This is a genomic window from Capnocytophaga ochracea DSM 7271, assembly GCF_000023285.1.
In the GTDB taxonomy this organism is placed as follows: domain Bacteria; phylum Bacteroidota; class Bacteroidia; order Flavobacteriales; family Flavobacteriaceae; genus Capnocytophaga; species Capnocytophaga ochracea.
The window spans coordinates 115,343-230,685 of the sequence record NC_013162.1 but is presented as its reverse complement, the minus strand read 5'-3'; the positions used below and the strand labels follow the sequence as shown (position 1 = coordinate 230,685).

The window sequence follows — 115,343 nt, the reverse complement described above, 5'->3', positions numbered from 1 at the left end:
GCAACGAGTGCAAATCTCTCGTCACTTAGAGAGACCTTATACTCTTGACTATATCAACTCACTTGCAGGAAACACTTTTTTGGAACTTCACGGCGACCGTACAGTGAAAGACGATAAGGCGATGATAGGAGGTTTTGGAAAGATAGATGACCAGAGTTTTTTGTTTATTGGTCAGCAAAAAGGAGTAAATACTAAGATGCGACAATATCGCAATTTTGGTATGGCAAACCCCGAAGGGTATCGCAAAGCCTTGCGATTGATGAAACAAGCTGAAAAGTTTAACATTCCTATAGTGAGTTTTGTAGACACGCCAGGAGCTTTCCCTGGTATTGAAGCTGAAGAACGCGGACAAGGAGAAGCTATTGCTCGCAATATATTGGAGATGTCACGTTTAAAAGTGCCTGTAATAGTGTTTATCATAGGCGAAGGAGCTTCGGGAGGAGCGCTAGGTATCGGTGTAGGTGATAAAGTGTATATGCTTGAAAATACTTGGTATTCGGTAATATCGCCAGAGTCTTGTTCCTCTATATTATGGCGTAGCTGGGAGTACAAAAAAGAAGCTGCTGAAGCACTAAAACTCACCGCTCCTGATATGAAGAAGTTAAAACTGATAGATGAGATTATTAAAGAACCACTCGGGGGGGCACATCGCGATCGCGAAATGATGTTTGCTACTGTTCGCAAAGTGATATTGGACACTTATAAGGATTTGAAGAAGCTTCCCACCGATAAATTGGTTGAAAAACGAATGAACAAGTACCTCGCGATGGGGGTGTTCAGTGAGAAGTAAGAAAATGATAATATCAACAACTTATAAAGGCGCTATTTAAGCGCTTTTTTTATAAAATGAAGATAGTAAACGGTTGCTAAATAGAAGAGTAAAGAAAACTTTTCAGAAGTTATCAACAGACTATTAACAGTGTTTGTGGGTAAAATCATCTACCCAAAATTAAACTATTTCGTATCTTTGCCGTATGAACGAAACAGAAAACACATCAGTACCAGAAATTGTTCCTGCAATACAACCATTCTCGCGAACACAAGTGAGTTTAGAGCGAGGAAAGCTCCCTCCACAAGACCTCAATCTTGAAGAAGCTATCTTGGGAGCTATGCTCATTGACAAGAAAGGCGTTGATGATGTGATAGATATACTCAACCCTGAAGTTTTTTATAAAAAGCAACATCAACTTATCTATCAAGCTATCTTTGAACTTTTCAACGAATCGGAAGCTATCGACCTGCTTACGGTGGCAGAACAACTTCGCAAAAATGGCAATTTGGAGGCGGTGGGAGGAGAGTTTTACCTTATTAATCTCACCCAACGAGTATCATCATCTGCTAACGTAGAATTTCACGCGCGTATTATTTTACAGAAGTTCATCAAGCGCAAGCTCATTGAAATTTCTTCGGAAATTATAGAAGACGCTTACGACGATACTCGCGATGTGTTTGATTCGTTGGACAGTGCTGAGCAGAAGCTCTATGAAGTAACACAAGGTAACCTAAAACGTTCCAGTGAAGCAGCGGGAGATTTGGTGATAAAAGCACTCAAGAAAATACAAGACCTCTCTAATAAAACTGATGGGTTTAGTGGAGTACCTTCGGGCTTTACCAAGCTTGACCAACTCACCTCAGGTTGGCAAGCGAGCGACCTTATTATCGTAGCGGCACGCCCAGGTATGGGGAAAACAGCCCTCACGCTTTCTATGGCAAGAAATATAGCAGTAGGGCAGGGGATACCCGTAGCGTTTTTCTCGTTGGAAATGTCGTCGGTACAGCTTATTACGCGTTTGATTTCCTCAGAAACAGGTTTGTCGTCAGAGAAATTGCGTACAGGGAAGTTGGAAGAGCACGAGTGGTATGTGCTAAATACTAAGGTGAAAGACCTAGAAAAAGCTCCTCTTTTTATAGATGATACGCCTTCTATATCAATTTTTGACCTCCGAGCTAAAGCGCGCCGACTCTCTACACAGCACGGCATTCAGCTAATTATTATTGATTACTTACAGTTGATGACGGCAGGAGGTAGCAAAGGAGTGGGTAACCGCGAGCAAGAGATTTCTACAATTTCTCGTAACTTAAAAGCTCTTGCAAAAGAGTTGAACATACCCGTAATAGCGCTTTCACAGCTTTCGCGTAATGTGGAATCACGTCCTGGACAGCAAAAGCGTCCGCAGTTATCCGACTTACGTGAATCAGGAGCTATTGAGCAAGACGCCGATATTGTATCGTTTATCTACCGTCCTGAATACTATAAAATTACAGAATGGGACGACGAATCAGGAACACCTACCGCTGGACAAGCTGAATTTATTGTGGCTAAACACCGCAATGGAGGTTTGGATAGTATCCGATTGAAGTTTGAAGGACATTTGGGAAGGTTTGCTAACTTAGAGGAATACGACAGTGGAAGCTATTTACCTATGGGAACACAAGAATTTGTTTCGAAGATGAATGAAAATGTAGCTTTTGAAACAGTGCCTACTGCCAATCCGGAGCAGGCTTTTGGTGCACCTTCAACAGCTTCAACCGAAGACGATATACCTTACTAAAAATAACTCTTGGAGTTTGTGAATATCCAAGAAAACTTTTTTGCCATTCTTCTCAATAGCATAAAATGATGCGGAGAGAGGAATGGCTTTGTTATAAAATTAATACTTATCGTATTCCAAATTAAAAAAAGTAGTATCTTTGCGGAGTCAAACAGACTTCATTATGATTAAATCATATATATCCAAAATATTTGCCTCTATCGTTAAAAAAAAGATAGACCGCTGGGTTAAAGCTCCAATAGACACACAACAAAAAGTATTCCTGTCGCTTATAGAACAAGCCAAAAATACGGCTTTTGGGCGTGACCATCATTTTGAGGAAATCCAAACGTATGAAGATTTTGTTGCCCGCGTGCCTATACGCGATTATGAAGCCTTGCGTCCTTATATCGATAGGGTAGTGGAAGGCGAAAAAGATGTGCTATGGAAAGGCAAACCGCTCTATTTTGCCAAGACTTCAGGGACTACCAGCGGGGCGAAGTATATCCCTATTACCAAAGACTCGATGCCCTTCCATATTCAGGCAGCACGTGATGCGATTTTATGTTATATACACGAGACTAAAAAAGCCGATTTTGTAGAAGGAAAGATGATTTTCTTGCAAGGAAGTCCTATTTTAGGTGAAAAAAACGGCATTAAAACAGGACGACTTTCGGGCATCGTGGCACACTATGTGCCTGCTTATTTGCAGCGCAATCGTATGCCTTCGTATAAAACCAACTGTATAGAAGATTGGGAGACCAAAGTAGAAGCGATTGTTACCGAAACTTTTTCTGAAAATATGACTCTCATCAGCGGGATACCTTCGTGGGTGCTGATGTACTTCGAGCGATTGTACACGCGCTCTGGTATTAAAGTAGGAAAACTGTTTCCTAATTTCAACTTGTTTATTTATGGAGGGGTGAACTACGAGCCTTATCGCCAACAATTTGAGCACCTCATCGGGCGCAAAGTGGATAGCATAGAACTCTATCCCGCCAGCGAGGGATTCTTTGCCTATCAAGATAGTCAGACAGAGAAAGGAATGCTCTTATTGCTCAATTCGGGTATTTTTTACGAGTTTGTAGAAGCTGATACTTTCTTCAGTGATGCTCCCAAACGAGTGGCTTTGCAGGACGTACAATTGGGGGTGAACTATGTACTCATTATTTCTACCAATGCCGGCCTTTGGGGTTACAACATAGGCGACACGGTGCAATTTACTTCGCTTGCGCCTTACCGCATCGTAGTTACAGGGCGCATTAAGCATTTTATTTCGGCTTTTGGCGAACACGTGATTGGCAAAGAAGTGGAAGAGGCAATGCGCGAGGGGTTAGAGGCTACAGGAGCGCGTATCACAGAATTTACGGTCGCTCCTCAGGTAAATCCGGTAGGAGGTGAATTGCCTTATCACGAGTGGTTTGTAGAATTTGAGCAAAAACCTACTGATATGAAACGCTTTGCCCAAGTGATAGATGAGGCGTTACAAAAACAGAATATGTACTACTACGACCTCATACAAGGTAAAGTACTCCAACCACTCAAAATTACCGAAGTTCCCGAAAGCGGTTTTGCTTCTTATATGAAGTCGCAAGGAAAACTCGGCGGACAGAATAAAATACAGCGATTGGCGAATGATAGAAGCCTTGTGGAGCGATTAGTTAAAAGTTAAGATTAAGACTGATTACCTTAAGAATCGCGAATTGCCTTACATATTCAGTTATTGAAGACTTTGACTCTACAAACAAATGCAAATCATTTTTGCTTAACAATAATGTAGAATTATTAAATGATATGAGTTCGACGTAAGAAAAGTGTGGCTTACGCTACAGAAATCTTATAAATCTTCACAAATCAAACAAATAGGCAACAAGTTGCCTGAAAGTCTCGCACAGATTACACAGATTGCACGGATTTAAACACAAATAGATTTTAATATTATGGAACAAAAATCCACGGATGACTAGCTTCGCTATTAGATTTCACAGATTACAATGTAAACACAGCTGTAAATCAGTATTGTATATATCGAACTGACGTTAAATAAAAAAGCCAATAGCATTTTACTATTGGCTTTTGTTTTTTAGTTGTTTTGTAATTTGTAGTTGATAGGGTAAGCAAAGGTAACTGGTGTAGGTTTACCACGTTGTTTACCAGGGATAAGTCTAGGAAGTTTCATAATAAGCTTCTTAGCATCATCTTCCAAAATTTTATCGGGACCACGCACTCCTAAAACGGTAATAGTACCATCGGTATTGATGCGGAAGTTTACAAATACTTTTCCTTGAATACCCATTTCGGCGACAGCTTGTGGATAGCTAAAGTTCTTTACTACGTGTTTGTTCAAGTTTTCTTGAAAACATTTCATTTGTTGATCTTTAGGAACGTTTTTACAAGCTTCGAACATAGGTTTATCTTCGATAATAGTAAAAGGCACATCTACATCAGGAGCTTCTTCTACTACAGTTTGTTTAATTTCTTCTACTTTAGCTATTTGCTCATTTTTAGTAGTTTCAGTAGTACCAATTACTTGTTCTTCGATTTTAGTATCGTTTTCCACTACTTTTACTTCCTCTACCACTGTAGGGGCTGGAGGTGGTGGAGGTGGTGGAGTTTCAGGAGGGGTCTCCATTGTGTAGTTCTCTTGATTTTCGTCAAGAGCCTTATCCACATCTGACGTACGGTTGTCTTGAACGCTTTTGTCATACACTTTTGTTTCGAACCCCCATAAGGTAAGGGCTGATACAAGAGCGAATCCTATGGCAAAGAACAATCCGCTACTTTTTGCCAAATCGGCTTTCGGATTTTTTTTAGGTTGCATAATGATTTTCTTTTAAAAGGTTATTAAATATACTTTTTATCTGAAAAGCTTTTCATACTTTCTCATAAACAGTAGAGCAACAACTGTGCCAAATGTATTGAAGAGCATATCAATATAGTCGGCAGAGCGAGTAGTGGTGAGTAAGCCTTGTAATATTTCCATTGTTGCGCCTAAAAACAAGGCGGTGATTACTGCCCATAATTTACTTCTAAATGCTAATATAAACAGTACTGTGTAACCGAAATAGAAGCTGAAATGAGCGACTTTGTCTAAATAGGGAATGCGAGGTGCTTTGGGCATTTCGCTGGATGAGATAAGACTTAGAGTGATAATAGCTATCGTCCATATACCCCATAACAAAGTGTATTTGTGTTTTTTAAGCATTTATTAGGGTTTTATAAGCTTCGGCTGAGAGTAGATTATCTAACTGGGTAATATCGCTTATTTTCAGTTGTATTATCCACCCTTTGCCATATGGGTCGGTATTTACTTTCTCAGGTTTTTGGTTTAGCGGTTCATTAAACGCGATTACTTCGCCCGTGAGGGGCATAAATAAATCGGATACTGTTTTTACGGCTTCGATACTGCCAAATATTTCATCTTCATTAAGGGTATCGCCTATGGTTTCTACTTCCACATACACAATGTCGCCTAATTGGTGTTGTGCAAAATCGGTAATGCCTGCTGTGGCTATATCACCTTCGATGCGCACCCATATGTGTTCTTTAGTGTATTTTAAATCAGATGGAAAGTTCATTGCCCAATAAATGTCTTAAAAAGCGAGCCAAAGGTACTCTCTTTTTTTGTAACTACCAAATTTTTATTAGAAAAATTTTAACATTTTATTTGAGTTGTGGGATAATGGTCGGTAAATTAGTAGATTAGGTGCGGGCTATACGAGTGGTTAATGATTAATGGTTAATGGTGAAATTGGGAGAGGATTATACAAAGCTTATAGGATAATTGAACAATGAGTGGCTTTATAGAGGGTCTATAGTGGCTTTATAGAGGGTCTACAGTGGCTCTACAGTGGGTCTACAGTGGGTCTACAGTGGGTCTACAGTGGGTCTACAGTGGGTCTACAGTGGGTCTACAGTGGGTCTACAGTGGGTCTACAGTGGGTTAATAACGATAGATGACTAAAAGGAGAAGGGGGATAAAGTGAGGAAAAGAAGAGGATAAGAAGGTGGGCGCTGGGAATAAAACTGAAAGCAAAATGTTTTTATATATTAAATTATTTGTACCTTTGCCCTCTCAAAAGAAAGAATTTGCAAATGTTGAACTTAAACGATACTCTTAAACAATATATATTACAAGCTGTACAAGAACTGTATGGTGTGAGCTTAGAAAGCGTTGAATTGCAACAGACTAAAAAAGAGTTTGTGGGCGATGTTACTCTTGTGGTGTTTCCGCTATTGCGTCATATCAAAGGTAATCCTGTGCAGATAGGAGAACAAATAGGAGGTTACTTAAAAGAGAAAGCAGGTGATTTGGTAACTGACTTCAATGTGATTAAAGGTTTTTTAAATCTTGTAATTGCTGATAGTTACTACATCGACTTTTTAAAAGAAGTGAAGAATAATCCTCAGTTTGGTTTGGCAACGCCTAATAGCAAAGAGGCTATTTTGGTGGAATACTCATCACCTAATACTAATAAACCGTTGCACTTAGGGCATATCCGCAACAATCTCTTAGGGTATTCGGTAGCTGAAATCTTAAAAGCAGCTGGACATAAGGTGTATAAAACCCAAATCATCAACGATAGGGGGATACACATTTGCAAATCGATGGTGGCGTGGCAACGTTTTGGTAATGGTGAGACTCCTGAAAATACCGGGTTGAAGGGTGATAAATTAGTAGGGAATTACTATGTGGCGTTCGATAAGGTGTACAAAGCTGAAATACAGCAATTAGTAGAACAAGGGAAGACCAAAGAAGAAGCGGAAAAACAAGCTCCTATATTTGTAGCAGCCCAAGAGATGCTTCGCCAATGGGAAGCAGGCAACCCCGAAGTAATAAAACTTTGGAAACAGATGAATGGCTGGGTATACGATGGTTTTGCCGTCACTTATAAGAATTTAGGTGTTGATTTTGATTCGTATTACTACGAGAGCAATACCTATTTATTAGGGAAAGACATTGTGGAACGGGGTTTGGAGCAAGGTGTGTTCTTCAAGAAAGAAGATGGTTCCGTTTGGTGTGACCTTACCGCCGATGGCTTAGATGAGAAGTTGGTGCTTCGTGCTGATGGTACGTCGGTTTATATGACGCAAGATATGGGGACTGCTACCCAGCGTGTGAAGGACTATCCTGACGTAAAAGGAATGGTGTACACGGTAGGTAACGAGCAAGATTATCACTTCAAAGTGCTTTTTCTTATCCTGAAAAAGTTGGGTTACGATTGGGCATCACACTTATATCACCTGAGCTATGGTATGGTAGATTTGCCCAGTGGCAAGATGAAAAGTCGCGAGGGTACCGTAGTAGATGCCGATGACCTTATTGCTGAAATGGAGCAAACTGCCAAAGAGATTTCACAAGAACTCGGCAAACTCGACGGTTATACCGAAGCGCAGAAAGAAGCCTTGTATCACACCATAGGTTTGGGAGCCTTGAAATACTATATATTAAAAGTAGACCCCAAGAAGCGTATTTTGTTTGACCCTAAAGAGTCTATCGATTTTCAAGGGAATACAGGTCCGTTTATACAATACACTTACGCTCGTATCCAGTCGATTATGCGCAAGTATGCTGAAATGGGAGGTAGGAATGAAGCAGCGGTAGAGAAAGTTAGTGGTTTACACGAAAAAGAGAAGGCTTTGTTAAAGAGCATCACCCTATTTCCGTCGGTTGTACAAGATGCTGCTGATAGTTATAGTCCTGCTATTATTGCCAATTATGTGTATGATTTGGTAAAAGACTTCAATTCGTTTTACCAAAATGTATCAATTTTAGGAGAGGAAGAGGAGAGCAAGCGTGATTTTAGGGTAATGTTGAGCAAGAAAATAGGAGAAATTATAGCAGAGTCGTTTAAAATGCTGGGCATACAAGTTCCTGAGAGAATGTAGGTTATAATAGTAGTATAAAAAAGTTATAAAAAAAGTATTCAAAAAATTTGCAGGAATGAATAATTGTTGTACCTTTGCAACCGCAAATAAAGGAAAAGCCAGTTGCAAATTTATTGGAAAAGAAATAAGCGAAAATAGCTCAGTTGGTAGAGCGCAACCTTGCCAAGGTTGAGGTCGCGGGTTCGAACCCCGTTTTTCGCTCTTTTTTTATGTTTATCATAGAAGGCTCGGATGGTGGAATCGGTAGACACGCTGGACTTAAAATCCAGTGGGCAGTAATGCCTGTGCGGGTTCAAGTCCCGCTCCGAGTACAATCTTCAATCACTACTTACGAAGAAAGGTAGTGATTTTTTTGTTATTACATACTCCTTAAATATTAATTTAATGAAGTAATTATCCTTCACTTTTATTGTTTTTATCATTAAAAAGCGTACCTTTGCCTGCACAATAAAATAACAAGATGATGAATACAGGTTTTTTCAAGGGGTATCAAGAGGCAGAGTTATACTTCTACGAATGGAATTACAAGCCTCAACAAAAAACACTTATTGTAATACATCGCGGTCACGAGTACGGTGAGCGCTTACAGGAATTTGCTACGCACCCGCTGTTTGCGTCCTATAATATTTTTGCTTTTGATATGAGAGGACACGGGCATACTAAAGCTTCAGTATCGCCTGCTTTTATGGATTCAGTACGAGATTTAGATGCTTTTGCTAAGTTTTTGCAACAAGAATACGGCGTGCAAGAAGAGGATATTTTTGTAGTAGCCAACAGCATAGGAGGGGTGATTGTATCGGCTTGGGTACACGATTTTGCTCCACGTATTGCTGGAATGGCACTTTTAGCACCTGCTTTTGAAATCAATTTAATAGTTCCCTTAGCCAAGCAAGCTATAGAATTAGCACTAAAAGTGAAACCTAATCTTGTTGTAAAGAGCTATGTTAAGTCTAAAATGCTCACTCGTGACCCTGAACAGCAACGCGCCTATGATACCGATAGGTTTATCACGCGGTCTATCAACGGGAAACTGCTTATAGATTTAGCTAATGCAGGTAAGCGATTGGTGGAAGATGCTGCTGCTATTACTATTCCTACACTACTGCTTTCAGCTGAAAAAGACTTTGTGGTGATTAACAAGCAGCAGAAACAATTCTATGTAAACTTATCTTCTGAAATAAAAGAATTTGTTACCTTAGAAGGATTCCACCACGGCATTTTGTTTGAGCAAGGCAGAGAAGAGGTATATAAATTACTTGAACAGTTTATCAGTAGAGCTTTTGAAACACCTCTTGTATCACCTTCTTTGAAACCCGATACTTTTACTCAAAAAGAGTATGAAATAATGCAATACGAGCTCATACCCAATAGAGAAAAGTACTATTACCGATTTCAGAAATGGGCACTGAGTAAGTTAGGATACCTCAGTGGCGGAATGGCGATAGGACTGGAATATGGATTTGATTCAGGAGCTTCAATGGATTACGTTTACAAGAATATTCCTCAAGGGAAATGGGGTATAGGTAAACTGATGGACAAAAGTTATCTCAATGCCATTGGGTGGCGAGGCGTACGTATACGCAAAGCACACTTATTGGAGCAAGTAGATAAAGCGATACAAGCTTTGCAAGCCGAAGGGAAGAAAGTAAAGATACTTGATATTGCTGGAGGAGTAGGTAATTATTTGTTTGACATCAAAGAAAAGCACCCAGAGGTAGAAATTGTCATCAATGAGTTTTTACCAGCTAATATAGAAAAAGGGGAGCAAACCGTCAGAGAAAGAGGCTTTCAAGATATACGATTCACTAACTACAATTGTTTTAAAGCCGATAACTACACAAGTTTAGACTATAATCCTAATATCACTATCATATCTGGTATTTTTGAACTTTTTGGTGATAATAAATTAGCTAATGAGGCGGTAAAGGGAGTTGTGTCGATTTCAGAAAACGGTTTTTTGATTTATACAGGACAGCCGTGGCACCCACAACTCAAAACGATAGCCTTTGTACTAAAAAGTCATCAAGAGAGAGATTGGGTGATGCGTCGCCGTAGTCAGCGAGAGTTAGACGGGATATTTTCTCTTAATGGAGTGCAAAAGCAGGATATGCTGATAGATGATTTTGGAATTTTTACAGTTTCATTAGGGAAGATAGAAAAATAGGACTTTTCAGTATATCAAATAAATAGCCCTTGTTGTAAAATATTTTAATCTATTTATTTGGTAGTTTCTGTAAAAGGTAGTAGTTTTGCGCTCTGAAATTAAAAATCGGGATGTGGCGCAGTTGGTAGCGTACACGTATGGGGTGCGTGTGGTCGCTGGTTCGAGTCCAGTCATCCCGACTTTTTCTTTTTATACAATAGCTATTTGAAATGAATAAGGTATATCTTCCTTTGTTATTATATCTCTATTTTACCCTTCTTTAGCGTCTATTTCTTTGAATGTATATCTACGGATATTTATGGTGGAGAACAATATGGATTGTTCTAAATTCAGCATAAAGGTTAGGATACCATTTATAAACTGATGATTATTATATAGAAAATATATGAAACTTTCAAACTTTAATTTTGAACTTCCTAAAGAGCTATTAGCTGAGTATCCCAGTGAGAACCGCGACGAAGCACGCTTAATGGTAATACATCGTAAAACAGGAGAAATCGAACACCGACTATTTAAAGATGTAATCGACTATTTTGACGATGGAGATGTGTTTGTACTGAACAATACTAAAGTATTTCCTGCTCGCTTGTATGGGAATAAAGAAAAAACAAAGGCAAAGATAGAAGTATTTTTGTTGCGTGAACTCAGTGCTGAACAACGTTTGTGGGACGTACTTGTAGACCCTGCTCGAAAGATACGGATAGGCAATAAACTCTATTTTGGCAAAAATGCCGAATTGGTAGCCGAGGTAATAGACAATACGACCTCTCGTGGTCGCACTCTTCGTTTTCTATACGATGGTACTTATGAAGAGTTTCGCCAACATCTTACAGAATTAGGGCAAACACCTCTGCCTAAATACATCTCTCGTCCGGTAGAACCTGAAGATGAAGAACGCTACCAAACTATCTATGCTAAATACGAAGGCGCTGTTGCTGCACCTACTGCGGGGTTGCACTTTTCCAAACACTTGATGAAGCGTTTGGAAATAAAAGGTATTACCTTTTCCGAAGTAACTTTGCACGTGGGATTAGGAACTTTCAATCCTGTAGAGGTAGAAGACCTTTCTAAGCACAAAATGGATAGTGAAGAGATACATATTCCTGAAAGTCAAACAAAAATCATTAATGCAGCTAAGGTGAATAAAAAACGTGTATGTGCGGTAGGAACTACCGTAATGCGCGTGTTGGAAAGCTCAGTTTCATCTGATGGTTTTCTAAATCCATTTGACGGTTGGACAAATAAGTTTATTTTTCCTCCATACGATTTTAGTATAGCCAATGCAATGATTACCAACTTTCACACTCCTAAATCCACCTTGTTAATGATGGTCTCGGCTTTTGCGGGGCACGACCTCATTATGCGTGCTTATAAAGAAGCCGTAGAGCAGAAATATAAATTCTATTCTTACGGTGATGCGATGCTTATTCTATAAGAAGAGTTATATATAAAGAAAATGACGGTAGAGAGAACTCCTTGCCGTCATTTTTTATTTCTGAATAGTATAGAGAGAAATTATATTTTGTTCATAGTTAATCAGTAAGATTTTGTAACGCTTACTTATTTCCTAATTTAAAGTGCCAGTGCAGTTCGCACTATTTTCCTGCAAACGCTTTTACATCGTCTTCGGAGATTTCTTTGCCTCCTAAGATAATGAGTCGCTCTACTACATTACGCAGTTCGCGAATATTACCCGTCCAATCTTGTTTTTGAAGAAGCTCTATTGCTTTTTTGCTAAATTTCTTCGGACTAATACCTTGTTCCTCGGCTATTTTTGCTGAAAAATAATCAATAAGTAGCGGGATATCGTCTCTGCGTTCGTTAAGTGACGGTACTCTGATGAGAATTACTGCTAAACGGTGGTACAAATCCTCACGGAAACGACCTTCGGCTATTTCTTTTTTTAAATCTTTATTGGTCGCCGCTATTACACGTACATCTACATTGATGTCCTTATCACTTCCCACGCGGGTAATCTTGTTCTCCTGCAACGCACGCAACACTTTGGCTTGGGCAGAGAGACTCATATCGCCTATTTCATCCAAGAAAATAGTACCATTGTTAGCAGCCTCAAACTTACCTGCACGGTCTTTTACCGCCGAAGTAAACGCCCCTTTGATATGCCCAAAGAGTTCACTTTCTATCAGTTCGGAAGGAATAGCGGCACAGTTCACCTCTACCATCGGAGCTTCACTGCGCTCGCTTTGGTAATGAATGGCGTGAGCTACCAACTCTTTACCTGTACCATTAGAGCCCGTGATGAGCACACGCGCTTCGGTAGGCGCTACTTTTTCTATCATCTGACGGATTTGTTGCAAAGGGGCACTTTCTCCTATCATCTCATAGCTCTTGCTCACCTTCTTTTTGAGGTGTTTATTCTCTACTACTAATTTCTTCTTGTCAAGTGCATTGCGCACGGTGTTAAGCAAGCGGTTTAAATCAGGTGGTTTTGAGATATAGTCGTAAGCCCCTAAGCGCATTGCGTTTACTGCTGTCTCGAGGTCGCCGTGACCTGATATCATCACAAAGGGTATTTCGGGTTTGAGTTTCTTGACCTCAGCAAGTACTTCCATACCGTCCATCTTAGGCATTTTGATGTCGCATAGCACTAAGTCGTAGTCCTCTTTTTTGAGTTTCTCAACGCCTTCTACACCATCAGCTGCTTCTTCTACTTCGTACTCTTTGCTTTCTTCTACCAATATTTTGGTAAGTACACGGCGAATTGCCGATTCGTCTTCTATGATGAGTATTTTTGCCATAAATTCAATCTTTCCATTTGCCAATTTGGATAATCTGCTAATTACTCCGCAAAGGTAGTAAAAAAATAAAAAACTCTTGACATTCTGCCAAGAGTTTTTGACGTGTGTTTATGAAAAAGTGTATTTATTAGTTTTTAAATGTAGGTTTGAACTTCGATTGATATACTTGAAACTCTTGTTGAGTAGTGATTTTTTTGTAATCATTGTTGTTAAACATCTTCAAGTAGAGTTCTAATTGAGTAGGCGACATATACCCGGTGATACCTGTTATCAAATCGTTATTCTCGTCTAAGAACACCATTGTTGGGTAAGCCTGTACTTGCATATAGCCAGTAAGTGGGTGTGTGGCGTTACGGCGTTCAGCCAATGCGGGGTCATAGCCTTTGTTCTCAAACTTTTGTCCTTTGTAGTTTGCTACTTCGTTACCTTCACCATTGAACTTTACAGCGTAGTAATTATCATTCACATACTTTACTAAGTCTTTGTTCTTAAAAGTGTTGTTCGCTAACATCTTGCAAGGTCCACACCAATTAGTGTATACGTCAATAAATATTTTTTTAGGTTTTTTCTTTTGAGCAGCAATAGCTTGGTCAAAAGTCATCCATTTAATTTCCTGAGCTTCAAGAGTAGCAGTAGCTACCAAAACAAAAGCTACAATAGCGATGAGTTTTTTTGTCATAGTTGATAAAAGTTTGTAATTTTTTCGTGTTTATAGATTTTCAAAAACCGTGCCAAATGTATGTTCATCAGTGGGGGTGAGGAATTGCATTGCGATAGGCAGGTAGTACAAGTCTTGCAAATGAGGTTGCAGGCGCACGTAGTCTTTCTCAGTGGTTAGGATTCGCTTACCTTGCAATTGCTGTATTTCTCTCTCGGTAAAATGATGATGGTCGGCAAAAGCTAAATGCTGAAAATCTGCTCCTTGTTCTTTCAAGAATGTGAGTAGCGGATTCGGATTGGCAATGCCTGTTACCAAAGTAAAAGGTTCTTGAATGAAAGTCGTCAAAGATATGTTTTCCGTCTCTGAAAATACTTGCTTATCGTAGGCAATGGTTGTAAAGACTATAGGACAAAGGCAATGCTTCTGTAAACGCGCTATAAGCTGAGTACGTTCTTTTTCTGACAATGAGGGAGGACATTTAGTTACAACCACTATATCGGCTTGTTGCACTCGGCTTACTACATCGCGGAGTCGCCCCATTGGCAGTAGCCAGTCGTCAGTAAACAGATGTCCGTAAGCGGTGAGCACTATGTTGATTTTTGCTTTTACGGGGCGATGTTGGAAAGCGTCGTCTAATATAATGAGTTCAGGAGGCATAGGCAAGGCGAGCATTCGTTCTACACCTTCTACTCGGTTGGCACAAACAGCTAAGATAATATCCTTAAATTTCCACCAAAATTGGAAAGGTTCATCACCTAAATCCAATACCGTAGAAGTCTCGGTAGCTAATATAAAGCCCCTTGTCTTGCGTTTATAACCACGACTGAGCACGCCCACTCTACGCTGTTTATGCCATCGCCTGATGAGGTATTCCACCATTGGGCTCTTACCTGTCCCTCCTACTGCTACATTGCCCACGCAAATAGTAGGTACAGCAAAAGTATGTTCTTTAAAGATACCCACGTTGTAGCTCCAATGGCGCAGACGAACTATTGCACCATACAAACACGCCCAAGGGGAAAGAAGTATTTTAAAAAGATATTTAACCCATTTTCTCATAGTGGATATTTTGCACAAATCTCTTGGATTACTTCATCGATATCACTGTACTGAAAATCGATAAACTCTTTTATTTTATTGCCATTATAAGTTCTTATTAAGCCGAGAGCATCGGCTGTTTGGAGAGTGAGGGTTCGTTTTTTGATACCCAAGAAACTCAAAAAGCCGTCTAAACGTGCCAAACGACGCAATACTTTATGAGAAATCTTTTTAGTAGGAGCTTTCACTCCTAATCCTTTGGCTATCTTCTCAAAAAGTGATTGATAAGTAAGGTTAGCCGTATTCAGCACAAAGCGTTCTCCCGTAACTTCGGAGAATTGTAAGGCAATCATTGCACGTACGACATCGTCTACCGCGACAAAACCTGTACCCCCTGTGGGGTAATATTTCTGTCCATCAGCTACTTTTTTAAACCACAAGCCAGAGCCTTGTTCAGAGAAATCAGCACCCAACACCACTGAAGGATTTACAATAACCACTGGCAATCCTTCTTGCGAGCCACGCCATACCTCCATTTCGCCACCGTTCTTACTGATAGCGTAATCAGTGTTATTGTCCTCACTATTCCAGTCGTTTTTCTCATCAATAGGTGTGTGAGGCAAAGCCGAAAGGGTAGCTACAGAGCTCACATAACAGAGTTTTTTTACCTTAAAGTCAATACACAAGTTTACGATATTAGCCGTTCCTTCCACATTCACTTTGATGAGCTGAGCAAAATCTTTAGGTTGGTAAGAGATAAAGCCTGCACAGTGAAAAACAAAAGAAATATTCGCAAACGCTTGTTCGAGTGCGGGAATGTTACTTATATCGGCTTCTACCCATTCAATAGAGCGGAATTGTTCCGCTCCATTGGGGGATTGTTGTATAAAAAGTTGTTCGATTTTTTCTAATGAATGGGCATTACGATAGATAGCCCTTACTTTATGCTCCTTGTTTTGAGTAAGGTAAAAAAGCAAGCGGCTGCCAATCAGCCCTGTTCCGCCAGTTACTAAAATCATTATTTTTCGTCTAAAAGAATGTGTTTATCAATAAGTTTAAGAGCTATAGGCGAATCTTTTTCGTCGTAGAACTCGAAGGGGTCAAGAATAGAACATACCAATTCTTTACTCACTTGGTTGTTCAGTAGTTCAATAATTTCAGTGGGCAAATTGGTTTGCGTTCTGCCATACTTGTGTTTTATCATTCTTGAACCTTGTTTTTTTAGTTTCTTAGTCGGGGCAAAGATAATAATTATTTGCCAAATATACCATTTGATGCATAAAAATAACTGAAAAGCATTTAATTAGGAGTGGGGTAGGGGTATCCTTTATATACTATTACTTTTGCAGTATGAGTTTTGCTAAAGTTTCAAACTTTGATAAAGTTGAAAACACCCAATTGTCTCTCTTCTTACCTCCGTCTTATTTTTATTTTGTGTTCGTTTATTCTTCATCTGCTCGTCCTACTCGCACCGTCATTTCTATGAACATTGCCAAAGTTTCAAATTTTGGCAATGTTGAAATCTATTAAAAACTTTGTTTTTATGTCTATCTTAGCTTTAACTTACCTTCTACTTAGGTTCGTTCATCTTTTGTCTTTTCTTCGTTCATTGTTCATTTGCCCGTGCGGCTCGCACCGTCATTTGTTCGTCATTTGTTCGTTCATTGTTCGTCTTTTGTTCGTCTTTTGTTCGTTCATTGTTCGTCTTTTGTTCGTCTTTTGTTCGTCTTTTGTTCGTCTTTTGTTCGTCTTTTGTTCGTCTTTTGTTCGTCTTTTGTTCGTCTTTTGTTCGTCTTTTGTTCGTTCATTGTTCGTCTTTTGTTCGTCTTTTGTTCGTCTTTTGTTCGTCTTTTGTTCGTCTTTTGTTCGTCTTTTGTTCGTCTTTTGTTCGTCTTTTGTTCGTCTTTTGTTCGTCTTTTGTTCGTCTTTTGTTCGTCTTTTGTTCGTCTTTTGTTCGTCTTTTGTTCGTCTTTTGTTCGTCTTTTGTTCGTCTTTTGTTCGTCTTTTGTTCGTCTTTTGTTTATCTGCCCGTGCGGTTCGCACCGTCTTTTATTTGGTTACTCTTTGTTTAGTTACCTATCGTACTACGACCTCGCATCATCATCGATTTAGTATTATTGGCTTTATTGACATTTTTGATATTATTACTTTTTTTTCACTACTTTACTGAAAATCCCTTTCCACCGGTATTGTCTTACCCATTTACCTTCTTCAGGAGTGAGTAAGTAAGGTTGTTTTTCTTGTTTAGCTTTATAAAATCCTTTGCAATAATCTAAGAAGAGTTTACCATTGCGTTTTCTTATGGCTAATTTTATGGCAGCGAGTAAAGTGAGGAAGAAACCGTATCGCAGACGGTAGAAAACGCTTCCTTGCAGGTAACGGGCATTGCTTTTATAGCCAGCACCTGTCGGGCGTAGGTGTTTTACGTGAAGAGTATCGTCAGTTTGTACTGTCCAACTGTGGTAGCGCGCCAATAGCTCATCGGCGGTGTCCCAGCCCATTGCTATTTTAAGTCCACCTATCGCTTCAAAACACGCCTTCCGATAAGATTTTACAGCACCTCTTAGGTGGTCTTTATTAGTGAGATTCTCGAGTACCCAAGAGCCATTTCTCTCAATATAACAAAAGCCCCCAAACATTCCCAACTGTGGATTTTCACTGTATTGCTGGCACATTGTTTCGAGATAGTTGTTAGGGAAGATGAGGTCGGCATCAAATTTGCAAATCACCTCTACGTCTTCTTTTAGGTAAGGAAGCCCATAGTTAAAAGTCTGCACTATTTTAGCCCCTGGTAGATGTTCACCCTTCTCACTGCGTTGCACCAATTGTACTACGGGATATTGGGTAGCAATTTGGTTCACTACCTCAGCAGTGGTATCGGTAGAACCGTCGTCTACTACTATAATTTGATAGGGAAGATAGGTCTGATTTAGCAGAGATTGCAAGGTAACACCAATGCTTTCAGCTTCGTTATAAGCAGGGATAATAATTCCGATATTCATTTACTTAGCGCTATCAGTTTCTATAAGTCCGTCTTTTAAGCGGACAATCCGTTTGGCATACCGAGCAATGTCTTCTTCGTGGGTTACCAAGATAACGGTATTCCCTTTTTGGTAGATTTCGTCAAAAAGGTTCATTATTTCATAAGAAGTTTTAGAATCAAGGTTCCCAGTAGGCTCATCGGCTAAGATAATTGAAGGGTGGTTTACCAAAGCTCTCGCTATAGCTACTCTTTGGCGTTGCCCTCCTGATAGTTCATTGGGTTTGTGAAGCATACGGTCTTCTAATCCTACTAATTTCAGTACTTCTTTAGCGCGCTCGTGTCGTTTTTCTTTCTTAACGCCTGCGTATACCATAGGCAAAGCTACATTGTCTAAAGCCGTAGTACGTGGCATTAGGTTGAAGGTTTGAAATACGAAGCCTATCTCTTTATTGCGAATGTCGGCTAATTCCGAGTCGCTCATCTTGCTTACATCTTTACCGTTCAGAATATACTCGCCTGAGGTAGGCGTATCTAAGCACCCTAAGATGTTCATCAAAGTAGATTTACCAGAGCCCGATGGTCCCATAAGGGCAAGGTATTCTCCCTTTTCTATAGATAGGTTGATGCCTTTCAGTACGTGCAGTATTTCAGACCCTAATCTAAAATCTCGTTTGATATTTTTAATCTCTAATAAACTCATTTTCCTTACTGAATATTTTGGTTTAAGAAATGTAATAGCTTTCCAAAGGCTTTCCCACGGTGACTGATACGGTTCTTTTCTTCTTGGGTCAGCTCGGCAAAAGTTTGGTCAGAACCCTCAGGAATAAATATAGGGTCATACCCAAAACCGTTAGTGCCCATAGGGGTAGTGCCTATACGTCCCTTTGCGATACCTTCAAAAGTATATACAGCACCATCTAAACATAAAGCAATAACCGTTTTAAACTGAGCCTCTCTGTGTGAGATTCCTTCCATATTCTTTAGTAGCAAATACATATTGTCTGCATCGCTTTTGTGCTCTCCTGCATACCGTGCCGAATATACCCCAGGAGCATTGTTTAAAGCCTGTACTTCTAAGCCTGTATCATCGGCAAAAACGTTGCAATGATAATGCTCTTTGATGTATTGAGCTTTCAGCAAAGCGTTGCCCTCAATAGTAGTAGCAGTCTCGGCTATATCGTCATCACACCCTATGTCGCTCAAACTTAGCAGTTCGATATTTTTAGGTAAAAGGGCTTGTATTTCCTTTAATTTATGCTGATTATGGGTGGCAAATACTAATTTCATACAGATATAAAACTCGAAAAGAGGTTACTTAGCAAGCATAACCTCTTCTCTAAATATGAAAACAATAAAATTATTCCTTTTCTTCTATTTTTTCTTCAGAGGCTTCAGCTAATTGTGTTTTTTGCAAATGCTTTAGCTCACGAAGTTTATTTTCCCACGTTTTAAGAGCTTCTTTTTGGTTGTTGATGTTCTTAATCACATCGCGTACTAATGGGTTCTTCTCATCGATATTACCAAAGAAAGCTAAGTTGTTTTCTAACTGTAGAATCTCCGATTTGAGCTCATCGATACGACGTCTTACAAAAATCACCTCATTGTTAAGGGAGTTCTCGTTATCATCGTTGATAAGTCGTTCTAACTTGTTGTTATACTTGATAAGCTCAATTTCTTGTTTATCAAAATTAAGTTTCTTGTACAGTGCATCGATAATCTTATGGAATTTGATGTCGATGGTTCTCTTAGAATGATGAGTATTTCCTATAGCATTCCATTCATTCACAAAGTTTTGTAAGGTTGCTATCTCTTTATCTCTATCGGTACCTAATTGATATTCTTTCAGCTTATCCAAAAAGGCTTTCTTTTGTTCAAGCGCATCAGACTCTTTATTTTTAGAATGCTGAATAGTCTCAGCAAATCTACTGAAATACGTATCACAAGCTCTCTTGAATTCCTTCCAAATTTTTTCGGTATTTCTAAGAGGAACGCTTCCTATTTCTTTCCACTCTCTCTGAATGTTCTTCATCAGTTCAGTAGTGGTTTCCCAATCGGTGCTATTTTGGTTAGCTTTTGCTATTTCTAATAAGGCTAATTTCTTAGTGAGGTTCTCTTGTTGCTCTTTTTTGAGTGTTTTGTAGAATTGGTTCTTCTTCTTGTTAAAAGCACGTAAAGCTATATTGAAAGATTTCCATACCTCATCAGCTTGTTGTAAAGGTACTTTTCCTACATTTAGGAACGACTGACGTAAATCTTCTACTTGCTTAGAAAGCTGTTTCCAAGCGCTGTGAGTAGTAGGCTCTTTCTCACCGAGTTTCTTAATCCGCTCAATGATGCCTTGCTTCTTCACTGCATTTTCTTCGTATATCTTATCTAAGTTTTTGAGGTAATATTGGCGTTTGTCGTGTATTTTCTTAGTAAGTTCACTGAAACGTTGCCATATGCTTTCGCGGTGTTCTTTATCTACAGGACCTATTTCCTCTTTCCAAACACGGTGTAACACTTGTAGCTCACGAGAGGCAATGAGAGCATCTACGTCGTCTTGGGCAAGTGCTTCGGCACGCTCAATAATTTTTAGTTTTTCTTCTAAATTGCGCTTAAAGTCGATGTCACGCAAGTCTTTGCTGAGGTGGATAAAGTCATAGAAATTCTCTACGTGGTGGTGATAAGTATTCCACAAATCCTCATAATCGGCATTAGAGACGGCTCCTGCTTTGCGCCAACGCTCTTGCAATTGTTGAAACTGCTTGAAGGTAGTACCCAAATGTTCTTCCGCATTGAGAAGACTTTTGAGTTCTTCGATGATTTCTCGGCGTTTAGCAAGGTTTTCTTTATGGGTTTTCTCAATCTCTTTATAGTATTGATTGCGCTTTTCGCGATAATCGTTGAAAGCGGTGTAGAATTCTCTATAAACAGGAATTTCGTAAGAAAAATTATACAATTCTCCTCCGTCGGCTATGAACTCTTCTTTTTTCTCTTCTACAAGAGCGTCGTATTTTTTGTCGAACTCATAACGAATAGCGTCCACTTGCTTTTTGATAGCTTGGGTTTTCTCAGTTTGGAGTAGTTCTTTTAGTTCTTTGGTTAATTCACTAAGAGACATTGCCTCATAGTTTACTAATGACGCTTCTTCTAAACGGTTGTCCTCGCGGTTATCCTCTATGGCTAATGTGTTTTTTTCCTCTGACATATCTAAGATTTAAATGCAACTATTGTTTAAAAACGCTACTAAATTACAACAATATTTTGAATTACCTACTATTTTTCTGTAAATATTTTTCTGCTTAATGTGTAATAGAAATGTAAGTAGTTTATTATCAGTGTTTATTATGGGAGATTTCTTTAAGGCTTTCGATAAGAAAATCGACGTCTTTTGCTGTATTAAAGATGGAAAAAGAGCATCTTAGCGAAGGATATTGTAGTGCTTCCTCAGGTAAAAAAGCCGATAGTACGTGAGAGGTTTGCACGCTTCCACTCTGGCAAGCACTCCCTTTGGAACAAGCAATGCCTTTTAAGTCTAACTGAAAAAGCAGGGTGCTATTTTGGTTTTTCAATGAGGGAAAACCTATGTTCACAATGGTGTAACTGCTTTCGTCTAAAGTATCGGACATTCCGTTAAATACCGCCTCTGGGAAATGATGTTTGAGTTGTTTAATAAAATAACGCTTCAGGTCTTTGAGCTTTTCAGTGTTTCTATCTAAATTAGTGTATGATAGACTAAAAGCGACTTCCATTCCTACTATATTATGAACAGCTTCGGTACCTGCACGTAAGCCTTTTTCTTGTTCGCCCCCTGTGATACTGCTGTGTAGCGCAATGCCTTTTCTAATAAAAGCAAATCCTATTCCTTTAGGTCCGTGAAACTTATGAGCTGAAGCCGTGATAAAGTCGGCAGGGATTTCCTCCAAATCAATAGGGTAATGCCCCACAGACTGCACGGTATCTGAATGGAAATAAGCATTGTATTGTTTACAGAGTGAAGTTACTTCTTTTAAAGGTAGAATGTTCCCTATTTCGTTGTTTATGTGCATTAGGCTTACCAATACCTTTTTTTCAGTATATCGCTGGAGCAAGTATTCTAAATGAGAGAGGTCTACAACTCCTTTGTTCGTAAGGTTTACGTAAACTATTTTTATAGGATATTCTTTGGCTAATACCTCTAAGGTATGCAATACAGCGTGATGCTCTATTTGCGAAGAAATGACAATTTGTACACCTAAATCGTGCACACAACTGCGCAAGATAAGGTTATTAGCTTCAGTACCCCCTGAAGTGAAAATAATTTCAGAGGGAGAAGCATTCAGTTGTTTAGCTATTTGCTTGCGACTATATTCAATAAGCGACTTGGCTTTACGCCCAAAGGCGTGTGTAGAAGAGGGGTTGCCATAAGTATCCCTCAGTACTTCCGTCATCTTCTGTATTACCTCTGGATAGACGGGGGTAGTAGCCGCATTATCGAAATAGACTTTCATAGTTTTGAGAGGAAGAAATAGTTATGCTCTGTTAGAAGTTGTATTATTTTTGCTATTATTGTTCTTGCGATAGTTTTTGTTGCGGTTGTTATTGTTGTTTTTATTCACCGCTCCTTTTTTCTGTTTAGAGAGGAAAAGCCCTACTATAAGAGCTAAAATAGCTACAGTAAAAGCGCACCAATAAGCATCGTTGCACGTGAAAGTTGAGTTAAATAGTGGAGCGATTAATAAGCCCGCAAATACGTATTTAGAAACGCCTAACAAAAAATCTGAAATTCTTTTTTTCATTCTTTACTTTTAAAAATTTCGGCAAAGATACAACTTTTTATTGAAATGGGAATAATAATGGCAATACGAATACCATTACAATCCCCATAATGATTTGCAGAGGTAAGCCCACTTTCACGTAATCCATAAAAGTGTAACGCCCAGCCGACATTACTAATGCATTGGGCGGAGTGGAGAAAGGAGAAGCAAAACACATACTTGCACCTACGGCTACTGCAAACATAAAAGCGTGGGGCTGTAAGCCTAACGATAAGGCGGTTTTAATAGCAATGGGTGCCAAGAGTACGGCTGTAGCGGTATTGCTGATGAACATCGTCATAAGCGAAGTGGTAAAATACACGCCTGCCAAGAGTATATATGGACTCTTATCGCCTAAACTCCCTACTAATGCATTCGATACTAAGGCTGATACTCCTGTTTTTTCCAAGGCTAATGCCATAGGAAGCATACCTGCAATGAGTACAATACTCTCCCAGTTAATCGTCTTATAAGCAGCTTCAATATTGCGCAAAGCTCCTGAAATAACCATCAATAAAGAGGCGATAAGCACAGCAGTAACGGGTGCTATGGGGATAAAATCGAACATCATCGCGACTACCATTCCTACCATTATTAGCGCAGCGATAGGAGCTTTGTGGGTGAGGGTTACCTTAGATGCCTCTGCAAGAGGTTGCCCTAATACTACCAACTGACTGCGTTCAGCGTCCATTTTAGCAATGTGCTCCCAAGTTCCTTGTACCAATAGTATGTCGCCAGCGTGCATCTTTTCGTCTTTTAAGTTTTGCAAAATATAGTTATCCTTGCGCTGAATACCTAAGATATTGAGCCCAAAGTGTTCGCGCAGTTTGCTATCACTGATGCGGGTGTTAACCAATTTCGAAGCAGGCATTATCAGTACTTCGGCTATGCCTATATCGTGGAAGTGCAACTCGTTAGGCAAGCGTTGTTCGGGGTGGTGTGTGTCGAGAAAGTTTAAGTGATTTTCGGCGTTCATTTGTTCAATCGACTCAAAGCTACCGCGCAAATAAAGAATATCTCCTTCATAAATTACGGTGTCAGCATTTACTACCTCTTGGTTGCCTGTTTTGAAAAAAGGATTGTTAGAAGTAGGTTTGCGTCTGATTTCTAATACCGAAATGTGATAACGTTGCGAAAGGTTGATTTCTTTGAGCGTTTTACCTATAAATAAAGTGTTTCCTTCTACTAATACGCGATATAAGTTGTTGGAGAGTTGATATTCACGTACCAAATCGGTAAGTGATTTGCCATTTCGGTTCCCTTCTTGCTTAGAATCACCTTTTTTAGAAAGAAAAAACTTACTGGTGGGAATTAAAACTAACAGTCCTATTGCCAAACACACCAATCCCACTGGAGTAAAGGAAAAGAAAGTGAGTTTATCGTAGCCGTTTTTCACTAACTCTCCATCGATTACCAAGTTAGGAGGCGTACCGATGAGCGTCATCATACCGCCCATACTACTGGCAAAAGCCATAGGCATCAGCAGGCGACTACTGTTGATGTTACCACTCATTGCCATACTCACCACTATGGGCATCATCAAGGCTACCGTACCTGTATTGCTTACAAAAGCCCCAATAAAAGCCGTAACGAGCATTACCAAGATAAGGAGTTTTACCTCGCTATCGCCTGCCAAGCGTAAGATTTTACTGCTCATCATCTTTGCTAATCCCGTTTGGAAAATAGCGCCTCCTACCACAAAGAGCCCTATCATCATCACTACTACCTTGTCCGAAAAGCCCGATAAAGCTTGCTCAGGGGTTAATATGCCAAAGAGCACTAAGAGCACTAAGGCACACATAGCTACCAAATCGGAGCGCACCTTCCCGCTCATAAAAAATAAAGCCGATATAAAAAGAATGATAAGAGTGGTATACATAACAAATTAGTTAATTAGCAAATGAACAGATTAGCTTATTAATTTGATAAATCAACACTATACTTACTTGTGTCGAATGTTACCGAAACGTGTTCTTGCAGTGAAGTAGATAGTGATATGCCTTTAAAATCGGCTTTTACAGGATAATCCTTGTGATTGCGATTAACTAATACAGCGGTAGTAAGTCGCTTTAAGGGGACTTCCAAAAAGTGTTTTACCCCATAGATGAGCGTACGTCCTGAATTGAGCACATCGTCTACCACTATCACTGCTTTATTGGTGTATTGTTCCGCAGGAATAGAAGTAGCAGTGCCTGCCAATGGGTTCTTCTTATCCATTATAATTTGACATAAAACTACTTTAAGGGGGGCTATACTTGCAAGTGCTACAGCAAGTTTCTCAGCAAACACATAGCCATTGCCATTAATGCCTGCTAGCACAATCTCCTCTTCATTGAGGTGTGTTTCGTAAATCTGATAAGCAATCCGTCTTATCTTGTGTTCAATATCAGTGTGGTTTAATATCTGTGTCATTGTATGCTTTTTTATATAATGTGCCAAAGATACAAATTGTATTGCTAAAAAGCAAGAAAAAATAGGTTATCTATCAAATAACTTATTTAATAGCTTGTATTTTATCGGCAAATTTGTTCCAACCATCAGCCTTTTTATAAGTCTCTACACTATTAGCAGGCACATAAATAGCATTAAGCGGAGTATCGCTAAAAGTACCAGGCCAACTGTCGATGTTTATGGTGGGAGGTGTACCTCCTTTTAAAGTAACCGACTTTAATGCAGGACATTCAGCAAAAGCATTATTTCCTATACTTTTTACGGTATTAGGAATAGTAATAGAAGTTAAACCGGTAGCCAAAAAAGTTTTTTCCTCAATGCTAGTAATACTATTATTATCGGGGAAGGTGAACGATTTCAATGCAGAACACAAACTAAAAGCACTTTCTCCTATATTTGTTACAGTATTAGGAATGGCAATAGAAGGTAAGGACTTACAAGAACTGAAGGCACCACTACCTATGCTTGTTACGGTATTAGGGATAGTAACCGAGGTCAAGGCTTCACAATTCATAAAAGTAGAATCTTCAATTTTTGTTATTCCCTTAGGAATTATTATAGAGGTTATAGCCTTACAGTTTGCAAAAGCACCCTCTCCTATGCTTCTTACAGTAGTAGGAATAACTAAGGAAGTAAGATTTTGACAATCAAAAAAAGCCCATTTCTCTATACTTGTTACCGTAGTAGGGATAGTAAACGATTTTAAGGCAGGGCACGAAAAAGCGCGCTCTCCTATGGTTACTAAACCTTTGTCAGGAATAGTAATTTTGGCTAAATTTGTACATTGGGAGAAAGCTCCATATCCTACGCTTGTAACACTTCCCGGGATAGCAACCGAAGTTAAGGCTCCACACCACCCAAAAGAACCCTCTTCTATGCTTGTTATCCCCTCAGGAATAACAATAGAAGTTAATTTTGAACAACTCTTAAAAGCACATTTCCCCATTTTCTTTAAGCCTTTGGGCAAAGTCACTGAGGTTATTTCTCGGTGTTCTGCAAAAGCATAATCTGAGATAGCAGTTACTTTGCTCAGCATCTCGTCTGCTGCCATATCAATGGTAGTTTCTTCATCAGTAAGCCATTTCACTAATGTTGAGCCATCTTCAGTAATTTCAAAATTCTCGTAAATCTTAGTTTTTAGTTCCTTAGGAGCGTCATCGCCCCCTTTCCCACAATTGCTAACAGTCAGTGCTACTAGCACTGCTACTGCTATAAGAATAACTTTTCTCATCGTTTTTTAATTATTAATCTTCTTTCCTAATGTTATATAAATGCGACAAAAGTACAAACTATATTACTAAAAAACAAGAAAAAACAATTTTTCTATTAGAAGCCCATTCCACCATCAAGTGCAATTTTTCAGATTACTTTCTGATAGAATAAATTTTTTGGTTTTTCAAAGTCTAATACTTTCTGTCGTCCTACGACCTTTATTAAAGTCTGAAACACAAGCACCTCTCCTTCCAGAACCCTTTCATTTTTCTCCACTTCTCCTCACTAATTTACCTATTTGCCAATTCGTATTGTCTGTCGTGCTACGACTGCCCGTGTGGCTCGCTCCTACCTGTGTGGCTCATACTGTCTTACCTTTGTTTTTGCATCGCTACACTCCCTTTTCCAGTATGGACTTTCTCAAAATTTCAGACTTTGGCAAAGCTGAAAGCTCCCAATAGTCTCTTTCTTATCTCCATTATATCCTTAATTTAAATTTGTCTTTTGTTCGTCATTTGTTCGTCTTTTCTTCGTTGTAGACCCACTGTAGACCCACTGTAGACCCACTGTAGAGCCACTGTAGAGCCACTCATTGTTCGTTTATCTCATAATCTTTCTATAAGCTAAACATAAGATACTTCAAACAAAAAAGAGCCTTTTTCTATTATTTGTATTTTCGTTTTATTACCTTTAGAAACGGTAGTCTTTATAGGTTGCCAATTTATTGGCAACAGTATTCTTCATTTTTTTCAAAGATAATTTTATTCCCTATTAATTTTTTTACCCCTTTTTACTATCTTTGCACCTTGGCAATTAGGACAATGTAATTCTATTACCAAAATTACAAATTTTGTTGTAATTGTCCATTCTTTATCATACTTTTTGAATCACTTCCGATAGTTAAAAACAAGAATTTATCGTTATGGAATCTATGAAAAACATATATAAAGAAAGTCTATTTCAATCTATAAGTAAGGGTGAGGTAGTTCTTTGGGCAGGGGCAGGCTTGTCTTTGTATGCTGGTTTACCATCAGGAGCACGACTTAAAGAGATTCTATACGAAGGCTTAACTCCTTTAGAGAAAGAAGAAGTTAGAAAAAATTCAGACCTATCTCATTTAACAGATGAGATTTGTAAACTTAAAGGAAATAGGAATTATATTATCAAGGTACTAACAAGTACTTTTATAAAAGATTTTTCATCAACAGAAACTCACAAAATTATTTCTAAAATACCTCATTTCAGGAATATAATAACAACTAACTATGATAGGTTATTTGAAAACGCATATGGTAATAAACTAAATCTAATTTTCTCAGACAACCATACTCCGTATATAGATGATAAAAAGGTAAATCTTTTCAAAATACACGGTGATTTATCAGATCCTGATTCTATAATTATAACAAAATCTGATTATAATAGATTTTTTGAAAATGATACAGAACAAAATACTATTTGGAATATTATCAAAGGAATAGTTGCAACCAAGAGTATCCTATTTATTGGATACAATTTAGAAGATTCCAATGTTGAAGTTATTTTTAATAAAATAAAGAATAAAACGGGGAAGAATGGTAAAGAATGCTATTTTGTAGCTCCTTATATTCCTCCTATCAAGTCAGTTAATTTAGAGAAAGCAAATATACATCCAATTTCTCTCACAGGAGAAAAGTTCTTTGAAGAGCTAATAGAATATCTAAAAAAGAATATCAAAAAAGACTTTGAAAATAAAAACATCTCATCGGATGTCTATTCTGAGTTCATAGGCAATTTTGATTTGAAATCGGAAATAGAAGTAGATTCATCAATAGGGAAAAATATTGTGAAAAATCTTACAGGAATAGAAGGAAAAGATACAAAAATAGAAATGACATTTTCTGTCAGTAAATTTTTTGATGAAATCAATAATAAAGTAAATGATTTAATAAGTATAGGAGATATTTCTGAAGAAATGACTATTGATAAAGAAATGTTAAGTAGTTTCAATCTTGATATAAATGGCATCAGTTATAGGAATATCGATGATATCAAAAGTATAAAATTTGCCTTATTACCTTGTTTCGACAAAAAAATAGATGTCGTCTTTGAAAATGGAAAGGAAATTAATGATATAAACTTAAAAGTTATTCCTTTAAATATAATTGGAAGAAAAGCAAAAGTAATAGCTCAGTTCTATGGAAATAAATTAGAAATCGTTTTTTATCCATCAACAAATAGAGAAATAGAAACTATATTTTCTTATACAATATCAAAAGAAATTAGTAATATTTCCAAGCAAATACTTTTCTTTGAATTGATTAAGCATCTCTCAATGAGACAGCTTTTTTCAATTTATGTAGATGGAAAAAGAGCTTTTGAGGGAAGATTTGGGAAAGAGGCAAGCTTTCTATCCCCAAAGAATGAGTTCTATTTAACTTATTTTAAAAAACTAAAGGAAATTGAAAAGTTAGGTAATTTTCGCTTTTCTAATATTAATATCAATGATGTTACTCCTAAGAATCATAATCTCTTGGAGATAGTTATTGCAAAATTAAAAAATAAGCCTATTAAAAAAAGAAGTCCTCAGATTCTTCTAAAACCAAAAAGTTTTGATTACACAGCATACAAAAATAATTTTGATTTGAATTTTACTCAAAACTTAGGGGATATAGTTATTCACAATCAAACTTTTAAGATAGGAGAAATAACAACACAAATATCAGACGCTTTTATTTCAAATTATGAGGAAATAATAAGTGATAGAACAAAATCTCCTATTATTGAAAGTCGCTCTAAAAGAGCTTTAATAACATTTAATAATTTAAAACAGCATACGTAAAAAAACAGGGAGAATATTAGCCTAAGAATATAGGGCTGAATTAGGTCTTGTACGTAGTTATCGGGTTGTAAGAAGCGGTGTAAGGCTGGGTCGTACAACCGTCCGTTCATATGTATAAATCCTACCGTTTGCAGGTGTTCGTGCCCTGTAAAACCTCGGTCTAATAGGGTGAGTTTGTCTAAAGCATTACCTGCGCCGTCTTCTACTTTTATGGGTTGTCCCCAAGGGTCAAAGTGTCTTTCAGCTATTATACCTTTTTCAGCTCTATAGTCTTACTCTCTATTAATTGCTTTGTAGAATTATCTATATATTCTATTAAGTCATCATACAAAACATCTATTCCCATCTTTTCTCCCTTTTTAGGTGGCATATAATATATGAAATTATGCCATTCGATAGGCCAGTCAAACTCTGAATGTATCATATCTACTTCATATAATTTAGATGTTTTATCTTTACCTAAAGCTACTATTTCTAATAATTTTTCCACAGCCCAAAATAAATAGTAATTCTTACTTACTTCTATTTGTCTTTCATAAAGATTGTCATCAATTTTTTTCCAAATCGGGTCAGGATATATCTTTCTTGTTAAGTTTAAAAGATTTTCATCTGAGAACTCAGATAACATATACATCTCAGTAAACATTTCCTCACTACATAGTATATAGCCATATTCACAATAAGATAGTACTTCTTCAGGAGTAAACCAATGTTTTTTTAATCCTACATATACAACTCTCCAGTCGTTTAATATAAAACCTTTGTCAAATAAAACCATAGTAAATTCTTTATTAATTATTTCTATTTCCACCAAGCACGAGGAGCTCCAACTCCTCCCCCTTTTTGATTATATATACCATTTATCACACCATTTTCTATAAAACGTTGATGAGTAATAACACCATCTCTAATTATTATTTCATAAACACCATCTACACCATATTTTTCTCCTAACATTTGTATTAATATTTCTTTACTACCATCTCCTCCTACAGAATTAAATATTTTTCCGTGATCTGCAACTATTTCAATAGTTTCTTTATTCCAATTATGATTCACATCAAGCCCTGTAACTTTTTTTATGTACTCGGCTCTATATTTTATTGGTTCTCCATTATCAGAAATAGCTTGCTTTATTTGATTTTTTGCTTCCTGCAAACTTAAACCATCTAAATTATTAGCTTCAAGATCAATATTTATGGGAGCTCCTTCTAAGGTTTGAACAGGTTGTTGTATTTCTCGTCCTGTCCAAATATTATGTCCTTTAGGAGTGGTAAGAGCTCCTGTGGCTCCACCTAATACGGCTCCACCTATAAAACCGGATAAAGCCCCCCAACTTGCACAGCTCCAAAACTTCCCATTCCCTCCGGGTAGTTGAGACATAAAGCCTCCGCTTATAAAACCTCCCACAAGTCCACTTGTCGCTCCTACTACAGCACCTCCTATAACTCCTCCGGTAATTCCATAGGCTACTAATCCTGCCACAGCTAACCCTCCTGCATAAGCCGCTACGCCCTCAGAAAGGCATCCTATTATACCTCCTCCTACTATTCCTCCCCAAGCTTCAACATTGTTAAAATCCCATTTAAAAGGTTTATAGGTACCATTGGCTTGTGAACCCCCTATATAAGCTCCTATTATAGCCCCTACTATGAGAGCTGTTATAATAAACTCCCCATTCTCATCCACATACACTAGCGGGTTATTCAAACAGTACCCATACCTATTAAAGTTCTGCGTGTTAAAAGGGTCTTGTACGTAGTTATCGGGTTGTAAGAAACGGTGTAGCGCTGGGTCGTACAAGCGTCCGTTCATATGGATAAGTTCTACTGTTTGCAGGTGTTCGTGCCCTGTAAAACCACGGTCTAACAGAGTGAGTTTGTCTAAGGTGTTACCTGCACCGTCTGCTACTTTTATGGGTTGTCCCCAAGCATCAAAGTGTCTGCACTCGGCTATATTACCATTCTCATCGGTGAGCATTACAATACTTCCCAAATAATCGCGGTGTAGGTAATAGAGTTTTGAGGTTTCTCCGTCCGAAATGAGTATCGCAGGGGCACTATAAGCATTACCTCCTAAGTAAAACACAAACTTGGTGCTGTTATCCGTTTTGTTACATACTATCTCTACACTACCGTCGTGGCTGTAGTGTTTTAGCATTGGGCGTTTGGCTTTCTCTACTTCAGCATTGCCATAATAGCAGTGTGAACGTTCGCCAAAGGCGTTATATTCATAGCTTATCCGTTCTTTGTCCTTTACATATATCTGCTCAGGAGCTTTGAAAGCGTTATACCTTACAGTGGGTAGTGGGTATTTTTCTAAATACTTCTCGCCTGCTTCATTAGTAGTGAGCTTTTGTTGTTGGTAGCTGTGTTGGGTGTATTCGTAGGTACCCATCGCGCTATTCTCTGTGATCCTTCCGCGTTCATCCTATTGGTGGGAGGCATTGCCCCAACGGGTGAGGCGGTCGGTGGTATCATACGCAAATTCTTCTTTTTCGTTGCTTGCGCTCAGTTTCCAGAGGGTTGCTCCGCTCGGTGTTTTCATTTCTATGAGTTCTCCATTCTCATAGCGGTATTGCACGGCACTGCTCACACGTTTGCCTGCCGTTTGGGCGGTGCTGGTTTCTTGTTGTACACGTCCAAAGCTGTCGTACGTGTAGTTTTTAGTAAATACCGCTTGGGGGTTGGTCTCGGTAGTTTGAACCAATTGTTTGAGTCCGTTATACTCATAGCGGTAACTGTCGTTATTGCCGTCTTTGTTTTGGTTGTCTATTTGGGTAAGCAGTTTGTCGGCGTTATAGGTATAGCGTATGCGCATATCGGTATACTCACCCGTAATATGTTTTTCACTCAGGCGGTCGGTACCTTGTGCATAGCTAAAGGTGGTCTTACCCTTAGGGGTAGTCTCTTCGGTGAGGTTGCCCCACGTGTCATATTGATAGGTGTAGCGCCCTGCTGAGGGGTCAGTGAGACTTGTTTTGCGTCCCCAGCCGTCTTGGGTTATCTTTTGTATGGCACCTCCATAGTCAGCTGTTTTTAGGCTACCGTTAGCAAAGTAGGTATAGCGCACGGTACCCCCTGTATCTTGGTGTTCTATAATGTTACCTTGTGCATCGCGGGTGCTTATCACTTGTTGCTGTCCGTCATCGGCAGTGGTTTTGAGCTTGTCATAAGTAAAGCGGGTAACTTTACCTTCGGAACTGGTGATAGTGGTAGGTCGTCCATATACATCGTATTCTCTCCTCTTCGCCTTTTGAGAAGCACCTCCTGGGTGAGGGGCACTCACGCTCATTAGTTGCCCTATACCGTCGTACTCGTAGCTAACCGCATAGTGGTTGTTAAAAGCATCGTTACTCTCTTTTTCTAACAACCAGCCTAAAGTATTATAACTCTCTTCACTGTAAGCACCTTCTTCGTTTTCGGTAATGGTTTTAAAAATACTTCCGTTAAATTCATAATGTTCGGTATGAGTCGTTATAAACGGTAAAAAACTATATCTTGGACTGTGTATCTTACTTTTCTAATATTAGTTCTCATAGTAAAATTTATCTGAGAGGCTTAACACTCTAAAGTGAGGTACGCCTCCCATTCTATCGTGAAAACCATTTTGTATAGGACCTCGTATATTGCGTTCACTGTTATAACCTATACGTTATTATCGTATATATACACTCGTGCTATCTGGCTTAGGACTAAATTTTTTAAATTTAAATTTTAAATTATGAAAAGACTCACTACCTTCTATACCTATAAATCGTTTCATTACAAAAGTTGAGTCATTAATAATTTCTCCATAGATATGATAGGTGTGTTTAAAACCTCTTCCTACAAAATTCTCCATCTCAAGAGATTTATTGTTAATAGTAAAAACACCTATGGAGTGAGGTTCACTACCCATTGTGGAAAGGAATTCTTCATTATGAAATAATTTTTCTTTTATTGACTGTAAAGTATCCTTACCTACACTAAAAAATGTAAGTATACTAACCCCATTTTGATAAAAAATACTAACCGCAATTGTTTTATCCCATATAGGTTCAGAATAATAATAACCATCTATTTTTAAATCTGTTCCTAAATAAGGTCTTCGTTGCATTCCTAAATCAGCAACCATTTTACTGCATCCTATCATTACTAATAATAGAATACAAAATACTACTAATATTGCTTTTTTTGCTACCATAATGTATAAGGATTTAATGAATACATACCATAGTAAAATTTATCTGAGAGGCTTAAAACTCTAAAGTGAGGGACTCCCATCCTATCGTGAAAACCATTTTATATAGGACCTCGTATATTGCGTTCACTGTTATAGCCTATACTGTATTTATGGTATGTACACGCTGGTACTATCTGGCTTAGGACTAAATTTTTTAAATTTAAATTTTAAATTATGAAAAGACTCACTACCTTCTATACCTATAAATCGTTTCATTACAAAAGTTGAGTCATTAATAATTTCATAATAAGATTTATATGTATGCCTAAAACCTCTTCCTATGAAATTCTCCATTTCAAGAGAGTGGCTATTAATACTAAAAACACCTATAGAATGTGGTTTACTTTTCATATCAGAAATGAAACTTTCATTAAGCAAAAAATCTCTTTCAGGAGACTGTCCCATTTCTAAAAAGACAAGCATACTCACTCCATTTCTATAAAACACAGCAACAGCAAAAGATTCTTTTTCTTTCCACATAGGTTCAGAATAATAATATCCATCTATTTTTAAATCTGTTCCCAAATAAGGTTTACGTTGCATATCTAATTCTGTCCGCCATACTTTACTGCACCCCAATATTACTAATAATAAGATACAAAATACTACTAATATTGCTTTTTTTGTTACCATAATGTATAAGGGTTTGATGAATAAATTCCGTAATAAAATCTATCAGAAAGACTTAAAACTCTAAAGTGAGGGACTCCCATCTTATCGTGAAAACCATTTTATATAGGATCTCGTATATTGTGTTCACTATTATACCTATACGGTATTATCGTATATATACACTCGTGCTATCTGGCTTAGGACTAAATTTTTTAAATTTAAATTTTAAATTATGAAAAGACTCACTACCTTCTATACCTATAAATCGTTTCATTACAAAAGTTGAGTCATTAATAATTTCTCCATAGATATGATAGGTGTGTTTAAAACCTCTTCCTATAAAATTTTCCATTTCAAGAGATTTATTATTAATCGTAAAAACACCTATACCATAGGGATCATTCTTTATTTTAGAGAGAACATCTTGATTATAAAGAAACTTTTTTTCAATAGATTGAAAAATATCTTGTTCTGCATATATAAAAACCAATATACTCACTCCATCTCTATAGAAAATTGTAACAGCTATAGTTTTATCCCATATAGGGCTATCAGAATAATAATAACCATCTATTTTTAAATCTGTTCCCAAATAAGGTTTACGTTGCATTCCTAAATCAGCAACGATTTTACTACATCCTATCATTACCAATGATAGAATACAAAATACTACTAATATTGTTTTTTTTGTTACCATAATGTATAAGGATTTGATGAATAAAATCCGTAATAAAATCTATCAGAAAGACTTAAAACTCTAAAGTGAGGGACTCCCATCCTATCGTGAAAACCATTTTGTATAGGACCTCGTATATTGCGTTCGCTGTTATAACCTATGCGGTACTGGTTATAGCCTATATAAATGACTCCCATACGATATTTATCTGCTGTACCTCCACCGTAAATATTCTCACTATCATAGCCTTCCGCCTTACCTGTAAAAATGTTTAGCCCCGCATTTAGTCCTTTTAGCTTACCTCCTGTGATATCAAATCGCAAAGCAGCAGTGCGGTATTTGTCTTTCTCGTAAGTACCTGGTGTAAAAAGTCCTGGTACAGGTGCCCAGGTATCGTTCTCATAGGTCAATCGCCAATTGCCTCCTCCCATATATATAGACCCTGTTTGCTGTGAAGTCTCTCCACTAAAGAAATAGGTAGAACCTATGCCTGCTTGAAAAGATTTACCTTTATAACCTATACCATATCCTATTCTTTTTTCCCAACCACTCTCACCTGTACCTATTGCACTTAGGTAATAAGTAGCTCCAAAATTCAGACCTATATTTAATCCAAAATTAGTTTGATAACCAAATGTTCCATTTACACCAACCCCTAATCCATCTGAACCTAAAACTAACTGTGGCGTTATGCTTATCCCAAAACCGCTCTGCCCTATGGGTATCATTGCCCCCACTAATTGTGATACATATCCATTAATAGCACCTATCGCAGCTCCTCCTAAAATATATCCCCAATTATCAGCATAATTCCATTTTATAGGATTAGCTTCTCCTTCATTAGCTATAGTTCCTCCTGTATAAGCTCCTATTAATGCCGCTACTCCAACTACCCACCAAACAATTTCTCCATTCTTATCTACATACACCAATGGGTTATTCAAACAATATCCATACCTATTAAAGTTTTGGGTGTTAAAAGGGTCTTGTACAAAGTTATCAGGTTGTAAGAAACGGTGTAAGGCTGGGTCGTACAACCGTCCGTTCATATGTATCAAGCCTACCGTTTGTAAATGTTCGTGCCCTGTATAGCCACGATCTAACAATATACCTTCCGCAGGGATAGTAGTTTTCCCTTCGGCATTCCAATAGTTCGTGATATTGCCCCAAGCATCAAAATGCCGTCTCTCTATTGCATTACCTGTGTTATCGGTGATAAGGGTAATACTACCCAAATAATCGCGATGCAAGTATAGGTATTTTTCACTGTCATCAGTAACTGAGAGCACTGCTGGAGCGCTATAGGCATCTCCGCCTAAGTAAATATAAAATTGTATTAGCCCTGTAGTGCGATCGTGTTTTACCTCAAAAGTGCCGTCGTGACTGTAGTGTTTAACATAACGGCGTTTTTGCTTTTCGGGGTCTGTACCTCCGTAGTACATTGTGGCTCTACTCTCAAAAGCATCATATTCAAAGCTTATCCGCTCTTTATCTTTTACATATATTTGCTCTGGAGCTTTAAAAACATTGTAGCGAATTGCAGGAAAAGGGTATTTTTCTAAATGGGTATCGCCTGCTTCATTAGTAATAAGCCTTTGTTGGCGGTAGTTACTACCTGCGTATTCATAACGACCTAATTGGTTGTTTTGTTCAATACGTCCTCTCAAGTCATACGTCTGCGCACCTTCTGTTCCTGTACCTTTCCACGAGGTAAGCTGTTGTTGCGCATCATAGCCAAAAGTCTCCTTAGCACCGTTAAAACTATAGGTACGTTCGTTCAGTAAACTTTTAGCTCTGTCAAATTGGTAAACCTTTGTTTCTAAGGTAATTTGCTCATTGCTTATGAGCTGACTTACGGGGTAATGAAAATCGTATTGGTAGGTTTCGGTAGTTTTTCCTTTTATCTGCCGTATAGGAGCTCCATACTCATTCACTTCTTGCAATTGCCACAATACTTCTCCTGAAGCTTTTTTCAGAGTAGTTGCTTCTCCATTTTGGTATTCATATAACAATTGAGTAGTGATGTGTTTACCATAGCCATCGGCTGTATAGGTCTCACGAGTGGTACGTCCAAAATCGTCATAAGCGTATTTTTGAATAAAAGTGAGGTTGCTACCTAATTTCTTTTCAGTAAGTTCACTCAGTTGTCTATTAGGGTTGTAATTGTAAGTGTAGAGTTCGTTATTACCATCCTTGTTTTGCAAACTGAGTTGAGTGAGCAGTTTGTCGTTATTGTAGGTATAAGCAAGGCGCATATCGGTATACTCACCTGTGATCTGTTTTTCCTTTACACGGTCGCTTTCTCCCTCGTAAGCGTAAATAGTACTACCTTTGGGGGTGGTTTCTTTGGTAAGCCTGCTCCAATCGTCATACTCATAAGTATAACGTCCCGCCGAAGGGTCGGTGAGGCTCGTTTTGCGTCCCCAACCATCTTGGGTAATGCGTTGTACAGAGCCCTCATATTGTGCCATCTTTAAGTTGCCATTACCAAAATAGCTATAGGTAATAGTACCTCCGGGGTCTTCTTGTTTTACCGTTTGCCCTGTTGCGTTTTGGGTAGTAATCACCGTCTTACTACCATCGTTTATAGTAGTAGTTAGCTTGTTGTAACTTATCTGGGTAGTTTTCCCTGTTGGGTGTTGTGTTTGGGTCACTCTGCCATAGCGGTCATAAGTGGTAACAATCCAATTTTCAGCCTTGTCTTCAAAGTGAGGCAAGCTCTCTCTTATTTTTCTTCCTTGGGCATCGTATTGGTAGCTTACCATTACATTTTGCCCAAAAGCATTTTTAGCTTTGCTATATTGCAAGAGTCCTAACCAACTGTATTTTTCTTCACTTTCGCTACCATCATCAGCACGTGTAGCTGTTGTATATCCTGAAGCATCAGTACTATAAGTAGTGTAAACACTTTTGCCGAGAAAGTCGGTAGCTTTGGTTGTTCGTCCCCAAGCGTCATAAGCATAACGAGTGGTTTGTCCAAAGTGATTGGTCTCTTGTAATAAGGTACCGTTGTAATCGTCGTATAGGTAAGTACTATCTTGTCCCTCAAAATCAGTGTGCTTTTTCAAGAAGCGTTTTGAGGCGTCATACTCCATTTGCTCTCGGCGTGTCTTGCCACTTTCGGTGGTTACCTCTTTTTGGGTGATATTACCTACTTCGTCATAAGTAAACTGCTCTGTTTTAAAACCTGTCTGATGTCCTTTTGCCTTATGGGTAGTAACTAAATTTCCTTGATAAGTATACTGTTCTTCAGTAGTAAAAGTATCACCATCTATAGTGTTAGAAGCCTTCTGCGAAGCCACCCTTCCTACTAAGTAAGGCGATTCACTTTTAGGGGCATAGGTCGTTTCTGCAGTACTTTTAGAGGCTCCTGCCATAGTTTCCACTCGTGTAGGTAGCCCATCTGTATTATAAGATATTTTTTGAGAGGAGGTTACCCCACTGAGTTTGTTATCAGTGTTTTTCTCGGTGAGTTGTATGCGGCAAATCTTGTTAGAGTTGGTAAGATTTTGGTACGTATAAGAAGTTTTTTTAAGATAATTAGTTGTCAAAAGCTCTTTGTTATATTTACGCACCATATAGTCAAATTCATATTCCTCAGTAGTAACCCCTCGCAATTGAGGATTGTTATAGGTGAATGTATAAAGAATCTCGTCTGACTCTTTCCCTTGAACATACCAATTAGTTCTGCCTACCGACTTAAAGCCTAAAAATCCTAAGCCCGTATAATGCGATACCCCTCCTACATATTTAAACTGTTGTTCAGCATCAGGTAGTCCTCCTCCATTACGTTCTAATTTGTTTACTAAAAATAGTGAAGGTTCATTTTTAAGATCAATATAAGGGAACTGTTCTCCACTTCCACCTTGATAAGTAAATATTTCATCTGCATTTAAATTGTTGTAATCGTAAGGAAATTTTTCAGTCATTGGTTGATAATATACCTTATGAGCTATGTTTTTCTGTAATACTGTCCCTAATAGCATATCCTTTCTGCTATTTTTCTCTGAGCGTATAACTTTGATTGTATTTCCTGATACAAGTGAAATATCCATAAATATGCCTCTCTCATCTGAGGGAGAAAATATATAATGAGGTATATATCCTGTATAAGGATAAGTATAAGTGTCGCCTTTACGAAATGCAAGTGTGCTCATCTGTATGTTTTCATACAGTTTGAGATAGCTTTCTTTCTTTTCCTCAGGAAATTCATCAGTAGAAACTCTATTAGAGTAAGTCTCTACAATATCGGTTTTACCATCATTATTAAGATCTATAGGAATTAAACTATGAGAATGCGTTACTTCATATTCAACCCATTTAGGATCTATCCATTTCCAAAAAGAAGTATTAGCCTTATCTATTTTACGTTGTTTATATGACTCTCTATAAGTAAACGGACAATCAATATCCGGCGAAGCTTCAAAGGAGTTTCCTGTATTTGTCAGTAGTACAAACTTGTTACTATCTTTTTCTTTTGGAAGTAAAAAGTCCATTTTACCGTCACCATTAAAATCGCCTGCAATAGGTTGCTTTGATAGTGATTTGATATAAGGGTGTGAATATTCCCATAGTAAGTGAGGTTTTAAATTCTCATCAAACTCATAAATATAAATTCTCCCTTCTGTAATGTGAATAAGATTCGTTTTACCATTACCTGTCACATCTAATGTATAAAGTAAATCGTTATGCTTATATTGGTTTAAGAGCGACCCTACTTCTTTTGTATAACTGTTTTTTTCTGCATTCGATTTTACCCAATATATCGAAAAACCTCCATCAATATATGTTCGACAATCACAAGCTTGTTCTGGATAGTAGGGATATTCATAAGAATTATAGTAATCATCTTCTTCTAACACATATTTTTCTTTTGGAGCACACTCATTACGTTCATAACTTTTTTCAACCGCAAGTATTTCTGTTAAACCATCTCCATCAAAATCACCTGAGAGTATTTTAATAGGTACCTGTTTTTTTTCTGGTACAAAAGTATGATAAAACCACATCCTGATAGGTATCCCCTTAGGTCTTCTTACTTTATTATCCTTTATCTTATCATAGCACCAAAAGGCATTTCTTTCATCATAAGTGGGTAAATTCCATTCTATATCATCACCCCATTTTTCTATTGGTGAAGCAGAACCTTTTACATAGGTACGAAACACTAATTTATCCTTTTTTTCATCTACTGTTATGAATCCTTCTGCTCCCGTAAATATATTTTTGTTTACACCTGTTAAAACTTTTGCAGAAAATAGTTGATTAAAAGGCGCTATTTGTTGTGGATAAAGCACAGGTTTTTGTCCCCATCCTTTTCTATAATCATCAAAAGCGCATACAGTGTTGTATGTGCCATTTCCACTGGTAGAATTATATAAAATTAAAATAAAATCCATCAACCTATCTCCATCAAAATCCAAAGGAACTGCTTTGGTATTCTCAAAAGAGATATATTGCATATTCTGTAATGTATAGGTGCTTATTTCTTCTTTAAATCCTGCTTTTGTTTGTAAATATGAAAAAGTGATAGGTGCTTTCTTCTCGTTATCCACCCATTCTTGTACTGTGAGCAATCGGTCATAAAATAAGGTTTCTTCTGGCTTTTCTTCTACTAAATAATCAAGGATATATTTCCTATATTCCTTTGCTCCTGAAGTTACTATAATTTTATCCAAGAGTGAGGTATCTTCAAATCGGATACCTCCCACATACGAAACTTCTGGTCGCCTACGGGGTCTATCATAGTAAAATTCTATTTTCTTATCTCCTGTAATATTACCCTGTTTGCCATAGGTAATGGCTTTTATGAAAAGCATATTCCCTCTGCGCTCATAAGTATAAGATATACGCACCCCTTGCGCATTCTCCCTGTAAGTTATAGCATACACTACAGGAGACCTACTGTCCTCTGTTTGCCCGTAATACGCTTTAGAGCCATCAGGGTACAATACTTCAAATCCCATAGTAGCACCCTCTGAGAGTTGTTTTATTTTTAAATCAGAAAAAACTTCTGTTTGATAAGTAGCTCCTGCTTTGCCATATACTCCTTCTTTCAGCATCAATCGCTGTCCGTCCAAAGCAAACTGGTCTGTTTCCGTAAGGTTTACTTCGGTAATCTTACCATTGTGATACATCGTGCTCCCTACTCGGCTTATCACCGAAAGCCCCGCTAAGTGCCAACCATAACCCGCAATGCCGTTACCACTCTGGCTGTTGTAAGTCAGTGCCAAGGTAGGGGCAACGCCCTTAATCCCTTGAGGTACCGCAATAGGCACGGTATACACTGCTGCACCCGTGCCTGATACACTCAGTTCACCCGTAGTCAAGCCCACAGTATTACCGCCACCATCTCGTGCTGCTATGTTCCCCGAAGGAAGTGCCGTTTCAGTAGGAGGGTCAACAGGCTCTGCATAAAATGAAGTGCGTTCAATAGCCTGCAAAGGGTAAGTCTCTTGAGCTACACTGCCAAGAGTATAACAAACAGATAGTAATAATAACAACTTTTTCATATGCTTAATCGTTTATAACTTAACATTAACCGTTAATCATTAATATTATTGTTTCACCACCTTAAACACCTTCCTACTGCCGTCAGAAAACGTAGCTACCAAAAAGTAATACCCCACCGACCAAGTAGATACATTGATGTGAAAAGGCTCATTCGCAGGAATTTGATCCGTCCTATACATCATCTTGCCGTCTACCGAAAACACAACAAGTTGCGTCAGCACTCCATTTTCACTGTGATGCCAATACACCGCCAAGTTATCAGTTACAGGGTTAGGGGCTCCTTGCAGAGTAATTTTAGAAGAATTATCAGTCTCTGAAGATTTCAAAGCCTCAGGCAGTTCGTCAAAGAGCTCCTCATCGGTAGCGTCGTCTTTGCCGTTGAGGCACAAAAGCGCACTGCGCTGGTTACCCGCGCTGTCGTACTGAAAACAGTACTCTTTTTGAGCATAGATACTAAGGGTACCTAAAAAGAAGATAAGATACTTTAGCATTGTCCAACAGGTTTTGGTTATATGACCGCAAAGGTCAGAACTATTTTTGAATAATACAAGTTTTTTTACGTTTTTTTTCACTTTACATTCTAATAGTAACGTTCCCCCTAATATATTAATCCTTTTGGCTATCTCACCCCCCGAGATTCTCAACATCTCTCCGAGCCTCTCCTAAAACCCCAAGCAAACCCACAACCCCATTTCCTCATTTTCTCATTTTCCCATATTCTCATTTTCTCATTTGCTAATTCTCTAATTTCCTAATCTATAACTAAAAAGGTACTCCATCCCCCTTATGTTAAGGGCTCGGAGTACCTTATAATTATTTTTTAATCCTTCGGTTATCTCTTCTGTTGTGCCTTGCGTTGGGCTTCGGCTTGCTCCATCATCTCACGCATTTTGGCTTGGAATTTACTTTCCTTCTTAGGTTTTTTCTTGTTTTCTTGTATCTGTGCGTGAATCTTCTGCTCGTCTATAATCCAATACTTGATAGCCAACATAATGCCTATGGTCAATAGGTTAGATATAAAGTAGTACAAACTCAGTCCGCTGGCGTAGTTGTTAAAGAAGAACAACATCATCACTGGTGATAAGTAGATGAGGAACTTCATATTAGGCATTCCAGGTTGCTGAGGTTGTGCAGTCTGTGCCATTGTCATCATTGAGTAGATGAAAATAGCGATAGAAGCCAACAATGGAAACAAACTCACGTGACTTCCGTAGAACGGTATAGAGAAAGGAAGTTCAAAAATAGCATCGTATGACGATAGGTCGTGAGCCCATAAAAAACTCTTTTGTCTCAATCCAAATTCGGTAGGGAAGAAGTTAAAGAGTGCCAAGAACACAGGTAACTGTAACAGAGCAGGAATACAACCGCTGAGCGGGTTCACACCTGCTTTGTTGTAGAGTGCCATAGTTTCTTGTTGGCGTTTCATAGGTTCTTCATATTTCTTGTTGATTTCCTCAATCTCAGGGCGCAATACCTTCATCTTAGCCTGCGATACGTACGATTTGTAAACGATAGGAGACAATAATAAACGCACGATAATGGTCATCAAAATAATCACCAATCCTACCGAGAAATAATTAGTGAGGAAGTTGTAAAGCGGAATGAACAACCATTTGTTGAGCCAACCAAAAATACCCCAGCCTAACGGAATGAGCTCAGTAAGTTCATACTTGTCGTTGTACTGTTTGAGCACGTTGTAATCGCTAGGTCCAAAATAGAAGTGTAACGACTCGCTTAGCTCTCCGCTTTTCGCTTGTATAGGCAAAGAAGTAAGGAAGTTCTTGGTATATTTTACATCTTTTCCTTCGCTCATAGCGATATTGTGAGAAACAAAATCGCCTTTGGCAAACGGGTTGTCAGAAATGAGCACCGATGTAAACAAGTGTTGTTTGTAAGCCACCCAGTTCACTTTCTCTTCTTTTTGCTCGTCATTACCTCCTTGACTCAAGCGGCTAATGCGGTCGCCGTCGTACTGCACCGTCGCTTGCGTATAACGGTTTTCATAGGTGACGCTCTTCTCCATACGGCGTGCCTGTAACTTCCAGTCGATGTTCATAGGCTTAGAAGTATTCACAACACCCGATAAACCTTGTGAGCGCACTGCCACGTCCAACATATAACCTTCTTTTGGTAGGGTGTACACATATTCTAAATAAGCGTTTTCTGAAGTTTTGAGCTTCATCGAAAGCACTTTGTTGCCGTTGTTTTCGTTTAGCGTAGGCTCAAAGTACAAGTCTTTAGAACTTAGGGTTTGGTTCTGAGCAGTAGTAAAACTGAGGTTAAAAGTAGCATTCCAATCTTTAATTAAGTAAACAGGTAAAGAATCATAAGTTTTAAATTCTTTGAGCAAAACCTCCTTGGGTTGTCCGCCCCGGTTGCTGATAGTGAGCTTGATATCTTTGTTTTCCAATACAGTCACCCCGTCTTTAGCCGACGGTAGAGTAGCCGAATAGGCAAAAGCTCCTAAGCTGGCTTTGTACTTTTCTAAGGCTACCGAATCAGTAGGGATACCTTGGAAGGTAGCGGTATGGGTGTCTTTTTGGGTGTTAGTAGCTTGATTTGCTTGTTGTTCTTGTTGTGCTTTGCGTTTAGCTAATTCTTCTTCACTTGGTTTATTGTTATTCATAAACCACATCAAAAGTATAAAAATCAAGGTAAAACCTATAATACTCTTTAAATCGAATTTTTTTTCTTCCATATAAGTGTTTTTATCCGTGTTTTAGTTCTTTTTTAGTTTATTGTTTAAGGCTGCCCTCACAAAAGCTACAAATAGCGGATGCGGATTGGCAACGGTGCTCTTGTATTCGGGGTGATACTGTACGCCCACAAACCAAGGGTGATTGGGCAATTCTATCACTTCCACCAAACCCGTATCGGGGTTGATACCAGTGCACTGCAAGCCTGCCTTTTCGAGCTGTTCTTTGTAGTCGTTGTTAAACTCATAGCGGTGGCGATGTCGTTCCGAAATCTCTTTCTTGCCATAGGCTTCGTATATCTTACTGCCTTTGCTAAGCTCACAAGCCCAAGCCCCCAGGCGCATAGTGCCTCCTTTGTGAGTAATTTCCTTCTGACTTTCCATCAAACTGATTACCGGATAAGGCGTTTGCTCATTCATCTCGGTAGAATTAGCCCCTTTAAGTCCAGCTATGTGTCGCGCAAATTCAATGACTGCCATTTGCATCCCAAGACAAATTCCCAAAAACGGAATGCGGTGTTCACGCACGTATTCAATAGCTTTTATCTTGCCTTCAATACCGCGACCGCCAAAACCTGGGGCTACGAGCACAGCATCCAAATGACCTAATTTGGCTTCTATATTTTCTTCATTGAGGTGTTCTGAGTGAATACTCTCCACATCCACGCGCACTTCGTTCGCCGCTCCGGCGTGTATAAAGGCTTCTAAAATCGACTTATACGCATCTTGTAACTCTACGTATTTGCCTACTAACCCTACTTTTATGCGGTGTTTGGGGTTCTTGTAGCGTTGCAAAAAAGTGTTCCATTGGGTGAGGTCGGGCTCGTTTTTACAAGGGAGGTTCAGCTTCTTGAGTGTCACTTTGTCCAACCCTTCTAAAAGCATCATATTAGGTACATCGTAAATAGTAGGCACATCAATAGACTGGATTACTGCCTCTCGCTTCACATTGCAGAAAAGCGCCAGCTTGTATCGAAGCTCGTCCGAAAGTTCGTGTTCGGTACGACAAACCAGTATATCGGCTTGAATACCGCTTTCCATCAGGGTTTTCACGCTGTGTTGCGTAGGTTTGGTTTTCAGTTCACCCGCCGCAGCAAGGTAAGGTACTAAGGTAAGATGTATCACGATGCCATTGTGCTCTCCTAAGTCCCACAAAAGCTGTCTTACTGATTCTATATAAGGCAACGATTCGATGTCGCCCACCGTACCACCTATTTCGGTAATCACAATGTCGTATTCGCCTGTTTTGCCAAGTATCTGAATGCGTTCCTTAATTTCGTTGGTAATGTGAGGTATTACTTGCACCGTTTTGCCCAAGAACTCACCACGGCGTTCTTTCTCGATAACGCTTTGGTAAACGCGTCCTGTGGTTACATTATTAGCTTGCGAAGTGTGTACGTTTAGGAAGCGTTCATAATGTCCCAAGTCGAGGTCAGTCTCAGCACCGTCTTCGGTCACGAAACATTCGCCGTGTTCATAAGGGTTGAGCGTACCAGGGTCTACATTGATGTAAGGGTCAAATTTTTGTATCGTCACCCTATAGCCACGAGCCTGCAAGAGCTTGGCAAGCGAAGCCGCAATGATGCCCTTCCCCAAAGAAGAAGTTACGCCCCCAGTTACAAATATATATTTGGTATTTGCCATTTCTATTTAATTTGGTGCAAAGGTAGTGAATAATTACCAACTAACAATATTTAAAGCCTAAAATGTTAGTTTAAAGGCATAAAAAAAAGAAGAAACTTGCCTTACACGTTCAAGTATTCTTCTACTTAGTACTAACTTAGCTACACTCTTCCTTCGTTCATTGTTCGTCTTTTGTTCGTTCTTCCTTCGTCTTTTGTTCGTCTTTTGTTCGTTCTTCCTTCGTCTTTTGTTCGTTGTAGAGCCACTGTAGAGCCACTGTAGAGCCACTCTTTGTTCGTTTATCCTATAAGCTTCCTATAATCCTCTCCCAATTTCACCATTCACCATTAACAACACTTCCTATTTGCTAATTTTCAAATCTGCTAATTTGCTAATCTTTATTTGGCATTTCTGGCATTATTGGCATTATTGGTATTATTGGTATTAATTCGGTATTACCTAATGATTCCCAATTTTTTCATCAAGAAAGTAGCATTTTTGTTTTGGCAAACGCCCTCTCTTAACTTATAGTCGAAAGTGAGTTCTCCATTGGTGATGTCAGACTCAAAGCATTTATTTTGAAGTTGATGAGGATATTGTTCAGTAAGTTTACACACTTCTATATCGTGAGTAGCCAGCACGCCCAAAGCTTGTAAGGAAAGCAATCGTTCGATAATCTTAATAGTGCCGTACTGTTTGTCTTCTGAATTAGTACCCCGTAGTACTTCGTCTAAGAGCACAAAGCAACGTTCGTCCTCTAAGGTTTCCATTATCTGCTGTATACGATTGATTTCAGCAAAGAAATACGATTTGCCGTCGTTAAGCGAATCAGCAAGACGCATAGAGACGCGTAAACGCAAAGGGTGTATATTGGCTTTGCGCGCACAAACAGGTAACCCAACAAGGGTAAGCAACATATTAACTCCCAAAGTGCGCAAGAAAGTACTCTTACCCGACATATTAGAGCCCGTAAGCAATACAAAAGCGTGCTCTCCCAGTGTAATATCATTGGTAATCCGATGTTCAGAAGGGATAAGTGGGTGTCCTACGGCTTCAAAAGCTATTTTATAATCATTATTGAGGGTAGGATAAACGAATTCAGGGTTGTTATAACTAAAGTTAGCAAAACTGCACAACACTTCCGTTTCCCCCACCGACTCTAACCATTCTTCAATACAGCTTGCATATTGCGCCTTCCATTGCAAAAGTTGCTGATAACGATGTACGTGATAAAAAGAGAAAAGGTTTAGGGGTATAGAGACTAATATATTACTCACGTTGTCCAAATCGTCTAACAATCGGGAAAGTTGAGCTATTTTAGCGCTTGCTTGTTTGTTTTTCTCAGGGAAACGCGCTTCTACTTGTGCAATACACTCCTTAAAAGCATATAACATTGTATAAGTACGCTCAAAACCGAGTTTTTCTTTCGTCATTTTACCAATAAAAGAGAAAAACAGTAGCAAGTTTAGAGTGATTAAGAACTTTCCAACGCTTTTTAGTAGTTCGTTGTCGTTTCCATATCCTATCAAAAGACTTATGATGAGGAATATAGGTAGAACAATGAGAGTATATTGCATTGTTTTGCTTAATAGTTTCACAGTGCTACCTGCCCAAGTGCGTAGTTTAATGTAAAAATCTTTGCTGTCATCTATTTGTTGAGCATAAGCAGTAAAGGTTTGTCGCCAGCTTAGGTCGGGAGTAAGTGCTTTTATCTGTTCTTGTGTGTTGATAATGTCCTCAGAAGAAGGAGAGAGAAGTCGCTCGGCTAAAAGTTTTCTGCCTAAGAAAGTATGCGTACGGTTAAGATAATGATAGAGTGAATGTTCACCTAAAATATCCAAATCGTAAGCATAAGGGTGGTTTTCTTCTTGAAAATCTTTGCCGTTATCGGTGAAGAAAGTATGTTGTTCTAAAAATGCAATTTCCTGCTCATTGAGGCGTATTTTAGTTTGAGCGATACTGCGCAACGCACTTATTTTCTTGTGTTTTACTATCAAAAGAAGGAAAACCACAATAGTAAGCATACAAAATAGCCCCATTACTACTGATGGAGCTTTTATAAGTTTGTATACTGACCAAATGATAAGTAGCATTTCAGCTAATCGGAGGAAGCTAATTTGGTTGTATTGTTTAGTAAGTTTTAGGTATTGCTGTGTTGCCTCTGAAAGTTTTTCTTTATATGAATTTGTTGTCATTCGTAATTTGTCATTCATCATTATTATCGAATCCAATCGTTCAGTCTGTTAGCATCTAATCGTAAAAAGATAAACAGCAGAATAGTAAACGCCCAAAGCCCAGAACCTCCGTAGCTGAAGAAAGGCAACGGAATCCCGATGGTAGGAATTAAGCTAATTACCATACCGACATTGATACAGAAATGCACAAACAGTATTGATACCACACAATACCCATACACCCTGTTAAACTTAGATTTCTGTCGCTCGGCAAGTACTGTAAGTCGCAATAGTAAAAATGAGAAGAGTATGACCACTAAGGCAGTACCCATAAAGCCCCATTCTTCACCTACGGTTGTGAAGATATAGTCGGTATGTTGTTCAGGGATAAAGCTACCTTTGGTACGAGTACCTTCCAAGAAACCTTTCCCAAAAGTACCTCCTGAGGTTATCGCCGATTCAGCCATATTAGTATTATAGGCAAAGTCGCGCTTCATTGCAGCTATCTTCTGAGGGTCAGTTTCAAGACGTAGCCATAAGTTCAAACGATTGCGGTGGTGTTGTTTGAGTACGTTATCGTATACTGGGTGCGTAACAAACGCCGTAAGCAAGCATATAACCGATAAGATAAATATATTTTGAAACGGAATGCGTTTTGTTTTTCTCTTATGCCAAAAGCCGTAAAATCCAATACAAGCTGCACAAGCAAACAGAGTGAAAGTTGTTCCAAACTTTAGTGAGGAAACAAATACTACTCCTGAAAGAAATAGATAGAAGAGTAGGGCAGAGGGCATACCTTCGCGGAAAAGCACAAAAGCTAATGAAAAAAACACTAATAAGCTCCCTACGTCGGGTTGTAATAAGATGAGTACGGCAGGAATACAAATAATTGCAATAGCCCGTAAGAGGTCAGGAGTACGGCGAATATCGGTGTGGATATCGCTCACATAACGCGAAAAGGCAAGAGCTGTAGCTACTTTAGCAAACTCACTGGGTTGTACCGTAACTGATCCAAAGGCATACCAAGCTTTAGCTCCATTTGTCTCTTTACCAAAAATAAACAGTCCGGCTAATAGTATAATCGAAATGATGTAGAATATTACTGAAAAGTTGATATAAAACCTGCTATCTATGGCTAAGATAAAGATAATAAGCAAGAAACTAAGCCCAATAAAAAGCAACTGCTTTCCGTAAAACTGATTGAGGTCGAAGATAGAAGTAACGTTTAAGTCGCTGTAAGTAGTGGAAAAGATAGCTATCCAACCACACATTACCAATAGTAAGTATAGTATTACTGAAGTCCAATCGAGGTTCTTTACAAGGCTATGTCTCATTGTAAGTTATAAGTGGGTTATTTGCGTTTTCTTCTGAAAAGGAAAAACATAGCGTATTCAATAGCTAAGTTTAGCCATCTTCTTTCGTTAAACAAAAAAGAAAGCCACGTATGAGCGAGTAAGTTTTTAGGTGTTAAACTCTCTGCCACTGCCGATACTTGATTGGTAAGAGATAGTCGGTCTATTTCCTTTTCTAAGCGCAGTATTTTAAGGTCGTTATCAATTTCTTCAAAAGAGCTATAGATTTTATTCTTCGTCATCGGGTTCAGCTTTAAAATAGATTTCAGAGAGTTTTTCTAATAGAGGCTTCTCAATAAGTTTTTTGCGGAAAGCCAATATTATTACCGCAATCAACACATAGAAAGCTCCTACAATAGCAAAACCTAAGGCATTGCTACCAAGTGCTTCACCAATAGCATACGCTCCGGCGAAAGACAAAAAGAACAATACCAACAAACTCGCAAAGGATACTATAAAAAAGGTTATAAGTCCGTAAGACGATTTACCTATAAACCTAAAAAGGAATAGTTTATAGTAAGCTATTTGCGAATTGAGAGCGGTACTTGCTTTTGTAGGAACTTCCTCAAAAGTTTCTTTGATAGAGTGGATAGACATATGTGCTTATTTCTGCAATTTAGCGTTAGCTGCTTTTAAGGCGGCTAATTTCTTTTCTAAGAAAGTAATCACATCTTCGGCTTTATAGCTTGATTTGGAAAGTAAGGTGTCTACTTTTTCCTCTAAAGAACCTTTTAGTTCTGCTGATTTTTCTTTTACATTTTCAGTTAAACGGTCAAGTTGTTCTTTTAGCTTTTCAGCCTTGTCACTCACACTATCTTTAATCTTTTCGCGGGTGACTTTACCCTTATCAGGGGCAAAGAGAATACCTAAGCCCACTCCAATAGCAGCTCCTGCTGCCAATCCTAATAATATGTTTCCTGTTTTTGCCATAATATAATAAATTTTAGTTTTACTTACGATTAGAGTTATTAGTTGTTACACTCTAATAAACGCACAAATATACGAAGTATTTTTGAAAGGTGCAAATTTAAAGAAAAAAATAATTACAAATCAAATACAGAGGTGCGTTTAGCAAAGAACAAATCTTTAATTCTTAAAAGAGATGCTAAAAGCAAATATACACCAAACCAAGCTCCTAAGGTGGCAAAGGTGCCGTAAATAAAAACAATACGGACGTCTTTGGCACGCATTCCCAACTTCTCGGCTAAACGCGATGATACTGCAAAACCGTATTTCTCAAGAAAAAACCTAAATTCAGAAAATATTTTCATAATTATTCATTAGCTACACGACTTACTTTTCGCACTTTAAAAAGCAGTAACATTCCTAAAACAAAGAAAACTATTAGTGAAATAGTAGCATTGCGCATATTATTGGTAAATTGGTCTATCATACCATAAACCCCCATTCCTATTACAATACCCAATTTCTCAGTTACATCGTAAAAACTGAAAAAAGAGGTAGTATCTTTAGTTTCGGGTAAGTAAGCAGAATAGGTGGAACGTGATAGCGTTTGTATGCCCCCCATTACAAGCCCTACTAAAATAGCTATTGCATAAAACTCAGTAGGTTTATATACGCAATATGAAAGCAAACAGATGCCTACCCATATAACATTAAGCCCAATAAGCACTGCAATATTACCCCATTTGCGCACTGTTAAAACCGTAAGGTGTGCTCCTAAAATAGCTACTAATTGAATAATGAGTACACTTATAATGAGCCCCATAGTGCTTTCTTCGGAGTTTGCCCATTGTATTTCTTGCTCTCCAAAATAAGTGGCTATCAGCATAACGGTTTGTACACCCATACTGTACACAAAGAAAGCAATAAGATACCACTTCAAACGAGGAGAAGCTGAGAGAGATTGCCATACTTTGCGCAGTTCTTTAAAACCGTTGAAAAGAATGCTTTTGCTGAACTCCCCCCTACCTTTTTTATACGAAGGAAGATAATAGAAGGGGATACTACTAAACCCTATCCACCATATTCCTACTGTAATAAACGAGATGCGCATAGTGGTGAGAGTAGTTTCAGCATCAGCAGTAGCAAAGCCTACCCATTGTGGTTTCATTACCATTATGAGGTTAAAAATAAGCAGTAATACACTACCTGTATACCCTAAGCTGTATCCTTTGGCACTTACAGCGTCGTACTGTTCAGGGAGAGCGATATCGGGTAAATAAGAATTATAGAATACGATACTCCCCCAAAAGCCTACTACGCCACAAAAATAGCACAAGAGTCCGAAGTAAATATGTTCTAAGGAAAACCAATATAACCCTACACAAGAGATAGCTCCTAAATAGCAGAAAAAGCGCATAAAGCTCTTTTTATTCCCTAAGTAATCGGCGATACCACTGAGAATAGGGGAGAGTACTACCACTACTGCAAAAGCTAAAGCGGTTACAAAAGCAATCACAGAAGTGCTTTTAATCACCATTCCAAAGAGCTCAATATGGGTGAGCTTTGCAATGCGAAATAACAATCCGTAGAAAATAGGGAAGATAGTAGAGACAATGGTGAGAGAATAGACAGAGTTAGCCCAATCGTAAAAAGCCCACGCATTGAGTAGTTTTTTATGTCCTCGTTCTAATGGTTTCATATTAATTTTGAGTGCGTTTTGCGCCTAACTTTTCAATAGAGTAAATCACACAGAAACCTATAATAGCCAATAAGATAGCAGTTAGGATTTGCGGATTGGTATTGGTGATTGTTTTGAAAGCCCAAGGCGATATGCTTTTTTCCCATATCACACTGCCATTAGTAGGGTCTGTTTCGAGAGTTTCTTTCCAAGGCCATACTTTGTTTAGTGACCCAATAATAAAGCCTGTGAGTCCTGCAAAGGTAAGGTTTCGGAATTTAGCAAATAACCATTTTAAGGCTTTTGAAAAGCTAAGAATACCTGTGATAGCCCCAATAGCAAAAACGCCAATCACTTTAAAATTCCAAGAACTAAGCGCATCTAAAACAGTGTGGTAAGCCCCCAGAAGTACCAATACAAAAGCTCCTGATATACCTGGGAGTATCATAGCGCAAATGGCTAAGGCACCACAGAAAAAGATAAAGATAATACTTTGGTTACTGCCATTTACCAAGGGAGGAATAACAGTGATAATATAAGCAACAATCCCTCCAACTACCATAGTTAAGACAGCGGCGAGATTCCAACGTTTTATTTCTTTTGTTAGGAAAAAGACACTTGCAATCATTAGTCCGAAGAAGAAAGACCATACCATTATGGGGTGATTTTCTAACAGCCATTTCATACCTTTGGCAAGTGAGAGGATACTGATACCTATCCCTGCAAAGAGAGCTACAAAAAAGTTCCCATTGATGTGTTTCCAGAAAGCAACTATACCTTTTGTAAAAAGGAGTTTGAAGGCTTGTAAGTTTACTTTGCTGATAGAATCGACTAACTCCTCATAGATGCCCGAAATGAAGGCAATAGTTCCCCCTGAGACTCCTGGTACTACATCGGCAGCACCCATAGCGAGCCCTTTGAGGGTGATAAAAAAGTAATCTAAAAATGTGCGTTTCATAAAAAACGGTTTCTGTTTCAATATTGAACTTAACGGGTGCAAAAGTAATAAAATAATATTCATTGACCAAAAAGATAGATGTTTAAAAATCTTTGTTATCCACTTTGGAAGCAAGGTTAATGGTTGATGATTAATGGTTAGTGGTTAATGGTTAATGGAGAAATTGGGAGAGGATTATATAAAGCTTATAAGAAGCTTATAGGATAAACGAACGATGAGTGGGTCTACAGTGGCTCTACAGTGGGTCTACAGTGGGTCTACAGTGGGTCTACAACGAACAAAAGACGAACAATGAACGAACAAAAGACGAACAAAAGACAAATTTAAATTAAGGATATAATGGAGGTAAGAAAGAGACTATTGGGAGCTTTCAGCTTTGCCAAAGTTTCAAATTTTGGGAAAGTCCATACTGTGAAAAGGGGGTGTAGCGACCCAAAAACAAAGGTAAGACAGTGTGAGCACACAGGTAGGTGCGAGCTATACGGGCAGTCGTAGCACGACAGGCATATAATGAAAAGACAAACAATGTACGGACAGAGAGACAAAAGATGAACCTTATGGGATAGTATGCAAAAGGTGTATTAAGAAGATGCTGGTAATCAATAGGTATTTTGGTGAATAGAAATACGGGAAATATACTTATTTTGCTGTTTTGCTTTTTGCTTTTCAGTTTTTTTTAGTAATTTTGCCCCAAAATTGAAACTACTTTTATAATCTATTTTAAATAAAGAAGATACAGGAATTACAAGAAGATTAGGTAATGATTTAGTAATAGCTCTTATTTCATTTGATTATACCTATTTTCTCAGTAACTTCTAGGTGCAAAGGTACAACATCTTGACAATATAACCAAAAAAATTTACCTTTGCACCCGCAGACGTGCAGCAACGCACGTCTGCGTGGAGCTGGTAATGTGTCAGATGTGTTATTTTTAATTATGTAGTAGAATGCGACAAAATCAAAAAATTTTGTCAGATTGAAAAAAAATGTATCTTTGCTCCCAATATGAGATTTTTCACCTTCATACTTAGCTTATATCTGTTGGCACTCACTGGGCTGCCTTGTACGGATATGCTTGAAGGTGAGGAGTCTTCAGCTTCTTATGAATTTGTAACAGCCCCAACTGGGGAACACTCTCATTTTCATTTGGATAGCTGTTCACCTTTCTGCATTTGCACTTGCTGCCAAATGGTAATCAGCACGCCCACTACTTATGAGGCCTTAACCATTGCTCAAGCCACCGCAACCATTCCCTCCTATAGCTATCCCCTGACCGTATGGTCTTCGAACTACTATGGGAATATCTGGACTCCTCCCAAGATATAGTCTTTTCTTTCTTCATCTCAAGTGATTGTTCATTAGTCATCTCACCCATCATTAGTCATTAACTAATCATTAATTCTTATTAGAAATGTTAGACAAAATCATACTATTTAGCATCAAAAATAAGCTATTTGTAGGATTCATGACCCTTATGCTTATTTTTTGGGGCGTATGGAGTGCTACAAGGCTCCCCATTGATGCCGTTCCAGATATTACTAACAACCAAGTACAAATCATCACCTCTACCCCTACTTTGGCCTCACAAGAGGTAGAGCAACTGGTTACTTTTCCTATTGAGCAAGCCATCGCCAATATTCCTGGGCTGGAGGAAACACGCAGTATTTCCCGCTTTGGACTCTCGGTCATCACAGCCGTCTTTAGCGAGGATATGGACATCTACTTTGCCCGCCAGCTAGTCAATGAAAAGCTCAAGGAGGCACAGGAGCAAATCCCTCAAGGCATAGGCTCGCCCGAACTCTCACCCGTGAGTACCGGACTGGGGGAGGTATATCAGTATATCATTCGCCCTACGGAACAGAGCAAAAACAAATATTCCGCCAAAGACCTCCGCACCATGCAGGACTGGATCGTGGCTCGCCAACTCTATGGTACCAAAGGAATAGCCGAAATCAACAGCTTTGGAGGCGAACTCAAGCAGTATGAGGTGGTTATAGACCCCGATCGCCTCCGTGCCATGGGGGTGAGTGTCAGTGATATTTTCACTGCTTTGGAGCAGAACAACCAAAATACAGGAGGTGCCTATATCGACAAGCGCCCCAATGCCTACTTTATCCGAGGAATAGGCATGGCTCGCTCCCTTGAAGACATAGGCAATATAGCCGTAGGCAAGCACACCCCTCCCCTCTTTATCAAGCATGTAGCCGAGGTACGCTTGGGCAGTGCCATCCGCTATGGTGCCCTTAGCTATAATGGCGAGGTGGATGCCGTAGGTGGGGTAGTGATGATGCTCAAGGGCGAAAACAGCCACGAGGTAGTCAGTCGTATCAAAGAAAAACTGCCCACCATACAGCAATCCCTACCTGAAGATGTAGTGATAGAGCCATTCTTAGACCGCACGGACTTGGTACAACGCGCCATCCATACAGTAGAGAAAAACCTCTTAGAGGGGGCGCTGATTGTCATCTTCATCTTAGTACTTTTCTTAGGGAACCTGCGTGCCGGACTGATTGTTGCCACGGCCATTCCGCTCTCCTTGCTCTTTGCCTTAGGAATGATGAACCTCTTTGGAGTAAGTGCCAACCTGATGAGCTTGGGAGCGATAGATTTCGGAATTATCGTAGATGGATCGGTTATCGTGGTAGAAGCAGTGATGCACCACTTGGCGATCCGAAAGAACCACCAACGACTTACCCAAGCACAAATGGATGAGGAGGTATTCCATTCCGCTTCCAAAATACGCAGTAGTGCCGCCTTCGGAGAGATTATCATCCTGATGGTGTATATTCCCATTCTTACGTTGGTAGGAGTAGAGGGCAAGATGTTCCGCCCTATGGCACAAACCGTCGTCTTTGCTATTTTGGGTGCCCTGATCCTTTCCCTGACTTATATCCCTGCCATGAGCGCTTTGCTCCTACCTAAAACAGTAAGTGACAAGCGCAGTTTTGCCGAGCGAATGATAAGCTGGCTCTACCGTCACTACCAACCGCTCTTTGTCCGTTCTATCCGCCTTAGGGGATGGATAATAGGCAGTACCGTGGTACTGTTCGTTCTTGCGGTAGGCATTTTCAGCCGTATGGGAGGTGAGTTTATTCCACAACTACAAGAAGGCGATTTTGTTTTTGAATGTATTCTGCCACCGGGCACTTCCCTGAAGCAGAGCTTGGAGACTTCCATGCAGGCCTCTCGCCTGATTCGTGAGTTCGACGAGGTGAAAATGGTGATAGGCAAAACAGGTTCTGCCGAAATACCTACCGACCCTATGCCGCTGGAAGCCTCCGATATTGTGATCGTACTCAAGAGCCAAGACCAATGGAAAAGTGGTCGCTCCTATGAGGAATTAGGAGATGCCATCATTGAGCGGCTCAAGGATATTCCTGGGGTCTTCTTTGAGAAAAGCCAGCCTATACAAATGCATTTCAACGAATTGATGACAGGTGTCAGACAGGATGTAACGATAAAAATCTTTGGAGAAAACATGGATACCCTCGCCCACTACGCCCAAAGAGTAAGCCAACTTATCCAGAAAACAGAAGGTGCTACCGCCCCACAGGTCGAAAAAGTAAGCGGACTTCCGCAAATCAATGTTACTTACGATCGGGTACGCTTGGCCAACTACGGACTTTCGGTGCAAGAGGTCAATGAGGTACTCAGTACCGCCTTTGCTGGTAAGAAGGCTGGGGTTGTCTTCGAGAACGAACGAAGGTTCGACCTTGTGGTACGCCTCGATAGCCTCCATCGTACCGGAATTGACGATGTACAGCATATGATGGTAGCTACCGAAAATGGGCAGGTGCCGATGAGCCAATTGGCCACTATCAAATATGAATTAGGCCCCGCACAGGTGAGCCGTGAAGCAGGCAAGCGCCGTATCGTCATTGGCTTCAACGTGCAAGGGCGCGATGTGCAGAGTGTGGTGAGTGATATAGAACAAAAATTAAAGGGCGTAAAGCTCCCTACGGGCTATTACTTTACCTATGGCGGTCAGTTTGAGAACCTACAAAAAGCCACCGATAGGCTCCTTATTGCCGTACCGGTAGCCCTGCTCTTGATTTTTTTCTTGTTATACCTTGCTTTCCATTCTATAAAACAATCATTGCTCATCTTTAGCGCTATCCCGATGAGTGCCATTGGGGGCGTATTTGCCTTGCTTCTTCGGGGAATGCCTTTTAGTATTAGTGCGGGTATTGGTTTTATCGCGCTCTTTGGGGTAGCAGTGCTCAACGGTATAGTGCTTATTGGCACTTTCAACCAGCTGAAAAAAGAAGGAATGACCAACCTTTTGCATCGCGTGATTACGGGTACCGAAATGCGTTTACGCCCTGTGCTAATGACGGCTATGGTGGCGAGCTTAGGTTTCCTCCCTATGGCGCTCAGTCAAGGAGCAGGAGCAGAAGTACAACGTCCCTTAGCCACTGTGGTCATCGGAGGGTTAGTATCGGCTACCTTCCTCACCCTCTTCGTGCTTCCGTTGCTTTACATCGCTTTCAATAGTACCTTTTCTTGGCGCCGTCCTTCAGCTAAAGTACTCACGATAGCCCTATTGCTTATCAGTCCTATAGCGCTACACGCTCAGCAGTCTTACTCGCTACAAGAAATAGAGCAAATAGCCCTTAAGAACAATGGAGTGATTAAGGCAGCACAACTCAAGCTACAAGGAGCAAGTTCTAAAGAGCGAACCTCTTTTGAATTGGCTAAAACAGACTTTACAGGGCAATACGGGCAGTACAGCAGTGCTGAAAAAGACCTTTCAGTAGGTGTATCACAATCTATTCCTTTGCCTACAGTATTTGCTGCTCGCAAAAAGCTCTATCAAGCAGAGACACAATTACAACAAGGGCAATTAGCCCTTCAGCAGAATGAACTGAAGCGGCAAGTGCGCAACGCATATCAGCAATTGCAATATTTGACTTTTAAAGAGGAACAGCTCTTGCAGCTTGATAGTCTCTACAATAATTTTATTCGCATTGCTGAAGTACGCTATAAAGCAGGGGATACCAAGAAGATAGATATTAACACTGCCCAAGTGAAGAAAGGAGAAATAAGTTTGTTACTTCAACAGAACAAAACTATACAACAAGCTACCTATCGCAACTTGCGTACGTTAATGCAAACAGAAGAAGCATTTACCATTACCAAGTCGCCCGTGTATGAGCCTTTGTTACTCAGTGAGCCTTCGGATGTACAACTCTCTCAGCACCCTTTGGTACAACTCAGCTATCAAGAAGCAAACATAGCTGAGCACAACAAACGTCTAGAGCGTGCCCAAGCCCTGCCCGACCTTACATTGGGCTATACCAATCAGTCTCTTATAGGAATGCAAACCATTGGAGGGGTAGAGACCTATACTGATAGAAGTAAACGTTTTCACTTTGCCACCATAGGGCTTTCAGTTCCTATTTTTACCGCTACCCGTGCCAAGGTGAAAGCTTATAAATATCAGAAAGAAGCAGCTATAGAAGCAGCTCAACAAACAGAAAAACAGCTTAAAACTCAATGGATAAATCTGCAAGAGGAATACCAACTGAATTTGCAAAAATATCAGTTTTACAAACAAGAAGCGCTACCTGAAGCCGAGCGCATTATCCGAGCCAATCAGTTAGGGTATAGCGCAGGTGAAATAAGCTATGTGGAGTACCTTTACACCCTACAGACAGCCGTAGATACCCGCTTGGCATACCTTGAGAGTATCGAGGCGCTTAATCAAAAAGTAATAGAAATACAATCCCTTTTAAACCAGTAAAACAAATGAAAAAATATGGTATAAAAATCGCTTTTATCCTTATAGGAATTAGTCTATCAGCCTGCAATGGCACTCCTACAACTACCAATAATCAAAAGCTCGAAGAGCGCGAAGAACACCACGAAGAAGGAGGCAACCTCACCACCCTTACCCAAGCTCAAATCCAAACTGTAGATATTCGTTTGGGACATATAGAAGAAAAAGCTCTTGCCGCTACCCTCAAAGCCAATGGAATACTGAGCGTGCCTGCCGACCATCAGGCGAAGGTATCGACTGTATATGCGGGGATTATCAAGAGCGTAAAGGTAGAGATAGGCAGTTATGTGCAAAAAGGGCAAGTAATCGCTACTGTTTCTAACCCAGAATTCTTGCAACAACAACAGCGCTTGCTCACCGTTAATGGTCAGATAGAACTTGCTAAACAAGAACTTGACCGTCAGCAAACCCTCTATGAAGGGAATGCTGGTACTGGTAAGAACCTACAAGCCGCTACTACTCAGCTACGCACTCTCCGTACCGAAAAAGCTTCGCTTGAAGAACAAATACGCCTAATGGGCTTAAACCCTCAAACACTCACCGATAAGGGAATGCAATCTACTTTGGCGATAGTGGCTCCTATTAGTGGGAATATCAGTGCGGTATATACTAACAAAGGGGCTTATATAGATGCCTCCACCCCTATTGTGGAAATCATCGACAACAGTTCGCTACACCTGCACTTGCAAGTGTATGAGCGTGACTTGCCTTACATTAAGGTAGGACAACAAGTGCACTTCAACCCTACCAATAACACCTCTCGCGAATATGATGCCCAAGTGTATAACATTGCGGCTTCGTTTGAAAACGAAAGCAAAAGCATCATTGTACATTGCCACGTAGAGGGTGACAAACAAGGGCTCATCAATGGAATGAATGTAACAGGGGTTATCAGTCTTGACAAACAAACGACCCCTGCTGTACCTAACGAGGCTATCGTAGAGGATGCTGGTAAATCCTACATTTTTCTGGTAACCCAAACTTCGGATAAAGAAACCTCTTTTGAGAAAGTGGAGGTAGTAAAAGGAGCTTCCGAAAGTGGGTATACTGCCATTGCCCCTGTAAAACCTATAGCCCCCGAACAGACTATTGCCACCAAAGGAGCATTCTTTATCAACGCAACCTTAGTAAATGCTGGAAAAGATAGTGATTAGAATTGGTAATGTATCGGATATATTATTAAAATTTTATTACATTAGAAATACAATAAAAATATAAAAGTAAAAAACCACGACTTCGGAGTGTGTTTTAATCCCTGCAAGGGCAAGTGGTTTTGAGGTGCCTACACGCCTAATGCGTGCCTCAAAACACAACTTGCTCTGTTCCGGTGAACAGAAAATTCTCCCTAAAGGTCAAATTTTAATTAACCATAAGAAAAGAAGATAAATACTACAAGCTCATAAAGTGATTTAGGGCATATTAGCAATATATTTAATCACTTACTTACAGAGTTATTTACAATTCTATGTAAAGCTATATGTATATTTGTACATTACTTTGCATTCACGCATCAAAGCAAGCAAGTATGTACGAAGGTAAAAACGTAATTAGGTAGCTACATAGTTTGAAATTTTTATTCGACAATGGGAGGAAAAGCGGTATTCGTTTCAAAAAACAATCTGTAAGAAGCGGCATTTTTCTCATATTTGACATTTTTTTTATTCGCTTAAAGGTCGGAATGAGCTGGTTTCGTTTCGAGTGCCATAAAAGGTCTGTGTTTAGCTTCTGCAAGGTTTTTCAAAAAAATACTACCCGCAGGACAACGGACAAGGGCTGGAGATTTTTTGAAAACCCATCGGGCTTGACCTTGCAAGAAGCGTTAAGAACACAGAAATACCTTTGCACTCGAACAACGAACCGCCATTACGTGCCTTAAGTGTTTAAAACAGGGAAAATAGGTAAGTCTTAATAACACTCTTATCTTTGTGAGATAGCTTTTTGTAAGGCAACAAAAAAATCCATTGACACATCTCTTTTTGAAATATTATCAATGGATTTCTAATTTTTAAAAGACACTGAGAAGCTATCCTATCTTTAAATTCTTTAATCGTTCGGCAGCAATTTCCATATCCTTGCTGATTTTCTCATTGGTGATTTTAGCATAAATCTGGGTAGTTTTGATATTCTTATGTCCCATCATCTTACTAACACTTTCCAAGGGAACCCCTTCTGTTAAGAACAGAGTACCAAAGGTATGGCGTGCCCAGTGAAAGGAGATAGGTTTTTCACGAATGATGTTGCAATCTTTCATCATCTTTTTAATCAGGAGGTTGCAATTAGCATTGGAGGGTGTAGGAAATAGTGCCTCTGTACGAGTCGTACCCTCATATTTTTCAATAATTTTCTCGGCTATATCTAACAGACGTACATTACAGGGCACATCGGATTTCTGACGGCGTTTGATAAGCCATTTGTTGCCGTCAAAGAACGATTGTAAGTGGCTTCTTTTAAGTTGTTTGATATCAATATAAGAGAAGCCTGTAAAGCAACTAAAAACAAATAGGTCTCGTACTAATTCAGCAGAAGCACTCTTAGGGTGATATTGTAAAAGAGTTTCTACTTCCTCTCTAAGCAAATAGCCTCTATCTTTCTCCTCCATAGAACTTATATAATTCTTAAAAGGATTGCGATAGATAATTCCTTTGTCTATGGCTATTTCTACCATTTTACAAAGGGGCATCATATAAACCCATATTGTGTTGTGAGTAAGACTTTTATTAACTCTAAGATAGAAATCAAAATCGTTGATAAAGTCTTCTGTAAGCTCTTTGAAAGAAATATCACTTCTGCGGTATTTATACTGGATAAACTCGCTCAAATGAGTATATACATTCTCATATTTGTTAAGAGTGCTGTAACTTCTAACACCTTTTTCTACCATCAAGGCAAAGCCTTCTTTGAAATTCTCATAGACTTTTAGCAAGGAATCTTCCATTACTCCTATGCCTAGAAAAGTAGCTTTTAGCTTCTGAGCAGTAACCACTCCCTCGTACTTCATCAACTCCTCATAATGAGTAATGATACGTGAGCGAATCTCTTCCAGCTTGCGATTAAGTTGGGTAGCTTCTTCTGTTTTACCTGTTACCCTTCCGTACTTCAAATCCCATTTCTGTGGAAGGATTTCAAGTTTGGTACTAAACTGAGCTACCTGATTGTCAATGGTAATACGCCCCATAATAGCAACCTTACCGTTCTTCTTTGGGGCATTCTTTTTAAGGTAAAACAATACCTTAAAGGTTGAGCGTTTTACTTTTTTCATACTCTAATTTTTTAATTTGCGAAAGTACTTTTTATCAAGTTACTGTACAATATGAAAAAAGGTGTAAAACACTGAAATATAACCTATTAATAAAAAATATTTTTCAGTATGGTAGGTAACGATTTAGAAACCTAATTTTGAAAAAACCTATCTAAAACATCTAAGACTCTGTCTTCTCTTATCTTCCTGTCAAAAAATTAATCCTCTTTGTATGAGCTAATTACATTATTTTTTGTAGTTTTGCTTTTTATTCGTAATTTTGCACCCAAAATAACAATGAATGAAAGAAACGGATATCATCATTATAGGGGCGGGACCTACGGGATTGTTTGCTGTGTTTGAGGCAGGATTGCTTAGGTTAAAATGTCATTTGATAGATACGCTCCCTCAGGTGGGCGGTCAGCTTACTGAGTTGTATCCCAAGAAGCCTATTTTTGATATACCAGGATACCCGAGTGTAGGGGCTTCGGAATTAGTGGATAATTTAATGGAGCAAATCAAGCAGTTTCAGCCTGAATTTACGCTTGGTGAAACAGCGATGACTCTTACTAAAAATGATGATGATACTTTTGTGGTTACTACTGATAAAGGCACCCAAATAAAAGGGAAAGCTGTAGCTATTGCAGGAGGATTAGGTACTTTTGAACCTCGCAAGCCTGAACTGCCGAACCTTGAACAATACGAAGATAGGGGAGTGGCTTACTTTGTGAAACACCCCGAGAGTTACGCAGGCAAACACGTGGTGATAGCCGGAGGAGGCGACTCTGCACTCGATTGGAGTATTTACTTAGCCGAGAAAGTAGCAACGGCTTCGGTTACCTTAGTGCACCGACGTAATGAGTTTCGCGGGGCATTGGATTCGGTTGAAAAAGTGAGAGCCCTCAAAGAGGCGGGGAAAATCAACTTAAAAACGCCTTATGAGGTAGTGGGACTAGGTGGAGAAAAGCATTTGGAGTCGGTAGTATTGGAGCAGGAAGGGGGCGAAAGAGAAACTCTTGTAGCTGATGCTTTTATACCTTTGTTTGGACTTACTCCTAAATTAGGACCTATTGCTACGTGGGGTGTGGAGATTGAAAGAAATGCTGTGAAGGTGAACAATGCCTTAGACTATCAAACTTGTATAGAGGGAGTATACGCCATAGGCGACGTGAATACTTACCCAGGAAAACTGAAACTAATACTTTGTGGCTTTCACGAAGCGACCTTAATGTGCCAAAGTGTGTACAACCGCATTTACCCTAATAAGAAATATGTGTTAAAATATACTACGGTAGTGGGTATAGACGGTTTTGATGGGTCTCGCAAAGAGGCTGAAAAGGCAGTGGTGAAAGCGATTTAGATGAGGTAAGAGAGATAAAAAATACTAATAACTAAATATAAAATGAAGAGCATAAATGTACTATTAGCAAGTGTCTTATTGGCAGGTGGTGTTTCGCTACACGCCCAAATAGATACTTTGGGTAGTAAATTCCTACAACTGAAAGGGAAAGTAAAGAAAGTAGAGGATTATTCATTTCTTCTGGAAGCGAGTCCGAAAGGTACTAAAACCTTTGACGGGAACACTTATAATGTTTTTCCTTATTCGGAAGAATGGAAGGTGGAAAAAGACGAAAAGAAGTATTCTAAAACTAATATATCTTATCTGTTTGACAACGGAGGGCGCAATCTTGAAATTAAAACCTATAATGCTGAAAATCGACCTTTTGGAGGAATGCGCTTCTTTTATGACAAGAAGGGAAAAATTAATAAAAGTCAGTCGGTGTTTACCTTGGGAGACGGAGAACTGACGGTGAACCGACAGTATTTTTACAATGAGAAGAATCAGTTGGTAAAGATTGATGAGAATGATGGGGTGACCAATGAGTGGCTTATCACTATCACGTATAAATACGACGATTTAGGTAACTGCATTGAGAAGAATAAGGTAGCTAGTGTATCGGCATTGGAGAAAGATATTCAGCGATATGAGCAGAAGAACCTTGTATTGGAACAGAAAATACGTCCGGAGTACACCAAAGAGAAGTCGTATAAATACAACAATATGAACAAGGTGAGCGAGACAGAAGAAAAAGTGCTCAACAAGAATGTGTTTTTAAAAACAGAGAACGAATACGACAAGGATAAGAATTTAACCAAAGCGACGTATATTAACCAAGCAGGACAAGAGACCGTATGCCAGCACAAATACAACAAAGCAGGGCAACTCATACAGACCATTTGTACGGCTAATGATGACCCTAACTTTTACGTAGAGACGAATTATATGTTTAACAAATTTGGAGAGACGCAGATTATTAAAACACGGAAAGGGGTAGCCTCGACCAAAGTGTATGATGAGCACAACTTGCTTACTGCTTATACTACTCCTGATTTCAATTATAGATACCGTTATACTTTTGATAAGATGGGTAACTGGACACAGATTATAATGTTTGAGAACGACAAGCCCGTTTGTGCTCGCGTTCGCAGAATAGAGTACTTCCCCGCAAAATAAATGAACGAGATACATCTTAAAATAACCGATCGCGAGGGGCTTCTATACGAAATAGAAGCCCCTACTGATATGAATATGAACCTTATGGAGGTAATGCGTGCTTATGAAATTGCCCAAGATGGCGAGATAGGCATCTGTGGTGGTATGGCAATGTGCGCCTCTTGCCAGTGTTATATTCAGAATGCGGAAGAGGTGTCGCTTCCTGAGATGTCAGCAGAAGAAGAAGCAATGCTTTCGGAGGCTTTTTACGTGAAACCTAATAGTAGATTAGGTTGCCAAATTCCGATTACACCTGAAATAGATGGTTTGGAAGTGGTATTAGCACCATTTGCATAAAAAAGATAAAAAATATCGAGAAGTATTTTGGAGTTGAGCATTAAATTACTACTTTTGCACAGTTTAAATATTAATTCGCCAAATATGTTAAAAAGGAATCTATTCTTATGGCTCTTCACAGTAGCTATAACATTCGGTGCTTCCGCTCAAAACTATGAGTGGAAAGAAGCTCAAGGAGGCGGTTACACTTATAAATATGTAACACACGACCCCACCAATGCAAGGTTTTACACCTTGAAAAACGGACTTACAGTTATTTTGAGTCCTACGAATAAAGAACCTCGCATTCAGTGCTATGTAGCTGTGAAAGCAGGTAGTAAAACCGACCCTGCTACTAATACAGGGCTTGCACATTATTTAGAGCATTTGCTTTTTAAGGGAACTGATAAATACGGTTCACTTGATTGGGCTAAGGAAAAAGTAGAACTCGACAAAATCGACGCCCTCTACGAAGAGTACAATCACACCAAAGACCCTGCTAAACGCAAAGCTATCTATAAACTGATAGATTCGGTTTCAGGAGTAGCTAGTAAGTATGCTATCGCCAATGAGTACGATAAGATGATGACTGCTATGGGTGCACAAGGTACCAATGCTTTTACTTCGTTTGAAAAAACAGTGTATACTGACGATGTGCCTACTAATGCTATCAATAAGTACATTACTGTACAAGCTGAACGCTTCCGCAACCCTGTACTGCGTATCTTCCATACTGAATTGGAAGCTGTATACGAAGAGAAAAACCGCTCTTTGGATAGCGATAATAGCGAGGTGTTTGAAACTCTCTTCTCTGAGCTATTCAAAAAGCACAATTATGGCTTGCAAACCACTATCGGTACAGTAGAGCATTTGAAAAATCCTTCACTGAAAGAAATTCGCAAATACTTCCATACCTATTACGTGCCCAACAATATGGCAGTAATATTGGCAGGAGATTTTAATCCTGATACTGTTATCGCTCAAATTGATAAGGCATTTAGCTATATGCAACCCAAAGCAGTGCCTCAATATACTTTTGAGAAAGAAGCTCCTATTACAGCACCTATTATTAAGAAGGTAGTAGGACCCGATGCCGAAAGCGTTTCGATGGCATTCCGCTTGCCTGGTAACCAAGATAAGGACGCCCTCTTAGCCGATTTAGTAGGGGAAATTCTTACTAATGGTAAAGCAGGTCTTATCGACTTGAACCTTGTAAAAAAACAAAAACTCCTTGGGGCAAGTGCCTTTGCTTATACGCTTATAGACTATGGCGTATTATACCTTTCTGGAAAACCTCTACAAGGGCAGTCGTTAGAACAAGTAAAAGACCTTATGTTGGGGGAAATAGAAAACCTCAAAAAAGGTAACTTTGATGATGACCTTATTCCTTCTATCATCAACAACTTGAAAAAGCAAACTATTCAAGCGACTGAGTCTTATGGCAACCGCGCTAATATGCTAATGTCAGCTTTTACTGATAATCTCGACTGGAAAGACCAAGTAGCGTATGTGAACAACCTTTCTAAACTCACCAAAGCTGATATCGTAGCTTTTGCCAATAAATACCTCGGCAATAACTACGTAGCTGTGTATAAAGAGAAAGGAACTCGCCCTAATGTAGAGAAGATTGAAAAACCGGCTATTACTCCTGTTGAGACCAATGCCGATAAACAATCAGCTTTTGTGAAAATGGTAAACGAGATGCCAAGTACTCCTGTAAAGCCTGTTTTCTTAGATTATAATAAAGACTTGCAAAAAGGAAAATTAGGCAAAGCAGAAATACTTTACGTGCAAAACAAAGACAATGAATTGTATCGTCTTACTTTCCGTTATAAAGTAGGTACTCTTAATGATTTGAAATTAGCAATAGCTGCTAATTATAGTCAGTTTTTGGGTACTGATAAAAAATCAGCTGAACAGCTTACCAAAGAATTCTATAAAATAGCTTCAAGCTTTAGAATTTCAAACAGTGACGAGTATACTACTGTAAATATAGAAGGTTTACAAGAAAACTTTGAAGCAGCAGTGAAACTTTACGAAGACTTTATTGCCAATATTAAAGTAGATGAAGAAGCCCTTAAAGCCTTGAAAGCTCGTGTAGTTAAATCGCGTATAGATGCCAAAGCTAATAGAAATGCTATTATGCAAGCTTTAACAAATTATGCAATGTATGGGGCTAAAAACAAATATAACTACACCTTCTCTGATGCCGAAATTGAGGCTATTACAGGGAAAGAGTTGGTAGATAAACTCAAAAACCTAAACAATGTAGAGCAAACAGTTATTTATTATGGACCTGCTACCCTTTCAGAACTTACTAATAAACTAAAAACTTTGCATAAAGTGCCTGTTAAGTTTGCCAAGGTAGCTCCTAAAAAAGAGTTTAAACAAGTAGAGCAAGCTAAGAACCAAGTACTCTTTGCCGATTATGAAATGGTACAAGCTGAAACCCGTTGGATACGCAATACCGTTCCTTTCAATCCAGCTGAAAGCACTGTAATTAGTGCGTTCAACAACTACTTCGGTGGGGGTATGGGCTCTTTGGTATTCCAAACCATTCGCGAAAGTAAAGCTTTGGCATATAGCACTTATGGTTTCTACGCTTCCCCAAGAAAGAAAGCTGATAAATACTATATGCTTGCCTATGTAGGTTCACAAGCTGATAAGTTTAAAGAAGCCGTTGAAGCAATGAATGAACTGCTCAATACAATGCCTGAATTGCCTGCTAATCTCCAATTAGCTAAACTACAAATCAAGCAAGAAATAGAAACCGAGCGCATTACACAAGACGGTATTATTTATAGCTATTTAGCCGCACAAGAATTGGGTCTTAAAGACGATATACGCAAGCAAGTATATCAAAATGTAGATGGTATTACAATGAAAGACATCAAAGCTTTCCACGACAAATACCTCTCTAAAAAACCTTATACTTATGTAATTTTAGCTTCTGAAAAGAAACTCTCAAAAGATGATCTCCAAAAAATAGGAGACTTTAAGAAGCTCTCATTAGAAGAACTCTTCGGATATTAGAATAAGAAATTATTTTTTATTTCTCATAATCAGTGTTAAAGTCGTGAGACTTTAACACTGATTATTTATATATAATACACTCATTTACAATACTCAGTTAAAATATATTAAAGATTTGTGATAAAAATATTTGGTAGTTATTATTATTATCCGTTACTTTGCACCACAAAGTACTTCATTATGGAAGAGAATAAATACTTAAATGACCTACACGAGATACGCCAGATGATGCGTAAGTCTACCCTTTTTCTTTCGCTTAGCGGACTTTCGGGGCTATTGGCAGGTGTGTATGCCCTAATAGGTGCAGCAGGAGTATATATGTTGTTGGAACATCATTACATCTATTATCCTTATGTGCTTATAGAAAGTCGTACCTTTAAAGCTATTATGACAATTGCATTAGCGGTGCTTGTAGCCTCATTGGTGACGGCTTACTTGTTTTCGGCGCGTAAGGCAAAGCGCAATGGAGAAAGCCTTGTGAATGCTACTGCCAAAAGGGCTCTTTACAACTTTGCTATTCCGCTACTTACGGGTGGGCTACTCAGTGTATTGCTCATCAAAAATGGGTACTACGGACTGCTTGCACCAATGACTCTTATTTTTTACGGATTGGCGTGTGTGAATGTGAGCAAATACACCTTTGGAGATGTACATTATTTGGGAATTACTGAGATTGTTTTAGGCTTGTTAGCGGTATATTTCCCTGGTTACGGACTCTTGTTCTGGACTTTGGGCTTTGGTGTATGCCACGTTCTCTATGGAGGCATTATGCACTTTAAATACGAACGCAATAAAGGAAAAGACCAACAGTGACATAAGTTGGGGCGAATAAAGAAGAAAATTGAAGACTTTTTTAGCACATATCAATAAGGCTTTTGACCATCGCATTCGCTTAGCCATAATGTCGGTGTTGATGGTGAATGACAGTGCCGACTTTAATACCCTGAAAGAACTCTTAGGGGTAACCGATGGCAATCTGGCAAGCCATACCCGTGCCTTGGAAGCTGAGGAGTATATCACTATTGAAAAATCGTTTGTGGGAAGGAAGACGAATACGAGTTATAAGGTAACTAAAAAAGGAAAAGAGGCGTTTCAAGAACATTTGAATGCACTCGAGAAGATTATTGGGAAATTAGGAAATTAGCAGATTTGTCGATTTGCCCCCGAACCCCCGAAGGGGGACAATCCGTAAAGGAGAAACATCAACTCCTTTCTTTTTTATAGAGATACTTTGAAATGCAAAGTACTTTTATTATTGTTAATTATTAATTGTAAATTCAAATATTATGTATCCAGAAAAACCATCAACAACATCTAATGTATGGCAATCAAACACTTTTCGTTTGGTGCTTATTGGGGCACTTACTTTGGTATTGCTCATTCCGCTCTTATTAGTGCAAAACTTAGTGAGAGAGCGCAAAGAACGTCAGCAGGAGGTTATCAATGAGATTGATAGCAAGTGGGGGCGCGAGGTCTTTTTCTATGGACCTATCCTCAAAATTCCTTACAAAGTGTACAGCGACAAGAACAAAAACGCTTTTGAGACACAGTACGCTTATTTCTTCCCCGAGGAACTGAAAAATATTTCGAATGTAAAGACTGAGGTGAAGAAGCGCAACAACTACGAATCGGTGGTGTTTAATGCGTCTATGGACTTTACAGGTAGTTATGTAGCTCCTAATTTTGCGACTAAAGGAATTCCTAACGAAGATATCAGTTGGGATAAGGCTACGATTCTCATTCGCACTACTAACCTCGCGAGTATTAAGAATGGGGTAAGCATTCAATTAGGTGGCAAGAATTATGCTTTTGAACCTATCTATGAGCAAAAAGACGACGAGGATTATTACTATGAGAATGATAGTAAGGCTAATGAGGTGGCATCGCTCGAAACAGGCTTTATCAACTATCAAGAGTTTTTGGCTAACCCTTCGTTTAGTTTTACAGTGCAGTACGACGGTAGTAAGAAAATAGCCATTGTGCCCATAGGGAAGACTACCGAGAGTACCCTTACCTCTAACTGGGCTAACCCCAGCTTTACAGGTAGCTTTTTGCCTTACACCAAACAGATAAACGGCAATGGGTTTAACGCTTCGTGGAAGGTATTGCACATCAACCGTCCGTTTGCACAACAATCGTTTGGGAGTTTGCCGAACATTTCGCAATACACTTACGATGTAGATTTTATCATTCCCGTAGACCAATATCAGCAGAATGAACGCGCTACTAAATACGGTTATTTGGTGATATTCCTCACTTTCTTGATATTCTTCTTGATACAAAGCATTAGCAAGATAAAGATTCACATCTTCCAATACTCAATGATAGGCTTGGCATTAGTGTTGTTCTATACTTTGCTCATATCGATTACAGAACACAGTAGCTTCTCGTTTGCTTACTTTATATCATCGGTAATGACGGTAGGACTTATCAGTTTGTATTCGGTTTCTATACTGAAAAACAAGAAGTTCCCTACTTTTATAGGACTTTCATTAGCAGCACTCTACGGTTTTATTTACGTAATTATTCAGCTGGAAAGTTATGCTTTATTAGTGGGAAGTATAGGTTTATTTACCATTTTGGCTATTGTGATGTATGTGTCGCGGAAAGTAGAATGGTCGGATTCAGGTAAATAGGTAAAAAGTAAAAGATAAAAGGTAAAAAGGACTGTTAGAGAATATCTGGCAGTCTTTTTTAATACCAATAATGCCAAAAATGCCAATAATTCCAATAATACTAAATCGATGACGATATGAGGTCGTAGCACGATAGGCAACTAAACAAAGAGTAACCAAATAAAAGACGGTGTGAGCCACACAGACAAATAAACAAAAGACGAAGAAAACCTCTCCCTTACACATACCCAGCTTTCGCTGGCTTCCTCAAAGAGGGGGAATGTAGCGACACAAAAATGAAAGAGTGATGAACGAATGATGAAGAAAAGACAAATAAAAGACGATGCGAGCCGCGCAGGCAGATAAACAAAAGACAAACAAAAGACGGTGCGAGCCGCGCAGGCAGATAAACAAAAGACAAACAAAAGACGGTGCGAGCCGCACAGGCAGATAAACAAAAGACGAACAAAAGACGAACAATGAACGAAGAAAAGACGAACAATGAACGAAGAAAAGGTGGAGAAATGATAAAGGATAAGGCTTGCAAAATAGTAGAAAAAGTGGAGTTTGTAGAAGGTGATTATGGGTAGTTGTTGAATAATAGAAATAAAAGTATTATCTTTGCACCCTTTTTAACTGATAATTCATAACTAAAAACATAAAACTCAAGTGGCTATAATAATAACTGACGACTGTATCAATTGCGGGGCTTGCGAACCCGAATGTCCTAACAATGCTATTTATGAAGGTGCTGACGATTGGCGTTATAGCGATGGTACGACCTTAAAGGGACGTGTGGTATTACCCAGCGGATTGGAAGTGGACGCGGACGAGCCTCAGCAAGCTATCAGTGATGATATTTACTTTATCGTGGCGGACAAGTGTACTGAATGCATTGGTTTTCACGATGAGCCCCAATGCGCTGCTGTATGTCCTGTGGATTGCTGTGTGCCCGATGATGCCTACAAAGAAACAGAAGAAGAACTTTTGGCTAAAAAACGCTTTATTCACGACGAAGAAGCGTAGTTTTACAAAAAAAGTAGTATATTTGTCCCCATACTTTTAAAAAAGAGTATCTATGAAAAAAGAAGTAACAGATGTATTGGTAATTGGCGCAGGTCCTTCGGGTTGTGTATCAGCAGCCTATTTGCACAACAACGGTGTGAAGGTGCGCGTGGTAGAGAAAACTAAATTCCCGCGTTTGGTAGTAGGTGAGAGCCTTATTCCGCGCGTGATGGATCATTTTGAGGAAGCGGGTTTTATGCCAGCCTTAGAAGCGCAAAAATACGAAGTAAAATGGGGTGCCCGTTTTATTCGTGGCGAACAAGTGTGTCAGTTTGATTTTGGTAAAAAATACGGCAAAGGTTGGGATTGGACGTGGCAAGTGCCTCGTGCCGATTTCGATAATGTTTTGGCACAAGAGGTCATTCGAAAAGGGGTAAATCTCACTTTTGAAACCGAAGTTACCGATGTGCAATTCTTCCCCGACCATCAGGTCACTACGGTGAAAGACGCTAATGGCGAGGTGAGCGAAATTACCTCTAAATTTGTAATTGATGCCAGTGGTTATGGACGTGTGTTGCCTCGCTTGTTAGACCTCAATTCTCCTTCGAAGTTAGACGACCACTCGTCTATTTTTACTCATATCAAAGAGGGGAAGGTACGTCCTGCGGGTGAAGAAGGTACGCTTATTTCATTTGATGTATTGGAGCGTGAAGTATGGCTATGGGTAATTCCGTTCTCTAACGGCAATACCAGCGTGGGCATTGTAGGACCTACGCACTATATCAACGCTTTGTCGGCTTCGGGAGATACCGAAGAGGCGCTTCGCAAAGCAATCAAACGTTCTGACTTCTACCGACCACGCTTTGAACATTCGGATTTTCTGTTCAAGCCCAATAAGATACAAAGTTATTCTTGCTCGGTGAAAAAACTCTTTGGCGAAGGGTTTGTGCTGACGGGCAACAGTACCGAGTTCTTAGATCCTGTGTTCTCCTCAGGAGTGGCTTTTGCTACCGAATCGGGGATGTTGGCGGCTAAATTGGTAAAACGCGAACTTGCGGGTGAAAAAGTAGATTGGCAAAAGGAATACGCCGAGTATATGCAACGTGGTATAGAGGTGTTTACTTCTTATGTAAGAGAATGGTATACCGGCAATCTACAAACGCTTTTCTTTCATCAGCCAGGAAATGAGGAGGTGAAGAAGAAGATATGTTCGGTACTCGCGGGTTACGTGTGGGATACTACCAATCCGTTTGTAACCAAACACAAGCATATCATTGAAAATATGGCGTATGCCATTGATAACGGTTTGGGAATGAAGGAGGCATAAACTTTTTTGGCTGAACGGTAAAAAAGTAGTACCTTTGTGCCCACTAAAATACTCTCATAACTCTTAATTTTAAACTCTAAACTAAAAAAGTGCAAACAGAAGAAAAAGAATTGTACCGCTTTGTAGAAGCGGGAGATTGGACAAATTCCCTTTCAGATAATGAAATGGAAAAACTTTTAGTAGAGACTGACTTCTCTCGAGAGCAAACCGACGAGGGACGTGACTACTGCTATTTCTTACATAAATACAGCAAAATAGACGATAATAGTGCCTCTGACTATACGTTGATGGCTTATACCCTTACCCAACCCGAAAACTTGGAACGCGCTTCGATGTATGATATGATACTCGAAGAAAATGAGTATTTCAGTATACACCGCATCAGTGTGTATCGCAACGGTCAGCTAATTGATAAAACTGCCGATACCACTATAAAAGTATTGGACAACGAAGGGCAAAGCGGTCGTGGTATTATCAGCAGTTCTAAAAAACTGAACTTCTCCATCAAAGACCTTCACTTAGATGATATCCTCATTTTGGAAGACACCAAAGAAAAGGTATTTACTGAGAAAGAGTTCTTGCGTCGGGACTTTATGAAATACGTATATGTAACCCCTGATACTTACTGGGCGTACGGTAAATATCACTTCAAGCTCATCAACAATCGCGACAAACGCGTGGCTTATAAAGATGTGTTTTTCCGCGACGAGCAGGGTAACGTAATCCCAAGTCAGGTGAAATACTTAGCGCAAGGAGAGGCATTTGAGATAGTACAAGAAAACTACATCAACCCAGTAGACCCTAACCGCGAAATCTTCCCTTTTATAGACTTCGCTACTGATAGTACTTGGAAAGAACTTTCTAACTATATCTATCCGCTTTACGAAGAAGTGTTCAAAGCACAGCCCGCTGATTTCGCCCCCGATTTGGTGGAGAAACTCAACGGTATGGCTACCCTCGACGAGAAATTGCAATACGCCATAGAGTTCGTGCAAAACAACATCTACTACGTGTACAACGCCGATGAGATGAACGGACACAAACCTCAAGCGCCTGCACTTACTTACCAAAATAAGCAAGGTGATTGTAAAGCGAAATGCGTATTGTTGAAATCAATCCTCAACTATCTCGGTGTAGAGGCTTCAGTGATATTGGTGAACTACAATTCTGATTATTACTTGCAATTCTATCTCCCTTCGTTGCTTTCGTTCAATCACGTAGTGGTGAAAATCAATTACGAAGGTAAAGAATACTTTGTAGATGCAACTGCTCGTAATGAGTTTGGTAAATTGGAGAAACGCGCAGTGATTTCTTTTTGTCACTTTATGGAGATATTGCCTAACCAAGAGTTACAAGTGCGCAAACCTACCTATTTCGACAATTTTTGTATAGATGAGCACATCACCTTAGAAGCCAAAGGCAATACGGGCAAAATACAACTGCTTACTACTTATCGTTACAATCGTGCAAACTCTATGCGAGCTTACTTTAAGTCGAGCAACAAAAATGAACGTTTGGACAGCTGGAACAACTCCTTGTTTTATGCGCTCAACTATGTGAACGACCGTAAAGGCAAAGATTTCCGCGAGATATTCAAAGATGCTACTTTGCAAATAGTGAAGGACGATAAGGTGGAAAATGAATTTGTAGTGAAGTACGAAGCAACTATTGAACAGCCTTATTTTATAGACAATGAAGGTCGTCGTTTTTTGATGTACTACGATGGTAGTGTGTTGAAAAACAGCATTCGTGAACACCAGCACAGCGATGCGAGCTTTTGGCATAACTTCGATAGCGAGCGTTACGAAATAGAGCTCAAAACTGATGAAAATATCGATACTAAGGAAAAATACACCGTACAAGAGTGTGATATCGAAAACGAGTATTTTACTCATAAAACCCAAAAGTTTATCACTAAGAACTCTGGTAAGGTAATTGTGGAGTACAATCCGCTCACGAATATCGAATTGCCATTAGATAAATTGGAACCTATTCGCGAAGATTATCACACTATGGCTGATAGCAACTTCGGTATCGGTATCGATGTGGTAGAAAAAGGATTCTTAAATTCCTTAAAACGATTTTTTAAATAAGGAAATTTACATACAACTTTGCCAAAGGAGCGAGCCACACGGGCATTAGAACCTTTGGCAAAATTTTATTAACAAAAATAATGAGTACACTTATTCCAACCATAGAAACCCAATCGGAAGCCGAGATTATCGCTTTTCAAGAAGAAAAACTGCGAGAGCTATTGCAATACCTCAATGAAAAATCGGTTTTTTATCAAAATCTCTTCCGCAAGCACCATATCCGTATAGAGGATATCCGCACCCTTGCCGATTTACAAAAGATACCCACTACCCATAAAGACGATTTGCAACGCGAGAACGACGCTTTTCTCTGCGTGCCTAAAACTGCTATTGTAGACTATGCTTCAACCTCAGGCACTATGGGAACGCCTGTTACTTTCGGTCTCACTGACAGGGATTTAGAACGTTTGGCGTACAACGAAGCTATCTCATTAGCTTGTGCAGGCATTCAAAAAGGCGATGTAGTCCAACTTATGACTACTATCGACCGCCGTTTTATGGCAGGATTGGCTTATTTCTTAGGCATACGCAAAATGGGGGCAAGCATTATTAGGGTAGGGGCAGGAATACCCGAATTGCAATGGGATTCTATCCGATTGTACGAACCTAAATACCTTATTGCAGTGCCTTCTTTTGTGCTAAAAATGATAGAATATGCCGAAAAGAATGATATCGACTATCGCGCTTCTTCCGTAAAGGGAGTAGTGTGTATAGGCGAGGCGTTGCGTAATCAGGATTTTAGCCCTACACTCTTAGCGAAAAAGATTACCGAAAAATGGCAGGGATTGCAACTTTACTCCACTTATGCTTCTACCGAGATGAGCACTACTTTCACCGAATGTGAGTACCAACACGGAGGGCATCACCACCCTGAGCTCATCATCACCGAGGTATTAGATGACGATGGTCACCCCGTACCCGATGGCGAGAGTGGAGAGCTCACGATTACCACTTTGGGAGTGGAAGGTATGCCACTATTGCGTTTTCGCACAGGTGATATAGTGGCGATGCACAATACCCCTTGTAAGTGCGGGCGACATACGGCACGAGTGAGCCCTGTACTCGGTCGCAAACAGCAGATGATCAAATACAAAGGAACTACTCTCTACCCGCCAGCCCTAATGGATTTGCTTACGGGGTTTGAAGCTATAGAGAATTACATTATAGAAATCAATACCAATGATATCCTCACTGATGAAATTCTTATCAAAATAGGGACAAAAAACCCTACCGAAGCCCTTCGCGAGCAAATAAGTCATCATTTCCGCGCTAAACTCAGGGTAGTACCTAAGATTGAGTTCTGCGATATAGCCCTGATTGAGCAACAGCTTTATCCGTTGGGCAGTCGCAAACCGATGAAATTTGTAGATAAACGCAAACCATTAAATTAATTATATATGAAGACAAAAAATCTATTAACAGTAGTGTATTGTTACCTGTTACTTGTTATTTGTTTCTCCCATTCTTCAAAAAACGCTGGTTTATACAGCGATAAGCTATTATCTTTTAGAGAAGTAAACACTTGTACAGTTTCTCCCGTACAAACTAACTCATTAGCTTCGTTGTAGATAAAATACTGAAAGATGAGTTTAGCGACTGTTGTAGGGATATAGTGAGTTTCAATACGTAAGCGTTCGCCATAGCGCACCATTTTCTTGTGTTCGCATACGCTCTTCACAATAGGGGTCGCATAGCCTTCGCGCTCTACATCAAGGTAAGAAATACCGTACTTTCTCCCAAACGCCTCACGTCCGTCTTCAAAATATTTGATGTAGTTGCCGTGCCACACAATACCAAGCGGGTCGGTTTCGCTAAAGCGTACCGTAATAATAAGACTCTCAGATAAATCAATTGGTTTATACGTTTCTTTTGGCTTTGTCATAATAAATAGAGATAAGAATACAACTGATAAAAAATAATAATAAAGCACCTATTTTAGGCAACAAACTACTCACAGAGCCCCTTCTTAGTAATACCTCGTAGAAGGCTTGTAAGCCCCAGTTCATAGGCGAAATATTAGAAAGCAATTGCATAATATGAGGCATTGCAAAGGTAGGTATCCACACGCCCCCAATGGCTGCAAAAAGCACCGTGAGGGTAGCTCCCAAAGGCGCTGATTGTTCTTGTGTTTTTGCTAAAGTACCTAAGAGTACCCCCAAACCTATCGCCGAAAGCCCTGAGGCTATGGCGACTAACAACAATGGTAAAAGTTTACCGCTCACTTCTAACATTGGTAAGCCTAAGTAAGGAAATACAAATACGCCTATTACTACCATCAAAGCAAACTGCAACAGACTAATCATCAGAAAAACAATGATTTTAGCGGTGAGTAATGCCCAGTAGGGTAGGGGACTCGTGAAGAGTCGGAGTCCTGTGCCTTGTGTTTTTTCCTTTACAATACTCGCCGATAGCGGTATGGTAATGAAGAAGATAGCAAAGAGAGCCCACGCCGGTACGTTGTGTTGGGTAGCGTTGGGGATAGCTACAGTAGCCGTGTTAGGGTTGATTTCTCTAAAACTCACTAATGCCTCAGTTTTAGGTAAGCGCACCCCTTCCTCTAACTGATTTTCAAAGGCTTTATAAATAAACTGATTTTCTATTTGGTATAGCAATTTGTCAATGCCACTCTTCACACTTTCTTTAAACGAAGTCTGTAAAGTAGGGTCAAAATAGAGGCGTATTTCTTTGGTAGTATAAGCCGTTTCAGTAGGCGTTACGGTCTCGCCTGCAAAAGTGCTGATAATCGTCTCTACATTCTCTTGCACTTTAGTTTGCAAGCTAGAGGAGAGTTCAGCAGGGATTACAATAGCCAGTAGGTAGTTGCCTTTCAGTACCTGCTCACGCGCCATAGCTTCACCAATAGGTTTTCCGTCCAGCGTTTTTACCATTTCGAAAGCACTTCTTTCTAAACTCTTACTGATATTTTCGGCAATTTTACCGCCATCGTTATCCACTAACAGAACGGCTGTTTTCTGCTCACTGATATTCTTAAAAGCCCCGTCCTGCAATAGCGTAATGGTTACCACCAATAGCAATGGCATTGCAAAGAGAATGATAAGTGCCCCCACATCGCGCAACAGCAATATGGCTTCTTTTTTTATAGATTGAAACATAATGGTTTGAATAGGGGGCAAAGATAGTAAATAAATACCAAATGATTCCAATAATATTAGAAAAGGCAATAACTGTCAATTTACGGATTTGCTAAATTGCTAATTACTTCGTACTTTTGCACCCTCAAATTTTTTAAAACACAAATTATATCTATGACCGCTATTAGAAATATAGCTATTATTGCCCACGTAGACCACGGCAAAACTACCTTAGTAGACAAGATTTTACACCACTGCGCTCTCTTCCGCGAAAATCAAGATTCAGGCGAACTGATATTAGATAATAACGACCTCGAACGCGAACGAGGAATTACTATCCTCTCTAAAAACGTTTCAGTAGTTTATAAAGACATCAAAATAAACATTATCGATACACCTGGCCACGCCGACTTTGGTGGGGAGGTTGAGCGTGTACTCAATATGGCTGATGGCGTGCTCTTGCTTGTTGATGCTTTTGAAGGTCCTATGCCTCAAACACGTTTTGTACTCCAAAAGGCTATAGAAATGAAGTTGAAACCCATTGTGGTAATCAACAAAGTTGATAAAGAAAACTGTACTCCTGATGAGGTACACGAAGCTGTATTCGACCTGATGTTTGAGCTCGGTGCTGAAGATTGGCAACTCGATTTTCCTACGGTATATGGTTCAGCTAAACAAAATTGGATGTCAGAAGATTGGCATAAGAAAACTGATAGTATTGCACCCCTACTCGATATGGTGGTAAAGTATATTCCAGCTCCTCAAATAGAAGAAGGTAGCTTGCAAATGCTTATTACTTCATTGGATTATTCTAGTTTTACTGGACGTATTGCTATTGGTCGTTTGCACCGTGGTATCCTAAAATCGGGTATGAATATTTCATTAGTAAAACGCGACGGAACTATTGTAAAATCTAAAATTAAAGAGCTACACCTCTTTGATGGTTTAGGTCGTAAGAAAGTAGAAGAAGTACAAGCAGGCGACATTTGTGCGATTGCAGGTTTAGAAGGCTTTGAAATTGGTGATACTATCGCCGATTACGAAAACCCCGAAGCACTTCCTACTATTGCTATCGATGAACCTACTATGAGTATGCTTTTTACTATTAATGATTCTCCTTTCTTTGGTAAAGATGGTAAGTTTGTAACCTCTCGCCATATCAAAGAACGTTTAGAGCGTGAATTAGAAAAAAACCTTGCTTTACGCGTAGAACCTACTGATAGTGCCGATAAGTTTATCGTTTATGGTCGTGGGGTATTGCACCTTTCAGTACTCATTGAAACAATGCGTCGTGAAGGTTATGAATTGCAAATTGGTCAGCCACAAGTTATCATCAAAGAGATTGACGGCGTAAAATGCGAACCTATAGAAGAACTTACTATTGATTTACCTGAGAATGTAAGTGGTAAAGCAGTCGATTTAGTTACCCTTCGCAAAGGCGAAATGCTAAGTATGGAACCTAAAGGTGAACGTATGATTATTAAGTTTATCATTCCTTCTCGCGGTATCATTGGTTTGCGTAACCAATTGCTTACGGCTACTGCTGGTGAAGCTATTATTCACCACCGTTTTTTGGAGTTCCAACCTTTCAAAGGTGAAATAGCAGGGCGTATTAATGGTTCGCTTATTTCTATGGAACAAGGTACTGCTATACCTTATTCTCTCGACAAATTGCAAGACCGAGGCAAATTCTTCATCTTTCCTGGTGAAGATATTTATACAGGACAAGTAATCGGTGAAAACTCTCGTAGTGGAGATATCGTAGTAAATGTAACGAAGACTAAAAAACTTACTAACGTACGTGCTGCGGGCTCTGATGAAAAAGTAAAATTAGCACCGCCTATTAAGTTTTCTTTAGAAGAAGCCTTGGAATATATCCAAAAAGATGAGTATGTAGAAGTAACTCCTAAAAATATGCGTTTACGCAAAATCTACTTAGATGAGAATGAACGCAAACGCCACGAAAAGGAGTTTAAGTAATCTTTAATATTTAATAAAAGAAAGCCTCAGTATTTTTATATACTGAGGCTTTCTTTTATGAATAATAGATATATCATAAATAATAAAAAAAGTCGTCACTTCCCAGCAACGACTTTTCCTCATTAAAACAAAAAATTATGAAAAAAACTAAATTACTTCTCTTTTTCCATCTTGTCTTTCAACTCTTGTAACGCTTCAAGGTCACCAAGTGTTGATTTTTCGACTGTAGATGAGCTGGTATTTACAGCAGCTTCTTTAGCTATTTTCTCTTCTTCTTCTTTGAAGATAGCAGTGTGAGAAGCTACTACACGTTTAAATTCTTTATTGAACTCAATTACTTTGAAATCAGCAGTGTCTCCTTTACCTAATTTCTTTCCGTCTTCTTTTTCTAAGTGACGTGAAGGAACAAACGCTAAGATATCGTCGTTGAGAGGAACTGTAGCACCTTTATCTACCATTTTAGAAATAGTACCTTTGTGAACTGTACCTACGGCAAATTCAGTTTCGTATTTGTCCCAAGGGTTAGGAGTGGTTTGCTTGTGCCCTAATGACAATTTGTGTCCTTCGGCATCTAATTCAAGTACTACTACTTCAATCTTATCACCAGAGTTTACAAATTCTGATGGGTGTTTAATTTTCTTAGTCCAAGAAAGGTCGGTGATGTGTATAAGACCATCGATACCTTCTTCGAGTTCTACGAATACACCGAAATTAGTGAAATTGCGAACAGTACCTGTATGTTTAGAACCTACTGGATATTTTTCAGTAATGTTAATCCAAGGGTCTGGGGTAAGTTGTTTAATACCCAAAGACATTTTGCGCTCGTTGCGGTCGAGAGTCAAGATAACAGCTTCTACTTCGTCGCCGAGTTTTACGAAATCTTGAGCAGAACGCAAGTGAGTACTCCAAGACATTTCAGAAACGTGGATAAGACCTTCTACACCATCAGCAATTTCTACAAAAGCACCGTAGTCGGCAATCACCACTACTTTACCTTTTACTTTATCGCCTACTTTAAGGTCGTCAGCAAGAGCGTCCCAAGGGTGTTTGCTAAGCTGTTTTAAACCTAATTGGATACGTGATTTGTTGTCGTCGAAATCGAGGATTACCACATTGAGTTTTTGGTCTACCGATACCACTTCGCTTGGGTGATTGATACGAGCCCAAGAAAGGTCGGTGATGTGAATCAATCCGTCTACGCCACCAAGGTCTACAAATACACCGTAAGAAGTGATATTTTTCACAACTCCTTCGAGTACTTGTCCTTTTTCGAGCTGACTGATGATTTCTTTCTTCTGTTCTTCGATATCTGCTTCGATGAGCGCTTTGTGAGAAACCACTACGTTTTTGAACTCGTGATTTACTTTCACAATCTTGAATTCCATTGTTTTGTTTACGAATTGTTCGTAATCGCGGATAGGTTTCACATCGATTTGTGAACCAGGTAAGAATGCTTCGATGCCAAATACATCTACTATCATACCGCCTTTGGTACGGCTTTTTACAAAACCGTTTACGATTTCGCCGTTTTCGTGTGCCAAGTTAATTCTATCCCAAGCTTTAAGCGTACGTGCTTTGCGGTGTGAAAGTACTAACTGACCGTTTTTATCCTCACGGATATCGATAAGCACTTCTACTTTGTCACCTACTTTGAGGTTCGGGTTGTAGCGAAACTCGTTGAGAGAGATAACGCCTTCTGATTTAGCGTTGATGTCGATAATCGCTTCTCTGTCAGTGATACGAGTTACTACTCCTTCTACTACTTCATTGTCTTGAGTGTCAACGAAATTGTTTTTAACCAATTCTTCGAAGTTTTTCAATTGGTCTTCTTGTACGCTGTCAATACCTTCTTGGTATTTGTCCCAATCAAAGTTCTGTAAGAACTCTTCTGGATTTTGAGTGTTTTCAGCCATTTGCTGATAATAAAATTTGTATTTCCTAATTAGGAACGAGAGTATTTTAGTAGGGTTATTTCTAATAGGAAAGAATGAAACAATAATGATAAATTAATACTCTATGCCCTTAAAAAATTATGGCAAAATTACGAATAATCTTTGAATTAGCCAAATAATTTTATGATTTTTGAAGATGTTTTTTTATTTATAAATGTATATCTATTTGTTTATTAGATAATTATATGAATGTTGTGTTAAGTAGAAATGTTACTAAGAAACAATCAATTCTACTGAAAAGTTTTTGTAATTACATCATTTGTATTTCTTTAAAGAACTGAGTAAATTCTTCTTCATATAATTTTTCATCTCTTTTTAAATCTTCTATGGCATATTGCATTTTCGAAACAAAGTCTGTACGCCTATCCATTCGGTATAATATGGAGCAGATGCCTTCAAAGGTTTGATAGCTTTCTAACCAACGTTCGGCAATGATGTATTTGCTCAAAGTTTGAGCTTTATCGTTGAGCAAGTGTTGATGGCGTTCTAAGGCATCGTAGAAGTGTTGAGCATATTGTTCTAAGGATTTATCAGAATATTCTTTCCAATGTTTAGCAAGACAATAGTCGTAAAAAATATCTACCAGCACCCCTGCGTAATGGTTGTAAGTAGGCACCAATCGGTGTTTACTTTTCCGGAAAATAGTGTGTGCATCGGTGAAAGTGTCTATTCTACGATGTAATAAAATACCCCGTTGCATTGCTTCGGGGTATTGTAAGTATTCTTTGCCTCGTACGGTATCGGCGATAAAGTTGCCAATAGTGAGCAGTTCATCGCCTTCGCCCGAAAGGTAAATATGAGCTAAAAAGTTCATTATAAATAATCTTTAACCTTAGAAAGTGCTTCGGTAATACCACCGGGGTTTTTACCTCCTGCGGTTGCAAAGAATGGCTGTCCGCCACCTCCTCCGTGAATGTATTTGCCCAGTTCTCGTACTATCTTACCAGCATCTAATCCTTTGGCTTGTGCCAAATCTTTATTGATATAGCATAACAAGAGTGCTTTGCCTTCTTCGTGAGCTGATGCAAAGAATATAAAAGCATTTTTCACCTCATTACCTAACTCGAAAGCAAGGTCTTTGAGAGTTGCCACTTCTGCATCTACTTGTTTTACGAGACACTGAACACCATTTACTTCTGTAAATTCAGCTTTGATGCTTGTTTTAAGTTGTTTAGCTTGTTCTTTTCTCAACTGTTCAAGCTCTTTGTGTAAAGCTGCATTTTCTTCTTGCAAGTGCCTAATCGCTTTTACAGGGTCTTGCGCGTTTTTCAGCGTTTCTTTTATTTGTTCTACCAGCTGTTCTTGTTCTGTAAAATACTTCATAGCTCCTCCACGGGTAATCGCTTCAATACGGCGAATACCTGCTGCTACTGCACCTTCTGAGATGATTTTGAAATACCAAATATCGCCTGTGTTCTTTACGTGAGTTCCCCCACAAAGCTCTTTGCTATCACCAAACTGAATCATACGCACACGGTCGCCGTACTTTTCACCAAAGAGTGCCATAGCTCCTGATTCCACTGCTTGTTGCATAGGAATATTACGATGCTCTTGCAAAGGAATTTTTTCAAAAATACGTCTGTTTACCAATTGCTCTACCTTTTTGAGCTCTTCCTCAGTAAGTTTAGCAAAGTGAGAGAAGTCGAAGCGCAAAGTTTCAGGAGCTACACGAGAGCCCTTCTGTTCAACGTGTGTACCCAATACTTCGCGTAGGGCTTGGTGTAATAGGTGGGTAGCACTGTGGTTAGCTTCTGCCATTTCACGTGATATTGAATGTACTTCTGCTTTGAAAGGGTCGTTTAAATTAGTAGGCAGGTGTTCTGAAATGTGAATGATAAGGTTATTTTCTTTTTTGGTATCTAAAATATAGATAAGCTCACCGTTAGCACTTTGTAGAGTACCTTTATCACCCACTTGTCCACCTCCTTCCGGATAGAAAGGAGTAGTGTTGAATACCAGCTGAAAATGAGTACCGTCTTTCTGACTTTCCACTCTGCGGTATTTCACCAATCGCACCACAGCCTCTAAGGTATCATAGCCTATAAACTCCTCTTCATCGTCGTCGCGGAGTATTACCCAGTCGTCAGCTTTTATTTGAGCTGCTGCACGTGAACGCTCTTTTTGTTTTTGTAATTGTTCTTCAAAACTAGCTTCGTCCATAGTGAGCCCTTTCTCCGAAAGAATGAGCGCTGTCAAATCTTTGGGGAAGCCGTAAGTATCGTATAATTCAAAGGCTTTACCGCCCGATAGTTGCTTGCCAGGACTGTTTTGTATCATCACATCTAGCATTAGCAAACCTTGTTCAAGCGTGCGCAAGAAAGAGGCTTCTTCTTCTTTTATGACGCTCATAATCAGGAATTGCTGTTTCTCCAATTCGGGGAAAGTACCTCCCATTTGGTTAGAGAGTGTCTCTACTAATTTGTAGATAAACGGCTCTTTTTGGTTTAAGAAAGTAAAACCATAGCGAATAGCACGACGCAAAATACGGCGTATCACATAACCAGCACCATTGTTAGAGGGCAACTGACCGTCGGTAATAGCAAAAGCCACAGCCCTAATATGGTCTGAAATCACACGAATGGCAATGTTTACTTGTTCTTGTTCAGCAGTTACACGGTCGCCTGAGGTATATCTACTTTGGGTAATCTCTTCCACTTTGTGAATCAGTGGGGTAAACACATCGGTATCGTAATTTGATTGTTTCTTCTGCAAAACCATACAGAGGCGTTCAAAACCCATACCTGTATCCACGTTGCGAGAAGGTAGTTTTTCGAGACTACCGTCGGCTTTGCGGTTGAACTCCATAAACACATTGTTCCAAATCTCAATTACCTGAGGGTAGTCGTTATTCACAAGGTCGCGACCTGGCACTTTGGCTTTTTCTTCATCTGAACGGATATCCACGTGAATTTCGGTACAAGGACCACAAGGACCTTGGTCACCCATTTCCCAAAAGTTATCTTTTTTATTTCCGAGAAGTATATGGTTTTCGGCAATCCGTTCTTTCCATATATCATAGGCTTCTTGGTCAAAAGGCACGCCGTCTTCTTCACTGCCTTCAAAAACGGTTACATAGAGGTTTTCTTTGGGAATTTTGTATATTTCGGTGAGCAATTCCCACGCCCAGCTAATGGCTTCTTTTTTGAAGTAATCGCCAAACGACCAGTTGCCAAGCATCTCAAACATCGTGTGGTGATACGTGTCCCGACCTACCTCTTCCAAATCGTTGTGCTTACCCGATACGCGCAAACACTTTTGAGTATCGGCTACGCGTTTGTATTTAGGTTTAGCATTACCAAGGAAGAACTCTTTAAATTGGTTCATACCAGCGTTGGTAAACATCAGGGTAGGGTCGTTTTTAACCACCATAGGAGCCGAGGGAACAATAGTGTGCCCTTTGCTTTCAAAGAATTTTAGGAATTGTTCTCTTATTTCTTGCGAAGTCATATATTTTTAACTAACGATTGACAGTTAATAATTAACATTTTCAGGGCGCAAAGGTACGAACTAATTAGCAAATTCACAAATTTGCTAATCTGCTAATTTCCCTTTCTCACATCAAACTCACATCAATTAATTCAACCCTTGATTGATATTAGTAATATTCTAAATTCAATTGCTATTCAGTTAGTATTCAATTAATCTTTGGTTAGTCTTCATTGTAGAGCCACTGTAGAGCCACTGTAGAGCCACTGTAGAGCCACTGTAGAGCCACTGTAGAGCCACTGTAGAGCCACTGTAGAGCCACTCATTCTTTAATTATTCTATAAGCTTTGTATACCTCTCTCCCAATTTCACTATTCACCATTTACCATTTACCATTAACCATTAACTACACTTCCCATTTGCTAATTCCCTAATTTTCTAATTCCCTAATTTGCTAATTTTCTAATTTTTCACCTACCCATAGGTTTTTATTTATATATGTAAATATATGACTTTTAGATTGTTACTACTACCTACGTACTATGTAATTTAAATTTTTGTTCTAACCATTTGGTTAATTCAAAAACTCGTTGTACCTTTGCCCCCGAAAATCAGAAGTAACGATGAAGAAGACAAAAGATATAAGCACCGAAGAACGCATCAAAGCCGCTGCCCGCAAAGTCTTTCATCAGAAAGGTTTTGCAGGTACACGCACTCGCGACATTGCCGAAGAAGCGGGTATCAACCACGCAATGCTCAACTATTATTTTCGTAGTAAAGAAAAACTCTTTGAAATGGTAATGATGGAAACAATGGCGCAATTCTTTAAAGGAGTAAACCTTATGCTGAACGACGAAAATACCTCTCTCGATGAGAAAATAGACCTCATCGTCTCTAACTACGTCGATTTACTCCTCAAAGAACCCGAATTACCTACCTTTATACTCAATGAGGTGCGTCCTAACCCGCAAGCATTTGTAGAGCAAAACCCTATTAAAGAGGCACTTACTCACTCTGTGCTCACCCGTCAATATGCCGAAGCTGTAGCTCGTGGCGAAATCACAGAGCCTAACCTAATGCAAGCTATCCTAAACGTCATCGGGTTGGTAATATTTCCTTTCATTGCAAAACCTATCCTAACCTTAATTGTCAACATACCCGAAGAACAGTACAAAGCCCTAATGCTCCAGCGTAAAACTCTTATCCCACAATGGATTAAAGCGATGCTATGGAAATAATAATACGATTTCTCTTAAACAATTGTCTTTGCGGATTGTCCCCCTTCGGGGGAACGGAGGCTAAATAACATTTTTTTTATCTATACCCTAACCAAATGGTTAAATTAATTTATTAACACTATAATACCCCTAAAAGCCTTAATTCATCAGTCTTTTACTCTGTTTTATGGCTTGCCCCCTCTCTTTCGGAGAGGGGGAACGGGGGTGAGGATTGCCACTATGAAACACCTTATCTTAACACTTACCGCATTTATAGCCCTCACTCTCACCGCGCAAGCGCAGGCTATCCTTTCTTTGGAGGACTGCTATCGTCTTACTCGTGAGAATTACCCCGCCGTCAAAAAGCTCGATTTGGTAGCCAAAACCGAAGACTATACCCTTGCCAATGCCAACCGTGCTTACCTCCCACAGGTCTCTATCCTAGGGCAAGCCACTTACCAGTCGGAAGTAACCGACCTCTCTAAAACCATTGTAGGAGCACTCCCACTGCCTCCTAACGTCTCTTTGCCTACCATCGACAAGGAGCAATACAAGGTGGTGGGCGAGGTAAGCCAACTTCTCTATGGAGGTGGTACGATTCACAGTCAGAAGGCTATTGCCAAAGCTCAAAGTGCCGTGCAAGCACAAGCGGTCGAAACGCAGTTATACACCCTAAAACAACGTGTGAGTAACCTATATTTTGGGGTACTCCTCATCAATGCCCAGTTATCGCAAAACCGCCTCAATATCGAAACGCTTGAGTCGCAACTTAAGAAGGCGGAAGTAGCCCTAAAAAACGGCACGACCCTTCCCAGCAATGTAGACGAGCTTAAAGCCGAAATCCTCCGCGTGACAATGCAAACCACCGAGTACGAAGCCACCCAAGCTACCTATTTGCAAATGCTGTCTACTTTCATAGGCAAAGAGCTCACCAACGCTTCCCAGCTCGCACAACCTGCGCCTCAATCCCAGTCTCAAAGCGTAAGTACCGAAATTTTTCGTCCTGAACTCAAAGGATTTCAGCTACAGGAATCGTTGCTTAAAGCGCAAGAAAAACAGCTCAGTAGCGAATATATACCTAAGCTCAGTGCGTTTTTTCAAGGCGGTTACGGGCGTCCCACACTCAATATGCTCAGCAACCAAGCTGATTTCTATTACATCACGGGGCTCCGTTTGCAGTGGAATCTAAGTCCGCTATACAACTTGTCGAGCAAGAGACATATTTTGCGCCTCAACCGCGAGAGTCTCACAACCGACCGACAAGCCTTTTTACTCAACACAAAACTCGAACTCACCCAACAGTCTGAGCAACTCAAAAAGCTGCAAAAGCTCATAGAACAAGATGAAGCATCGGTAACTTTGCGCCACTCTGTCGCTAAAGCAGCCGAAGTACAATTAGACAACGGGGTTATCACCACTCACGAATACTTGCAGAAAGTCAATGCTTGGCATCTCGCTCAGCAAACCCTTATCCTGCACCAAATACAACTCCTCCAAGCTCAAGAGAACCATCAATTAATTACAGGAAAATGAAAAAGATAGCACTTATTACCACATTGATAGCTTTAATAGCTTGCAATAATAAGAACAAATTCGACGCTTCTGGCAACTTCGAAGCCGACGAAGTCATTGTTTCTGCCCAACAGACAGGGCAACTCATCGACTACGATGTAGAAGAAGGCAAAACTCTTACCGAAGGTCAAAAGGTCGGTCAGATAAACGTCACCCTCCTCAAGATACAGAAAGAGCAGGTGGAAGCCACTATTGCCTCACTCAAAGAGAAAACCCAAAACCCTGCCGACCAGGTGGCACTCATTCGTAGCCAACTCGAAGTACAGCGCGCACAACTCGCCCAACAGGAACGTGAACTTACGCGTACGCAGAACTTAGTACGTGGTGGGGCTGCCACACAAAAGCAATTGGACGACCTCTCCGCCCTCATCGACCAGCTTCGCAAGCAGATAGCCGTAACCGAAAACCAACTCAAGGTCAGTCTCACCAACATCAACACGCAAAACCGCAATGTATTAAGCCAAGAAGCCCCTCTGCAAAAGAATGCTCAGGCTGTTCAAGAGCAAATCAATCAGGGTGAAATTATCAACCCCATTGCGGGCACAGTACTCGTCAACTACGCCCTCAAAGGGGAAATGCAGACCTTTGGAAAGCCTCTCTATAAAATCGCTAATACCGATGTACTAACCCTCAAAGCCTACATCACTGGCGACCAACTATCCCAAATCAAGTTAGGACAGCAAGTTACCGTGCGCACCGATGCCGGAAAAGGCGCATACCGCACCTATCAAGGCGAAATTATCTGGATATCCCAAAAGAGCGAGTTCACTCCCAAAACGATTCAAACAAAATCTGAACGCGCCAATCTCGTCTATGCTATCAAAGTAAAGGTTAAAAACGACGGCTTTTTAAAGATAGGAATGTACGGAGAAGTAGTGTTCAAAAAATAAACTGACCAAAGAAAAGTGACTATTTTCAACATCTTTCCTTATTAGTTTTAGGTATATTCCCCTACACATATGAAATATGTATGGAAAGAGAAATTGTATAGGAGAGGATAGGGAGAAAAACAAAAAATTCGTATCTTTGTCATTATAATAGCAACAAAAATATCTAATAATTTATGAACGAATTTATCAAAGCATTGCATTATGACAAAAAAGACCCACGCATACCGGAAGAATATGATTTTTTCGGTGCTTTGGTGGGCGAATGGAATATCGAATGGGTAGACCATCTGGAAGCCGACGAACTCAGACGCGTAAAAGGCGAATGGATTTTCTCTTGGGTGTTGGAAGGTACGGCGATACAAGATGTTTTTATTGTCCCCTCACGCTCGGAGCGTTTGCAAAACAAACAGCCCGATGCCGAGTACGGCACCACGCTACGTATATTCAACCCCCGAAGCTCGACGTGGGATATTTTCTACGGTTGCAGGGGCGAGGCTATCCGTCTGACAGCTCGCACTAATGAATATGGTATAAGATTCCATGACAAGGGTTTGAAAGCTACGGCAAATGGGCGTTATTTATTTGAAACTTTTCCAGCTTCACGTAATAGTCTTGCTATTAAGCCCGAATGGAATAACATGACAGATATAAAACAATGGCAAATAAAAAAAGGAACATTACTTTTTGAAGGCGTTGCTGCTCCTCAAGGGAACTTAAGCGGAGGGCAAATTCAAAAATTTGTGGTAGATGACCCTGTAACCAGTTTAATTTAATTCATATGGAAAGTTTTGCTAATAATTTAATTTGTTTAATATCAGAGTTGAAGGCAGAACTTCAGAAGAAAGATAGTTACTTTCCTGCCCATCAACTGGAGAAAGCAATTTATATCTTTTCTATCATACGTGATAATATTTCATCTAAATCATTTGGTGATAATTTATCCAATGATTTAGATAAGATTATGCGCTGGTCAATAGATTCTTGGCCTTGGGATAACTTAATTACCAAAAAAACATGGTCTATCATTGAAGAATACAACAAGATAAAAAAGACATTACCTATAAAATAATATATCTACTTATCCGATAAAGTTTTATATAGACTATATCAAAAAGTTATCAACAGGTCTTTTGCTTGTTTTCCCTTTTTTCTTCTGATGGTTTTAAGGGATTGGGGTATGCTTCGTTTTTCATGTATATTTGTCCGTTTTTCTCTTTCTTTTTTTAGTCTGATTATTGGGGCTTTCTTTATCCAGTTCATTTAAAGGGAGAACAGGTATGGAGTGATTGAACAACTCTGGTCGGAATTCTATACCCCGATATAAGTTCCAAAATAAAACAAATGATTTTAGAAATTAAATTAGTAACAATTATAAAAAAAATATGATACGTAATTATTTTTACCTTGTAGTGGGAGTATTTTGCTTACTCTCTGCCGTTACTCACGAAATGAACGGCTTCACAACCCTTTTCCCTGCCTTGTCAAACACCAACATCGATGCTGAAAGCAAGGTAACATTCAATTATCTTTGGCATATCATAGCTACCGAAAACATAGTAATGGGTGTTGCTTTAGTGCTTATAGCGCTGCGCAAAAACGACAACGCAGGCAAGTATATTGCTCAGTTTGTAATGGCTTTATTAGCAGTACGTTGGGCAAGTATTGCATTTAGTACCCTAACAAGCGATGGAGGTAACCTTACCAAAATACTTCCTGAAAGTGTTATAATGTGGCTACTTATATTCCTATTGTGGTTAGGTGCAAGAAAAAAAGAACAATAAAAAGAGATTTATATATGAACCCCCCCGCTGGCGCGAGCCTGTGGCTCGTGTGTCTATCAAGAATAGAGCTTGTAGCTCATACTCTTAGCACATTTTTTGTAGCTTACTAACAAATACAACCCTATGTTAAAGAAATACGACAAAGTAATAGCAACGGTTTTCGCCCTGCTTACCATAGTTTTTATAGTAGTCTTTCTCACTAATGACTCCTTTTTTGAGTGGACTTTTGCGCGACATCACAATATATTGAGCTGGTATGTGCGCCCGCTCTTTATCGTGCCTATGGTGTATTTTGCTTTGAGAAAATCGTATGCAGGAGTGTCATTGAGTATCTTTTGCCTATTTACCAGTATGTTTTGGTTCTCCGTTCCACAACAAACCGACCCTAAGATACTCGGCTTCTTAGCCTACGAAATGGACTATCTCAAAGGCACGTGGGACACAAAAAAGATACTTTTCTCACTAAGTGTACCGCTCTTTTTCTATCTGTTGATAGTCTCAGCGTGGAAGAGAAAATGGCGCTTATTGCTCTACACCGTAGTGTTAGCAGCGCTTTTAAAACTGTTATGGAGCGTGGTGAGCAGTGGTGCAAGCGGTTGGTCAGTAGCCAAACCCGCTCTTGTAGGACTGGTGATATGCGTAGTATTTATTTTGATAACAAGAAGAAAAGATAAAAAATAAGGGGAAAAATCAGTGTCCATTTGCCTTTGAAAAAAGGTTAATCACCACTACGCCAGCGATGATAAGCAGGGAACCCAGTACAAAAGGCAGGTCTATTTTGTTTTTGAAAACAAGAATACTCACAATGGCTGTCAGTACAATCCCTACCCCCGACCAGATAGCGTAGGCTACCCCCAGTGGAATATTCTTGAGAGCTAAGGATAAAAAATAAAAACAAACACCATAAGACAACAGCGAGCCTACGGCAAATAACCACTTGGTAAACCCTTCCGATTTACCTAAAAGAGCGGTGGCTAAGACCTCTAAAACAATCGCTAAAGTGAGATATAAGTAATGCATATAAGTATAGTATCTAAATTCGTGGCAAAAATATAACAATTTTACTGAAAATGAAATTAAAACTCATAGAACACATAAAGCTTACCAAAGAGCTCGTAGACCGAGAACACTTTTTCTCTGTGGGCTATTGCGAAGCAATCGAAACCCATTTGATGAAAGTACTTGTAAGTTGGGTAGCAGGCTATGAACGCTATTACCACATAAGTGCCGACGATTACGCATCGTTCGAAGAAGATCGTCCTGCATTCTACGAATTGTACAAAAACGAGCTCGGTGAGGATAACGAATGCTTTACTCAGAAGTTTATGGGGTCGCAAGCTCTACGCGATTACGACGGTCGTAAGAACTTTCAGACGTGTTATTCCTCAAAGAAAATGAACTCTTTTGGGCATTATGCCTATTGCAACGGAGTACTATATGCTCAAATCCTTTGGGACAAAGGCACAGTATACGTACCCCCTTATCAGAAAGTAAAAACCCTTAACGGCGATTGGGATTATCCCTTGCGAAAAGATTGTTACATAGAAAAAGACCCCGAAGGCAAAGACCTTTGCTTTTGCTTAATAGCAATCTCATAAACTAACCTGTAAACAGCATCACCCTGCTGGCGCGAGCCTGTAGCTCGTGCCTATTAAGAATAAAGCTTGTAGCTCGTACTTATCTAAAATAATAACAAACTAAAAATACTAAAAATACTAAAAATGAACCCTATAAACTATCAGAAAATAAACCAACAGACTATCAATAACTGGATTGATAATGGTTGGGAGTGGGGGCAACCTATCTCCCATACCGAATTTGAGGAAGCTAAAAACGGTAATTTTGCCGTCAAACTCACCCCAACTAAAAGTGTACCTAAGAATTGGATAGGCGACTTGCGTGGCAAAAAAGTGTTAGGGCTCGCCAGCGGTGGCGGTCAGCAAATGCCCATTTTCACCGCTTTAGGTGCAGAATGTACCGTATTAGACTATTCCGATAGGCAAATAGAACAAGAGAGAATGGTTGCCCAACGTGAGGGGTACCTCATTACACTTCTACAAGAAGATATGAGCAAACCCCTTCCTTTCTCCGACGATACCTTTGATATGATATTTCACCCTGTGTCTAATTGTTATATTGAAAAGGTAAAACCGCTCTGGAAAGAGTGCTACCGTGTGCTTAAAAAAGGAGGCGTACTGCTTTCAGGTTTGGACATAGGTATTAATTATCTATTTGATGAGGAAGAAAAAACACTGATAAATACCCTTCCCTTCAACCCATTAAATAACGAAGAACACCTACGCCAGATGCAGAAAAGCAATGGTGGTATACAGTTTTCACACACCTTAGAAGAGCAAATTAACGGACAGTTAGAGGCGGGATTCACGCTCTTAAGCCTTTATGACGATACCAATGGCTATGGTAACCTACACGAACACAACGTCGCAAGCTATATTGCTACAAGAAGTATCAAGTAACAATCTCTATTGTATTTGCTAATTTTCACATTTGCTAATTTGCTAATTAATAAAATGACAAGCATAAATATACATAACCTCAGCAAGTCCTACGGCGATACCCACGCCGTGCAGCGCCTTTCCTTAGAAGTTAAAAAAGGCGAGCTTTTCGGGCTCATAGGTCCCGATGGGGCAGGCAAAACCACCGTCTTTCGTATACTCACTACTCTCCTATTGCCTGATGAGGGCACTGCAACCATAGAGGGTTGGGATATAGTTAAGGATTATAAGGAAATCCGCAAGCACGTAGGCTATATGCCTGGGCGCTTCTCTCTGTACCAAGATCTCACTGTCGAAGAGAACCTCTCCTTCTTCGCGACCGTCTTTGGTACGACTATCGCCGAGAATTACGACCTTATCAAAGATATTTATGAGCAGATAAAGCCGTTCAGCAACCGTCGCGCGGGTAAGCTCTCAGGGGGAATGAAGCAGAAGTTAGCCCTCTGTTGTGCCCTCATTCACAAGCCCAAAGTCCTCTTGTTAGACGAACCCACCACAGGGGTAGATGTGGTTTCACGCAAAGAGTTCTGGGAGATGCTGAAGAAACTGAAGGAGCAAGGCATCAGCATACTCGTTTCCACCCCTTATATGGACGAAGCCAGCCTGTGCGACCGCATAGCCTTAATACAATCAGGCAAGGTGCTTTCCACCAGCACCCCCGAGCAAATCATCGCTCAGTACCCCACCGCACTCTATGCTATCAAGGCTCCCGACCTGTACGCACTGCTCCAGCACCTGCGCGAGCACCCCAACATTGATAGCTGTTACCCCTTTGGCGAGTACCTACACGTTACTCTTAAAGAAAATACCAACATTCCCATATTCGAGCAACAGCTGAAAAACACCTTCCCCCACCTCGAATGGAAAACCATTACCCCCACCATCGAGGATAGTTTTATACGCCTAATGGAGAATGCCTAACCACTAATGCGGAATGCGCTTTGTCGAAGTATCAAATTTTAACAAAGCCTAATTCAAAAAAGAAATACTAATGAAAAAGAACCTTAACACCACTTCCACTCCCTATAACGGCTTGTTCCCTCTCCTTGGGAGAGGGGGAACGGGGGTGAGGACAGCCATACAATGTAACAACCTAACAAAGCAATTCGGCGATTTCAAAGCCGTGAACAACATTTCCCTTACCGTTGAAAAAGGCGAAATCTTCGGCTTCCTCGGTGCCAATGGTGCGGGGAAAACCACCGCTATACGCATCTTCTGCGGACTTTCGTACCCTACTTCAGGCGAGGCTACCGTAGCGGGCTTCGATGTCTATCGAGAGCAAGAGCAGATAAAAAAACACATCGGTTATATGAGTCAGAAGTTTTCGCTGTATGACAACCTCACCGTGCAGGAAAACATCACCTTCTACGGAGGTGTCTATGGCTTGAGTCGCAAGGAAATCAAAACCCGCAGTACCGACCTTATCACCAAGCTCGGCTTGGAGGCTGAAGCCAATAAACTCGTAGGTTCGCTACCACTGGGCTGGAAACAGAAGCTCGCCTTCTCGGTGGCTATCTTTCACCGTCCCGAAATCGTGTTCTTAGACGAGCCCACCGGTGGCGTAGACCCGATAACGCGCCGACAGTTCTGGGATATGATATACGAAGCCTCCGCACAGGGCATCACCGTATTCGTTACCACCCACTATATGGACGAAGCCGAATACTGCCACCGCATCAGCATAATGGTAGACGGCAAAGTAGAAGCAATGGATACGCCCACCCACCTTAAATCACAGTTTAACACTCATTCAATGGACGAGGTGTTCTACCAACTCGCCCGTAAAGCAAAACGTAATGAATAACCCCGTAGGGGCGAATGGCAATTCGCCTACCTATTAAATGGCAATTCGCCCACCTATTAATATGAAACAGCTCATCGCCTTTATACGCAAGGAATTCTATCACGTATTCCGCGACCGTCGCACGCTACTGATACTCTTCGGTATCCCCATAGCGCAGATTATCCTTTTCGGTCAAGCCCTCAGCAGCGAAGTCAAGAATATTGGTATCGCTGTATTAGATGAGGCAAACAACACTTATAGCCAAGAAATCACACACCGCTTGCAGGCAAGTCCGTATTTTAAGCTGAAAGAGCCTCTGTTCCGTTACGACCAAGTAGAAGACCAATTCAAGCGTGGCACCATAAAAGCGGCGCTCATCTTCCCTCCCGATTTCGGCAAAGATCTCTACACCTCCAGTGGTACCTCGCTACAACTCATCACCGATGGGAGCGACCCCAATACGGCTAAAACAGTGCAGAACTACCTTTCGGCTATGGTAGCGAGCTATCAGCAAGAGCTGAACCCTGCTGTGCAACTACCCTACCAGATAACCGTTGAAAACCGAATGCTGTACAACGAGGAGCAAAATGGCTCTATGAACTTCGTCCCTGGGGTGATTGCGCTCGTCTTTATGATAGTGAGCACTGCCCTCACCTCGGTAGCGGTAGTGCGTGAAAAAGAGTTGGGTACTATGGAAATCCTTTTGGTATCGCCTTTCAAACCTATAATGATACTCATTGCTAAAGCCGTTCCTTACCTTATTCTCTCGCTCATCAACTTCACCGTGATACTCCTGCTATCGGTCTATATGCTCGATGTCCCGATACGTGGCAATTTGCTGTTGCTTTACGCCGAGAGCACCTTGTTTATCATCATCTGTTTGTCGTTGGGGCTACTCATATCCACCGTTACCGCCTCACAGCAAACGGCTATGCTCATCGCTATGATGGGAATGATGCTCCCTACGGCTTTCTTTACCGGCTTTATGTTCCCCATAGAGAATATGCCCCTTGTTTTTCAAGGAATATCCAAAGTCTTCCCCTCTAGTTACTACTACGCTATCGTAAAGAAAGTAATGCTCAAAGGATTGGATTTCACTTACGTATGGAAAGAAACGCTGATATTAATAGCAATGGCGGTAATTTTCTTAAGCCTTGCAATGAAGAAGTTTAAGATTAGATTACAATAAAGAAGAAATGAAAGTATTAAGCTTTATACTCCAAAAAGAATTTAAGCAGATATTCCGAGATAAGACCATCTTGGCAATGATGCTTGTGGCGCCTATGATGCAGCTGATTATATTGCCCTTAGTTGCCAATTTCGATGTGAAGAACATCAACCTTGTGTATATCGATCACGACCAAAGTACCTATTCTCACCAACTGATACAGAAGATTACTGCCTCGGGTTACTTTAAACTCGTAGAGGCTCCTTTCTCTTACAAAGAAGGCATCGCCCTGATAGAAGACGGTAAAGCTGATGTAGTTTTGGAAGTACCCGAAGGTTTTGAGCGCAACCTCGTACGCGAAGGAAAGCAGACACTCGGTCTCTCTATCGATGCGATTAATGGGAGCAAATCGTCCTTAGGAGGGGCGTATTTGCTTTCGGTAATACGCGACTTCAACACTCAGCTCGATGTAAATGTAAAAGCCCCTCAGCGCATAGGTAATGTAGCCAAAATCGGGGTGGAGAGTACCCATTGGTACAACCCCTATATGCAATATACGCGCTACATTGTTCCAGGTATTTTAGCTATATTGCTCACCATTATCGGGGGGTTTCTTTCAGCACTCAATGTAGTCAAAGAAAAGGAAATAGGCACTATCGAGCAGATAAATGTAACGCCTATCAAGAAGTGGCAATTTATATTAGGAAAGCTTATACCCTTTTTAGTAGTAGGGTTAATCCTCTTCACCTTGGGGCTTACGGTGATGTATGTAATCTATGGTATCTTCCCCGCAGGAAATCTACTCACCTTGTATGCCTTTGCTACAATGTATCTCATTGCGATTCTCGGCTTCGGATTGCTGGTCTCCACCTATGCCGATTCACAGTTGCAGGCTATGTTCATCGCCTATTTCTTTATAATGATATTCCTACTGATGAGCGGCTTCCTCACCAGTGTAGACAGTATGCCTGCTTGGAGTCAACAGGTGAGTAATGCTATTCCGGTAACCCATTTTGTGAATGCTGTCCGCTTAATTGTGCTCAAAGGCAGTAGTTTTGAGCAGTTACACATAGAGTTTTTGTATCTTGTAGGATTTGCTGTGCTACTTAATAGTTGGGCTATTTGGAATTATAAGAAGACAAGCTAACATAATCCCTCATATAACCTCATATAATAAAAGAGTTCCATCAAGAGTACTAATCTCATTGTACTCAATGATGGAACTTATTATTTTAATATTTTAGGAGAACAGATTAGTCTCTTCTCGACATAAGTATTCTCAATATATACCAGAAAAGTAGCATAATAGAAGAGAACAACTGCAAAGCAGCCCCTACGTATTGGTCTGTGCTGTATACATTTTTGATGTTGTAAGTTTCATATAGTATACCACCTGCTGCCAAAGCAACCATTGCTACTGAGAACCAAAGTCCTAAATCGAAACCAAAGATAGCTCCTGCCACAATAAGTCCTAAGGCTACAAAACCTCCTATTACCAATATACTACGCAAGAACGAAAAGTCTACACGGGTGAGGAATACCACCGCTGTAAGTCCGCCAAATAAAGCAAGTGTAATAATACCGGCTTGCGAAAGGATAGCCGTACCATCAGTAAAGTACATCGCCAAAAAGATTATTGGCATAAAGATAACAGCTTCAAGTAACACATAAAGCCCTAAGCCCATATATTGGGTATTCTTATCTTGTGCTTGCGTCCATTTGCTGGCAAGGATTGAGCCTAACCAAAAGCCTCCCAAAATCAATAGCCATACCCATTTGCCACTTACCATAGAGATGATAAGGCTTTCTGGTACTACATTTAGCAAAATAGCTTCTACAGCTATAAATGCTAAAAGTGCCATTGCTACGTGTGAGTAAGTTTTGCGGTAAAAGGTAGCTTGTGCCTCATTAGTAGCATAGCTTACTATTTGAGGTGATTGATAGTTAGTGTTGTAGCTGTCGTAATTTGAATTATATCCCATATGTTTAATTAAAAATGTTTGTGTTCATATATCAAAAACTTTGCCAAAAAGTCTATTGGCAGAGGTTGCTGTAGCTTCTTGGCAAAGTTATCAGGTAGGTAAATACTACTATAAAGTATTTACGTTGTTAAGGTCTTCAAACGCTTTTTTCAAACGAGTAACAAATGTCTTTTCGCCTTCACGAAGCCATACGCGTGGGTCGTAGTATTTCTTGTTAGGCGCTTCGGGACCTTCTGGGTTACCTATTTGTCCTTGCAAGTAAGCTGATTTAGCTTTCATATAGTCGCGAACACCTTCAGTGAAAGCGTATTGCAAGTCAGTATCAATATTCATTTTGATTACACCATAAGAAATAGCCTCGCGGATTTCTTCGAGGGTAGAGCCTGAACCTCCGTGGAATACGAGGTCAAGTGCGTTGTGAGGCAAATTGTATTTCTTTGAAACGTAGTCTTGTGAATTTCTTAAAATTTTTGGTGTCAATTTCACATTGCCAGGTTTGTACACCCCGTGAACGTTACCAAAAGCAGCTGCAATGGTGAATTGTGAGCTAATTTTAGAAAGTTCTTCGTAAGCGTAAGCTACGTCTTCTGGTTGTGTGAAGAGCCTGCTACTATCTACGTGTGAGTTGTCTACCCCGTCTTCTTCACCACCGGTCATACCGAGTTCTATTTCCAAAGTCATATCCATTTTGCTCATACGTTCAAGATAACGTTTGCAAGTTTCAATATTTTCTTTGATAGGCTCTTCCGATAGGTCAATCATATGAGAACTGAACAATGGTTTACCTGTTTCTTTGAAGTGTTTTTCTGATGCTTCAAGCATACCGTCAAGCCAAGGAAGTAATTTTTTAGCGCAGTGGTCAGTGTGCAAAATGATAGATGCTCCATAGGCTTCTGCCAATTGGTGAACGTGTTTAGCACCTGCTACCGCTCCGAGAACTGAAGCGCGTTGGTTGTCGTTATTCAATCCTTTACCAGCCATAAACTGAGCACCACCGTTAGAAAATTGGATAATCATTGGGGCATTTACAGCTACTGAAGTTTCTAATGCAGCGTTGATAGAGTTTGAACTGATAACGTTGGCTGCAGGAAGAGCAAAGCCTTTTTCTTTAGCGTATTTGAATACTTCTTGTACTTCTTTTCCAAGAATTACGCCTTTTTTAATGTTATGTGCCATTCTTTAATATAATTAATTTTAGTTTTCAGAATTACTCATTATGTCATAATTGACGGCAAAGATACGATTTTCTCATATATCTTCAAAATAAAACTTATATTTTTTAGTTCAAATAACCAAAATTACTTCGTGTTTTTCACTACTTATCTTCGACTTATATTTGGTTTAAATGTTCCCTTTCTTCGTTCATTGTTCGTCTTTTGTTCGTCTTTTGTTCGTTCATTGTTCGTTCATTGTTCGTTCATTGTTCGTTCATTGTTCGTTCATTGTTCGTTCATTGTTCGTCTTTTCTCTATCTGCCCGTGCGGCTCGCACCGTCATTTGTTCGTCTTTGCGTCGCTACAGTTCCCCCTCTTTGAGGGGGTAGGGGGAGGTTACCTTTGTCTTTTCTTTATTTGCCTGTCGTGCTACGACTGCCCGTGCGGCTCGCACCTGCCTGTGCGACTCGTATCTTTAACGCTTCATTTTTCACTAAATTGCTTCCCCATACTTATCAAAATACTTCACAGAGATTTTTTTCCCGTCAAAGCTAATATTTTCAAGCTCTCTTGCTATCTCACTACCTTTGCCTACAATGATGATTCTGAAGTTTTCTAATAGGAAATAGCTATTAGCAACTCGCTGTACGTCTTCTTTGGTTACTGCATTGATGTTCGCAATATAGTTCTTGTAAAAATCTTCGGGTAGGTTGCGCACTTTTATATTGATAGCGTAATTCGCAATTGTCTGCGGACGCTCGGTAGCCAGTACAAACTGACCCAAGTACTGTGCTTTGGCTTGTGCCAACTTTTCTTCACTCACTACACTAGTTTGTATGCGCTTCACTTCTTTGAGTATCTCCCTAATAGCAGGTGCTGTTACGGCATTCCCTACTTTGGTCTTGATGCTGAAATTGCCTTTTGTCCATTTATCCGTTTTGAAAGTAGAAAAAGCTCCATAAGTATAGCCGTGTTCTTCCCGCAAATTCATATTGATATAACTGCCAAAATCTCCACCTAAAATACTGTTAGCTACCAATAGAGGGAAGTAATCAGGGTGCGACATTTTTAGGTCGATGAGGTTCGTAACCCTTATTTCCGATTGTACCGCGCTGGGTAAGTCTATAAAGTTGATTTGTGTTTCACTTACATTCTCAGGAATATATAAGGCAGGAGCTTCTTCTGAAAAAGGTTGCCAATTAGCGAAATGTTCGTTTACCAAAGTAATTACCTCTTCGGGGTTTACATCACCTGTAACAACCAAATAGGCGTTGTTAGGTACAAAACGTTTGCGGTAATAGTTAGTTACATCGTCTAAGGTGAGAGCAGCGATGTGAGCTTCGGTAATGTATTCGCCGTAAGGGTGAGCCGTACTGTAGCGCAAGGTTTGCTGTACGCGCTTCATAATCACTTCGGCATTACTCTCATTGGCACGAATACTTTGGATAATGCGTGCTTTTTCTTTTTCCATATCCTCTCCGGTGAAGTTAGGGTGCAGGGCAGCATCGGCAATGAGAGCCAACACACGCGGGAAATACTTAGAGAGTACTTGGGCATAAACGCCATTAGAAGCGATAGAGAGAGTCGCCGCGAGATAGTCTATTTCCTCATTAAAATCGTCTTTACTGATAGAGGTAGAGCCATTGCCCGCCATTAGCGAAATAAGGTCAGAAATCCCTTTCTTTTCTTTTTCTAATTCCGGACATTCGTCTAACGAAAGACGAATTCCCACTTGAGGAAGTTTATGGTTCTCCACAATAAGGAGAGTGAGTCCGTTCGGGAGGGTATGAGTAACAGGTGTCCCTAAATTAATGATAGGAGCAGCTCCTGGGGTGGGTTGTATAGAGCGGTCTATATGTGTCATTTTTGTTTACTTATAGATTTGAAGGTAAATAATTGAGGTCTAAACGTTGGTTTTTGTCCAAATACTTGCGTGCAGCCTCTCTGATATCCTCTCGGGTAATAGCGCGATAGTGGTCTATAGCCTTGTTAATAAGGTTAGTGTCTTTGTAGAAAGTATAGTTGTCTGCCAAAGAGAGGGCAATTCCTTCCATATGGCTATTTTGAGACACAAAGTTAGCCTCTATCTGGTTTTGTAACTTTTCATATTCTCGCTCACTGATGAGTTCGGTTTGTAGTCTTGTAATTTCTTCGTCCATTTCTTGTGCCAAAGTTTCCAAACTCACACCGTCCATAGGGAGTGCTCCCATTATATAAACGCCATAATCTTCTTGAGCGTCCGAAAAAGCCAATACCTGCAAAGCTGTTTGATGCTCGTCTATCATCTTTTTGTAGAGGCGAGCACTCTTTCCGTCGGTGAGAATGTTAGAAAGCAAGTCGATAGTAAACGAATCTTTGTTCGTCATTGCAGGAGTGCGATAGGCATATAGTTTCAGTGGGATTTGTATATTAGGGTCGTATTCGGTTACCTCAATAGTTTCAGTGATAGGAGCTTCTTCTATTTTGATACGCTGTATAGCATCACCCGTATTAGGAATGGTCGCAAAGTATTGTTCTATCCATTCTTTGGTCGGTACCGTATCGAAATCGCCTGCCACCACCAGTACAGCGTTGTTAGGGTTGTAGAACTTCTTCTTAAATGCGATAAACTCCTCTAAGCTTGCAGCGTCTAAATGTTCCACTTTTCCAATTACTGTTCCCGAATAAGGGTGTTTTTTAAAAAGGTACGGATTGATAGCCGAGCGGTACATTATCCTGCCGTAAGGTGTATTGTCTATACGTTGGTTTTTCTCTTCTTTTACCACTGAATTTTGAGTCCTTACTCCAATCTCATTAATAACAGGGTGCAACATACGTTCGGATTCCATCCACAAGCCTAATTGCAAATTGTTAGACGGGAAGACTTCATAATAATAAGTTTTATCCTGCGTAGTGAAAGCATTGTTATGTCCGCCATTTGCCGATACAATATCAAACCATTTGCCACGTGCTATATGCTGAGTGCCTTCAAAAAGGAGATGCTCAAAGAAGTGGGAAAAGCCAGTGCGGGTAGGGTCTTCGTCTTTGGCACCTACGTGATACATTACTCCTATGGTAACCACAGGAGCTGAGTTATCTCGGTGAAGAATCACGTGTAGTCCATTAGAGAGGTCGTATTCTTCAAAAATGAGAGATTGAGCCATAGTTAATTTGTCGATTTGTCGATGAGATAATTAGCAAAAAAACTTTGCTAAAGTCTGTATGGCTTTAGCAAAGTTGTTCAATATGAAAAAAGTATTTGTTATAAATTCGCGTTGATAAGTTCTTTTACCTTAGCATCTGATGGTTTAGGTGCACTAATGCTAATGATTTTACCATTCTTTACTAACATAAAACGAGGGATACCGCTTAGATCGTAGTTATCTATGAAATCGCGGTTCATACTTAGGTTAGTATATAGTTGGATACCACTTAGCTTCTCACGTTGTACGGCAGCTTTCCAAGCCTCTTTGTCTTGGTCTACTGAAATACTTACAAAAGTAACGGGTTTGCCTTTGTATGCTTCTTGCAAAGCTTTCATACTTGGTATTTCTTTTATACAAGGTTTACACCAAGTTGCCCAAACGTCGATGTAAAGTAATTTGTCTTTAAGACTTTCATAAGATACTGGTTTGCCATTCAAATCTTCAGCTGTAAAAGGAGGAAAATCTGTACCAGGTTTTAGCCTTTCAAGTACCGCTATACGTCTGTCTAACTCTTTTAAGGCGGCAGTGTCTTTCACGTTTTCTTTGATACTTTTGATGAGTTCAGCATTTTCTTCAGGAGTGTTAGCTACTGAAACTCCACTGATAAAATAACGAGTAAGGTCTGCTTTAATGTTTTTAGATTTCAGACCTTTTACGTGTGCGATGAGTTTACCCCAAGGGTTTTCGTCGTTTTCGTTATCTTGAAACTTATCGAATAGTTTATTAGTAACTAATTCTTTGTAAGCTCTGTAGGTATTATAATCTTCAGCGATGTCATAATCTATCTTAGCGAGCTCATCAGCAAACTCTTTAGGAAGTGTTACCTCTTCTTGAGTAAGTTTTTGGTGCGCATTTTGGTAAATAGATTTTAGGTAAAGCATTTCGTAGTTAATAGCCTTTTCCTCTTTTTTGACGAAGTCTTTAGAGAGGTTCTTAGTGTTTTTCAAAAGGTCAGTATACTTTTTGCTATACTCATTTACGGCTGTTTTAAATTCTGCAGGTGCTTTAACTAAAAGTTGTTGCATACCACCACTTTTCTGAATTTCCATTGTAAGGTCAGCTTTCTTGTGCAAATAAGCATTTGCAAGCGTATCTTTGCCCGAGAACTTTATTTCTAAAGGCATCTTAGTGAGGTCGATATTAACCCCAAGTTCGTCTCCTTGCTCCAAATACAACGGAATTTCTATTCCCTGAGGATTGAAAATAGTATAGTAATTAGAAGGTACGCGAAGCGTGTCTTGAAAAGTACCATCGGGTTTGATATGCAATGGCTGGTCTACTTCACCACCTATTATCTTCAGCTCCAAAGGAATCCCATTAGTGCCTTCTACTTTTCCTGAAAGCACTATATAATCAGCTCGTTTACTACAAGCTACAAAGCCTATTGCGGCTAACGACAAAATAAATAGTTTTTTCATCATCATTTGTAAAATATAATTAGGTGGCAAAGATAAGAATATTTTTTAGTAAACAAGCACTTTCTTTCTATTTTTTTTCTATTGTAATTTATGCAAAATAAATCTTTCTAACTAAAAACTGAGAATGACAACCTCATTTATATAAAATTACTATTCTTTAAGATGTTGAATATTAAACTTATAAATACTCTTTGTATAACAATCGTCCAAGGTTTGTATAGGCTAAGGGTAGGGCAGAGGTAAGCATAATTTTTTTCTTTCTTACACTGTTTTCAATTTTTTAACGTACATTTGCGCCGTTTTTTAAAACAATACAAATATAAATATGCAAATAGAAGTATTAAAATCTAAAATTCACCGCGTTAAGGTTACAGGAGCCGATTTAGATTATATCGGAAGCATTACCATTGACGAAGATTTGTTGGAAGCAGCTCAAATGATTGAGGGAGAAAAGGTGTCGATTGTAGATGTTAATAATGGCGAACGCTTCGAAACTTATATTATTAAAGGAAAAAGAAAATCAGGTGCTATTGTACTGAATGGCCCTGCTGCTCGTAAAGTACAAAAAGGTGATATCATCATCATCATATCGTACGCTTTAATGGATTTTGAAGAAGCTAAAACTTTTAAGCCTTCTATTATCTTCCCTAATGAAACAACTAACCTAATCGAATGAAAAAGTTCTTAAAGATAGCCTTTCCGATATTTGTAGGCGTTTTCTTGTGTTGGTATGCTTATCGCCAATTTAACGAAGAGCAATTTGTCCAAATAAAACACACATTCCTAAACGCCGATTACTTCTATATCATTTTGGCTGTTTTTTTAGGATTTTTAAGCGATCTTTCTCGGGCTATACGTTGGCATTTGTTGCTAAAACCTCTGGGTTATCGCACTGCTTTTTTACATAGAGCAATGGCTGTGTTCATTGGTTATTTGGTGAATGTAACCATACCGCGTTCAGGCGAGGTCTCTCGTGCCTTAGTAGTAAGCAATTACGACGGAGTCCCTTTCGAGAAATCATTAGGCACTATCATCTCCGAACGAATTATCGACCTGCTTTTACTTTTCCTATTCACTATGCTCGCTTTCATTCTCCAATTCGAGGTTATAAGCAACTTTCTTCTTTCCAAAATCCCTTTTCAAAAACTAGTGTGGTTGATGGGTATAGGAGGTTTTTCGTTTATAGTTTTTTTGTATTTCATTTACGCTTCCGATAAACCTTTTTTTATCAAGGTAAAAGTCTTTTTAAACGGAATAAAGGAAGGAATCCTATCAGTCGTAAAAATAAAACATAGAACACTATTTCTTTTTCATACTCTTTTCATTTGGGCAATGTACTTTTTGATGTTCTATATTCCGTTTTTTGCTCTCCCCGAAACCGCACGTATCAGTTTGCCTAATGTGCTTACAGCCTTTGTGGTGGGTAGTTTTGCAATGACTTTTACCAATGCAGGCTTTGGTTCTTATCCCTTTTTTATTGCCGAAGTACTATTTTTGTTTGGAGTAGCTACTCCTGTGGGTACAGCCTTTGGTTGGATTGTATGGACGTCACAATTTGCTATGACGCTCTTATTGGGTAGCCTTTCATTTTTCTTTCTTCCCTTGTTGAAGAAGCATAATCCGTAGTTTTTCTCTTATTAAGATAAAAATAAAACAAGGTTATCAAAACAGCTTTTGATAACCTTGTTTTATTTTATGTTTGTACTTAATTTTCTAAATACAAATCAATAAGCCCTTCTGGGGTTTTTACAATAATTTTCTTGTGGGCTCTATCTATCTTCTCAATAAACTCATCAGCCATAGGAATAAGTATCTCATTTCCGTTCTCATTCTCAATTTCAAATAACGCTTGAGAAGTACTGTCGTTTATTCCAACTATTTTCCCTACTACTCCGTAGTGCACATCTTCCACCTGAAACCCTATCACTTCGTGGTAATAAAACTTATTCCCCGATAGTTTAGGCAATACCGCAAGAGGTAAATATATTTTGTGTCTCAGTAGAGCTTCTGCATCAGCCTCAGTTTCTATCTCTTCAAACTTCACGCGCAATAAATCCGACTTGTGTAAAGTGCTCTTTTCAATAAAAAAAGGAACCAGATTATTGCCTAAGGCAATAAATACTGATTCCATTTCTTCATACATTTCAGGGTCGTCGGAATCTAACTTAATTAGCACCTCGCCCTTAAAACTAAACTTCGACACAATTGTTCCTATATAAAAACAATCTTTTAAAGTCATAGGGTTATGCCTCAGTTTCGTTATTTTCTTCAGCAGGAGCTTCAGCTTCTGGGGCTTCCGTAGCTTCTGTAACCTCTTCAGTTGCTTCAACTGTTGCTTCGGTAGCTTTGGCTACAGCGGCGTTCTTGCGTTTCTCATTAGCTTCTTTTTCAGCGTCCAAAGCCTTTGCTTTTGCTTCTGCTTTCTCTTTAGCTAATTTTTGCTCTTTTGTAGATACTTTGTTAGCTTTCTCTTCTATCCAAGCATTGAACTTAGCCTCTGCTTGTTCTTCGGTCAAAGCTCCTTTGGCAACTCCACCAAGCAAGTGGTATTTAAGCAATACCCCTTTGTAAGAAAGAATACGACGTGCTGTGTCGCTAGGTTGTGCTCCGTTTTTCAACCATTTTACAGCTGCATCTACATCTATTTCAATCTGAGCAGGATTGCTAACAGGATTGTAAGTTCCTAATTTTTCAAGGAATTTACCATCTCTTTTTGCACGTGAATTAGCAGCTACAATCCAATAGAAAGGCTTGCCTTTTTTTCCGTGACGTTGTAATCTAATTTTTACTGGCATAAAAAATTTAATTAGTGAGGTTCACGACCTCGTTATTAATTCGGGCGCAAAAGTAATAAATTTTTTCATATTCACAACGTTCTTACATAAAAAAGTTTTACTTTTGCATTCTGAATTCGTAATAGTAGCTTTCTATTACCTTTGAACAAACTATGAAAATATCATTTAAAAACGACTATTCCGAAGGGGCTCACCCTTCTATTTTAAACCGAATGTTAGAAAGCAACCTCGAACAACAACAAGGATATGGTTGCGATACTTATACTACTAAAGCAAAAGCTCTTATTGCCGAAAAACTAAATAATCCTCAAAGTAAAATATATTTCGTAAGCGGAGGTACACAAGCCAATCTCTTAGCATTAGGAGCAATGTTACGTCCTTATGAAAGCGTTATTACTTGCGAAACCTCTCATATTTGCGATAGCGAAACAGGTGCTATCGAGGCTACCGGACATAAAATACACATAACCCCTGCAATAGATGGCAAAATACAACTTGATGATATTCGTGAAGTAGCAACTTGTTACACCAATTTTCCTCATCAAGTAGTGCCCCGATTAGTATACATTTCTAATGCTACTGAATTAGGCTCTATCTATACGCTTCAAGAATTAAAAGATTTGTACCACCTGTGTCAAGAACTGAATCTCTTACTCTATATCGATGGAGCGCGTTTAGCTCACGCTCTCAATGCTTCTGGCAATGATATTACTTGGGAAGATTTAGCTCGTTATACCGATGCTTTCTATATAGGAGCTACTAAAAATGGGGCAATAATGGGAGAAGCAATTGTTTTAAACAATCCTGAACTTCAATTGGGCTTTGAGTACCATATCAAACAAAAAGGGGCTTTACTTGCCAAAGGAAGGTTTCTAGGCATACAGTTCTTGGAGCTTTTCCAAAATAATTTATTTAATGAATTAGCTCTTCACGCAAATGCTCAAGCTAAACGTATTCAAGACGCTTTTATAGAAAAAGGAGTACACTTCTTGTCGCATACTCCTACTAATCAGGTGTTCCCTATTCTCACTAATGAGCAAGTAGCTCTTCTCCAAAGGCAATTCGATTTTTATATATGGAAGAAAGTCGATGAAACCCATACTGCCATACGTCTTATCACTTCTTGGGCTACTAAACCAGAAAATGTAGATATTCTCATTAATGCTATTAAAAAACTATAGCTTTTTATAAGCGATAGGATTTTACTGCCTCTACAAAAGCAATAGCGTTTTCTACGGGCACATTAGGTAAGATACCGTGCCCTAAGTTAGCGATATAATGGTCTTTTCCAAAAGCATCTATCATCTCTTTCACCTTCTGTTTGATTTCGGCAGGAGGTGCTAAGAGTCGTGAGGGGTCGAAGTTACCTTGTAATACTTTTTTACCTCTTGTAAGTTCGCGCGCTATTTCAGGGGCGCACGTCCAGTCCACACCCAAAGCAGCTGCATTAGAAGTTGCCATTTCAGGCAAAGCATACCAACAGCCTTTCGCGAAGACAATCACTTTGGTAAAAGGAGCAAGAGCTTCTACTATTTGGTTGAGGTATTGCCACGAGAATGTGCGATAGTCGTCAGGAGCTAACACTCCTCCCCAGCTATCAAAAAGCTGTACGGCATCTACCCCTGCTTTTACTTTTTCTTTTAGGTAAAGAATCGTTGTGTCAGTAATCTTTTGCAATAAGCTGTGTGCTACCGAAGGCTGCGTAAAACAAAGCTCCTTAGCCGTCGAAAAATCACGTGAACCTGAGCCTTCCACCGCATAACAGAAAATCGTCCAAGGCGAACCTGCAAAGCCAATTAAGGGCACACGATTGTTTAGCATTTGCTTAGTGAGCTTTACTGCCTCCATTACGTAGCCCAAACGCTCTTCAATATTAGGCACAATCGCTTGTTCCACATCTTTAGCCGTACGGATAGGCTTTGGCAACCACGGTCCCACGCCTTTTTTCATCTCTACTTCTATATTCATAGCCTGAGGCACTACCAATATGTCCGAAAACAATATGGCAGCATCTACCCCTACTATATCTACCGGTTGTACGGTGATTTCCGCAGCCAGCTCCGGTGTCTGACAGCGCGTAAAGAAGTCGTATTTATCGCGTAAAGCTCTAAATTCGGGCAAATAACGTCCTGCTTGACGCATCATCCACACAGGCGGTCGTTCAGTAACCTCACCGTTGAGTACTCTTAAGAATAAGTCGTTTTGTATCATATTTTAATTTACATAAAGAAGACTGCCCAAGAACAAAGTTCATTGGACAGTCGTTATAAAAGGAATAATAACTTTTAAATGCTTTTGATAATAGTAACAAAATCATCAGCTTTAAGGGCAGCCCCACCTATGAGTCCGCCATCTACATCTTCTTTTGCAAAGATTTCTTTTGCATTATCCGGTTTTACACTACCTCCATACAAGATAGATACTTTATCAGCAACCCCTTTGCCGTATTTGTCAGCAATAGTTTTACGAATAAAGTGGTGAATTTCTTGTGCTTGGTCAGGAGTAGCGGTTTCGCCTGTACCAATAGCCCATACAGGTTCGTAAGCCAATACAATATGTTGCCAAGCCTCAGCAGGCAAGTGGAACAAACCATTTTTGATTTGGCTACCTACCACATCAAAGTGCTTATTAGCTTTGCGGTCAGCTAACTCTTCACCAATACAGAACACTACACGCATATTGTGTTTAAGGGCTGTGTTCACTTTTTTAGCTAAACTCTCATCAGTTTCGTTAAAGTAAGCGCGGCGCTCAGAGTGTCCTAAAATAGTAGTTTTTACCCCAATACTGCCTAACATTTCAGCCGAAATCTCTCCCGTGTAAGCACCGTTTTCAGCAAAGTGCATATTTTGCGCAATTACTTCGATGTGGCTACCTTTTACTGCTTCTACAGCTGGAATAAGGTTTACAAAGGTAGGGGCAATCATTACCTCAGCATTTGTTTGAGGTACTTTTTTCAATAGGTCGGAAATAAGTGCTAACGACTTGTTAAGGTCGTTGTTCATTTTCCAGTTCCCTGCTACAATTTTTTTTCTCATATAATGAACTTTTTATTTTCTAACTTCTCGGCAAAGATATAAATAATTTACCAATTAGCAAAATTACTGATGAACACTACTAACAAATTACCTAATTAGCTAATTTATATTGTTTCTAATAGAATATTGCCATATCTTTGCCTTGTCTTTTAAAAGCGATTGCTTTTCAAGCACAAAGTTGAACCATAAAGATTATTTAATTTAGAATTATTTTTGTCGGTAAGCGATGGGAATCTGCTTACCGACTTTTTTATACGTTAAAGCGGAAGTGCATAATATCGCCGTCTTTCACGATATATTCTTTACCTTCCACGCGCATTTTACCAGCTTCTTTTACTTTAGCCTCACTGCCATAAGTAATAAAATCATTATAAGGGATTACCTCAGCACGAATAAATCCTTTCTCAAAATCGGTGTGAATTACCCCTGCGGCTTGAGGAGCAGTGTCTCCTTGATGAATCGTCCACGCACGCACTTCTTTTACCCCTGCGGTGAAATAAGTTTGTAGGTTCAGCAGGTGATAGGCTGCACGAATGAGTTTAGAGGCTCCTGGTTCTTCTAAACCTATATCCTCCAAGAACATTTGGCGTTCTTCGTAACTTTCCAATTCGGTGATGTCAGCTTCAGTGGCTACTGCCAATACAATCACTTCGGCATCTTCACCTTTTACGGCATCTTTCACTTGTTCCACATAAGCGTTCCCATTTTTAGCCGATTTTTCATCTACATTGCACACATATAGCACAGGCTTGGTAGTGAGCAGTTGGAAGCTGTCCAGCAATTCTTTTTCTTCATCGCTTACTTGCACGGCACGAGCCGAAACCCCCGTGAGCAAAGCCTCTTTTACACGGTTGAGCAAATCCATTTCTTTCGCCACTTTCTTATCGCCTGCTTTCGCTGCACGCGTTACTTTATCCAAGCGTTTTTCAACCGTTTCAAGGTCTTTTAACTGCAATTCTATATCAATAGTTTCTTTATCGCGTATAGGGTCTACACTTCCATCAACGTGTACGATGTTGTCATTCTCAAAACAACGCAATACGTGAATAATCGCATTACACTCACGTATATTTCCCAAAAATTGGTTACCCAAACCTTCGCCTTTACTGGCGCCTTTCACTAGTCCAGCTATGTCTACAATCTCTACCGTTGCAGGCATTACACGCTCAGGTTTCACAAGGCTTTCGAGTTTCTCTAAACGGGGGTCAGGTACGTTTACAACACCCAAGTTAGGCTCTATAGTACAAAAAGGGAAGTTAGCACTCTGTGCTTTAGCATTTGATAAACAATTAAATAAAGTAGACTTCCCCACGTTGGGCAGTCCTACAATTCCTGCTTTCATATATATTTATTGTATAATTTTAGGGTGCAAAAGTACGGTAAATAACAATAATGACAAATATTCTAATAATACTATTTTATCAATGAGGTAATTTCTTAATACTTCTCCTGTATTCCACCACCATCTCATCAATAACCTCTTTTACGCTTTGCACTTGGGTAATGAGACTCGCTACTTGTCCTATTTCTAACTCGCCTTGTTCTACGTCTCCTTCAAACATTCCTTGTTTGGTACGGCGATTACCTACTAAGGCTTTAAGGTTTTCGACAGTAGCTTGCTGAGTGTTGTAGAGTTCTTTTACTTCCTTATAGAAGCCGTTTTTAAGCAAACGTACAGGAGCTAATTCCTTTAACGTAAGTTCTGTATCACCTTCGCCGGCTGCTACAACTCTTTCTTTAAAATTAGGGTGTACAGAAGCCTCGGTAGTAGCCACAAACCTACTACCTATCTGTACCCCTTCGGCACCTAAGGCAAGGGCAGCAAGCATTCCGCTACCTGTAGCAATTCCCCCTGCAGCAATGAGAGGAATATTTAATACTTTGCGTACAGCAGGAATGAGCACCATTGTGCTAGTTTCTTCACGTCCGTTGTGACCGCCCGCTTCAAAGCCCTCAGCTACCACAGCATCTACGCCGGCAACTTGGGCTTTAAGAGCAAACTTACTACTGCTCACTACGTGAGCTACTTTTATGCCTCCTTTTTGCAATAAAGACGTATAGGTAGCCGGATTTCCTGCCGAAGTAAATACAATCTTTACCCCTTCGCGCAAAATCACTTCAATAGCTTTGTCCATTTCGGGGTACATAATAGGAATATTCACTCCAAAAGGTTTATCGGTAGCCGCTTTACACTTACGTATGTGTTCTGTAAGGGTTTCGGGGTGCATAGAGCCTGCGCCCAATAGTCCTAAACCGCCTGCATTGCTCACTGCTGAAGCCAATCGCCAACCACTTGCCCATATCATTCCTCCCTGAATAATAGGATATTGAATATTAAAAAGTTCTGTAATACGTGTTTTCATTGTCTACAATTTAAGATTGTTATTCTCATCGAACTCCCAAAAAGGATTATAAGCGACTTCAAACACATAACCGTCTAAATCTTTAAAGTAACCGCTATAGCCACCCCAAAATACTTTTTGAGCAGGTTTTATTATAGTTGCTCCTAATTCTTTAACTTTGGCTAATACAGCGTCTACTTCCGCTTCCGAGGTAGCATTGTAGCTGATAGTCATTCCTGCAAACGAACTTGGTTCATAAGGCAAAGTAGTATCTTCTAAAAGTTCTTCTAAGGGGTAAAGCCCCAATACGATGCCTCCCAAAGGAAAAAGAGCATAGTTTTCCATACTTTTATCTGATTTTTGCCAACCTAAGCCCTCGTAGAAACTAAGGGCTTTTTGAAAATCGCGAACGCCCAAAGTAATCAAAGTAAATTTTTGTCTCATACTATTGATTTGTTATAAGTTCTTTTTCTTTTTAGATACTTTGGCGAGTACTTCTTCGTAAGAATGTTGTACCATTTCTTCAATAAGAGTGGGAGGGAGGCTCTCTACCAAAACTGTATTCCAAAGTTTTTTGTTTAAGTGATAGCCTGCTACAATCTTTTCAGGGTATTGCTCACGAAGCTCCAAAGCGCGCTCAGGGTTGCATTTGAGACTTGCCCTCAAAGGGACGCTTTCTAAATTCGTAAGCACGAATATTCTTCCACAAATGCGAAAAGCCAATATGTCCTCGCCGAAAGGCATATCTTCAGTAGTATGTGGTAAGGACAAGCAAAAGTCTCTGAAAGTTTCTAAGTTCATTGTTTTAGGTAAGAGATAAGATAAAAAAGGGTTGCCTATTATTCAAGACAACCCTTTATTTTATACATTCATTTGCTAATTTACAAATATACTAATCAATTAAGCTTTTGAGGTAAGTGATTTGAAGAATACAAATCCAAAACCTAGGGTAAGCATACAGTGGAATGGGAACATACCAAAGTCGTTAAGACGAACGGCACTGTATAATCCAAAGAGGAAATACAACATTAGTAAGAATTCTACTATCATATTAGGCGATAGTTTGGTATTGATGTATTTGTTGTTTTTCCAGCTATCGGAGAGTGCATTGATATTGAATTTAGGGGTACGCACAAACTCACTGCGTTTACCTGTGTGTCCTTCGAGTACTGCAACAGTGTTATGGAAAGAGAAACCTAAGGCTACTGAGAAGAACGTTACAAACAGTTTGATGTAGTTTAAAAAGTCGTCGAAGGTCTTTCCTTGCAGGTTCTTATAAGTAAACCAATAGCAAATAAACAAGATAACAGTACTGATGATAAAGAAACTAGTAATGTGGAATATCCACGCTAAATGTCCGTATTGGTTTTTGATGTACAACATAGGGATACTAAGGACTGATACCACAAATACCCATAAGAACATAGAGCTATTGAGGAGGTGCATTACCCCGTGAAATTTGGTTTTCCAACCTATGTTTTTAGCTGCTAATACACGGCTTACTGTTTTACGGAAGTTCTCAGCTCCTCCTTTGTTCCAACGGAACTGTTGAGAGCGTGCTGCTGAAATAACTACTGGAAGCTCGGCAGGAGTTTCTACATCTTCCAAATATTTGAATTTCCAATTCTTTAACTGAGCGCGATAGCTAAGGTCGAGGTCTTCGGTAAGGGTGTCGCCTTCCCAGTTACCTGCATCGTAAATGCACGCTTTACGCCAAATACCTGCTGTACCGTTGAAGTTAATGAAATATCCTTTAGAATTACGCCCTACTTGTTCAAGAGTGAAATGGACATCAAGAGCGAGAGCTTGTATTTTAGTAAGGATAGAATAATTGCGGTTGATGTGCCCCCAGCGAGTTTGTACTACGCCTATTTCAGGGTCTTTGAAGTATACTACCGTACGTTTGAGCCAATCGGGTTGAGGCATAAAGTCGGCATCGAAGATGGCAACAAAATCACCTTTGGCAATAGCTAACCCTTCTTTAAGAGCACCTGCCTTAAAGCCTTCGCGATTGGTGCGACGAATGTGCTTAATATCCAAGCCTGTAGCTTGTAGTTCTTTAATGATTTCAGCGGTTTCAGCTACTGATTCGTCGGTAGAGTCGTCGAGCACTTGAATTTCGAGTTTGGTACGAGGGTACTCCAATTTTGCGATATTTTCGAGCAAACGACGTACTACATACTTCTCGTTGTAAAGTGGTAGCTGGATGGTTACGTACGGAATCTCCTTAGGGTCAAGCAAGTTAAACTTAGGAGCTTCGTCGTTTTGTTTGCGATGTTTGAGATAGTTCAGTAGCAAACTAAGCATTGAAAGGCTGTATAAGAAAATGCCTACTAATGCTGTACAATAGATAATAATAATCGCGTAATTGATAATTGTTGCCATAAATTATTGTTTTATGTTCTTTCTTTTAGATTTTGCAAATGTACGTGTTTTTTTGAAAACACCAAGCAAAAAAGAAATTATTTTTTAAGAAATCTCTCTTTTTTCTAAACTAATAAACTGTATATCAATAATTAGCTTTGAAGTTGTTTTATGACTGTACGCACTGATATAAAACCAATTTCTTCTTCTCGAATATCTTTAAGAGCAATCCACCGGAGCTCTTTAATTTCATCGGGGGCTACAATATGTACCTCTTCGGCTTTGAGCTCGCATTCGAAAAAGATATCCATAGTGCGGTAGGGTACATTTTTGTACAGATAATTATTGGGGTAGGTGGTGATGAAGCGCAGTTGCTCAGGTTTGATGATGAGTCCCATTTCTTCCTTTACTTCGCGACAAGCTGCTTCTTGAGCCGTTTCGTTGGGGTCGATAAAACCGCCTGGGAGGTCAAGTTTTCCTTTGTCGGGGTTCATATTACGGACTGTAAATAGTATTTTATCTTTATGCTTGAACACTACTGCTACCGCGGCGGCAATATTGTGGAAATAGGTAAAACCGCAATCGTGGCACAAAAAGCGCACGTTATTAGGAAATTCGATGTTTGTAGAAGTACAATTTGGGCAATGTTTAAATATGCTTTCCATAGTTTTTGGGTATTTTCTAAAATTAGGTGAATGTTGAAATAACAGATTTTTAAGGTTAGAAAAATATTCTGTATACCTATCTTGGACAAACCTTATACGAATCTTGGACGAATCTTGGACGATAGCTATACCTGTGGTATCACTGTGTAAAGGGCATTTTGTAGAAAAATTTTCTACATCTTATAGGGCTTCACTTATAAAAATAACTTTTTGTACTTGTTGTCTTTTTTTATTAGGCGACAAATGTACTAAATTTTGTTATCTGAAAAAAATAATTTGTAAAAATAGTTTTTAATTGTTTTTTTAGTTGTACCTTTGCAGAGAAATTAAAAGCGTAATTCTATGGATATATTACTCAAGTCGGCAAAGATTATTGATGAAGAGAGTGCCTATCACGGTGCTGTAAAA

The 115,343-nt window shown here is 39.5% G+C and carries 98 protein-coding genes, 3 tRNA genes and 1 pseudogene (2 of these 102 running past the window's edge); 43 read left to right on the top strand and 59 right to left on the bottom strand.

Going from position 1 to position 115,343, the window contains the following annotated elements; all coding sequences use genetic code 11:
* The 3 genes from COCH_RS00975 to COCH_RS00965 all read left to right on the top strand — a co-directional run.
* Positions 1-790 carry the 3' portion of an acetyl-CoA carboxylase carboxyltransferase subunit alpha gene (locus COCH_RS00975; RefSeq protein ID WP_002673067.1) on the top strand. The gene continues 167 nt to the left of window position 1, outside the view, so the window shows 790 of its 957 coding nt (coding positions 168-957); its start codon lies beyond the left edge, outside the window; it ends in the stop codon at positions 788-790.
* A gap of 184 nt (positions 791-974) precedes the next feature.
* On the top strand, positions 975-2,552 hold the full coding sequence (gene dnaB / locus COCH_RS00970; RefSeq protein ID WP_009418771.1) for a replicative DNA helicase: 1,578 nt from the start codon (positions 975-977) through the stop codon (positions 2,550-2,552).
* Between the two features lie 163 nt (positions 2,553-2,715).
* On the top strand, positions 2,716-4,203 hold the full coding sequence (locus COCH_RS00965) for a GH3 auxin-responsive promoter family protein (RefSeq protein WP_012796961.1): 1,488 nt from the start codon (positions 2,716-2,718) through the stop codon (positions 4,201-4,203).
* Positions 4,204-4,614: 411 nt separating this feature from the next.
* Here COCH_RS00965 and COCH_RS00960 read toward each other — a convergent pair whose 3' ends face one another.
* From COCH_RS00960 to gcvH, 3 genes are read right to left on the bottom strand one after another with little or no spacing between them, the layout of a single operon-like run.
* The gene (locus tag COCH_RS00960) at positions 4,615-5,352 is read right to left on the bottom strand and encodes an energy transducer TonB (protein ID WP_012796960.1); all 738 of its coding nucleotides are present in this window, start codon (positions 5,350-5,352) and stop codon (positions 4,615-4,617) included.
* A gap of 36 nt (positions 5,353-5,388) precedes the next feature.
* Positions 5,389-5,736 carry a VanZ family protein gene (locus COCH_RS00955; protein WP_012796959.1) on the bottom strand — a complete coding sequence of 116 codons (348 nt, stop codon included), beginning with the start codon at positions 5,734-5,736 and terminating at the stop codon, positions 5,389-5,391.
* Complete coding sequence (gcvH, locus tag COCH_RS00950; protein WP_012796958.1) at positions 5,729-6,109, bottom strand: glycine cleavage system protein GcvH; 381 nt, start codon at positions 6,107-6,109, stop codon at positions 5,729-5,731. Before gcvH ends, COCH_RS00955 begins: the two co-directional genes overlap by 8 nt.
* Positions 6,110-6,626: 517 nt before the next feature.
* On the opposite strand from gcvH, the gene argS reads away from it, so the two are divergent.
* The 6 genes from argS to queA all read left to right on the top strand — a co-directional run bounded on the left by argS (position 6,627) and on the right by queA (position 12,019).
* The gene (gene argS, locus COCH_RS00945) at positions 6,627-8,420 is read left to right on the top strand and encodes an arginine--tRNA ligase (RefSeq protein ID WP_012796957.1); all 1,794 of its coding nucleotides are present in this window, start codon (positions 6,627-6,629) and stop codon (positions 8,418-8,420) included.
* A 128-nt stretch (positions 8,421-8,548) separates the two neighbouring features.
* Positions 8,549-8,621 (top strand) — tRNA-Gly (locus COCH_RS00940).
* Positions 8,622-8,645: 24 nt separating this feature from the next.
* Positions 8,646-8,731 (top strand) — tRNA-Leu (locus tag COCH_RS00935).
* 152 nt (positions 8,732-8,883) lie between these two features.
* Positions 8,884-10,584: a bifunctional alpha/beta hydrolase/class I SAM-dependent methyltransferase gene (locus COCH_RS00930; RefSeq protein ID WP_041546607.1), complete on the top strand. Its 1,701-nt coding sequence runs from the start codon at positions 8,884-8,886 to the stop codon at positions 10,582-10,584.
* A 106-nt stretch (positions 10,585-10,690) separates the two neighbouring features.
* Positions 10,691-10,763 (top strand) — tRNA-Pro (locus COCH_RS00925).
* Between the two features lie 206 nt (positions 10,764-10,969).
* The gene (queA, locus tag COCH_RS00920; protein WP_009421022.1) at positions 10,970-12,019 is read left to right on the top strand and encodes a tRNA preQ1(34) S-adenosylmethionine ribosyltransferase-isomerase QueA; all 1,050 of its coding nucleotides are present in this window, start codon (positions 10,970-10,972) and stop codon (positions 12,017-12,019) included.
* 160 nt (positions 12,020-12,179) lie between these two features.
* On the opposite strand, the gene COCH_RS00915 is transcribed toward queA, so the two are convergent.
* The 15 genes from COCH_RS00915 to COCH_RS00840 all read right to left on the bottom strand — a co-directional run bounded on the left by COCH_RS00915 (position 12,180) and on the right by COCH_RS00840 (position 26,485).
* Complete coding sequence (locus tag COCH_RS00915; RefSeq protein ID WP_002676357.1) at positions 12,180-13,343, bottom strand: sigma-54-dependent transcriptional regulator; 1,164 nt, start codon at positions 13,341-13,343, stop codon at positions 12,180-12,182.
* A gap of 127 nt (positions 13,344-13,470) precedes the next feature.
* Positions 13,471-14,022 (bottom strand): thioredoxin family protein, encoded by a 552-nt coding sequence (locus COCH_RS00910; RefSeq protein WP_012796955.1) that lies wholly within the window; start codon positions 14,020-14,022, stop codon positions 13,471-13,473.
* 30 nt (positions 14,023-14,052) lie between these two features.
* Complete coding sequence (lpxK, locus tag COCH_RS00905; RefSeq protein ID WP_012796954.1) at positions 14,053-15,063, bottom strand: tetraacyldisaccharide 4'-kinase; 1,011 nt, start codon at positions 15,061-15,063, stop codon at positions 14,053-14,055.
* The gene (locus COCH_RS00900; protein ID WP_012796953.1) at positions 15,060-16,061 is read right to left on the bottom strand and encodes an NAD-dependent epimerase/dehydratase family protein; all 1,002 of its coding nucleotides are present in this window, start codon (positions 16,059-16,061) and stop codon (positions 15,060-15,062) included. Before COCH_RS00900 ends, lpxK begins: the two co-directional genes overlap by 4 nt.
* Positions 16,061-16,246, bottom strand: coding sequence for a hypothetical protein (locus COCH_RS00895; RefSeq protein WP_012796952.1), 186 nt, complete (start codon positions 16,244-16,246; stop codon positions 16,061-16,063). The genes COCH_RS00900 and COCH_RS00895 overlap by 1 nt, the downstream gene beginning before the upstream one ends.
* Positions 16,247-16,680: 434 nt before the next feature.
* A complete protein-coding gene (locus COCH_RS12110) occupies positions 16,681-17,085 on the bottom strand; it encodes a hypothetical protein (protein ID WP_041546605.1) in 405 nt (134 codons plus the stop codon).
* Between the two features lie 101 nt (positions 17,086-17,186).
* Positions 17,187-18,044, bottom strand: coding sequence for a glycosyltransferase (locus tag COCH_RS00880; RefSeq protein ID WP_012796949.1), 858 nt, complete (start codon positions 18,042-18,044; stop codon positions 17,187-17,189).
* Positions 18,045-18,725: an ABC transporter ATP-binding protein gene (locus tag COCH_RS00875; protein WP_009410673.1), complete on the bottom strand. Its 681-nt coding sequence runs from the start codon at positions 18,723-18,725 to the stop codon at positions 18,045-18,047. It abuts the gene before it with no gap.
* A gap of 5 nt (positions 18,726-18,730) precedes the next feature.
* Positions 18,731-19,312, bottom strand: a complete 582-nt coding sequence (locus COCH_RS00870; RefSeq protein ID WP_012796948.1) for a non-canonical purine NTP diphosphatase — start codon at positions 19,310-19,312, stop codon at positions 18,731-18,733.
* Positions 19,313-19,382: 70 nt separating this feature from the next.
* Positions 19,383-21,215 carry a DUF349 domain-containing protein gene (locus tag COCH_RS00865; RefSeq protein WP_012796947.1) on the bottom strand — a complete coding sequence of 611 codons (1,833 nt, stop codon included), beginning with the start codon at positions 21,213-21,215 and terminating at the stop codon, positions 19,383-19,385.
* Between the two features lie 127 nt (positions 21,216-21,342).
* Positions 21,343-22,497, bottom strand: coding sequence for a cysteine desulfurase family protein (locus COCH_RS00860; RefSeq protein ID WP_012796946.1), 1,155 nt, complete (start codon positions 22,495-22,497; stop codon positions 21,343-21,345).
* 21 nt (positions 22,498-22,518) lie between these two features.
* Entirely contained in the window at positions 22,519-22,785 is a 267-nt protein-coding gene (locus COCH_RS00855; RefSeq protein WP_012796945.1) for a DUF6722 family protein, read from the bottom strand.
* 37 nt (positions 22,786-22,822) lie between these two features.
* On the bottom strand, positions 22,823-24,682 hold the full coding sequence (locus COCH_RS00850) for an SLC13 family permease (RefSeq protein WP_009410677.1): 1,860 nt from the start codon (positions 24,680-24,682) through the stop codon (positions 22,823-22,825).
* A 38-nt stretch (positions 24,683-24,720) separates the two neighbouring features.
* Entirely contained in the window at positions 24,721-25,215 is a 495-nt protein-coding gene (locus tag COCH_RS00845) for a phosphoribosyltransferase family protein (RefSeq protein WP_002676355.1), read from the bottom strand.
* Positions 25,216-25,297: 82 nt separating this feature from the next.
* On the bottom strand, positions 25,298-26,485 hold the full coding sequence (locus COCH_RS00840; protein ID WP_012796944.1) for a leucine-rich repeat domain-containing protein: 1,188 nt from the start codon (positions 26,483-26,485) through the stop codon (positions 25,298-25,300).
* A gap of 912 nt (positions 26,486-27,397) precedes the next feature.
* Between COCH_RS00840 and COCH_RS00835 the strand changes: the two genes are divergently transcribed.
* Entirely contained in the window at positions 27,398-29,287 is a 1,890-nt protein-coding gene (locus COCH_RS00835) for an SIR2 family NAD-dependent protein deacylase (RefSeq protein ID WP_223375689.1), read from the top strand.
* 44 nt (positions 29,288-29,331) lie between these two features.
* On the opposite strand, the pseudogene COCH_RS12680 reads toward COCH_RS00835, so the two are convergent.
* From COCH_RS12680 to COCH_RS00745, 19 genes and pseudogenes are all read right to left on the bottom strand, one after another.
* Positions 29,332-29,547, bottom strand: a pseudogene (locus tag COCH_RS12680) (RHS repeat domain-containing protein); the annotation flags it as partial.
* The gene (locus tag COCH_RS00830) at positions 29,535-30,065 is read right to left on the bottom strand and encodes a DUF2247 family protein (RefSeq protein WP_012796942.1); all 531 of its coding nucleotides are present in this window, start codon (positions 30,063-30,065) and stop codon (positions 29,535-29,537) included. The gene COCH_RS00830 and the pseudogene COCH_RS12680, both read right to left, overlap by 13 nt.
* Before the next feature lie 23 nt (positions 30,066-30,088).
* A complete protein-coding gene (locus tag COCH_RS00825) occupies positions 30,089-31,684 on the bottom strand; it encodes an RHS repeat-associated core domain-containing protein (RefSeq protein WP_223375688.1) in 1,596 nt (531 codons plus the stop codon).
* A 33-nt stretch (positions 31,685-31,717) separates the two neighbouring features.
* Positions 31,718-32,659: a hypothetical protein gene (locus tag COCH_RS00820; RefSeq protein WP_041546603.1), complete on the bottom strand. Its 942-nt coding sequence runs from the start codon at positions 32,657-32,659 to the stop codon at positions 31,718-31,720.
* Between the two features lie 285 nt (positions 32,660-32,944).
* Complete coding sequence (locus COCH_RS00815) at positions 32,945-33,472, bottom strand: hypothetical protein (RefSeq protein ID WP_012796941.1); 528 nt, start codon at positions 33,470-33,472, stop codon at positions 32,945-32,947.
* Between the two features lie 147 nt (positions 33,473-33,619).
* Positions 33,620-34,144, bottom strand: coding sequence for a hypothetical protein (locus tag COCH_RS00810; RefSeq protein ID WP_012796940.1), 525 nt, complete (start codon positions 34,142-34,144; stop codon positions 33,620-33,622).
* A 145-nt stretch (positions 34,145-34,289) separates the two neighbouring features.
* On the bottom strand, positions 34,290-34,820 hold the full coding sequence (locus tag COCH_RS00805) for a hypothetical protein (protein ID WP_012796939.1): 531 nt from the start codon (positions 34,818-34,820) through the stop codon (positions 34,290-34,292).
* Positions 34,814-41,311 (bottom strand): polymorphic toxin type 23 domain-containing protein, encoded by a 6,498-nt coding sequence (locus tag COCH_RS00800; RefSeq protein WP_012796938.1) that lies wholly within the window; start codon positions 41,309-41,311, stop codon positions 34,814-34,816. Before COCH_RS00800 ends, COCH_RS00805 begins: the two co-directional genes overlap by 7 nt.
* A gap of 45 nt (positions 41,312-41,356) precedes the next feature.
* A complete protein-coding gene (locus COCH_RS00795) occupies positions 41,357-41,803 on the bottom strand; it encodes a T9SS type A sorting domain-containing protein (protein ID WP_041546880.1) in 447 nt (148 codons plus the stop codon).
* A 341-nt stretch (positions 41,804-42,144) separates the two neighbouring features.
* Entirely contained in the window at positions 42,145-44,010 is a 1,866-nt protein-coding gene (gene yidC, locus COCH_RS00790; protein WP_012796936.1) for a membrane protein insertase YidC, read from the bottom strand.
* Positions 44,011-44,031: 21 nt separating this feature from the next.
* Positions 44,032-45,651: a CTP synthase gene (locus COCH_RS00785; protein ID WP_012796935.1), complete on the bottom strand. Its 1,620-nt coding sequence runs from the start codon at positions 45,649-45,651 to the stop codon at positions 44,032-44,034.
* Between the two features lie 434 nt (positions 45,652-46,085).
* Positions 46,086-47,846 carry a MutS-related protein gene (locus COCH_RS00780; RefSeq protein ID WP_012796934.1) on the bottom strand — a complete coding sequence of 587 codons (1,761 nt, stop codon included), beginning with the start codon at positions 47,844-47,846 and terminating at the stop codon, positions 46,086-46,088.
* 2 nt (positions 47,847-47,848) lie between these two features.
* Positions 47,849-49,138 (bottom strand): rod shape-determining protein RodA, encoded by a 1,290-nt coding sequence (gene rodA / locus COCH_RS00775; RefSeq protein ID WP_012796933.1) that lies wholly within the window; start codon positions 49,136-49,138, stop codon positions 47,849-47,851.
* Positions 49,139-49,155: 17 nt separating this feature from the next.
* Positions 49,156-49,398: a DUF6327 family protein gene (locus COCH_RS00770; RefSeq protein WP_002672980.1), complete on the bottom strand. Its 243-nt coding sequence runs from the start codon at positions 49,396-49,398 to the stop codon at positions 49,156-49,158.
* Positions 49,385-49,753, bottom strand: coding sequence for a phage holin family protein (locus tag COCH_RS00765; protein WP_009421020.1), 369 nt, complete (start codon positions 49,751-49,753; stop codon positions 49,385-49,387). The genes COCH_RS00770 and COCH_RS00765 overlap by 14 nt, the downstream gene beginning before the upstream one ends.
* Positions 49,754-49,759: 6 nt before the next feature.
* Positions 49,760-50,086 (bottom strand): YtxH domain-containing protein, encoded by a 327-nt coding sequence (locus COCH_RS00760; RefSeq protein ID WP_009420979.1) that lies wholly within the window; start codon positions 50,084-50,086, stop codon positions 49,760-49,762.
* Positions 50,087-50,199: 113 nt separating this feature from the next.
* Entirely contained in the window at positions 50,200-50,427 is a 228-nt protein-coding gene (locus tag COCH_RS00755) for a hypothetical protein (protein ID WP_012796932.1), read from the bottom strand.
* Between the two features lie 2 nt (positions 50,428-50,429).
* Positions 50,430-51,761: an MFS transporter gene (locus tag COCH_RS00750; protein ID WP_012796931.1), complete on the bottom strand. Its 1,332-nt coding sequence runs from the start codon at positions 51,759-51,761 to the stop codon at positions 50,430-50,432.
* Position 51,762: 1 nt separating this feature from the next.
* On the bottom strand, positions 51,763-52,698 hold the full coding sequence (locus tag COCH_RS00745) for a DUF368 domain-containing protein (protein WP_041546878.1): 936 nt from the start codon (positions 52,696-52,698) through the stop codon (positions 51,763-51,765).
* A gap of 1,005 nt (positions 52,699-53,703) precedes the next feature.
* On the opposite strand from COCH_RS00745, the gene COCH_RS12625 reads away from it, so the two are divergent.
* The 3 genes from COCH_RS12625 to COCH_RS00735 all read left to right on the top strand — a co-directional run bounded on the left by COCH_RS12625 (position 53,704) and on the right by COCH_RS00735 (position 59,631).
* Positions 53,704-54,024: a DUF6660 family protein gene (locus COCH_RS12625; RefSeq protein WP_009411032.1), complete on the top strand. Its 321-nt coding sequence runs from the start codon at positions 53,704-53,706 to the stop codon at positions 54,022-54,024.
* An 85-nt stretch (positions 54,025-54,109) separates the two neighbouring features.
* Positions 54,110-58,441 (top strand): CusA/CzcA family heavy metal efflux RND transporter, encoded by a 4,332-nt coding sequence (locus COCH_RS00740; RefSeq protein ID WP_012796929.1) that lies wholly within the window; start codon positions 54,110-54,112, stop codon positions 58,439-58,441.
* 5 nt (positions 58,442-58,446) lie between these two features.
* Positions 58,447-59,631: an efflux RND transporter periplasmic adaptor subunit gene (locus tag COCH_RS00735; protein ID WP_009411030.1), complete on the top strand. Its 1,185-nt coding sequence runs from the start codon at positions 58,447-58,449 to the stop codon at positions 59,629-59,631.
* 869 nt (positions 59,632-60,500) lie between these two features.
* Here COCH_RS00735 and COCH_RS00730 read toward each other — a convergent pair.
* Complete coding sequence (locus tag COCH_RS00730) at positions 60,501-61,736, bottom strand: site-specific integrase (RefSeq protein ID WP_012796928.1); 1,236 nt, start codon at positions 61,734-61,736, stop codon at positions 60,501-60,503.
* 280 nt (positions 61,737-62,016) lie between these two features.
* Between COCH_RS00730 and COCH_RS00725 the strand changes: the two genes are divergently transcribed.
* The 12 genes from COCH_RS00725 (at position 62,017) to COCH_RS00675 (ending at position 76,009) form a co-directional block, all read left to right on the top strand.
* Complete coding sequence (locus COCH_RS00725; RefSeq protein WP_009418138.1) at positions 62,017-63,075, top strand: NAD(P)/FAD-dependent oxidoreductase; 1,059 nt, start codon at positions 62,017-62,019, stop codon at positions 63,073-63,075.
* A 42-nt stretch (positions 63,076-63,117) separates the two neighbouring features.
* Complete coding sequence (locus COCH_RS00720) at positions 63,118-64,230, top strand: RHS repeat protein (protein WP_012796927.1); 1,113 nt, start codon at positions 63,118-63,120, stop codon at positions 64,228-64,230.
* Positions 64,231-64,566: a 2Fe-2S iron-sulfur cluster-binding family protein gene (locus tag COCH_RS00715; protein WP_009421010.1), complete on the top strand. Its 336-nt coding sequence runs from the start codon at positions 64,231-64,233 to the stop codon at positions 64,564-64,566.
* 84 nt (positions 64,567-64,650) lie between these two features.
* Positions 64,651-67,578 (top strand): M16 family metallopeptidase, encoded by a 2,928-nt coding sequence (locus COCH_RS00710; protein WP_012796926.1) that lies wholly within the window; start codon positions 64,651-64,653, stop codon positions 67,576-67,578.
* A gap of 180 nt (positions 67,579-67,758) precedes the next feature.
* On the top strand, positions 67,759-68,391 hold the full coding sequence (locus COCH_RS00705) for a hypothetical protein (RefSeq protein WP_012796925.1): 633 nt from the start codon (positions 67,759-67,761) through the stop codon (positions 68,389-68,391).
* Between the two features lie 28 nt (positions 68,392-68,419).
* Positions 68,420-68,722, top strand: a complete 303-nt coding sequence (locus COCH_RS00700) for a winged helix-turn-helix domain-containing protein (RefSeq protein WP_009420465.1) — start codon at positions 68,420-68,422, stop codon at positions 68,720-68,722.
* Positions 68,723-68,864: 142 nt separating this feature from the next.
* Positions 68,865-70,214 (top strand): cell envelope integrity protein CreD, encoded by a 1,350-nt coding sequence (creD, locus tag COCH_RS00695; RefSeq protein WP_012796923.1) that lies wholly within the window; start codon positions 68,865-68,867, stop codon positions 70,212-70,214.
* A 410-nt stretch (positions 70,215-70,624) separates the two neighbouring features.
* A complete protein-coding gene (locus COCH_RS12105; RefSeq protein ID WP_167524717.1) occupies positions 70,625-70,783 on the top strand; it encodes a hypothetical protein in 159 nt (52 codons plus the stop codon).
* Between the two features lie 79 nt (positions 70,784-70,862).
* Complete coding sequence (locus tag COCH_RS00690) at positions 70,863-71,219, top strand: 4Fe-4S binding protein (protein WP_012796921.1); 357 nt, start codon at positions 70,863-70,865, stop codon at positions 71,217-71,219.
* A gap of 52 nt (positions 71,220-71,271) precedes the next feature.
* Positions 71,272-72,525 (top strand): NAD(P)/FAD-dependent oxidoreductase, encoded by a 1,254-nt coding sequence (locus COCH_RS00685; RefSeq protein WP_012796920.1) that lies wholly within the window; start codon positions 71,272-71,274, stop codon positions 72,523-72,525.
* 89 nt (positions 72,526-72,614) lie between these two features.
* On the top strand, positions 72,615-74,618 hold the full coding sequence (locus tag COCH_RS00680; RefSeq protein ID WP_012796919.1) for a hypothetical protein: 2,004 nt from the start codon (positions 72,615-72,617) through the stop codon (positions 74,616-74,618).
* Between the two features lie 80 nt (positions 74,619-74,698).
* Positions 74,699-76,009 carry a phenylacetate--CoA ligase family protein gene (locus COCH_RS00675; RefSeq protein WP_012796918.1) on the top strand — a complete coding sequence of 437 codons (1,311 nt, stop codon included), beginning with the start codon at positions 74,699-74,701 and terminating at the stop codon, positions 76,007-76,009.
* 41 nt (positions 76,010-76,050) lie between these two features.
* Here the strand turns inward: COCH_RS00675 and COCH_RS00670 are convergent, their stop codons facing one another.
* Together COCH_RS00670 and COCH_RS00665 are read right to left on the bottom strand one after the other, a co-directional pair.
* Positions 76,051-76,500: an acyl-CoA thioesterase gene (locus COCH_RS00670; RefSeq protein ID WP_012796917.1), complete on the bottom strand. Its 450-nt coding sequence runs from the start codon at positions 76,498-76,500 to the stop codon at positions 76,051-76,053.
* Positions 76,475-77,731 carry an ABC transporter permease gene (locus COCH_RS00665; RefSeq protein WP_012796916.1) on the bottom strand — a complete coding sequence of 419 codons (1,257 nt, stop codon included), beginning with the start codon at positions 77,729-77,731 and terminating at the stop codon, positions 76,475-76,477. Before COCH_RS00665 ends, COCH_RS00670 begins: the two co-directional genes overlap by 26 nt.
* Positions 77,732-77,884: 153 nt before the next feature.
* Here COCH_RS00665 and typA point away from each other — a divergent pair, with 153 nt between their 5' ends.
* A complete protein-coding gene (gene typA, locus COCH_RS00660) occupies positions 77,885-79,690 on the top strand; it encodes a translational GTPase TypA (RefSeq protein ID WP_012796915.1) in 1,806 nt (601 codons plus the stop codon).
* 152 nt (positions 79,691-79,842) lie between these two features.
* On the opposite strand, the gene rpsA is transcribed toward typA, so the two are convergent.
* The 3 genes from rpsA to alaS all read right to left on the bottom strand — a co-directional run bounded on the left by rpsA (position 79,843) and on the right by alaS (position 85,089).
* Positions 79,843-81,603, bottom strand: a complete 1,761-nt coding sequence (gene rpsA, locus COCH_RS00655; RefSeq protein WP_012796914.1) for a 30S ribosomal protein S1 — start codon at positions 81,601-81,603, stop codon at positions 79,843-79,845.
* Between the two features lie 289 nt (positions 81,604-81,892).
* Positions 81,893-82,456, bottom strand: a complete 564-nt coding sequence (locus COCH_RS00650) for an acyl carrier protein phosphodiesterase (protein ID WP_012796913.1) — start codon at positions 82,454-82,456, stop codon at positions 81,893-81,895.
* Positions 82,456-85,089 (bottom strand): alanine--tRNA ligase, encoded by a 2,634-nt coding sequence (alaS, locus tag COCH_RS00645; protein WP_012796912.1) that lies wholly within the window; start codon positions 85,087-85,089, stop codon positions 82,456-82,458. The genes COCH_RS00650 and alaS overlap by 1 nt, the downstream gene beginning before the upstream one ends.
* Positions 85,090-85,691: 602 nt before the next feature.
* Here alaS and COCH_RS00640 point away from each other — a divergent pair.
* The 7 genes from COCH_RS00640 to COCH_RS00610 all read left to right on the top strand — a co-directional run bounded on the left by COCH_RS00640 (position 85,692) and on the right by COCH_RS00610 (position 91,209).
* Positions 85,692-86,306: a TetR/AcrR family transcriptional regulator gene (locus tag COCH_RS00640; RefSeq protein ID WP_012796910.1), complete on the top strand. Its 615-nt coding sequence runs from the start codon at positions 85,692-85,694 to the stop codon at positions 86,304-86,306.
* 219 nt (positions 86,307-86,525) lie between these two features.
* Positions 86,526-87,818 carry a TolC family protein gene (locus COCH_RS00635; RefSeq protein WP_012796909.1) on the top strand — a complete coding sequence of 431 codons (1,293 nt, stop codon included), beginning with the start codon at positions 86,526-86,528 and terminating at the stop codon, positions 87,816-87,818.
* Positions 87,815-88,747, top strand: a complete 933-nt coding sequence (locus tag COCH_RS00630) for an HlyD family secretion protein (protein WP_012796908.1) — start codon at positions 87,815-87,817, stop codon at positions 88,745-88,747. Before COCH_RS00635 ends, COCH_RS00630 begins: the two co-directional genes overlap by 4 nt.
* A gap of 173 nt (positions 88,748-88,920) precedes the next feature.
* Positions 88,921-89,520: a hypothetical protein gene (locus COCH_RS00625; RefSeq protein ID WP_012796907.1), complete on the top strand. Its 600-nt coding sequence runs from the start codon at positions 88,921-88,923 to the stop codon at positions 89,518-89,520.
* Between the two features lie 5 nt (positions 89,521-89,525).
* Positions 89,526-89,816, top strand: coding sequence for a hypothetical protein (locus tag COCH_RS00620; RefSeq protein ID WP_002672917.1), 291 nt, complete (start codon positions 89,526-89,528; stop codon positions 89,814-89,816).
* 313 nt (positions 89,817-90,129) lie between these two features.
* Complete coding sequence (locus tag COCH_RS00615; protein WP_012796906.1) at positions 90,130-90,528, top strand: hypothetical protein; 399 nt, start codon at positions 90,130-90,132, stop codon at positions 90,526-90,528.
* Positions 90,529-90,651: 123 nt separating this feature from the next.
* On the top strand, positions 90,652-91,209 hold the full coding sequence (locus COCH_RS00610) for a hypothetical protein (protein WP_012796905.1): 558 nt from the start codon (positions 90,652-90,654) through the stop codon (positions 91,207-91,209).
* 9 nt (positions 91,210-91,218) lie between these two features.
* Here COCH_RS00610 and COCH_RS00605 read toward each other — a convergent pair whose 3' ends face one another.
* The gene (locus tag COCH_RS00605) at positions 91,219-91,548 is read right to left on the bottom strand and encodes a DMT family transporter (RefSeq protein WP_009410711.1); all 330 of its coding nucleotides are present in this window, start codon (positions 91,546-91,548) and stop codon (positions 91,219-91,221) included.
* A 50-nt stretch (positions 91,549-91,598) separates the two neighbouring features.
* On the opposite strand from COCH_RS00605, the gene COCH_RS00600 reads away from it, so the two are divergent.
* From COCH_RS00600 to COCH_RS00575, 6 genes are all read left to right on the top strand, one after another.
* Positions 91,599-92,126, top strand: a complete 528-nt coding sequence (locus COCH_RS00600) for a hypothetical protein (protein WP_012796904.1) — start codon at positions 91,599-91,601, stop codon at positions 92,124-92,126.
* Between the two features lie 123 nt (positions 92,127-92,249).
* Complete coding sequence (locus COCH_RS00595; RefSeq protein ID WP_012796903.1) at positions 92,250-93,005, top strand: class I SAM-dependent methyltransferase; 756 nt, start codon at positions 92,250-92,252, stop codon at positions 93,003-93,005.
* 54 nt (positions 93,006-93,059) lie between these two features.
* The gene (locus COCH_RS00590) at positions 93,060-93,965 is read left to right on the top strand and encodes an ABC transporter ATP-binding protein (RefSeq protein ID WP_012796902.1); all 906 of its coding nucleotides are present in this window, start codon (positions 93,060-93,062) and stop codon (positions 93,963-93,965) included.
* A 70-nt stretch (positions 93,966-94,035) separates the two neighbouring features.
* On the top strand, positions 94,036-94,848 hold the full coding sequence (locus COCH_RS00585) for an ABC transporter ATP-binding protein (protein ID WP_012796901.1): 813 nt from the start codon (positions 94,036-94,038) through the stop codon (positions 94,846-94,848).
* Between the two features lie 37 nt (positions 94,849-94,885).
* On the top strand, positions 94,886-96,016 hold the full coding sequence (locus COCH_RS00580; protein WP_012796900.1) for an ABC transporter permease: 1,131 nt from the start codon (positions 94,886-94,888) through the stop codon (positions 96,014-96,016).
* 7 nt (positions 96,017-96,023) lie between these two features.
* Positions 96,024-97,142 carry an ABC transporter permease gene (locus COCH_RS00575; RefSeq protein ID WP_012796899.1) on the top strand — a complete coding sequence of 373 codons (1,119 nt, stop codon included), beginning with the start codon at positions 96,024-96,026 and terminating at the stop codon, positions 97,140-97,142.
* A 106-nt stretch (positions 97,143-97,248) separates the two neighbouring features.
* On the opposite strand, the gene COCH_RS00570 is transcribed toward COCH_RS00575, so the two are convergent.
* From COCH_RS00570 to COCH_RS00550, 5 genes are all read right to left on the bottom strand, one after another.
* Positions 97,249-97,977, bottom strand: a complete 729-nt coding sequence (locus COCH_RS00570; protein WP_009410716.1) for a Bax inhibitor-1/YccA family protein — start codon at positions 97,975-97,977, stop codon at positions 97,249-97,251.
* A 108-nt stretch (positions 97,978-98,085) separates the two neighbouring features.
* Positions 98,086-99,153, bottom strand: a complete 1,068-nt coding sequence (gene fbaA / locus COCH_RS00565; RefSeq protein WP_002672889.1) for a class II fructose-bisphosphate aldolase — start codon at positions 99,151-99,153, stop codon at positions 98,086-98,088.
* A gap of 471 nt (positions 99,154-99,624) precedes the next feature.
* Positions 99,625-100,995, bottom strand: coding sequence for a M16 family metallopeptidase (locus COCH_RS00560; protein ID WP_012796898.1), 1,371 nt, complete (start codon positions 100,993-100,995; stop codon positions 99,625-99,627).
* A gap of 10 nt (positions 100,996-101,005) precedes the next feature.
* Entirely contained in the window at positions 101,006-102,274 is a 1,269-nt protein-coding gene (locus COCH_RS00555; protein ID WP_012796897.1) for a M16 family metallopeptidase, read from the bottom strand.
* Positions 102,275-102,372: 98 nt separating this feature from the next.
* Complete coding sequence (locus COCH_RS00550; RefSeq protein ID WP_012796896.1) at positions 102,373-103,740, bottom strand: TlpA family protein disulfide reductase; 1,368 nt, start codon at positions 103,738-103,740, stop codon at positions 102,373-102,375.
* 319 nt (positions 103,741-104,059) lie between these two features.
* Between COCH_RS00550 and panD the strand changes: the two genes are divergently transcribed.
* Both panD and COCH_RS00540 read left to right on the top strand, forming a co-directional pair.
* On the top strand, positions 104,060-104,410 hold the full coding sequence (gene panD, locus COCH_RS00545) for an aspartate 1-decarboxylase (RefSeq protein WP_002672875.1): 351 nt from the start codon (positions 104,060-104,062) through the stop codon (positions 104,408-104,410).
* Positions 104,407-105,360: a lysylphosphatidylglycerol synthase transmembrane domain-containing protein gene (locus COCH_RS00540; protein ID WP_012796895.1), complete on the top strand. Its 954-nt coding sequence runs from the start codon at positions 104,407-104,409 to the stop codon at positions 105,358-105,360. The genes panD and COCH_RS00540 overlap by 4 nt, the downstream gene beginning before the upstream one ends.
* Positions 105,361-105,439: 79 nt before the next feature.
* Here COCH_RS00540 and rimM read toward each other — a convergent pair whose 3' ends face one another.
* Together rimM and COCH_RS00530 are read right to left on the bottom strand one after the other, a co-directional pair.
* The gene (rimM, locus tag COCH_RS00535) at positions 105,440-105,973 is read right to left on the bottom strand and encodes a ribosome maturation factor RimM (protein ID WP_012796894.1); all 534 of its coding nucleotides are present in this window, start codon (positions 105,971-105,973) and stop codon (positions 105,440-105,442) included.
* 4 nt (positions 105,974-105,977) lie between these two features.
* The gene (locus tag COCH_RS00530; protein WP_012796893.1) at positions 105,978-106,529 is read right to left on the bottom strand and encodes a 30S ribosomal protein S16; all 552 of its coding nucleotides are present in this window, start codon (positions 106,527-106,529) and stop codon (positions 105,978-105,980) included.
* 152 nt (positions 106,530-106,681) lie between these two features.
* Between COCH_RS00530 and COCH_RS00525 the strand changes: the two genes are divergently transcribed.
* Positions 106,682-107,710 (top strand): threonine aldolase family protein, encoded by a 1,029-nt coding sequence (locus tag COCH_RS00525; RefSeq protein WP_012796892.1) that lies wholly within the window; start codon positions 106,682-106,684, stop codon positions 107,708-107,710.
* 4 nt (positions 107,711-107,714) lie between these two features.
* On the opposite strand, the gene hemE is transcribed toward COCH_RS00525, so the two are convergent.
* From hemE to COCH_RS00485, 8 genes are all read right to left on the bottom strand, one after another.
* Entirely contained in the window at positions 107,715-108,740 is a 1,026-nt protein-coding gene (gene hemE / locus COCH_RS00520) for a uroporphyrinogen decarboxylase (protein ID WP_012796891.1), read from the bottom strand.
* A 74-nt stretch (positions 108,741-108,814) separates the two neighbouring features.
* Positions 108,815-109,564: a triose-phosphate isomerase gene (gene tpiA / locus COCH_RS00515; RefSeq protein WP_009420925.1), complete on the bottom strand. Its 750-nt coding sequence runs from the start codon at positions 109,562-109,564 to the stop codon at positions 108,815-108,817.
* 250 nt (positions 109,565-109,814) lie between these two features.
* Entirely contained in the window at positions 109,815-110,906 is a 1,092-nt protein-coding gene (ychF, locus tag COCH_RS00510) for a redox-regulated ATPase YchF (RefSeq protein WP_012796890.1), read from the bottom strand.
* A 79-nt stretch (positions 110,907-110,985) separates the two neighbouring features.
* Complete coding sequence (locus COCH_RS00505; protein WP_012796889.1) at positions 110,986-111,927, bottom strand: NAD(P)H-dependent flavin oxidoreductase; 942 nt, start codon at positions 111,925-111,927, stop codon at positions 110,986-110,988.
* A 3-nt stretch (positions 111,928-111,930) separates the two neighbouring features.
* Complete coding sequence (locus COCH_RS00500) at positions 111,931-112,350, bottom strand: VOC family protein (RefSeq protein WP_012796888.1); 420 nt, start codon at positions 112,348-112,350, stop codon at positions 111,931-111,933.
* A gap of 12 nt (positions 112,351-112,362) precedes the next feature.
* On the bottom strand, positions 112,363-112,707 hold the full coding sequence (locus COCH_RS00495; protein WP_012796887.1) for an MmcQ/YjbR family DNA-binding protein: 345 nt from the start codon (positions 112,705-112,707) through the stop codon (positions 112,363-112,365).
* A gap of 99 nt (positions 112,708-112,806) precedes the next feature.
* The gene (locus COCH_RS00490; protein ID WP_009410730.1) at positions 112,807-114,291 is read right to left on the bottom strand and encodes a cellulose synthase family protein; all 1,485 of its coding nucleotides are present in this window, start codon (positions 114,289-114,291) and stop codon (positions 112,807-112,809) included.
* Between the two features lie 131 nt (positions 114,292-114,422).
* Positions 114,423-114,935, bottom strand: a complete 513-nt coding sequence (locus tag COCH_RS00485; RefSeq protein ID WP_009410731.1) for an NUDIX hydrolase — start codon at positions 114,933-114,935, stop codon at positions 114,423-114,425.
* Positions 114,936-115,277: 342 nt separating this feature from the next.
* Between COCH_RS00485 and COCH_RS00480 the strand changes: the two genes are divergently transcribed.
* Positions 115,278-115,343 carry the beginning of a dihydroorotase gene (locus COCH_RS00480; RefSeq protein WP_012796886.1) on the top strand. Its footprint extends 1,191 nt past the window's final position, so the window shows 66 of its 1,257 coding nt (coding positions 1-66); its start codon is at positions 115,278-115,280; its stop codon lies off the right edge, out of view.

Excerpts from the sequence above, each read along its gene's own strand:
- dnaB (WP_009418771.1), top strand. The coding sequence starts at position 975 with ATGAACGAAACAGAAAACACATCAGTACCAGAAATTGTTCCTGCAATA.
- COCH_RS00965 (WP_012796961.1), top strand. The coding sequence starts at position 2,716 with ATGATTAAATCATATATATCCAAAATATTTGCCTCTATCGTTAAAAAA.
- COCH_RS00960 (WP_012796960.1), bottom strand. The coding sequence starts at position 5,352 with ATGCAACCTAAAAAAAATCCGAAAGCCGATTTGGCAAAAAGTAGCGGA.
- COCH_RS00955 (WP_012796959.1), bottom strand. The coding sequence starts at position 5,736 with ATGCTTAAAAAACACAAATACACTTTGTTATGGGGTATATGGACGATA.
- gcvH (WP_012796958.1), bottom strand. The coding sequence starts at position 6,109 with ATGAACTTTCCATCTGATTTAAAATACACTAAAGAACACATATGGGTG.
- argS (WP_012796957.1), top strand. The coding sequence starts at position 6,627 with ATGTTGAACTTAAACGATACTCTTAAACAATATATATTACAAGCTGTA.
- COCH_RS00930 (WP_041546607.1), top strand. The coding sequence starts at position 8,884 with ATGAATACAGGTTTTTTCAAGGGGTATCAAGAGGCAGAGTTATACTTC.
- queA (WP_009421022.1), top strand. The coding sequence starts at position 10,970 with ATGAAACTTTCAAACTTTAATTTTGAACTTCCTAAAGAGCTATTAGCT.
- COCH_RS00915 (WP_002676357.1), bottom strand. The coding sequence starts at position 13,343 with ATGGCAAAAATACTCATCATAGAAGACGAATCGGCAATTCGCCGTGTA.
- COCH_RS00910 (WP_012796955.1), bottom strand. The coding sequence starts at position 14,022 with ATGACAAAAAAACTCATCGCTATTGTAGCTTTTGTTTTGGTAGCTACT.
- lpxK (WP_012796954.1), bottom strand. The coding sequence starts at position 15,063 with ATGAGAAAATGGGTTAAATATCTTTTTAAAATACTTCTTTCCCCTTGG.
- COCH_RS00900 (WP_012796953.1), bottom strand. The coding sequence starts at position 16,061 with ATGATTTTAGTAACTGGCGGAACAGGGCTGATTGGCAGCCGCTTGCTT.
- COCH_RS00895 (WP_012796952.1), bottom strand. The coding sequence starts at position 16,246 with ATGATAAAACACAAGTATGGCAGAACGCAAACCAATTTGCCCACTGAA.
- COCH_RS00880 (WP_012796949.1), bottom strand. The coding sequence starts at position 18,044 with ATGAATATCGGAATTATTATCCCTGCTTATAACGAAGCTGAAAGCATT.
- COCH_RS00875 (WP_009410673.1), bottom strand. The coding sequence starts at position 18,725 with ATGAGTTTATTAGAGATTAAAAATATCAAACGAGATTTTAGATTAGGG.
- COCH_RS00870 (WP_012796948.1), bottom strand. The coding sequence starts at position 19,312 with ATGAAATTAGTATTTGCCACCCATAATCAGCATAAATTAAAGGAAATA.
- COCH_RS00865 (WP_012796947.1), bottom strand. The coding sequence starts at position 21,215 with ATGTCAGAGGAAAAAAACACATTAGCCATAGAGGATAACCGCGAGGAC.
- COCH_RS00860 (WP_012796946.1), bottom strand. The coding sequence starts at position 22,497 with ATGAAAGTCTATTTCGATAATGCGGCTACTACCCCCGTCTATCCAGAG.
- COCH_RS00855 (WP_012796945.1), bottom strand. The coding sequence starts at position 22,785 with ATGAAAAAAAGAATTTCAGATTTTTTGTTAGGCGTTTCTAAATACGTA.
- COCH_RS00850 (WP_009410677.1), bottom strand. The coding sequence starts at position 24,682 with ATGTATACCACTCTTATCATTCTTTTTATATCGGCTTTATTTTTTATG.
- COCH_RS00845 (WP_002676355.1), bottom strand. The coding sequence starts at position 25,215 with ATGACACAGATATTAAACCACACTGATATTGAACACAAGATAAGACGG.
- COCH_RS00840 (WP_012796944.1), bottom strand. The coding sequence starts at position 26,485 with ATGAGAAAAGTTATTCTTATAGCAGTAGCAGTGCTAGTAGCACTGACT.
- COCH_RS00835 (WP_223375689.1), top strand. The coding sequence starts at position 27,398 with ATGAAAAACATATATAAAGAAAGTCTATTTCAATCTATAAGTAAGGGT.
- COCH_RS00830 (WP_012796942.1), bottom strand. The coding sequence starts at position 30,065 with ATGGTTTTATTTGACAAAGGTTTTATATTAAACGACTGGAGAGTTGTA.
- COCH_RS00825 (WP_223375688.1), bottom strand. The coding sequence starts at position 31,684 with ATGGGTACCTACGAATACACCCAACACAGCTACCAACAACAAAAGCTC.
- COCH_RS00815 (WP_012796941.1), bottom strand. The coding sequence starts at position 33,472 with ATGGTAGCAAAAAAAGCAATATTAGTAGTATTTTGTATTCTATTATTA.
- COCH_RS00810 (WP_012796940.1), bottom strand. The coding sequence starts at position 34,144 with ATGGTAACAAAAAAAGCAATATTAGTAGTATTTTGTATCTTATTATTA.
- COCH_RS00805 (WP_012796939.1), bottom strand. The coding sequence starts at position 34,820 with ATGGTAACAAAAAAAACAATATTAGTAGTATTTTGTATTCTATCATTG.
- COCH_RS00800 (WP_012796938.1), bottom strand. The coding sequence starts at position 41,311 with ATGAAAAAGTTGTTATTATTACTATCTGTTTGTTATACTCTTGGCAGT.
- COCH_RS00795 (WP_041546880.1), bottom strand. The coding sequence starts at position 41,803 with ATGCTAAAGTATCTTATCTTCTTTTTAGGTACCCTTAGTATCTATGCT.
- yidC (WP_012796936.1), bottom strand. The coding sequence starts at position 44,010 with ATGGAAGAAAAAAAATTCGATTTAAAGAGTATTATAGGTTTTACCTTG.
- COCH_RS00785 (WP_012796935.1), bottom strand. The coding sequence starts at position 45,651 with ATGGCAAATACCAAATATATATTTGTAACTGGGGGCGTAACTTCTTCT.
- COCH_RS00780 (WP_012796934.1), bottom strand. The coding sequence starts at position 47,846 with ATGATGAATGACAAATTACGAATGACAACAAATTCATATAAAGAAAAA.
- rodA (WP_012796933.1), bottom strand. The coding sequence starts at position 49,138 with ATGAGACATAGCCTTGTAAAGAACCTCGATTGGACTTCAGTAATACTA.
- COCH_RS00770 (WP_002672980.1), bottom strand. The coding sequence starts at position 49,398 with ATGACGAAGAATAAAATCTATAGCTCTTTTGAAGAAATTGATAACGAC.
- COCH_RS00765 (WP_009421020.1), bottom strand. The coding sequence starts at position 49,753 with ATGTCTATCCACTCTATCAAAGAAACTTTTGAGGAAGTTCCTACAAAA.
- COCH_RS00760 (WP_009420979.1), bottom strand. The coding sequence starts at position 50,086 with ATGGCAAAAACAGGAAACATATTATTAGGATTGGCAGCAGGAGCTGCT.
- COCH_RS00755 (WP_012796932.1), bottom strand. The coding sequence starts at position 50,427 with ATGAAAATATTTTCTGAATTTAGGTTTTTTCTTGAGAAATACGGTTTT.
- COCH_RS00750 (WP_012796931.1), bottom strand. The coding sequence starts at position 51,761 with ATGAAACCATTAGAACGAGGACATAAAAAACTACTCAATGCGTGGGCT.
- COCH_RS00745 (WP_041546878.1), bottom strand. The coding sequence starts at position 52,698 with ATGAAACGCACATTTTTAGATTACTTTTTTATCACCCTCAAAGGGCTC.
- COCH_RS12625 (WP_009411032.1), top strand. The coding sequence starts at position 53,704 with ATGAGATTTTTCACCTTCATACTTAGCTTATATCTGTTGGCACTCACT.
- COCH_RS00740 (WP_012796929.1), top strand. The coding sequence starts at position 54,110 with ATGTTAGACAAAATCATACTATTTAGCATCAAAAATAAGCTATTTGTA.
- COCH_RS00735 (WP_009411030.1), top strand. The coding sequence starts at position 58,447 with ATGAAAAAATATGGTATAAAAATCGCTTTTATCCTTATAGGAATTAGT.
- COCH_RS00730 (WP_012796928.1), bottom strand. The coding sequence starts at position 61,736 with ATGAAAAAAGTAAAACGCTCAACCTTTAAGGTATTGTTTTACCTTAAA.
- COCH_RS00725 (WP_009418138.1), top strand. The coding sequence starts at position 62,017 with ATGAAAGAAACGGATATCATCATTATAGGGGCGGGACCTACGGGATTG.
- COCH_RS00720 (WP_012796927.1), top strand. The coding sequence starts at position 63,118 with ATGAAGAGCATAAATGTACTATTAGCAAGTGTCTTATTGGCAGGTGGT.
- COCH_RS00715 (WP_009421010.1), top strand. The coding sequence starts at position 64,231 with ATGAACGAGATACATCTTAAAATAACCGATCGCGAGGGGCTTCTATAC.
- COCH_RS00710 (WP_012796926.1), top strand. The coding sequence starts at position 64,651 with ATGTTAAAAAGGAATCTATTCTTATGGCTCTTCACAGTAGCTATAACA.
- COCH_RS00705 (WP_012796925.1), top strand. The coding sequence starts at position 67,759 with ATGGAAGAGAATAAATACTTAAATGACCTACACGAGATACGCCAGATG.
- creD (WP_012796923.1), top strand. The coding sequence starts at position 68,865 with ATGTATCCAGAAAAACCATCAACAACATCTAATGTATGGCAATCAAAC.
- COCH_RS00685 (WP_012796920.1), top strand. The coding sequence starts at position 71,272 with ATGAAAAAAGAAGTAACAGATGTATTGGTAATTGGCGCAGGTCCTTCG.
- COCH_RS00675 (WP_012796918.1), top strand. The coding sequence starts at position 74,699 with ATGAGTACACTTATTCCAACCATAGAAACCCAATCGGAAGCCGAGATT.
- COCH_RS00670 (WP_012796917.1), bottom strand. The coding sequence starts at position 76,500 with ATGACAAAGCCAAAAGAAACGTATAAACCAATTGATTTATCTGAGAGT.
- COCH_RS00665 (WP_012796916.1), bottom strand. The coding sequence starts at position 77,731 with ATGTTTCAATCTATAAAAAAAGAAGCCATATTGCTGTTGCGCGATGTG.
- typA (WP_012796915.1), top strand. The coding sequence starts at position 77,885 with ATGACCGCTATTAGAAATATAGCTATTATTGCCCACGTAGACCACGGC.
- rpsA (WP_012796914.1), bottom strand. The coding sequence starts at position 81,603 with ATGGCTGAAAACACTCAAAATCCAGAAGAGTTCTTACAGAACTTTGAT.
- COCH_RS00650 (WP_012796913.1), bottom strand. The coding sequence starts at position 82,456 with ATGAACTTTTTAGCTCATATTTACCTTTCGGGCGAAGGCGATGAACTG.
- alaS (WP_012796912.1), bottom strand. The coding sequence starts at position 85,089 with ATGACTTCGCAAGAAATAAGAGAACAATTCCTAAAATTCTTTGAAAGC.
- COCH_RS00640 (WP_012796910.1), top strand. The coding sequence starts at position 85,692 with ATGAAGAAGACAAAAGATATAAGCACCGAAGAACGCATCAAAGCCGCT.
- COCH_RS00635 (WP_012796909.1), top strand. The coding sequence starts at position 86,526 with ATGAAACACCTTATCTTAACACTTACCGCATTTATAGCCCTCACTCTC.
- COCH_RS00630 (WP_012796908.1), top strand. The coding sequence starts at position 87,815 with ATGAAAAAGATAGCACTTATTACCACATTGATAGCTTTAATAGCTTGC.
- COCH_RS00625 (WP_012796907.1), top strand. The coding sequence starts at position 88,921 with ATGAACGAATTTATCAAAGCATTGCATTATGACAAAAAAGACCCACGC.
- COCH_RS00620 (WP_002672917.1), top strand. The coding sequence starts at position 89,526 with ATGGAAAGTTTTGCTAATAATTTAATTTGTTTAATATCAGAGTTGAAG.
- COCH_RS00615 (WP_012796906.1), top strand. The coding sequence starts at position 90,130 with ATGATACGTAATTATTTTTACCTTGTAGTGGGAGTATTTTGCTTACTC.
- COCH_RS00610 (WP_012796905.1), top strand. The coding sequence starts at position 90,652 with ATGTTAAAGAAATACGACAAAGTAATAGCAACGGTTTTCGCCCTGCTT.
- COCH_RS00605 (WP_009410711.1), bottom strand. The coding sequence starts at position 91,548 with ATGCATTACTTATATCTCACTTTAGCGATTGTTTTAGAGGTCTTAGCC.
- COCH_RS00600 (WP_012796904.1), top strand. The coding sequence starts at position 91,599 with ATGAAATTAAAACTCATAGAACACATAAAGCTTACCAAAGAGCTCGTA.
- COCH_RS00595 (WP_012796903.1), top strand. The coding sequence starts at position 92,250 with ATGAACCCTATAAACTATCAGAAAATAAACCAACAGACTATCAATAAC.
- COCH_RS00590 (WP_012796902.1), top strand. The coding sequence starts at position 93,060 with ATGACAAGCATAAATATACATAACCTCAGCAAGTCCTACGGCGATACC.
- COCH_RS00585 (WP_012796901.1), top strand. The coding sequence starts at position 94,036 with ATGAAAAAGAACCTTAACACCACTTCCACTCCCTATAACGGCTTGTTC.
- COCH_RS00580 (WP_012796900.1), top strand. The coding sequence starts at position 94,886 with ATGGCAATTCGCCCACCTATTAATATGAAACAGCTCATCGCCTTTATA.
- COCH_RS00575 (WP_012796899.1), top strand. The coding sequence starts at position 96,024 with ATGAAAGTATTAAGCTTTATACTCCAAAAAGAATTTAAGCAGATATTC.
- COCH_RS00570 (WP_009410716.1), bottom strand. The coding sequence starts at position 97,977 with ATGGGATATAATTCAAATTACGACAGCTACAACACTAACTATCAATCA.
- fbaA (WP_002672889.1), bottom strand. The coding sequence starts at position 99,153 with ATGGCACATAACATTAAAAAAGGCGTAATTCTTGGAAAAGAAGTACAA.
- COCH_RS00560 (WP_012796898.1), bottom strand. The coding sequence starts at position 100,995 with ATGACACATATAGACCGCTCTATACAACCCACCCCAGGAGCTGCTCCT.
- COCH_RS00555 (WP_012796897.1), bottom strand. The coding sequence starts at position 102,274 with ATGGCTCAATCTCTCATTTTTGAAGAATACGACCTCTCTAATGGACTA.
- COCH_RS00550 (WP_012796896.1), bottom strand. The coding sequence starts at position 103,740 with ATGATGATGAAAAAACTATTTATTTTGTCGTTAGCCGCAATAGGCTTT.
- panD (WP_002672875.1), top strand. The coding sequence starts at position 104,060 with ATGCAAATAGAAGTATTAAAATCTAAAATTCACCGCGTTAAGGTTACA.
- COCH_RS00540 (WP_012796895.1), top strand. The coding sequence starts at position 104,407 with ATGAAAAAGTTCTTAAAGATAGCCTTTCCGATATTTGTAGGCGTTTTC.
- rimM (WP_012796894.1), bottom strand. The coding sequence starts at position 105,973 with ATGACTTTAAAAGATTGTTTTTATATAGGAACAATTGTGTCGAAGTTT.
- COCH_RS00530 (WP_012796893.1), bottom strand. The coding sequence starts at position 106,529 with ATGCCAGTAAAAATTAGATTACAACGTCACGGAAAAAAAGGCAAGCCT.
- COCH_RS00525 (WP_012796892.1), top strand. The coding sequence starts at position 106,682 with ATGAAAATATCATTTAAAAACGACTATTCCGAAGGGGCTCACCCTTCT.
- hemE (WP_012796891.1), bottom strand. The coding sequence starts at position 108,740 with ATGATACAAAACGACTTATTCTTAAGAGTACTCAACGGTGAGGTTACT.
- tpiA (WP_009420925.1), bottom strand. The coding sequence starts at position 109,564 with ATGAGAAAAAAAATTGTAGCAGGGAACTGGAAAATGAACAACGACCTT.
- ychF (WP_012796890.1), bottom strand. The coding sequence starts at position 110,906 with ATGAAAGCAGGAATTGTAGGACTGCCCAACGTGGGGAAGTCTACTTTA.
- COCH_RS00505 (WP_012796889.1), bottom strand. The coding sequence starts at position 111,927 with ATGAAAACACGTATTACAGAACTTTTTAATATTCAATATCCTATTATT.
- COCH_RS00500 (WP_012796888.1), bottom strand. The coding sequence starts at position 112,350 with ATGAGACAAAAATTTACTTTGATTACTTTGGGCGTTCGCGATTTTCAA.
- COCH_RS00495 (WP_012796887.1), bottom strand. The coding sequence starts at position 112,707 with ATGAACTTAGAAACTTTCAGAGACTTTTGCTTGTCCTTACCACATACT.
- COCH_RS00490 (WP_009410730.1), bottom strand. The coding sequence starts at position 114,291 with ATGGCAACAATTATCAATTACGCGATTATTATTATCTATTGTACAGCA.
- COCH_RS00485 (WP_009410731.1), bottom strand. The coding sequence starts at position 114,935 with ATGGAAAGCATATTTAAACATTGCCCAAATTGTACTTCTACAAACATC.